Below are 113044 nucleotides of genomic sequence, written 5' to 3'. Positions count from 1 at the left end.
CCGTCGGGCGCCGCTACGCGCAGCCACAGGGGGCCGGCGCCGCCGTTGGAGCGGTAGACGTCCACGAACCGGGTGGTTCCGTTGAAGAACCGGAACATGGGGACGTTGTTGCCCGCGACGCCTTCCTTGGTGACGTTGAACCATCCGTCGGCGTAGACCTCATTGGTGCCCGCAGGAAGCGGTGCGGAAAAATTGGCCAAGGAACCAGCATCCGTGGTCACGTGAACATGGGCTGAGCAGCGGCCCGAGTGTTGTTCAGCCGAGGAGACGTCGGCCGTGCCTGTCCCGGCCGTGACGGGGGCGTTGAAGCCCGAAGCCGTGATGCTCCCCGACTCGAAGTTGGTCGCAATCACCGTTGTGCCCGGGTATTGGTTGGTCGGTTGAGGCGCCCCCGGCTGACAAGTCGGCGTTGCGGCGGACGCCGGACCGGCCCCCACCGCCGAACCCGCCATCACCAATAGGCTCAGCGCTGCAATCACGCCCGCCCTCTGCAATCGAATCATTGATCTGCCCCCCTGCGTGGCTTCCACTCGATACGAAATCCCAGAAACCCTGAGGATTCGAGGCGCCACAGAAGCGCTGTGAGTAGCCGACGCACGAGACCGCTCATACTCCGACGGTGCCTGCCCCCAAGGTATCCCCCAGCAACTTGAATAAACCTTGGACCAGCGGCGATGCGGCATCGGGGGCGCCGCCCGCCCGCCGGCATCAGGCCGGGACCAGCCCCAGGAGCACGGGCACGACGCCGAGGCAGACAAATGCCGGCAGGGAGCACAAGCCCAGAGGCACGACCAGCTTCACGCCTAGCGCCGCGGCACGCTGCTCGGCAGCCCGGTTCCGTTCGCGGCGAAGCCGGGCCGCTTGGGCATAGAGGAGGGCCGAGGACGGGGCGCCCGTGAGGGCGGCGAACGTGAGGGTGTCGCGCAGGGCAAGAAGTTCGCACGCCTGGCCACCTGAACTGTGCCATGCCGTGTCCCAGTCCGCGCCAATGGCAAGGGCTGACACCACCGGCCGAAGCTGCCGCCCGAGTTCCTGCGGCACCAGGGCGGCGATGAGTTCCAGGGACCGGCCCAGTCCGGCTCCCGCATCCAGCATGGCGCCGATGAGTTCCAGCATCATGGCGGTGTCCCGCAGACCCGGATAGCCGGGCTGGCGGCCGGCCGGGGTCCCCCGACGCAGTCCGGACCCGTCCGCCGGGGCCAGGATTTGGCGGTGGAGTCTTCGGCGGACGCGGCCGGAGTCTCCGCGGACCATAATGGCTGCACCGGCAAGGCCGGCGGCCACCACAACTCCGGCGAGTCCGGGACTCACGGCGGCGGTGGAGTCACGAGTGCGCTCCCGCCGCGGCCCGCACGAGCTTCGAAGACCACACCCGGCCGGCGGCGGTCAGGACCACGCCTGCGGCCAATGCCAAGAGGCCCCACGGATTTCCGAGGAGCGTAGCCATCGGGTCCACTCCCAGCAGCAAGCCGAGCCCCAAACCCGATACCGGCAGCCAGGTCAGCAAGCGGATGGTTGCCCGGGGCCCCGCCAAAGCCGTCTGCCGGGCACCTTCGGCGTCGTCCTCCGCCTCAAGGTGCGCGGCAAAGCGCGCCAGGACGTCTGCCAGCGGGCAACCGCTGGCCTCCGCGGTGTCGAAGCATGCGGCGAGCTCGCCCCACACCCGGGCGTCGCGCCCGGCACGGACGCTCACGGCGCCGCCAAAGGCGGCTCCAGCGCCGCTACCCCCGCCGGCCGGCCCGCCGGATACCGTGCGGCGGATCGCCACGGCCACGGAGGACCCGCCCAGGGCGGCCGCACGTGCGGCCGCGAGGACTCTGAGCGACTCCGGGTCAAGCACCGGCCCGGACGTGACTTGGGCACCGTCGCGGCCCGCGCCGCGGACCCAAGCACGGACCGAAGCGTCGACAGTTCTGTTGACCGCGGCCCCTTGCTCCGCAGCCTCCGCGCCGTACAGCACCCACAGTTCATCCCACAGCCGGGCGGGGGTGCGTCCGCCCTTCAGCAGCGCGGCCAGCTGCTGAACCACAACTGTCATAGGCACGGCCCCCACCCCCGCGGACCCTTCAGCCAACACGCGGCCGAGACCTGGGACGGCCCTCCGGCCACGACTGCGCACACCTGTTGACCGGCCCGGGCTCCGAGTGCTGGATGGCTGCTCGCGGGGCAGGAAACTCCGCGGACCGGCGCCGTGCAGGGCATTGCGGGTGCGGCGGCCTGCCACACGCGGGGAGGGAAAGGCCAGCCACAGGGCCAAGATCAGGACGATGATCAGGAGCGCCGTCATCGCGGGGTCCATGACTGCGGGTGTTCGGCTCCTGAACCCGGCGGGCGTGCTTCGGGCGCCGGGCGGGCCCCGGTGTTGGTTCCATCGGCTACTGCTGGATCCAGGCCGAGCCGGTCCGCCAGCCGCGGCCAGGCCGGGCCGAACCGGGCCCGGTCCCTCAGTACTTCCAGTGCAGCGGTGACAGCCAGCCCGGATTCCTGTGCTTCCATGATTCCGATGCTCGCGACCTGGCGCCCGGTCCCGCTCCGCTCGACATGCACGACGGCGTCGATGGCACTCGCCACCTGCAAGCGCACGGCATCCTGGCCCATGCCGGCGAGCGCGCCGAGCGCCGCCAGCCGGGCAGGCACGGCCGCCGCAGCGTTCGCGTGAATCGTCCCGCCGCCTCCCGTATGACCGGTATTCATGGCCGACAGCAACTCCCGGACCTCCGCACCGCGGCATTCACCCACCACCAGCCGGTCCGGCCGCATCCTCAGGGCCTGACGAACTAGTTCGCCCAGGTCCACGGCACCCCCGCCTTCCAGGTTTCCGTGCCGGGATTCCAGCGTGACGGCGTGCGGGTGCACCGGATTAAGTTCCGCGGCGTCCTCAATGAGGACGAGACGTTCTCCGGGGCCGCACAACCCCAGCAGCGTCGCCAGCAGCGTGGTTTTCCCCGAGCCGGTGGCGCCGCTAATGAGGAAGCTCAGCCTGCACCCCACCATGCGTTCGAGTACGGACTGGACCAGCCCGCCGCATGCCCCGCTCCCGAACATGCCCTTGCGACCCAGCTCGGCCATCGTAAAGACCGAAGTCCGGCGGATTCGCACGCTCAAGAGGGTCCCGGCCGGGGAAATCGGCGGCAACACCGCATGCACCCGGTAGCCGCCGTCGAGCCTGACATCGACGCACGGCGAACCGTCGTCCAGGCGGCGGCCGCCGGCTGCCACCAGCCTCGCCGCGAGCGCCCGGACCTGCGGTTCCCCGGAAAAAAGGACGGGCGCCTTTTCCAGGCCGTTGCCGCGGTCCAGCCAGACCGAGTCCGGTCCGTTCACGAAGATGTCCGTCACAGCAGGATCCCGGGTCAGCGGATGCAGGGGACCCAAGCCGCTCAGCTCCGCGCTGATACTTTCCACAGCTGCAAGGGCGCCGGCCGTGCCAAGCAGCCGTCCGCTCGCCTGGAGGGCCGCTGCGACCCGGGAGGGGGTTACCGGGGCGGAATCGGTCATGACTGACTCGCGCACGGATTCCAGCAACGCCGGGTCCAGAAATCCCTGCGAGCGGCGGCGGCCCGGCGCCCGCCGGGTAAGCCGTTCCGGTTCGGCGGGGTCCGCGGCCGAATGGGCGCTCATCAGACGTCACCCCGGTCCAGGTCAAGGAGCCCTGCGGTGAGACGGCGGACAGAGCGCTGACGGCCGGCTTCGAGGAGTCGGCCGAGTTCCGTGGCCGCCGCCAGACCCTTGATTTCCGGCATGACCCCGTGGAGGGGAAGCCCCACGGACTCGGCAATCAGTGGCGCATCCAAGGCAGCGCCCGGACTGGCCCGGACCACTAGCGTCGTATCTACCGGTGGAAGCTCCTGCGCCAACCGGGCCGTGGCGACGGCCGCCCGCAGCCGGGCCGGCGCCACGACCACGATCCGGTCGCATTCCCAGGCGAAGGATCGCAAAGCCTCCCGTCCCCGGCCGATGTCCAGCACGACCAGCTCGCTGCCCCGCCGGGCGGCGTCGAGAACCACGGCCACCGAGGTCGCGTCCACGCCGGCTGCACCGTCCCGGGTGCCCGGCCACGACAGGAAGGAGAATCCCCCGACCTTCGGGAGCGCATCGTCGAGCTGGGCGGGATCGATACTGCCGCTCGCCCCGGCCAGGTCCGGCCAGCGGAGCCCGGGAGCGTCCTCGGCGGCCAACGCCAGTTCCAGTCCGCCGCCCCAGGGGTCGCCATCGATCAGCACCACGCGCGCCCCGAGCCCGGCGGCGGCCTGCGCGACCCAGATGGCGGCGGTCGTGGCCCCTGCACCGCCGCAGCCGCCCGTCACGCCTACAACGAGTCCGCCGGCTTCCGGCGCGCGGGACCGGCTCAGGTATTCGGCCAGCCAGGCGGCGGCATCCGGCAGCACGGCGACGCGTTCGGCCCCGATGGCGGCGGCCAGTTGCCACAGTCCGTCGCCGTCATCCTTGACTCCGACGAGCACCGCCGGCGCCCTCCTTCGAAGTGGCAACTCCCTGATGTCGCTGCCAACCAGTACGGCGCCCGCGGCGTCCCAGAAGGGCGCGGCATCGGCCACGTCCCGGACTGTCCGCAGGTGGCCCCCGGCAGCGGCGACGATGCGCTCCACCTCGCCGCGCAGAACATCGGCGCCGGTGACGAGCAGAGTCTCCGCGGACTCCCCGGGAATCCACGGCCCCCCGTCCTGCGGGGGCGGCGAGTCCGGGCCGGGTGGCTGGTGCCTGTTCATGCTGCCACTGTGCCTGTCCGGGAAGCGCAGCGTAACCGCCGTCGTCGGCTATGTGGACAAACCGGGCCCGGCCTCTGCAGCCCCGCCAGGCAGTGCGCACCGAGCACGCTCCGGAGCAGGGCAGAATTGACCCTATGTACCTCCTGCTTGCCGCCCACGCCGACGGCGCGGCTCTCCAGGAACTCACGGCCGATGGCCTCCCCGCACCGTCCAATCCACAGCCACGGGTGGTGAGCGCCGGTGACCTCGCCGGCGTCGTCCGCGGGCTTGAAAAGCGGCGCCCGCGCTGGATCTGGCACCGCACGCAGGACTGGTATCCGTCGCTGCTGCGGGCCGGCGTGGAGCTCGAGCGCTGCTACGACCTGACTTTGTGCGGTTCGATTCTGGCCCACTCGGAGTTCACCGCCCACACCGGCTATGCCCGGGCGGCGGAGAAACTCACGCAGGACGACGAGCTGCACCAGCCGCCGCGGGCCCTGCAGCCCCCTCCCCCGCCGCCGGAGCAGGGCGCACTCTTCGATGCCCCGGCCCGGGACCAGCGCCCCGGCCAGTCCCTTGAGGAACTCCGCGCCGAGTATGCCGCCCAACAGGACGCGCTCCGCCAGGCGGGAGCCGTGCCGGCAACGGCCCCCGGCACGACCGGCGGCTCGGCCGACGCCCCAGACGCCAACCGGCGCCAACGGCTCCAGCTGCTGCTCGCGGCCGAATCCGCGGGCGCCATGATCGCCGCCGAAATGCAACACACCGGCGTGCCCTGGCGTGAGGAACTGCACGAGCAGATCCTCGCGGACTGCCTCGGACCCCGCCCGGCTCCGGGCCAGCGCCCTGCCAAACTCGAAGCGCTCACCGCCGAACTCAGGCAGCTGCTGCGCTCACCCGCGCTGAACCCGGACTCACCGCAGGAGCTCATGCGCGCCCTGCACCGGAACGGCATCGAGGTGAAGACCACCCGCCAATGGGAGCTGAAGGAATCCAGCCACCCCGCCATCGAGCCGCTGCTCGCCTACAAGAAGCTGGCCCGTCTCCACGCGGCCAACGGCTGGGTGTGGCTTGACGCGTGGGTCAAGAACGGCAGGTTCCAGCCCGAGTACGTGGTGGGCGGTGTGGTGTCGGGGAGGTGGGCGTCGCGCGGCGGAGGGGCGCTGCAAATTCCGCGCCAGATTCGCGGCGCCGTCCACGCCGATCCCGGCCACAAGCTGATCGTTGCCGACGCCTCGCAGCTGGAACCGCGGGTCCTCGTCGCGCTCGCGCAGGACTCCAAAATGGCCGAGGCCGCCCGGGACAAGGACCTCTACGCCGGCATCGCGGCACAAGGCTTCGGCGGCGACCGGGCAAAAGCCAAGGTAGCCCTCCTCGGGGCCATCTACGGCGCAACCACGGGCGAGTCCGGGCGCCTGATGCCCCAACTTGCCCGCACCTATCCCCGCGCCGTGGGCTTCGTCGAGCAAGCTGCCCGCGACGGCGAAGCCGGGAGAACCGTCACCTCCCGCCTGGGCCGCAGCAGCCCTCCGCCGTCGGATCGCTGGCTGCGCAGCCAGCACTCGACTACCGCGGAAGAACAGCGCCGGGCGGACTCGATCGCCCGCTCGCGCGGACGTTTCACCCGGAACTTCGTGGTGCAGGGCTCGGCCGCCGACTGGGCGGCCTGCTGGCTGGCGGAACTGCGACGGCGGCTGCGCGACCTGCGGTCGGACGGCACCGCCGCGGCTGAACTGGTCTTCTTCCTGCACGATGAAGTGATGGTGCACTGCCCCGATGGCGCCGTCGAAGACTGCATCCGGGCGATCGAGGACTCAGCGGCTGCCGCCAAAGAGCTCTTGTTCGGCCGGATTCCGGTGGAATTTCCGGTCAGCGTGGCGGTCGTGGACTCGTACGACAACGCAAAATGAGTGACCTCGGACACCATCCGTAACGTACCCGTCGGTAGCATTGTGTGGGCTCCATCACCCGGCTAGGCTCGAAAAGGCCGGCGGATTCCCGTTCTTTCCGCTGGCTATTGCAATGACGCAAGGAATTGGGGAGGCACAGATTTGGCTGGCATGTTTGAGATTGCACAAGCTGGAGACAAGGCGTATTTTTTTCGGCTGACGGCACCGGATGGAACGGTCGTCGCCGTTTCGCCGCTGTTCAGCTCCATTAAGAGCGCGGCGGCGGGCATTACCGCTGTGCGTGAGAACGCCGCGACCGGTCTGATTGTGGATCGTTCCGGCACTCAGCGGCGAGCCGCCAGCCGGCCGGCGGCGGTGGCACCCGCTGCCCTGGTGGGCAGCGGCGTGGGGGCCAGCTAGCGGATCAGCCGGCAGGCCGGCGTAGAACAGGCCGGCGTAGAACAGGCCGGCGCAGAATCGGCCGCACGCATCGCCGGGCGTGGCTCACACATCGATCCCGTAGAGCCGTGCACGGTCCCAGGGAACCGCCCAGCCCAGCTGTTCGAACAGCTGGTTCAGAATCATCCCGGTAAACCCCCACACCACCACGCCGTTGACGGTGAACGCGGGGCTCTGGAACGTCTGGCCGGCCCGGCTGACCGCGGCCATCACCCGGTTGTCCGGATCCAGCAGATCCCGGACCGGAACCCGGAACACCTGCGCGGATTCGCCGTAATCCACCACCCGGACGGGCGACTGGGCGGCCCACCAGGCCAGGACCGGGGTGACGAGGAAATTCCCCCGCGGCAGGGCCAGCTCGGGCATTGCCCCGAGGACGTCCACACCCGCTGGGTTCAGCCCCGTCTCCTCTTCGGCCTCTCGAAGGGCCGCGGCGACCACCGACTCGCCCGGGTCGATGCCCCCGCCCGGAAAGGCCACTTGTCCGGGATGGTCATCCAGAGTCTGCGCCCGCTGCAGCAGCAGAACGTCCAGATCGGCCGGAGCCAGCAGCTTCTCGGACACCGCCGGGACGTTGTCCAGCGCCCCGAAGAGCATCAGCACGGCGGCCTTGCGGACCCGTTCGCCGGGCTCGACGGCGAGTTCCCGCCAGCGTGGATCCGGCGCGGGCGCCGTGCCCGCCACGACGGCGGCAACGAGGTCGACGAGGTCCTGGCGCGCGGTCACGGCTGCTTCCTCTGCGATTCCATCCGGATTTCGGCAGCGCGGTGCGTCTCGGCCAGAAGCCGGGCCAGCAATGCCTCCTGCCCCGGGGCGAGCTCGTACTTCAACAGCTTCCTGGCCTTCTCCGGGTCGGTCTCGCCGGCGCCGTAGCTGGGGCACCAGTTCGCTACCGCGCAGGCGCCGCACGCCGGCTTGCGGGCGTGACAGACGCGGCGGCCGTGGAAGACGACGCGGTGCGAGAGCATGGTCCAGTCCTTCGGCTCGAACAGTTCGGCGACATCGGACTCGATCCGGACCGGATCATCGGAGTCTGTCCAGCCAAAGCGCCGGGCCAGGCGGCCGAAGTGGGTGTCCACGGTGATGCCCGGAATGCCGAAGGCATTGCCCAGCACCACGTTCGCGGTTTTCCGCCCGACGCCGGGCAGCGTCACCAGGTCCTCCAGCCGGCCGGGCACCTCGCCGTCGTACTCATCCACGAGCCGGTTGCACAGCGCCAGGAGGTTCCTGGCCTTGGCGCGAAAGAAGCCGGTGGGCTTGATGATGGCCTCGAGCTCGGCCGGCTCCGCCTCCGCCATCCGGCGCGCGTTAGGGTAGCGCGCGAACAAAAGGGGCGTGATCTGGTTGACCAGCACATCCGTGGTCTGGGCGGACAGCACCGTGGCCACCACGAGCTCAAACGGGCTGCGAAAATCCAGTTCCGCGTGGGCATAGGGGTACTGTTCCGCGAGGGCCCGGTTGATCCGGCGAGCCCGGCGCTTGAGCGCCAGAAGGGACTCCGACGCCCGCGGCGCACCGGGCTTGGTGCTGCGGGGGGCCTTGCCGCCGGATTCCTTGGTACCGGATTCCCTTCTGCCGGATTCCGTGGTCACGGACGGCTAACCGCGTTCGATGTTGCTGAGGTCCCGCAGCACGCCGAGGCGCCCGTCCGTGTGCTGGACCAGGAATTCGTTGCCGCGGTCTTCAAGGGCCAGGACCCAGCCGCCGGGCTCGATGACGAACGCCGGGGCCCCGGTGCGCTCGTCGACGGCGGTGCGGGGCTGTGCGACGGCGAACCAGAAGGCCTCGTGCACGGGGTGGACATCGTCCTCGGCGGCGCGGCTGGCGGGATCGACGGTGGCTCCGATGGGTTCCTGCGGCCGGACCTGTTCCTGTGGCCGGACCTGAGGGTGGACCGCGGTGGGGGCGCTGCCTCCGGAGGCAGCCGGAACGCTGGCGGCCTGGGTCTGGTCCGCGGCGGCGCCGGTGGAAGCGGCCGGGGCAACGGAAGGAGTCGATGCAGCAGCACCGGCCGCGGCACCGGCCACGACGCCGGCGGCCTGGGTTTGTTCCGCGGCGGACGCCGGCTCAGCGGAGGGAGCCGGCCCCGGGGACGGAGCCGACGTCGACGGCGTTGACGGAGCCGACGTCGACGGCGTTGACGGAGCCGACGCTGATGTGGCGGAAGCAGCGGACGGCGCAGCACCAGCCGTGTCACCCGCGCCAGCGGGTGGTACAACGCCGGAAATCTGGGTTGCCGGCGCGCTGGAAGCCGCAGCGCTCGTCGCTGCAACGGACGCTGCACCCACCGAAGCTACCCCGGGCGACAGTACAACCGGTGAAGGTGCTGCCGGCACGGCGGTCTGGCTGGCGGTGGCCGGTCGATTGTCCCGGCCTGCGGCCGCCCCGAAGGCGGCCGCCTTGGATTCGCCGGTTCCTGTGGCGGCCTTGGCCGGTTTGGGTGCCTTCGGCGTCTTGGGTGCACGGGGCTTTTGCACCGGCACAACGGCTTCACGGGCCACCACGTGGGCAGGCGCTTCCTCGCGGCCCAGGAAGTCGCCGGCAAAGAACGGGATCCACCGGGCCAGGACCGTGGCCGCGAAGAGACCCGCGGCTCCCAGGAGGGCTATCAGCATGCTCGGCACGAAGGCCCCGGCCGCGGCGAGAAAAAAGAAAGCGAGCGTAAAGGACGCCACGACGGACGCGAACTGATCAATCGACAGCGATCCGACCCGGATTTTCGTCCCCGGGCTGAGCCGGCGCGCCACGAACAAGACGGTGACAATGAGCGGCAGCACGATGCCCAGGCCCAGGAAGAAGAGGCTGCCCAGGTTCCACAGATTGTAGGAGAAGGCAAACATCGGAATGAGGGAGGCGATGAAGAGAAGCAGCGTGGAGCCGAACACGGTCAGATCCCGGATGGTGAAGGGGCCTAGAATGGCTTCGTTCTTCTTCGCGGTCTTCTTGTCCACCGTGAAGCGCGGCGCGTCCCCGAACCCGGCTGGCCCCGGCTGCGCCGCGCCGCCCTGGTTCTGGGCGGGCGCCCGGAGTTGCCCGTTGTCTTGCTCGTTCATTCCGTATCTCCTTAGCATGGCGGCGCCCTGGACAGCGCCGTCTAACGGCAGGCAAGGACAGGACCGCTAACGGGTCCCGCCGCCTCCATCGGATGTCACAACTTCATCTCAGCCTAGCCAAGTGCATGGCCGATCACTAGCTGACAAGCCGAGGGCGCCCACAGCAGAATTCTCTGTATTTTCGGTTCCCCGGCGCCTGCGCCGGGGAGGCGGGAACGGGCACGTCCGATCGCCGAAGAGACCACTCGGCGCTTAACAAACACCGCTCACGGCGCTCTTTGTGACGGGGCGCACGTTTGGTCGGACCCGCGTATTAGTGTTTATTGCAGAACAGCTCTTGCGGCACTGCCGTGATCTGCCGCCGCCCGACGTCGCGCATGCGGCCCGGCGCGGAGGCGGCACGAACGTCCGCTCAGCACGGATCGATGAATGATGAGGTTCACCATGTCCCAGCAGACACCCGGCACCACTGCCACGCAGGCGCCCCAGGGCGATGCCTTCGAAAATCTGTCCCAGGAGAACCGCCGTTTCGCGCCGTCGGCCGAGTTCGCGGCGAATGCCGTGGTTACCGCCGCTGACTACGCCGAGGCCGACGCCGACCGTCCCGCCTTCTGGGCGAAGCAGGCCCGCGAGCTGCTGAGCTGGTCCAAGGACTTCACCCAGGCGCTGGACTGGTCCAACCCGCCGTTCGCGAAGTGGTTCGTCGGCGGCGAGGTCAATGCGGCCTATAACGCCCTGGACCGGCACGTCGAGGCCGGCAACGGGGACCGGGTGGCCATCTACTTCGAGGGCGAGCCCGGCGACACCCGCACCTACACCTACGCGCAGCTGACCGAGGAAGTGAAGAAGGCCGCGAACGCCTTCGAGTCACTGGGCGTGGCCAAGGGCGACCGCGTGGCCGTCTACCTGCCGATGATTCCCGAGGCCGTCATCACCCTGCTGGCCTGCGCCCGGATCGGCGCGATCCACTCCGTGGTCTTCGGCGGCTTCTCCGCCGAGGCCCTGCGGTCCCGGATCGACGACGCCGAGGCCAAGCTCGTGGTCACGGCCGACGGCACCTACCGCCGCGGCAAGCCCAGCGCCTTGAAGCCGGCCGTCGATGAGGCCCTGGCCCACGACGGCCACACCGTCCAGAACGTCGTCGTGGTCAAACGCAACGGCCAGGACGTGGACTGGCACGAGGGCCGGGACCACTGGTGGGCCGACACCGTCGGCGCCGCGTCCCCCACACACACCGCCGTCGGGCACGACTCCGAACACCCGCTCTTCATCCTCTACACCTCCGGCACCACGGGCAAGCCCAAGGGCATCCTGCACACCACCGGCGGCTACCTCACCCAGGGCGCCTACACGCACAAGGCCGTCTTCGACCTCCACCCGGAAACGGACGTCTACTGGTGCACCGCCGACGTCGGCTGGATCACCGGGCACTCCTACGTCGCCTACGCCCCGCTCATCAACGGCGCCACCCAGGTCATGTACGAAGGCACGCCGGACTCCCCGCACCAGGGCCGCTGGTGGGAGATCGTGGAGAAATACAAGGTCTCCATCCTCTACACCGCCCCCACCGCCATCCGGACCTTCATGAAGTGGGGCAAGGAGATCCCGGCCAAGTCCGACCTCTCTTCGGTCCGGGTCCTGGGCTCGGTGGGCGAACCCATTAACCCCGAGGCCTGGATGTGGTACCGCGAGGTCATCGGTGCCGACAGCGGCCGGAAGGCGATCCCCGCACCGATCGTGGACACCTGGTGGCAGACCGAGACCGGGGCGCAGATGATCGCCCCGCTGCCCGGCGTCACGGCCACCAAGCCCGGCTCGGCCCAGGTCCCGCTGCCCGGCATCGCGGTGGACGTCGTGGACGAACTCGGCGAATCCGTGCCCAACGGCTCCGGCGGCTACCTCGTCATCCGCGAACCCTGGCCGGCCATGCTCCGCGGCATCTGGGGCGACCCGGAACGGTTCAAGGAAACGTACTGGTCCCGTTTCGAGACCATGTACTTCGCCGGCGACGGTGCCAAGAAGGACGAGGACGGCGACATCTGGCTCCTGGGCCGCGTGGATGACGTCATGAACGTCTCCGGCCACCGCCTGTCCACCGCGGAGATCGAATCCGCCCTTGTGTCCCACCCGGCCGTGGCCGAAGCCGCCGTCGTGGGCGCCGCGGACGAGACCACCGGCCAGGCCGTCGTGGCCTTCGTGATCCTGCGCGGGGACGCCGTGGACACCGGCGATGCGATCGTTCAGGAACTCCGGAACCACGTCGGCAAGGAGATCGGACCGATCGCCAAGCCCAAGACCATCCTCGTAGTGCCGGAATTGCCCAAGACGCGCTCCGGCAAGATCATGCGCCGGCTCCTCAAAGATGTCGCGGAAGGCCGCGAGGTCGGCGACGCCACCACCCTCGCCGACAACACCGTCATGGCCCAGATCGCGCATTCGCTGAAGAAGTAGCCGGCAGAAACAGCCGGGGCGCCGGAGTGTTTCGACACCGGCGCATGGACGACGGCGGCGCCTCCCACCCGGTGGGATGCGCCGCCGTCGTTAATGTTGTCCGCGGATTTTGGCGCGGCGCGCAAAGTCGGCAGTAACGAAGGGTGTTGCAGTAACGAACAGCGCACACGGGCCGGGGCGCGATAGATTTGCTGACATGACTGAAGCCTCCCCCGCCAGGGCTGCCGGCCGCGGCACCATCCTTGTTCTCAACGGACCCAATTTGAACCTGCTCGGCACCCGCGAGCCCGAGAAGTACGGGACGGCGACCCTGGCCGACGTCGAACAGCTCGCCAAAGATGCCGGTGCGGCGCACGGGCTGGACGTCGAATGCTTCCAGTCCAACCATGAAGGGGCCCTCGTGGACGCCATCCACGCAGCACGCGGGAAGGCGGTGGGAATCGTGCTCAACGCCGGCGCCTACACGCACACGTCCGTCGCCATCCGGGACGCCATTTCCGCCGTCGCGCTGCCCACGGTCGAGGTGCACATCACGAATGTGCACGCCCGCGAACAGTTCCGTCACCATTCCTATCTGTCGGACATCAGCAAGGCCGTGATTGCCGGCGCCGGGATCCTGGGCTACCGGTTCGCGGTGGAATACCTCGCCGGACTGCACGCGGCCAAGGACTGAGCATGTCCACTGTGGCGGGCCTGCTTCGACCTCAATCCTGTGGATGTGCGCAGCCCTGACGACGTCGACGGGTGGAAGCCTTCGTCCGGCCGGGGCAGGATTTCCACGTCGAACGGTTACTCCCGGGGATCGTGATCGCCCGGGAGCGCCCGCGAGTGCTCGTGGCCGGCAACCGCAAGGAACAGCTCGTGGCGTAAATGTCGGGCTATTTCTTGACGCAGTGTCCGGACGAGACGGCGCCGCCCAGACCCGGCGCCTGGGCCGCGACGGGGCCGAGGTCGGTCATGGTGATAGCGAATCCGAGCGAGGACTCGGCGGTGGCCTTGGCAAAGACCACCCCTGCCACTTGCCCGTCCGTGGTCAGGAGCGGGCCTCCGGAGTTACCCGGCTGCACGTCGGCAGCGAGCCGGTACACGTTCTCGGGCGCGGCATTGTTGCCGTAGATGTCGGGGACCAGCACGGTGGTGATGTCCTGGACCGTGGCCGGCTTGGACTGGAACGGACCGCCGTGTGGATAGCCGGCGAAGGCCGCGGCGCTGCCGGACGGCAGGTCAGAGGTCAGGGGAAGGGGTGCCGACTGCAGGCCGTCCACCGCCACGACGGCGAGGTCGTGCTGGGTGTCAAAGTACACAACGCGCCCGGGCAGGGCGCCGCCGCCGGGCGTTTCCACCACCGGCTGATCGACGCCTGCGACCACGTGGGCGTTGGTCACCACGCGTCCGGGGGCGACGACAAAGCCGGTGCCGGTCTGGTTCTGGCCGCACTGGTAGGCGGTTCCGGCGATCTTGAGGACCGACGCGGCTGCTTTGTTCAGTGCCGGGGTATCCGTGCTCGTGTCCGGGACGGCGACCGGCTGGCCCTGGCCGATGCCGTCCAGCAGGGTGGGGATGCCCTCGCCGATCACTGCGGAGCGCAACTGGGCCATTGACGCCTTGACCGGGGTGGGCGTCACGCCGTCGATGAAGCCGATGACTTTGGATTCGGCGATCTGCTGGGACACGAAGGGCACGCCCAGGGCCCCGATGCTGAATGCCAGCATCGACATCACCAGGGCGGACACGACGACGTTCACGCCTCCGCCCACGAGACGGTCCGCCGCACGCAGGGGGCTGAACGGCATAACGCTGCGGATTCGCCGGCCGATCATGGTGCCTAGCCCGTTCCCCACGATCATCAGCAGGATGGCCGTGGCCACGATGGCGGTCAGACGCCAGCCGCTGTCTTCCACGAGCCCGCTGACGATGGGAACGGACACGAATGCGGCGACCGCGCCCGCAGCGAATCCCGCGATGCCTCCGAGCGTCACAAGGAAGCCGTTGCGAAGGCCGTGGATCAGGTAGGACAAAAGCGCCACAACCAACACCAGGTCCAAAATGGTCAAGCCAAACACCGGGGCTCCTCACAGACAGTTCAGCCACGATTCTAGCCGTGTAAGCTGAACGTTTGCCGATCGGCCGCCGGTCTGCCGGGTCTTCCGGGATCGGCGGGGACTTCCGGGACCCCGCTTTCGAGCCCTTCGGGCGTTTCAGTGCCAACTACGTCACAGACGCGCCAAAATTCTGAAAGAATGGCTGAAGCGCCCCAGCCGACACAGCTAGTCAGGAGATTTCATGGATATCGAGGTATTGCGCCGCGCACCCCTTTTCGCCACGCTCGACGACGAGGCGTTCCGTCTGCTGACGGACGAACTCACCGAGGTGGACCTTTCACGCGGTGCCTCGGTATTCCGGGAAGGCGATCAGGGTGACCAGCTCTACTTCATCGTCTCCGGCAAGGTGAAGCTCGGCCGCACGTCGCCGGACGGCCGCGAATCGCTGCTTGCCATCCTCGGCCCGGGCGAACTCTTCGGCGAAATGGCGCTCTTTGACCCCAGCCCGCGAACGGCGACGGCTACGGCAGTTTCCGAGACCCGCCTGGCCGGTCTCAAGAACGAAAGCCTCAATGCGCTGCTGCGCACCCGTCCCGAGGTTTCGGCCCAGCTGCTGCAGGCCTTGGCACGCCGCCTGCGCCGTACCAACGATTCCCTCTCCGACCTCGTCTTCTCCGACGTTCCGGGCCGCGTGGCCAAGGCGCTCTTGGATCTGGCCGACCGCTTCGGCCGCCCCGCTACCGACGGCGTCCTGGTCGCCCACGAACTGACGCAGGAAGAGCTGGCCCAGCTGGTCGGCGCCTCCCGCGAAACGGTCAACAAGGCCCTCGCTGAATTCGTCCAGCGCGGCTGGCTTCGCCTGGAAGCCCGCGCGGTCGTCATCCTCGACATGCAGCGACTGCGCCAGCGTTCCCGCTAGGAAACCTGAGCAGCAACCACGAAGGCCGGGCCCGGAATGAACGGGACCGGCCTTCTGTCGTTGGTACCCACTTGTCCGAGGGACATGCCCATTCTTCACAGACCCATGGCCGGGACATGCCCAGCACCGGAAGCCAGGAATGGACATACTGCCAGCATGTCCAACGGCCAGCGCCAACGGAGGGCATGTCCTAGGACGGCGCGGCGCAGAGAGGAGCATGTCCTTTTGCAGCCGCCGTATGGCCGGGAGATGCCCAGCCCCGGAAGCCAGGAATGGACGTACTGCCACCATGTCCAACGGCCAGCGCCAACGGAGGGCATGTCCCCCAACGGGCCAGCCCCGTCAGGCCGCCACACCCCTCAGGCAGTCACAAACCCTAGCCAGGCGGGGCCACGCGGTGTGGGCCTAACGCTCCCGCTGGGGTTCGCCGGCAACCGTCTTGGCGGCCTCGACTTCGAGCATGAGCCGGCCTTCTTCCTCGACGAGCTTGGGCTGGTAGACGTGAGCCTTGCGCTTGTAGCTGAGGTAGGCGATGCAGCCGTTGGCCTTGGCCATCTTCTCGAGCATGATCTCCGAGCCAGGAACCAGGAGTTCACCCAGGGTGCGGCCCACGGTGTTCTCCTGCCCCACCTCGTCGCCGAGCACCGTGGTGTCCCGTTCGCTGACAACTTTGCGGACGCAGACCCAGCGGCCCCAGACGCCCTTGCTGGCGAGCAGGGAGGGCTGCTGGTTCACGGGCAGGGTGGCAGCGAAGTAGCGGGTGTTGAACCGGCGGTGGGCGAAATCGGGGCTGAGCCAGTTGACCAGGGGCTTGAGTAGATCCGTCCGCAGGGAGAGCCCGCGCTTGGCCAGCACGTCGGTGAAGGATTTCTCCTGGTCCGCCACGGCTTCCCGGGCGCGCATCCATTCCGCGCTGGAGGTCGACTCCACCGTGGTGGACAGGTCCGGGCCGGCCAGCAGGATGCCGGTCTCCTCGAACAGCTCACGGATGGCGCCAACCACATGACGGCGCGCTAAGCCGACGTCGGAGGTCCCCATCTGCTCGGCCCAGTGCTGGGGCGAGGGACCAAGCCAGCCGACGGCGTCGTCGTCGGACGTTTCGAGCGATCCGCCGGGGAAGGCCAGGACACCGAGCGGGGAGGACCCCGTCCGGTACCCGAGCCAGGTCTCCAGACCCGTGGGCGAGTCCCGCAGGAGGATCACCGAGGAGGCGAAGCGCGGGGCGCGGGGCGTGCGTTCACCGTGTTCAAGCCAGCTGCGTGCTGCTCCTTCAAGATCGGGGGGCAGAACGAACAGGCGACGTGCTAACTGAGGCAAAGAACTAACCGGCCTTCTAAGCGAATTCGGCGATCAGTTCGACTTCAACAGGAGAGTCGAGCGGCAGGACGGACACCCCGACGGCGGAACGGGCGTGCTGGCCGGCATCGCCGAGGACCTGGCCCAGCAGCTCCGAGGCGCCGTTGATGACACCGGGCTGGCCGGTGAACGAAGGATCGGAGGAAACAAATCCGACCACCTTGACGATCCGCGTAATGCGGTCGAGGTCCCCGATCACACTCTTGACCGCCGCCAGGGCGTTGACGGCGCAGACGGCGGCGTATGCCTTCGCGGCTTCCGGGGAAACCGTGGACTCGTCGGAGGCGCCTTCCGAGCCCGTGGACACCTTGCCGGTGGCTTCGAGTTTGCCGTTGATGAACGGCAACTGCCCGGAGGTGTAGACATGATTGCCGGAAATGACGGCCGGAACGTAGGCCGCCACGGGGGCCGCGACGTCGGGCAGGGTCAGGCCCAGCTCCGCGAGGCGCTGTTCGACGGCGGACGACGCGCCCGTGCCGCCGGTCTGGCCCGCTGCGGCGGCCGTCGAGGCAGCGGTGCCTTCGGCGACGTTTTCCGGGTTTGCCGGCGTGGCCGGGGTGGCTTCAGAGGGGGTGCTCATGGCTACTGCTTCTCCCGCTTCAGGTAGGCAACAAGGCCGTTTCCGTCAGGGCCCGGAACAACTTGGACGAGCTCCCAGCCGTCCTCGCCCCACTGGTCCAGGATCTGCTTTGTGGCATGGATGATGAGCGGAATCGTGGCGTACTCCCATTTGGTCATGACATAAAGCCTAGTCGTTGCCGGTAAAGTGGAAAACATGGCGACTGGTAAGAACCCTTTATTCGACACGGCCACCACCCTCGGAAAGATCCTTCTTTTCCTGGGCGTGAGCGCCATTTGTGGCGTCCTGGTGGCGGGGCTCCTGGTCCCCGCGGCGGCCGTTTCGGGCAGCGCGGCGAGCGGTTCGATCCAGTTCTTTGACACCCTTCCGGCAGAGCTGAAGGTCGATCCGCCGAGCCAGTCGACGACGATTCTGGCCTCCGACGGCAGCGTGATCGCCAATCTCTACGCGGAGAACCGCACCCGCGTCTCGCTGGACCAGATGTCCCCGTACATCAAGGACGCGATAATCGCCATCGAGGACAACCGGTTCTACGAGCACGGCGGCGTGGACACCACCGGCATCCTGCGCGCCCTCGTCAGCACCGCCCGCGGCCAGAAGCAGGGCGCGTCCACGATTACGCAGCAGTACGTGAACAACGTCATCAACTCCTCGCTGGAGGCCGAAGGCAAGGGTGACGAGGTCCTCCTCAACGGCGTCAACAAGGGCGTCGGGGACAAGCTCCGGGAAATGAAGCTGGCCATCGCGCTGGAGAAGAAGTTCACCAAGGAGCAGATCCTTGAGGGCTACCTGAACATCGTCTTCTTCAACCGGGACGCCTACGGCATCGAAGCCGCATCCAAGTTCTTCTTCAGCACCACCGCCAAGGACCTGACCCTGCCGCAGGCGGCACTGCTCGCCGGCGTCGTGAACAGCCCCTCCTTCTACGACCCCATCGCGAACCCGGACAACGCCAAGGTCCGGCGCGACCTCGTGCTCAAGGCGATGCTGACCCAGGGCAAAATCAAGCAGGCCGACTATGACGCCGCCGTCGCGACGCCGGTGGAAACCAAAGTCACCCAACCCCGCCAGGGCTGCGCCTATTCACAGACCGCACCGTACTTCTGCGACTACGTGTTGCACCTGCTCCTGAACAACCCGGCCTACGGGGCCGACGCCGCCGAGCGCGAGCGGAAGATCTTCCGCGGCGGCCTGACCATCAAGACCACGCTGGACCCGCACGCCCAGGCTGTGGCCCAGTCCCAGGTTGATGCTTCGGCCGGCGCCAACCCGGACAAGTGGGGCGCCTCGCTGGTGTCCGTGCAGCCGGGCTCCGGCAAGATTATTTCCATGGCCCAGAACACCGTCTGGTTCCCGGCCGACGGCAAATTCGACCAGACCCAGAACTTCAACGTGGACAGCCAGGACGCCAAGGGCAACGACCTCAACGGTCTGGGCGGCTTCCAGCCCGGCTCCACCATGAAGCCCTTCACGTTCGCGGAATGGCTCAATGAGGGCAAGTCCATGAGCACGCTGCTCAATGGCGCCGTGCGCCGATATCCGCAGAATTTCCCCTGGAAGAACACCTGCCCCGCCCCGACCGTCGGCTGGTATGACGCGACCAACGGCACCCATGACCTGCAGAACGCGGAAGAGGGCTACTACAAGTACATGTCCGTCCTCGACGGGCTTGCCAACTCCATCAACACGATCACCTTCGCTACGGCGGCCCAGGTGGATCTCTGCGGGATCCAGAAGATCGTCGACGCCGTCGGCATCCACGGCGGCCTGCCGAGCACGGACAACCCCAATCCGCAGGTGCCGATGACCACCCTCGGCAACCTCATCGGCTCCACCCAGACGGCGCCGCTGACCATGGCCAGCGCGTTCGCCACGTTCGCCAACGACGGCAAGTACTGCGAACCGATCGCCATCGATTCGGTGACGGACGCCACCGGCGCCCAACTGCCGGCCCAGACGCCCAACTGCCGGGACGCGATCAATCCGGATGTGGCCCACGGCGTCGCGTATGCCATGCAGGAGGTGCTCAACCGCGGTTCTGGTGCGCTGATTGTGCCCCGGATTTCGACCAAGACCACCTTCCCGATCGCGGCCAAGACGGGAACCAACGACTCCAACAGCTCCACTTGGGTGGCCGGTTACACCAGCGGCCTGGCGACGGCCACGTGGTTTGGCGATCCCCTGGGCAACCAGCAGCGGGCCGGCCAGAACGTCACCATCAATGGCAAGTTCTACAGGGGCATCGACGGCTACATGATCGCCGGGCCGCAGTTCTCGAACTACATGGCCCAGGTGGCGCCGGCCTACGGCACCAATCCGTTCCCGGCACCGCCGTCGAACCTGCTGAACGCGCCGGCCCCGGTCGCGCCGCCGCGGGCGACCATCCCGACAACCCAGAGCACGGATCCGGCCACGGCCCCCGCCGCCGACCCGACAACGGCCCCGACGCTAGCTCCGGCTCCGGCCCCGACGAAGTCCAGTAAGAAGTAGCCGATGAGCCGGGGGAATGATCTGGCAAGCCGCGTTCGAAGCATCGGACGCGGCTTTGCCGTGACCGCCGCAGTCGGCACCGCAGCAGGGGCGGCCGCCACCGGTTACGGAATCTGGGAGAAGAACCAGTTCGTGCTCCGGGAGGAAACTCTCCCCATCCTGCCGGCCGGCTTCGGCCCGTTCCGGGTGCTGCACCTCTCCGACATCCACTTCGTGCCGGGCCAGCACCGGAAGGCCCAGTGGCTGTCCTCCCTGGCCGAGCTGAGGCCGGACCTCGTGGTGAACACCGGCGACAACCTCAGCCATCCCAAGGGCGTGGCCCCCCTCGTGGAGGCCCTACGTCCCCTCCTGGATTTCCCCGGCGTGTTCGTTCCCGGCTCGAACGACTACTTCGGCCCGCGCCTGAAGAACCCCGCCTCATATCTATTCGGGCCCTCCGGCCAGAGCAAAGACCCACAGAAGCTCGACTGGCCGCTGCTGCGGTCCGAGTTTGGCATGTCCGGCTGGTTGGACCTGACCAACCGCTGCCAGTCCCTGGTGCTCCAGGGCATGCGCTTCGACTTCTCCGGCGTCGACGATCCCCACCTGCGCCTCGAACGGTACGCCGGCTGGCCCCGCGGTACCAAGGGCCGGGACTCCGATCCGCACTTGCGCGTCGCCGTCGCCCACGCGCCCTACCAGCGCGTCCTCGACCACTTCACCGACGACGGCGCCGACCTCATCCTGGCCGGCCACACCCACGGCGGGCAGATCTGCATCCCGGGCTACGGGGCGCTGGTCACCAACTGCGACCTTCCCACCTGGCGGGCCCGCGGCCTGCACACGTGGGAAAGCAACGGCAGGGCGACGCCGGTCAACGTCTCCGGCGGCATCGGCACCTCCCGGTTCGCCCCGGTCCGCATCGCCTGCCGCCCCGAAGCCGTCCTGCTCACGCTGACCTCCCGCGCCTGACCCTGACCTCCCGCGGGCCCGACGGATGGACATGCCCTCCCCCGACGCTGCCGTCCGCGGGACATGCCCTCCGGTGGCTCTCCTTCCCGTGGGACATGCCCTCCCCTGCTCGCGAGCAATGAGCATGGTGGCATCATGTCCACTCCAGGGAGCCAGGGCTGGACATGTCCCGTGGGGCCCGGGCCAGGACTGGACATGTCCCGTGGGGCCCGGGCCAGGACTGGACATGTCCCGTGGGGTCCGGGCCAGGACTGGACATGTCCCGTGGGGTCCGGGGAGCGGTACCCTGACTTCATTGCGGATCGTAATGACTGTCCGAGACCACGGGCCCGCCCAGTGCCGGGTGAATGCGGTCACATGATGGCCTAGGGTAGTTGCTACAGGAAACTACATTCAACGGTGCTCTCTACGCACGGGCGTCTTAAGAAGCAGGCATGGCCAAGCAGACTTCATTCTTCACCTCCATCAGCCGTCTCTACCCGCACGTCAGGCCGATACTGCCCCGGCTGGTCATGGGTCTGCTCTCGGCGCTGCTGGCGAGCCTGATGGCACTGGCCATCCCCCAGGTGCTGCGCGTGCTGGTCAACGAATCCCTCAAGCCCGGCGGCAGCGCGGAAGCCGTGTGGACCGCCTCGCTCGTGATCCTGGTCCTGGGCATCGCCGAGGCCGGTCTCGTAGCCCTGCGCCGCCAGTTCGTCATCAACCCTGCCACCACCGTGGAGACCCGGATGCGGGTCTCCCTGTACGGGCATCTGCAGGACCTCACGGTGTCCTTCCACGACCGCTGGGGCTCCGGGCAGCTGCTCTCCCGCGCCATGACGGACCTGAATTTCCTGCGCCGCTGGATGGCCTTCGGGGCCATCATGCTGGTGGTCACCACGCTCACCGTGGTGATCGGCGTCGCGGTGATGTTCTCAATGAGCTGGCAGCTGGCCCTGATCTTCCTGGCCGCCGCCGTGCCGATCATGATCTACGGATTCCGTTTCCGCACCCGGTTCAGCAAGGTGGCCCGCCGCAGCCAGGACCAGGCCGGGGACCTCGCCACAACGGTCGAAGAATCCGTGCACGGCATCCGAGTCCTGAAGGCCTTCGGCCGCAGCCAAGAGGCGCTGGAGAACTTCAACGAGCAGGCCCAGGAGCTCCGGCAGACCGAGATTGCCAAGGCCAAACACCTGGCGACCTTCAGCCTTGTCGTGACGCTGCTGCCCGAGCTCGCCCTCGGCGCCGGGCTGGTCGTCGGCATCATGCTCGCCTCCACGGACCAGCTCTCCATCGGGTCCCTCGTGGCCTTCTTCGCCACCGCCGCCGTCGTGGCAGCGCCGGTCGAGTTCTGCGGCATGCTGCTGGCCATGGCCCTCACCGCGAAGTCGGCGGTGGACCGGCACTTCGAGGTCATGGACGCGCGGAACACGATCACCAGCCCGGACAAGCCGCGCCGGCCGGCTGAGCTGAAGGGTGCCCTAAGCTTCCAGGATGCCTCATTCGCGTTCGAGGACGCCCCGGACAAGCCGATCCTCAAGAACATCAGCCTGGACATCCGGCCCGGAGAGACCATGGCCTTGGTCGGCATCACAGGCAGCGGCAAGAGCGCCCTGCTCCAACTGGTCCCCCGCCTCTACGAGGTCACCGGCGGCGCCATCACGATCGACGGCGTGGATCTGCGCGAGTTCAGCGTGGAGGATCTGCGCACCGTCGTTGCCGTGGCGTTCGAAGACACCACGTTGTTCTCCAGTTCCGTCCGCGACAACGTCCTGCTCGGAGCGCCCGACGCCGGCCCGGCGGACAGCCGCGACGCGGCCCTGGAGGAAGCCCTCGACGTCGCCCAGGCCCACTTCGCCTATTCGCTGCCGGACGGGGTGGACACCCTGATCGGCGAGGAAGGCCTGAGCCTCTCCGGCGGCCAGCGCCAGCGCATCGCCCTGGCCCGTGCCATCGCAGCGAAACCGGCCGTGCTGGTCCTGGACGACCCGCTCTCGGCCCTCGATGTGAACACCGAGGTCCTCGTTGAGGCCAGGCTCCGCGAAGTCCTCGCGGACACCACCACGCTGATCGTGGCCCACCGGCCCTCCACGGTGGCGCTGGCCGACCGCGTGGCTCTGCTCGAGGACGGCCGGATCACCGCCGTCGGAACCCACACGGAGCTGCTCGCCACCAACAGCCACTACCGCTACGTGATCGCCAGCCTGGACACGCAACCGCGGGACCTGGATTCAGAACTGTCCGCCTTCGACGACCGGTCCGAGGAGATTTCCCGATGAGCAGCGCAACATTCGGCACCGCCAACGAGGACAACGCGCACCTCACCAGGACCGAGAGCAAAGCCGTCCGGCGGCGATCCCTGGCCCTGTTGGGTTCCCTGATCCGCCCCGTCCGGGCGCGTTTCTGGCTGACAATCGGCGCCGTCGTCCTGTCCCAGGCAGCCCGCGTGGCCGGGCCGGCGCTGATAGCCTTCGGAATCGACCACGCGCTCCCGGCCCTGCGGGCCGGCAACAGCCTGCCCCTGGTGTTCGCCGGCGTCGCCTACCTCGCCGCGGCGGCCGCGACGGCCGGCTTGACCGCCCTGTACGTCACGTCGACAGCCAGGCTCAGCCAGGCGATGCTGCTGGATCTTCGCGTCCGGGTCTTCCGCCACACGCAGCGGCTGAGCCTGGAATTCCACGAGAAGTACACCTCCGGCCGGATCATCGCCCGGCAGACCTCGGATCTGGAGGCCCTGCGCGAACTGCTGGATTCCGGCGTGAGCTCGCTGGCCTCGGGAGTGCTGTTCATGGCCTTTACGGCCATCACGGTGTTCGCCCTAGACTGGCGCAGCGGTGTGCTGGTGCTGGCCGCGGGCGTACCCATGTACTTCCTGGCCCGCTGGTACCAGAAGCATTCCCAGATCGCCTTCCGCGAATCCCGGGTGGTCTCGGCCCGGCTGATCGTGCACTTCGTGGAGACCATGACCGGCATCCGCGCGGTGAAGGCATTCCGCAAGGAACGCGAGAATGCCGCGCGCTACGCCGAACTCTCCGAGGACTACCGGCGCGCAACCGTCCGCTCCATCAACCTCAACGGTATCTTCCAGCCCGGACTGGTGCTGATCGGCAACGTCTGCGTCGCCGTCGTACTACTCACGGGCGGGTTCCGGGTCCTCAGCGGCGAGCTCGCGGTGGGCGTGCTCCTGGCCCTGATCCTGTCCACCAAGCGCTTCTTCCAGCCGGTGGACCAGATGGCCATGTTCTACAACTCCTTCCAAAGCGCCCAGGCGGCCCTGGAAAAGGTCTCGGGCCTGCTTGAGGAAATCCCCACCGTCCGGCCGCCGCAGACGCCCGTGGCCCTGCCCTGCGCGCGCGGCAGTATCGACTTCAACGGCGTCGAATTCCGCTACGGCGACGGCCCGGTGATCATCCCGAGGCTGGACCTGCACATCCCCGCCGGCCAGACGGTCGCGCTCGTCGGGCAGACCGGCGCCGGCAAGTCCACCCTGGCGAAGCTGATCGCCCGCTTCTACGACGTCTCTGGCGGATCCCTCACGCTCGACGGCGTGGACCTGCGCCAGCTCACCACCGAAGACCTGCGCCGCAACGTCGTCATGGTCACCCAGGAGGCCTTCCTGTTCAGCGGCTCCGTCGCGGACAACATCGCTCTGGGCCGGCCCGAGGCGTCCCGCGAGGAGATCGAGGACGCCGCCCGGGCCGTGGGGGCACACGCCTTCATCACGGAACTTCCGGACGGCTACGACACGGACGTCAACAAGCGAGGCGGCCGCGTCTCCGCCGGACAGCGCCAGCTGATCAGCTTCGCCCGGGCCTTCCTGGCCCGCCCGGCCGTCCTGATCCTGGACGAGGCAACCTCGTCGCTGGACATCCCGTCGGAACGGATGGTCCAGCAGGGCCTCGCCGGCTTGCTGCAGGGCACGCGGGAGACAAGCCCGCGGGAAGCCGGCCCGGACGGCGCGCACGGCGCCGGACGGACCGCGCTCATCATCGCCCACCGGCTCTCCACCGTGGAGACCGCGGACCGGGTCCTGGTGGTGCACGACGGGCGCGTCGTCGAGGACGGCACGCCCGGGCAGCTGATCGGCGACGGCGGCGCCTTCGCCCGGCTCCACGGCGCCTGGAAGGACTCCCTGGTCTGACCCGCTCCCCCGCGGTTCGCACGACGGCGTCCGGCGTCCGGTGCCGGCGTCCTACGCCGTCTTCACGTCCTCGAACCCGTCCCCACGCACCGGTGTTCCACCCTGTTTCACGCCCGATTTCACATCCGGGGCCATGATCGGATACTCTTGTGAAGTTGCTTTTGAAGCAACGGATCGGGATGTGGCGCAGCTTGGTAGCGCGCGTCGTTCGGGACGACGAGGTCGCAGGTTCAAATCCTGTCATCCCGACCACAGATAAAAGAGGGCCCTCCACGCGGAGGGTCCTCTTTTTCTTTGCCCGCACTTTTGGTCCCCCGCGAAAATAGGAAAATCCTTCCGCCGGGGATTTGCGCCGGACGCGGCACAGCCCCGGGAAACAGTCCCCGGGGCTGCGCTGGATAGCCGTGGTGGATGTTTGTGACGCGGGCCGGCAGGCGCTGCGCCGGATCTGTCACATCGAATCTGTTACATCGGGTCGGGCCAGTTGCCGACATTGAGCGAGTGGGTCATGGGGTCGGGCCAGTTGCCGACCGCCTGGGCCGTGCGCATGGGATCCGGCCAGTTGCCGACCGCGGCAACGTGTGAGACATCGGTAAGTGAAGCAGCGGACAGCACGGCCGGAGCCGCGGCGGAGAATGCCAGTGCGCCCGCCAGAACGGCGCCGGCTGCAATCTTCTTCAACATAGAGTTCCTCAATAAGAGTCGGGGTCCTTAACCAAGTCAGCACTACCCTTGTTGACACACATTGTAAAATGGTTTCCACAGAGACTGTCAAGCATTTAGTACAAAGAATGTCCGGAATTAGGAGGTGTCCGTGGGGAACGGATTTGGGGAGAAGCTCCGCGCGGAACGGCTCGAACGGGGCCTGACGCAAGCGGAACTGGGCCGTGACCTGTACTCCCCCAGCTATATCTCGCTACTGGAAACCGGACGCCGCGAGCCCACTGCCGATGTCATCGAAGAGCTTGCGCGCCGGCTCGAACTTGCCCCCAAAGCGCTCGAAGCCTGGAGCCAGCCGGTGTCCGTCAGCGACGCCGAATATGTGCTCGCGGGACTGTACGCCCGGCAGGCCTGGGACCTCCGCGACTACCCAGTGGCCGCCACCCACGCCGCCGCCGCCGCCAAGATCGCCCTGGAAGCCAAGAACACCAGCGCCTGGTGGAACATGACCTATATGCAGGCCGAGTGCCTGATCAAGCAGGGCCTCTGGCAGGAGTGCAAGGACGTCGTCCGGAATCTCCTGGAGCACCCGATGGCCGCGGAATCGGCCGGGCTCGGCGTCCGCGCCCAACAGATGCTCGCCGCCGCCTCGCAGGGGCAGGGCCAATTGACGGCCGCCGTCGAACATGCGCAGGAAGCGGTGCGCCTCTGCGCCCAGCTGCCCAAGGGCTCCACGATGATTATCGGCGCGCTGCGGGCGCTCATCGGCGCCCTGGCCGAGAGTGGCCGGCTGGATGAGGCCTGGGAGTACTGCCAGGCCATGAACGACCAGATGGATGACCACTCCATGTCCCAGCTCGCCGGCGAGGTCGCCTGGGTGATCGGCAACGTAGCATTCATGCGCCACGACTACGCCGAGGGCATCAAATACCACGAGCGTGCCGGCCGGCTGCTCTCCCCGGCGAACGACATCGACTTGTGGGCCCGGTTCAACAAGGCCTCGGCGGCGGTCCGGCTCTCCTCGGGGATCGTCGAACCCGAAACCCTGTCCTCGATCGAACGCGCCGAACTGGCCCTCTCGATTGTGGGCGGCAACAAGACCGACCAGCTGGAAGTCGCTTTTATCCGGGCCCGCTGGCTCTACCTCACCGGGGACATCGTGGCGGCCGTCCAGAAGCTGCGCGAAATCCACGCGGAGCGCGAGTCACTGGCCCGGCACACGGCCGGCGAAGTGTCCCTGCTGCTGGGCAAGGCCCTCAAGGCTGCCGGGGAATCCGCCGAGGCGCTGGTCTATCTCGAGGAAGCCCAGAAGGAATTCAGCGCGGCGGGAGCTTCGGACCGGGTCCAGCAGGCACTGGATGCCGTGCTCGAGATCCGGCTCGCCCAGCGGCGCGCCGAGGCAGCGTCCGCCGAAGCCTAGCCCCGCCCCACAGGCCGTACGGCCGGGTCCCGTGATGGGCCCGGCGAACGGTGCCGGCGGGACCGCCGGATTAGGCGAACGTCCGGCCGGTGAGCTTCTCGTAGGCCTCCACGTAGCGGCTGCGCGTGCGGGCCACGACGTCGGCCGGAAGGGCCGGCGGGGGCGTGTCGGAGGCCTTGTGCCAGCCGGAGGCCGGCGAGGTCAGCCAGTCGCGCACGTACTGCTTGTCATAGGACGGCTGGGCCTGCCCGGGCCGGTACGTGGCCGCATCCCAGAAACGTGAGGAATCCGGGGTCAGCACCTCGTCGCCCAGGGTGATCACGCCGGTCGCCGCGTCGACGCCGAACTCCACTTTGGTGTCGGCCAGGATGATGCCGCGGCCGCGCGCGATGTCCTCGGCCTTGGTGTAGATCTCCAGGGTGAGCTCACGGAGCTTGGCCGCGACCTCCGTACCGACGAGGCCAACGACGGCGTCGTAGGTGATGTTCTCGTCGTGCTCGCCTACCTCGGCCTTCGCCGACGGCGTGAAGAGGGCTTCATCCAGCCGCGATCCGTCCACGAGGCCGGCGGGCAGCGGGATGCTGCACACGGTGCCGGACTCGCGGTACTCCAGGAGCCCGGAGCCGGTGAGGTAGCCGCGGGCGATGCACTCGACCGGGAACATGTCCAGTTTTTGGCAGATCATCGCCCGGCCCTCGACGGCGGCGGGAACACCGCCGTCGACCGTGGAGGCGAGGACATGGTGCGCGACGCCGAGTTGTTCGAACCACCACAGGCTCAGCTGGGTCAGGATGCGTCCCTTGTCCGGGATCTCGCTGGCCAGCACGTGGTCGTAGGCGCTGATGCGGTCGCTGGCCACCACCAGGACGCAGTCCTGGCCGACGCGCTCCGTGATGGCCGCGTCCGCGGGGACATAGAGGTCACGGACCTTGCCGGAGTAGACGTGCTGCCAGCCCGGCAGGTCCTGCGTGGCGGTGTCCAGACCGCCCTTGGGCGGGGTGGCGGACGGTGCGGGGCCGGACTGTGCGGGGCCGGGGGTCGAGGCTGCGGGATCCGTCACGGTCATGCCTTCGCTTTCGACGCGGCCGGGGCGCCCGGCGTCGTCACCTGGATTTGACCGCGGGCAGCCTTGCGGCCGATGTCGGTGCGGAACTGGCTGCCGTCCAGCTGGACGAGTTCGACGCCGTCGTACGCCCGCTCGCGGGCCTCCACGAGGTCGGTGCCCAGCGCCACAACGGCCAGGACGCGGCCGCCGGCGGAGACCACGCGGCCTTCCTCGTCCAGCTTCGTGCCGGCGTGGATGACGTGGACGCCATCCAGCGCGTCAACCTTCTTCAGGCCCCGGATGCGGTCGCCCGTCCGCGGGGTGCCGGGGTAGTTCTCCGCGGCCACGACGACGGCGACGGCGGTGTCCTTGGACCAGCGCAGCGGCTGTACCTTGTCCAGTTCGCCCTTCGCGGCAGCCATGAGCAGCCCGCCGAGGGGTGTCTTGAGCCGGGCGAGGACGGCCTGGGTTTCGGGATCACCGAACCGGACGTTGAATTCGATGACCCGCGTGCCGCGCGAGGTCAGTGCCAGGCCGACGAACAGGACGCCGACGAACGGCGTGCCGCGGTGGGCCATCTGGTTGACCGTGGGCTGGGCGACGCGGTCGATGACTTCCTGGACCAGGCCGTCGGGGGCCCATTCCAGAGGGGTGTACGCTCCCATGCCGCCGGTGTTGGGGCCTTCGTCGTTGTCGAAGATGCGCTTGAAATCCTGTGCCGGGGACAGGGCGACGGTGTTCCGGCCGTCGCAGAGGACGAACACGGAGACCTCGGGGCCGTCCAGGAACTCCTCGATGACCACGGTGCCGCCGGCGTCGAAGCAGCTCTGGGCGTGCGCCAGGGCCTCGTCGCGGTTGGAGGTGACCACGACACCCTTGCCGGCGGCGAGCCCGTCATCCTTGACGACGTAGGGGGCGCCGAAGGTGTCGAGGGCGTCGGCGGCTTCCTCGGCGTTGGAGGCCACACGGGCCATCGCCGTGGGGACGCCGGCCTCGGCCATGACCTCCTTGGCGAAGGCTTTTGACGCTTCCAGCTGGGCAGCGGCCTTGCTGGGCCCGAAGACCGGGATGCCGGCGGCTCGGACGGCGTCGGACACTCCGGCGGCGAGCGGCGCCTCCGGACCGACCACCACCAGGTCCACGGTGAGTTTGACCGCGAGCGCGGCGACGGCGTCGGGATCGTTCGCGTCGATCTCGTAGGTGGGGACGAGCGCGCTGATGCCGGCGTTGCCCGGGGCCGCGTGGACCTCGGACACGTTGGGGTCTGCAAGCAAGGATCGGACAATGGCGTGTTCGCGGCCGCCGGGGCCGATGACAAGTACCTTCACAGTCTCCAAGGGTACGTGGTGCACCCCGCAGGCTCCTAAGCTGTGTCGGCCGCTGGACATGCTCAATCTTCCGCCCGGGAGATGCCCGGACATGCCCCGGCACCGCGTAATCCGTGGGACATGCCCAGTCCCGGCCGCAGCCACTGGACACAATGCCACCATGTCCGCTCCCGGATACCAGGGCTGGACATGTCCCCCGGGCCAAGGAGCATGTCCAGTCCCCGGGACGCGGCCACGGAGCATGTCCATTCGCTGCCGAGTGGCCGCGGTACATGCCCTTCCGCCAGGCACGACATCAGTCCTCGGCCCACGCCCTTGCCCAGAAACTCCCCCGCACATGCCCAGTCCCGGCCGCGGCCACTGGACATAATGCCACCATGTCCGCTCCCGGATACCAGGGCTGGACATGTCCTCCGGGCCAAGGAGCATGTCCATTCGCTGCCGAGGGGCGGCGGAGCATGTCCCTTTCGACGGGTCGCCCGGGAGCATGTCCACTCGCTAGACAAATCCGGCGGCCCTGCGGCTACGAATGGCCTGTATGACAAAGCCCAGCATGAAGCCCAGCAAGCGGTCCCGCGGCGCCACAGCCCTGGCCGCGGTGGCCGGAGTGGCCGCCGCCGCCGTCGTCCTGTCCGTCGCGGAACTGATTGGTGCCTTCTTCACCACGCGGGCAACGCCCCTGATTGCCTTGGGCTCGACGTTCATCGACTTTACGCCGCTATGGATGAAGAACTTTGCCGTTGAAACGTTCGGCACCAACGACAAGGCGGCGCTGTTCGTCGGCATGGGTGTCACGATCCTGCTCCTGGCGTGCGTGCTCGGCATTGTGGCCTACCGGAAGTGGGCCTTGGGCGTGGCCGGAGTGCTGCTGATGGGCGCCGTGATCGTCGGGAGCGTGGTGACGCGGGCCAGTGTCAAACCGGTCGACGCCGTCCCGTCCCTGATCGGCACCGCGGCCGGGCTGGTGGTACTCCGGTTCCTGATCACGCGGCTGTGGCGGATGCAGGAATGGCCGGACCAGGCGGCCGACCTCGCAGCGAAGGAACCCGAGCGCCCGGCGACCACCCGGCGCGGATTCTTCGCCGCCGCCGGCATCACCGCGGCCGCCTCGGCCATTGCCGCCACCGGCGGCCGGATGCTCAGCGCCGCCCGCAGTAACGTGGCGGCGGCGCGTGAGTCGCTGCAACTGCCCGCACCTGCCAAGGCCGCCGCCGCGGTCCCGGCCGGTGTGCAGTCCAAAGCCCCCGGCGTCACTCCGTGGCTGACCCCGAACAAGGATTTCTACCGAATCGACACGGCCCTCAGTGTGCCGGAAATCAACGCCCAGGACTGGGAGCTGCGCATCCACGGCCTCGTGGAACAGGAGGTCAGGCTCACCTTCCAGGACCTCCTCGACGCCCGGCTCATCGAATCCCATGTTTCCTTGACCTGCGTGTCCAACCCGGTCGGCGGCAACCTCGCCGGCAACGCCAAATGGCTGGGCATGCCCATCCGCGACGTCCTGAAGATGGCACGGCCCACGCAGGGCGCGGACATGGTGCTGTCCACGTCGGTTGACGGCTTCAGCGCCTCCACCCCTTTGGAGGTCCTCCAGGACGACCGCGACGCGATGCTGGCGATCGGCATGAACGGCGAACCCCTCCCGCTCGAACACGGCTACCCGGTCCGGATGGTGGTCCCCGGGCTCTACGGCTTCGTCTCGGCCACCAAGTGGGTGGTCGACCTGGAAGTGACCCGGTTCGCCGACAACAAGGCGTACTGGACCCAGCGGGGCTGGTCCGAACGGGGCCCGATCAAAACCATGGCCCGGGTGGAAGTGCCCAAGTCCTTCGCCAAGGTCCCGGCCGGAAAAGTCGCGCTCGGGGGCACCGCATGGGCCCAGACCCGCGGCATCACCAAGGTCGAGGTGCAGATCGACAACGGTCCGTGGACCGAGGCTGTGCTCTCGGATGAGGCCTCGCTCATCACGTGGCGGCAGTGGTCCTTGGACTGGGATGCCACGCCCGGCCCGCACTACATCAAGGTCCGCGCCACGGACGGCACCGGCCAGGTGCAAACGGACAAGCGGGCGGATCCGGTGCCGGACGGCGCCTCCGGCTGGCAGTCGGTCATGGTGACCGTGGAATAACCGGGGTATCCGCACCCGGCACCATACACTTGCTGCATGGCTTTGAACCCGCATGCAACTTTCACAGTCGACTCCGCCGTCGAACTGGCAGTCATCGAACGCAGCGGCTTCGTGGAGTCCCGCCACATCGGTTCGGCTGTGGTGATGGCCGCGGACGGAACCGTGGTGATCGAGCTCGGAGATGTCACCGCCCCCATCTTTGCCCGGTCCACGCTCAAGCCGCTGCAGGCCCTGGCCTCGATGCAGTCCGGCGTGCCTCTGCGGGGTGCCCAGGTGGCCATTGCGTGCGGCAGCCACATCGGATCCCTTGACCACATGGATGTGGTGGAAGGCATGCTCAAGGCGGCCGGGGCCAAGGAGGACCAGCTGCAGTGCCCGGCCGACTGGCCGCAGGACGAGACGGCCCGGAACTGGCTCGTCCAGACCGAGCGCGGCAAGTCCAGGCTAGCCTTCAACTGCTCGGGCAAGCACGCGGCGTTCCTGTGGGCGTGCACGGAGAACGGGTGGGACAAGAACAGCTACCTCGAACCCAACCACCCGCTGCAGCAGCGCATCCGCTCCGTGATCGAGGAGTACTGCGGCGAACGCATTGCGCATCTCGGGATAGACGGCTGCGGCGCACCGGTTGCCGCAGTCTCCCTGACCGGTCTGGCCCGGGCCTACTCGAAGCTGGCCAAGGCTCCGGGCGACAAGAACTCCAACGCGCGCGCCGCCACGATCGCCACCTCCATGCTGGACTACCCCTGGGCCGTCCAGGGCCGTGGACAGACCAACACGATCGTCATGGACGAACTCGGCATCCTGGCCAAGATCGGCGCTGAAGGCGTGCTGGTCATGGCCACCCGGCAGGGCGTCTCCGTCGCCATCAAGATGCTCGACGGCAACATCCGGGCCACGACCCTCGTCGGGCTGACCCTGCTGGCCGCCTCGGGCGCCGTCGAAATCCCCGAAGTTTCCAGCGTGCTGGACAAAGTAGTGGACCCCGTCCTGGGCGGCGGACGCCCCGTCGGCAAGATCCGGCTCGGCCGGGCCGTCGCGGCACTGCTGGACTGACACTGCTGGACTGACGCTGCTGGACTGACACTTCTGGACTGGGACGTCCGCTCCGGTCCGAGGCAGCCCGGCGGCCGGTCACGGCCGGTCACGGCCGGTCACGGCCGGTCACGGCCGGTCACGGCCGGTCACGGCCGATCACGGACCTTCCGGACCCTTCCGGACCGGCCCTTTCGGTGGCATAGGCTGGTGGGAGGCCGCCGAGCGGCGGCCGTGACATCGCCAGGCTGGAGGCAGGAACGTGGCCGTATCGCGCCGACGCATCGCCGTGGACGAGGGCCGCGCGGCGCTCGCCGCATGGCAGGACGCCACCCCGGCACTGCCGGGAGCCACACTGCCGGGAGCCACAGTGCCGGGAAGCGGGGCCGCCGGCACCGTCCCGCGCAGCACGATCGCGACGGCGGTGCGCTACTCGCTGGAGGAGGTCACCGCCCGGGCACCCGGCAACTCCGTGGAAGTGCGCGTCCCGCCGTTCGGCGTCACACAATGCGTGGAGGGCCCGCGGCACACGCGCGGCACTCCCCCGAACGTCATCGAGTGCGACGCCGCCACCTGGCTGGCGATGGTCAGCGGGCAGCTGAGCTGGGCGGATGCCGTCGCGGCCGGCAAGGTTGCCGCCTCGGGACTGCGCGCGGACCTCTCGGCGCTCCTGCCCCTCTAGGGCATGGACAACACGCCCTAGCCTTCCTGGTTGCGGGCCGCCATATCGCCGACGCCAGGCGTGCCACCGGCGAGCGCGTAGCGCTGCAGCACCGCACCCTTCGGTGAGGCGACGACCGGCTCGATGAGTGCGAGGTTCGTCGGAACGACCCCGTCGGCGAAGACCTTCTTTCCACGGCCGAGGAGGATCGGATACACCCAGAGCGTGAGCCGATCGAAGAGCCGCTCGGCGAACAGGGTCTGCACGAAGTCAAGACTGCCGATGACGTGGATGTTGGCGTGCCGGTCGCGCAGTTCGCGGACGGCGGCGACGACATCAGGACCGAGCAGGGCGGAGTCGGCCCACTCGAGAGTCGGCGTCTGGCGCGAGGCCACGTACTTCGGAAGGCGGTTGAACAGCCGCGCGATGCTCCCGTCCGCGTGCGGCCAGTACGCGGCGAAAATGTCGTAGGTTCTGCGCCCCAGCAGCAGCGCGTCCATCCCCGCCATCCCGGATTCGACCTGCTCGCCCACGACCTCGTCCAAGAGAGGCGCTTGCCAGCCGCCAAACGCGAAACCGCCGTCGGCGTCCTCGTCCGGGCCGCCGGGTGCCTGCGCGACGCCGTCGAGTGTGGTGAAAAGGTCGATATGGATGAGTCCCATGCCGGGCTCCTTCTCTGTCGCCCGTCGTCGCCCCGGCGACGGGATCACTTCGAGGCTGTCACAGGATCCCACTGCGAAGCAACAGGTATCGACGGCTCGACACGAGTCCCGCTGTGCATCCGGCCCCTTAGCCCCGGCCGATGAACGGCATGCCGGCGGCCGTGACCACGAGGGACCCCACATTGGCCGACGCCGGCATCCCGGCCATGAGCAGCACGGCCCGGGCGGCGTCCTGCACCGGAAATGTCGGTTCGGCCCTGCGGCTGCCGTCGGCTTGCACGGCCCCGGAGCCCACGCCGATCTCGTCCATGAGATCCGTGGCCGCATTGCCGATATCGATTTGTCCGCAGGTGATGCCGAACCCGCGCCCGTCGAGCTCAATGCTCTTGGTGAGCCCGGTAATCGCGTGCTTGGTCACCGTGTAGGCCACGGTCTTGGGGCGGGGCGAATGGGCCGCGATGGAGCCGTTATTGATGATCCGGCCGCCCTGGGGCGACTGGGCCTTCATGGCACGGACGGCGGCGGCGGCGCAGAGGAGGGATCCCGTGAGGTTTACCGCTAGGGTCGCGTTCCAGTCCGCCACCGTAATCTCGTCCACCGAGGCGGCGGGGCCGAACACGCCGGCGTTGTTGAACAGCACGTCCACCCGCTCCCACTGCTCCAGTGCCGCGGCGAAGAGCCGTTCGACGTCGGCGGGGACGGTGACATCGCACGGTACCGCGAGCGCCTGGCGGTGGCCGGCCGCGGTCTCCAGCAGGGGCTCTTCCCGCCGGCCTGCCAGGACCACCCGGTAGCCCTCGGCCAGCATGAGCCGGGCCACCGCCCGGCCGATGCCGGATCCTGCTCCGGTGACGACGGCAACCCGTCCGGGGGTGTGGTGCTGGCTCATGGGGGTCCTCCTCGACTGGTGCGCGCGTGCGCCGTTGCCCGGCCAGCCTACCGCCGAGTGGGCCGGTCACGGCAGTGTTGCGCGCCCCGACGGCCGCGAACTGCCCCCTCATGAGGTCGGGCGGACGCGGCCCTAACGGGAGTCGTCGTCGCGGTCCCTGATCTGCCCGTTGCCGATCCGCCCGTCCCGGACCTGTCGCCCCGCGCGGTAGCCGGACCAGAACGCCAGGACCAGCAGGCCGGCGCCGATCAGGGCAACGCCGGTCCAGGTCTCGGCGCCCATGAAGACCAGCCCCTGCGGCACGACGGGCCGGGCGGCCAGCGGGGCATAGGCGAACCAGCCGAAGTCTTCCTGCGGCACCGGCCGGGCCAGCAGGACCAGGCCCGCGAGCAGCATCGCCAGGGCAACGAGCGGCACCGCCAGACGGCCCAGCAGACGCGTTCCGGCAGGGCCGGCGTCCCGATTCCCCCGCGGATCCATGGCCCTACTGTAACCGGTACGAAGGGCTCTGTCCGGGCACCGGGGAAGTCAGTACAGTAAAGCATGGCGACCACCACGGGGGATGTTCTGCAGGCCTATCTGGGACAACAACTGGGCGAGCTGCGCCGACACGGCCCCGGCGCCAGGGCCGGACAGGCGGAAGCCATCCACCAGATGCGCGTCGCGGCCCGGCGGCTCCGTTCGCTGCTGGCCACGGGACGAACCCTCTTTGCCGCCGGCGCCGCTGATGACATCCGCACCGAGCTCCAGTGGATCTCCGGGGTGCTCGGCGCCGCCCGGGACCCGACGGTGGTCCAGGACCGGCTCAGGGAACTGCTCGCCGAAGAGCCCCCGGGGCTGGTTATCGGTCCGGCGGCCGAACGGATCGACGAAACTTTGGATGCCTCCGCCGCCGCGGGCATGGAAAATGTGATCGTGGCCCTCGACGGCGAACGCTATGCCCTCCTGCTCGGCCGGCTGGCGGAGTTTGTCACCGCCGTCCCGCTGACCGCCAAGGCCTCCCGGCCTCCGCATAAGACTGTGCGGAAGCTCGTGGCCAAGGATGAGGCACGGCTCAGGCGCTCGGTGGACGGGTTGGCTCCGCGGGCCGGCGGCGGACCGGGTATCCCTTCCCACGCTGAAGCCGCGTCCCGGGATGAAGGTCTGCACGAGGTCCGCAAATCGGCCAAACGTCTGCGCTATGCCGCCGAGTTCGCCGCTACCGTGGCCGGGAAAGGGGACGCGAAAAGGCTTTCCCGGACGGCCCTGGCGGCGCGGCACATTCAAACCGCGTTGGGCCTGCACCAGGACAGCGTGGTGGCACAGACCCTGCTGAGTGAACTCGGACGGCGTGCCGCGGGCAGCGGCGAACCCGGGTTCACCTTCGGGCGGCTGCACGCCCGCGAGGGCCAGTTGGCCGCCCAGGCCGAGGCGGACTTCGCTAAGGCCTGGAAGAAGTTCCCCGGACCACGGGACGGGTAGCCGGGCTGCGCGGCAATCGGATCAGCGCGGCCCCATCCGTTCAGCGCCCCATCCGTTCAGCGCCGATCAGTGGCGGGCACGCGTCCTCTTCCCGGCCGCCAGCGAGCCGCCGGTCGCGGGCGCTGAGCGCCCGGCCGTGCCGAGGGCCCGCCGGATCACCCGCGGCGTCGAGCCGTGCCGGGCGGCCGGGGCATCGGAACTGCGGTCCCGGATCAGGCCGGTTCCGGCGATCTCCCGCGCCTGGGCGACGCCGGCCACCGCCGCCCTCTTGCTGGGAAAGGTGATGGAGACCGCCATCAGTTCGCCCGCACCGTCCAACATCCGAATGCGGTAGCCGCCCTCGGGCGCGTCCACGAGCTCGAAATATCCCGCCATTGCACACTCCTCGTTCCATGTATCCCCCGCCATATCCCGTGCCGGGATATTAGTAAGTATACTTACTTGACGGTCGGGCGAAAGCCCCGAAGGCTTCGCCGGCTGCACGCCCGGACGGGCGCCGGAACGCCGCCGGGCCGGCGCTTGGCATGCTCAGGCGCCCGCCGTGGGCACAATTCCCTTGAGGCACAATTAACGTCGGGCACAGTTCAGGGGCGCGGTTGACCGACGCCGACTAAGCGCGTGTCAGCGGCGGATCAAGGGCGCGGGGTCCCGCCCTGAGCCGGGTGTCCCGCCAGCCCGGCGTGTTCGGCTGGTCCGGGGTGGCGCGCGGCGCCGCCCGCGTCCAGCGGGGTGTCGCTGCGGCGGACACCGTCATCATGGAGCTCCAGTGCACTCATGATGAGGGCGAAGTGGCTGAAGGCCTGCGGCGTGTTGCCCAGCTGCCGGCCGGCCTCGACGCCCCACTCCTCACTGAGGAGTCCGACGTCGTTGCGCAGCGCCAGCAGGCGTTCGAACAGTTCCCGGGCCTCATGGCGCCGGCCCGCCCCGATCAGGGCCTCCACCAGCCAGAAGGAGCACGCCAAGAACACCCCTTCCTCGCCGGGGAGCCCGTCGCCGCTCTCCGTTGGCAGGTAGCGGCGCAGGAAGCCGTCGTGCGTCAGCTCGCGCTGGACGGCGTCGATGGTTCCGATGATGCGCGGATCATCCGGCGGAAGGAAGCCGACCCGGGGCAGCAGCAGCAGGCTCGCGTCCAGTTCCGGCCGCCCGTAGGACTGCACGAACGTGTTGCGTTCGGCGTCGAACCCGTTGGCCATGACCTCGGCGTGGATGGTGTCACGCAGCTCCTCCCAGCGGTCGGCCGGGCCGGTCAGGCCGAAGTCCCGGACGCCCTTGACCATGCGGTCCGCCGCCACCCATGCCATGACCTTGGAGTGCGTGAAGTGGCGCTGCGGACCGCGCATTTCCCACAACCCGTTGTCCGGTTGGCGCCATGCCGTCTCAAGGTGTTCCATGAGGGCCACCTGGACGTCCCAGGCGTCGTCGGTGTGCTTCAGCAGGGAGTTCCGTGTCAGGGACAGGCAATCGAGCACCTCGCCCCAGACGTCCAGCTGCAGCTGCCCTGCCGCGCCGTTCCCGGTGCGCACGGGAGCGGAATTTTCGTATCCCTTGAGCCAGGGAAGTTCGGTCTCCGGCAAGCGGCGCTCCCCGTGGAGTCCGTACATGATCTGCAGATCGGCGGGATCCCCGGCGACGGCACGGAGCAGCCAGTCACGCCATGCACCGGCCTCCTGCGTGTAACCTGCGGCCAGCAGCGCCTGCAGCGTCAGGGTGGCGTCGCGGAGCCAGCAGAAGCGGTAATCCCAGTTCCGGGTGCCGCCGATCTCCTCCGGCAGGGACGTCGTGACGGCGGCGACGATGCCGCCGGTGGGGGCAAAGGTCAAGGCCTTGAGCGTGATCAGCGAGCGCTGGACCGCGTCGCGGTACGGCCCGGTGATCGTGCACTTGGCAGACCAGCTGTGCCAGAACTCCTCAGTGGACACCAGGACCGCTTCCGGGTCCACGGTGCGCGGCCGGGCGAGGTGGCTGGGGCTCCAGGTCAGCACGAAGGGAACGCGCTCCCCGGCCGTGACGGTGAAGTCGCTGACCGTGTGCATCCGCTCGCCGCGCAGCGGCGCCTCAGTCACGAGGTAGACGGCGTCAGGCCCTGCAACGGCGTGGATGCCGTGCTCGTCGTGGCGGACCCATGGCACAATATGGCCGTAGTCGAACCTCAGCGCCAGCTCGCCGCGCATCCGCACGGTGCCGCGGACGCCCACTACGATCCGCACGATGTCCGCCACCTCGTCACGTGGCGGCATGAAGTCAATGATCCTGACCGCCCCCTCGGGCGTCTCCCATTCGGTCTCCAGGATCAGGGTGTCTGCGCGATAGCGGCGCCGGGTGCATTCACCGCCGCCTGCCGGCGCCAGCAGCCACCGTCCGGCCGCGGGCGTGTCGAGCAGCGCGTTGAAACAGGCAGGCGAGTCGAAACGCGGCAGGCAGAGCCAGTCGATGGAACCTTCTGTACTGATCAGGGCGGCGGTGTGCAGATCGCCGACCATTGCGTAATCCTCGATGCGTGCCATGACACTTACAGTGCCACACCGGCTCTCCGGGTTCGAGGAGGCGGCACGATGAGGGCGCCCGACGACGGCGTCCGCAGGCGGCGCACGACGGCGGTGCGCACCGGTGCGCACCGGCGCCGCGTGCGCTGCTGACGGCGCGCGGCGCAGGGCCTTCCCGGTTTGCGGACGGCCGGGCCCGCTGGACTAGGATCCATCCATGCTGAAACGGAACTTCGGATCATCGTCACTGCAGGTCTCCGCCCTGGGCTTCGGCGCCGGGCACATCGGCTACGGCGACGTGACAGAACGCCAGGCCCATGCGCTCCTGGACCGGGCGCTGGAGCTGGGCATCAACTTCATCGACACGGCCCGGGGCTACGGGTTGTCCGAGGAACGCATCGGCTCCTGGCTCCCGGCGCACCGCAACGACGTCGTCCTGTCTACAAAGGTGGGCTACGGCGTCGAGGGCGCCACGGACTGGAGCGCCACCGCGGTGACCCGCGGCGTCGACGAGGCGCTGGCGACGCTCGGCACTGACACGATCGACGTCGTCTTCCTGCATTCCTGCCCCCTCGAGGTGCTGGGGCGGGGCGATGCCGTGCAGGCGCTGCTTGCCTGCGTGGACGCGGGCAAGGTCCGGGTGCCGGGGTACAGCGGCGAGGACGAGGCCCTCGCCTGGGCCGCCTCGGCCGGCGTCTTCGGCGCCGTACAGTCGTCCGTGAACCTGGCAGACCAGCGTTCCCTCCGCGAGGTGCTGCCCGGCGCGGCGCGGAGCGGACTGGGAGTGGTTGCCAAACGCCCCCTGGCCAACGCGCCGTGGCGGCACACGGACCGCCCCACCGGCGTGTACGGCGAGACGTACTGGGACCGGCTTCGTGAGATGGACCTGAAGCCGGAGGCCGATGACTGGCAGGGCACGGCACTGCGGTTCTCGGCGTTCAGCCCCGGCGTCTCCACGGCGATCGTCGGAACTTCGCAGCCGGCCAATCTGGACGCTGCGGCAGCCGCCGTCGTGCGCGGGCCGCTGCCCGACGCCGAGCGGCAGCGCTGGGAGGCGGCGTTCGCCACGCATGCCGGCGACTGGGCCGGAGAGGTCTAGGCGGGCCGGGGGACTGAAGCGGAGGGGCACGGACCGGCATGGCAGAGCACATGAATACTGACCGCACGGGCACTGTGCGGATCGGGACGTCAGGCTGGAGCTATGACCATTGGGAGGGGGTCCTCTACCCGCCGGGCCTGCCGGCCCGGGACAGGCTGGCGCACTACGCGGCCCGCTTCGACACCGTGGAACTGAACGCCAGCTTCTACCGCTGGCCCAGGGAGGACGCGTTCGCCGGCTGGCGGCGCCGCCTGCCCGATGGCTTCGCCATGTCCGTCAAAGCTCCGCGCGGCCTGACCCACGGCAAGAAGCTCTACGCCCCGGAGGCGTGGGTGGAGCGCATCACCCGGTGCTGGCACGAGCTCGGCGACAAGCGGGCCGTCCTGCTCGTCCAGCTGCCGCCGGACTTCGGGCGGGACGACGCCCGGCTGGACTATTTTCTCGCCGCGCTGCCCGAGTGGATCCGCGTCAGCGTGGAGTTCCGCCACCCAAGCTGGGACGACCCCGGCGTGTATGCCCTGCTGGAGCGGCACGGCGCGGCGTACTGCATCATGAGCGGTGCCGGGCTCCCGTGCGTCCTGCGCGCGACGGCCCCGCTCGTCTACATCCGGCTCCACGGCCCGGATCGCGATGCGCTCTACGCCGGTTCATACCCGGACGAGGACCTGCAGTGGTGGGCTGCGCGCATTGGCGAATGGCGGGCGGACGGCAAGGACGTCTTCGCCTATTTCAACAACGACGGCGGCGGCAACGCCGTGCGCAACGCCGCCGCACTGCGCCGGCTGCTGGGCGAGTCGCTTCCCTGGTAGGCCGTGCGTCGCGGGGCGTCCGGTTCCCGGACCGCCGTCGCGGCACTGCGGCCTCGGGCTAGTCACACGCACGGCGGGAGTCCGGCGCTGTGGGAGAGTGGGGGCATGGAATTGGCGTCACAACCAGCGCATCAGCAGCCCGTGTCCGGCACCAGGGCCTTTCGGCTCGCCCACTGGGTGTCGGACACCGTCAATGGGCTGCGCCTCAAGACGGCCCGACGCTGGAAGTTCATCCCGCAGACCGTCGCCTATCAGGGCTACGGCTCGACCGAGTGGGTCCGGGTCCTGGGCCGGGTGGTCCTCACCAGCAAGCCCGTGCCAGGCAGCAAGGCAGAGCGACTTGTCCAGAACGGCAACCAGAACTTCCGTGGCTGGCGCGCCTTCACAAGCGTCCCCGTCCAGTTCACCGAGGTGGAGATCCGGCTCGGCGGCGTCACTACCCGCGTCCATGCGGACCGCGGCGGCCTGGTCGACACCGTGGTTCCCGTGGCGTTGACCCCGGGCTGGCATACGGCCACGCTGCGGGCCGAGGGAACGGAACCGGTCGAGGCCAGGATTTTCGTGATCTCAGCCGACACCAGGCTGGGCATTGTCTCGGACATTGACGACACGATCATGGTCACGGCGCTCCCGCGGCCTTTCCTGGCGCTGTGGAATACCTTCGTCCTGAACGAACGCGCCCGGATGGCGACGCCAGGCATGGCTGTTCTGATGGACCGGCTCAAGGTCGAGCACCCCGAGGCCCCGGTGCTGTACCTGTCCACCGGGCCGTGGAACGCGGCGCCCACCCTGGCCCGCTTCATCGCCCGGAACCTCTATCCCTCGGGCGCCCTGCTGCTCACCGACTGGGGCCTGACCCACGACCGCTGGTTCCGCAGCGGCCAGGAACACAAGCGGCGGAACCTTGAACTCCTGGCCCAGGAGTTCCCGAACATGCGCTGGCTGCTGTTCGGCGACAACGGCCAGCACGATGAAGAAATCTACTCCGGCTTCGCCCAGGAGCACCCGGACCGGGTGGCCGCGATCGGGATCCGGCAGCTTTCGGCCAGCGAGGCCGTCTTGGCCGGCGGCCACTCCGATTCCGGCGACCACTCGGGATCCTCCGTTCCCTGGATCTACTCTCCCGATGGCGCCGGACTCGCCAAGGGCCTGCAGGACCTGGACCTGCTCTGAGCTAGGTCTGCGCTGACGTTGATCCGGGTAAGGGCCTCAGCCCGCCGGGCGGGGCGGTTCGGCGTCGGCGTCTGGCTCCTGCTGTCCGACGGCGGCCCCGGGCACATGCGCGGCGGACGCCGCGCGGCGGGCCGCGATCACCTCCTGCAGCCAGTAGTACGAGGCCTTCGGCGTGCGGACCTGGGTGTCGAAATCGACGTGGACCAGGCCGAATGGCTGCTTGTACCCGGCGGACCACTCGAAGTTGTCCATGAGGGACCAGACATAGTAGCCGCGAAGGTCCACGGACTCGGCGGCACCGCCGGGGCGCGTGGCTTCCAGAGCCGTGCCGATATGGTCGGCCAGATACCGTAAGCGGCGCTCATCCGGAATGATCCGCCGGTCCGCCGCGGCGTCCCGGACCACGACGTCCTCGAAGCTCGCCCCGCCCTCGGTGATGTAGACCGGCGGCAGGTCCGGGTAGCGCTCGGCCATCTCGGCCAGGGCGACGGCCATGTAGTCGGGCTTGACCGGCCAGCCGTAGGCCGTGTGCTCCGTGTCCGGGAACGACGCTATGTGGAACGGCGCCCCGGGCGTCCCGCTGAGGTCGTCCCCCATCGCCTCCGCCATGCCCGGCGGCACGGCCCCCTCTCCCGGACCTGACGCGACGCGGGTGGGCATGTAGTAGTTCAGGCCGTAGAAATCCAGGGGCTGGGAGATCAGTTCCATGTCCTCGCTGGAGGGGCTGAAGGAGGAGGAGAAGAACGTGGCTGCGCGGATGACGTCGGGGTACTTGCCAAGCAGCACGGGATCCGCGTAGAGCCGGTTCTGTGCCACGTCCATGAGTCCGGCGCTGAGCTTGTCCAGCGGGTTGGCGCTGGCCGGGACCATCGGCGAGTAGACGTTGGTCATGCCGATTTCGCCCCGTACGTTGGCGGCACGCAGCGCCTGGAGCGCCAGGCCGTGGCCCAGCAGCTGGTGATGCACGCTGGGCAGCGCCTTCAGCATGAGAGCTTCGCCGGGCGCGTGCATGCCCAGGGCGTAGCCGTTGGTGGTGACGGTCGCGGGCTCGTTGACCGTCACCCAGCGGTCCACGCGGTCCCCGAAGGCAGCCGCGGCGATGGCGGCGAACTCGCCCAGCCGGTACGCCGTGTCCCGGTTCATCCAGCCGCCGGCCTCCTCCAGCGGCAGCGGGGTGTCCCAATGGTAGACGGTGGCCATGGGGGAAATCCCGTTCTCAAGCAACAGGTCGATCAGCCGGTCATAGAAACCCAGCCCGGCCGGGTTCACCGGTCCGCTGCCGCCGGGCTGGATCCGCGGCCAGGACAGCGAGAACCGGTAGGAATCGATCCCGAGGTCCTTCATGAGGGCCACGTCCTCGGGCATCCGGTGGTAGTGGTCGCAGGAGACCGCGGGGCTCTGGTCCTCCACGATCGCTCCGGGCTTCGCGGCGAAGACGTCCCACCCGGACGGGCCGCGGCCGTCCTCATCGAGCGCGCCCTCGATCTGGAAGGCGGACGTCGCCACGCCCAAGGTAAAGCCGGGCGGAAGAAGGGCGGCCAACTCCTTGGCGGAAGCGTTCATCGACAGGACCCCTATGTAGTTTCGGTGGTGGTTGACTGATCTTAGGCCTCACCCCGGAGCGGGCGCCACGACCTCGCCGGTTTGACGGACGCCGGGGCATTGGCCAGTGTTGATCCGTGCAAGTGAAAATTGAACACGCCGTCGACCGCCGGCCGTCGGCACGGCCCGGGCCGCGCCGGCAGGGAGCGGTTCTCGTCGGTTTCCTCGCGGTTTCCCACGCGGTGGCCTACCTGGCCTCGCAGGTCATCATCAGCAACGCCGGCGGCTGGTATGCGGCGGCGGACAAGGCTCCGTGGACTCCGCCGGGCTGGGCCTTCGGATCGGTCTGGATGATGCTTTACACGACCATGGCCGTGGCTGCATGGCTGGTATGGCGGCAGCGCTCCGGAAGGGGCGCCGGGGTGAAATCCGCGCCGGACGCCGGGCAGCACAACGGCGCCATGACGGTCTACGGCATCCTCCTGCTCCTGAACGTGGCCTGGGCGCCGCTGTTCTTCGGCATGTATCCGATGATCGGCACGGCAGCCCTCTGGCTTGCCCTTCTGGTCATCGTGGCGCACGCCGTGGCCGCTTCGGCAACCACCGTCCTGTTCGGCGTCGCTAGCCGGGCGGCAGGCCTGCTCATGCTGCCCTACGTCTCGTGGATCGTGTTCTCCTGCAGCCTCAACGTCTACGCGGCCGCCAACAACTGAGCCCGGCCCCCTGGCGGCTCAGAAAACCGACGTCTCCGGCCCGAAGAGGAAGTCCTTGGCGTGAGCCACCGCCTTACGGAAAGCGTCGTTCCGCAGGCCCACGAGCTGCTCAGCCTCGTCCGCCGAAGGTTCCAGGTACTCGGTGAAGCCGGGCCTCAGCACCCAGATATCACCCGCGGGCGGCAGGTAGAACACGCCAAAGGAACGGTGCTGGTTGTCCTCGGCGGTCCAGACCGGAACCACGGCCAGCGCCGCGCCGGTATCGACGTTGATCCATTGGGCCCGGGGCAGCGGGGCCTCGTGCGCCTCCGGATCCAGGAACGGTGCCGTGCCTTGGCCCCAGCGCTTCTCGAAGCGTTCGTGGAACACCGGCATCAGGTGTGAATCGTAGCGGCGCCATGCGCTCATGGACGTTCTCCTCCTCCGTGGGAGTTGCTGGTGATTGGGGTCGGCGGCCAGGGCCAGTAACCCCTGCTCAGTGACCTCTGCGTGGGGGCTGCTCCCGGCGGTGCTCTGGTTCCCAGCGGACGGGGAACACCCGCAGAAGCGGTTCCCGGCGCCGGATGATGCGCACCGGGATGTCACGGCCGCCGTGTCCGGCCCCGCTCGTCGACGTGCCGGCCGGGCCGGCCGCCCGGCGCCCGCCGGCGTCGTAGTCCGCCCGCATCCTCGGGTCCCGCAGCACGGCGAAGGCGTCCAGGATCGCGCTCACCTCGCCGGCACCGGAATCGCCGGTACCGCGACCGGCCCCGGAGCTTCCGGCGTCGGGATGGTGCAGGCGCATCAGCGCCCGAAAGGCGCGGCCGATCTCCTCCCGGCTCGCGTCCGGAGACACGTGCAGGAGTGCGTAGTAGCCGCGGGGGTCGGGGTTGTTCGAGGGCATTGTCGGGCTCCGCCGTGTGAAGCCGGAGCCTGCGCCGGGCCTGGTGCCCGGCGCAGGCTCCCGGGACTACTTGCCGATCTCCTGCAGGTTGTCCTGCGAATGGGTGATTTCAATCTTCCGCGGCTTGGCCTGTTCCTTCACGGGGACGCGGAGGGTCAGGACACCGTCCGCGTAATGGGCCTTGACGTTCTCGGTGTCCAGGGTCTCGCCCAGGATCAGTTGGCGGCTGAAAACACCGCGGGGGCGCTCGGAGACCGTCAGTTCCACATTGGGCTGCACGGGGTCCCGCCGTTCCGCCCGGACCGTCAGGACGTTGCGTTCAATATCGAGCCCGATCGAGTCGACGTTGACGCCCGGGAGGTCAAAGGCGACGACGAATTCGCCGTCCTCCTGCCACGCGTCCATGGGCATGGCGGCGGGGCGCGCCGTCGTTCCGAAGACCTGCTGGGCGAACCGGTCAAAGTCACGGAACGGGTCCGTCCGAATTAGCATCATTTCCCACTCCTTCAGCGCGAATTGGCTCCATTTTCTCCATCAACCGTCACCGTTTTTCTATGGTGAGGGGTATAGATTTTTTATAGCACCGGTGACACACTGCTGCAAGGGGGAAATCGCAGCAAAGGGAGGAAAACCATGGCGGAGAGCGGGTCGGAGGCAGGTCTTTACGCCATCTCGGTGGTGGCACACCTGGTGGGCACGGGACAGCAGAACATCCGGCTCTATGAGCGGCGGGGACTGCTCACCCCGGACCGCACCGCAGGCGGCACACGGCAGTACAGCGATGCTGACCTCGCGGTGCTGCGGCGGATCGGCGAACTCCTGGAAGAAGGCCTGAACCTGGCCGGGGTGGCCAAGGTGATGGAACTCGAGGCCGCCAATGCGCGGCTGCGCGCCGAACTCAAACGGGCGCGCAGCCGCTGACGGGGCTTAGTCCGTGCCCGGGCTTAGTCGGTGCCGGCGTCGGCGGTGGACAGCGTTCCGGTGATCCGCTCCCCCGGAATCCGGGCCGTCCGCCAGGTATCCAGCGCAATGACCCCGCCCAGCACCACGAGCGAGATCGAGAAGGCGCCCAGGGCATCGGTCATCCAGTGGTAGCCGAGGTAGAGGCGGCTGACTGCCGCGAAGAAGATCCCGATCCCCGCCACGATGAAGGCGATGATGGCCGACCGCGGGTTCTTCCGGCGCGAAAAGACCAGGTACGTGGTCACCAGCAGAAAATCGCACGCGCCCAGGACATGGCCGGACGGAAAGGAAAAGGTGGTGTCGGCGCCGAAGAGCATCAGGTCCACGGGAGGGCGGTGGCGCTCCACGATCCGGCCAATGACCTGCGCCAGGATCACGCCAGTCAGCATAGCGCCGGCCAGGAGCATGGGCCGCCATGCATGCTTGGCGGCCAATCCCCAGGCCACGGTGACGATCAGGACGATGATCGGCAGGCCGATGGGGCCGAACACGATCGCCAGGATGATCATGATGGTGGTGGCGGGTTCACCGCGCAGGGTCACGAGCCAGGACCGCACGGGCTCGTCGGCCGCCGAGATGCCGCCGTGCTGCAGGACACCTGTCAGGATCACGACGAACAGGACGACGCCGAGGATCATCAGCCCGACGGCCGTGCGGTAGAGATTCCGGCGCGCCGACACGCTCATGAACCGTTCCTCGACGACGAACTTCTCGTGGAAGGTCCGCCACCGGCCCTGCGACTTATCCGATTGTGCTTCTGCCATGGTGCCGTGCCGCCTTTGCGCCGTTTGTGGACATTCTCTGCAGAAGATTATCCCGGTTGTCCGGCATTCGATACGCAGAGTACGCGGGCGGGGCCCTGACGGCCGTCCCCTCGGGGGCCCGGGCAGGCGCTCCGGCAGCCATCTGGCCCGTTCGCCTCGCGCGGAATCTGTCCAGTGCCGAAGGTCCCGGGTTGAAAAGGATCCGCAGGTCCACGCCGCGACACTCGCCCGGACCGCATTTTGAGGGCCGGAAGCGGCCGTCCGGCGACTTGACGCCCCTATAAATATGACGTTATTGTCCATTCAATTGGGGCCAAGAAAAGAACTCCAAGAAAGACTGTGCTATGACCCAAGTTACCCCGACCATTGAGATCCAGGTCGACAGCCGCAAAGTCCTCGATGACCGCCTCAACGACGCCGTCCTCGGCCTTCAGCGGCTCGCGATGACCGCCGGAACCCACGGCATCCTGCTGACGCGGCACAGGCCGGGCCACTACACGGCGGCTCTGTCCGACCAGGTGCCCTTCGGCATGACCCGCGAGCTCGTTCACTGAGCCGGATTTCACCGGAACACCACAACGCGGGGTCATTTCCCGCCTGTCCACTGCTGGACGGGCGGGAAATGACCCCGCGTTTGTTCTTTAGCGACCGCCCTCGAGCTTCCGGCTGCGCTGCTCCTGGGCCATCGGCCCGTACGGATAGACGCCGACGCGCGGGCGGCTGACCTCGGTCAGCCGCTCAGTTTCCCCCGCGGTGAGCCGGAGGTCCGCCGCCGCCAGGTTGTCCGCGAGCTGCTCGACGGTCCGGGCGCCCAGGATCACCGAGGTGACGGCCGGCCGGTCCGCCAGCCAGGCCAGTGCCACCTGGGACGGGCTCACGCCATGCCGGCCGGCGGTTTCCTCGACTTCGGCAATCACGTCCCAGGTGCGCGGGTCGGCGTTGCGGGCCTCCCACGCTTCCATCCCCCGTTTCGGATTTTCGCCGAGGCGGGTGGCCCCGGCGGGCGGCTGGTCGCGCTTGTATTTGCCGGACAGCCAGCCGCCGCCTAAAGGCGACCACGGCAGCAGCCCGATCCCGGCGTCGAGCGAGGCCGGAACGATTTCCGATTCGATCTCGCGGACCAGCAGGCTGTACTGCGGCTGCAGCGTCACGGGGGCACTCCAGCCCTGGGCTTTCGCTACGTGGACCGCCTTGGTCAGCTGCCAGCCCAGGAAATTGGAGAAGCCGTAGTACGCGATCTTGCCGCTGGTGACGGCGTCGTGCAGGAACCGGAGTGTCTCTTCCAGGGGAGTGATCGGGTCCCACGCATGCAGCTGATAGAGGTCGATCTGCTCCACGCCCAGCCGGCGCAGCGAGTCATCCAGCGCCCGGACCAGGTGGCGGCGGGAGGTCCCGACGTCGTTGGGGGCCTGGCCCATCGGGAAGCGGCCTTTCGTGGCCACTACGGCCCTGTCCCGGGCGTCTGCCCGGTCGGCCAGCCAGCGGCCGATGATTTCCTCCGACACCCCCGAGCTATAAACGTCCGCGGTGTCGATGAAGTTGCCGCCCGCCGCGAAGTAGTCATCCAGGATGGCGCGGGACTGCTCCTCGGTGGCTTCGGCGCCAAAGGTCATGGTGCCCAGCGCATAGGTGGAGACAACGGCGCCGCTGTTGCCCAGGGTGCGGTAGTGCATGGAACTCCTCAGTGGTGGGTGGATTGGTCCCGGTTTCGTCAGCCGCGGGTGTTTCAGTCTTCGGTCGGGGTGGTCCGGTTCGAGTGGTAGGTCCGCCAGGTGTGCTCGGGCGCGTAGCCGAGGAGGCGTTTGGCTTTGTCGATCGAGAGCATGGTTTCGTGCTCGCCAAGCTCCTTGACCACTTTGACGTCGGGGAAGACCTCGGCGGCCAGGCTGGCGCTGGAACGGCTCATCACGGTGTCTTCGTTGGCGATGATGAAGGCCTCGAAGCCGGGCTTGCCGTGGGCCAGGGCGCGGGCCACGGCCTGGGCGCCGTCGCGGCCGTCGATGTAGCCCCAGAGGTTCCATTTGCGCAGGGTTGCGTCGTGGTCAAAGGAGGGGAACTCCTCGTAGTCCTCCGGGTCCATCACATTGGAGAACCGCAGGCCCGTGATGCTCAGTTCCGGGTCCCAGCGGGTCAGCTGGATGGCCATCTGCTCCTCGAGGTGCTTGACCAGGGAGTAGGTGCTTTCCGGCCGGGCCGGGTAGTCCTCGTCCACCGGGATGTAAGGAGGGTCGACGTCGAACGGCAGCCCCAGGACCGTCTCGCTGGAGGCGTAGACAATTTTCTTGATCCCGGCACGGCGGGCGGCCTGGAACACGTTGTAGGTGGACTGCATGTTGTTCTCGAACGTGGCGGCATCGGGGGCATGCCCCGGGGCGGGAATCGCGGCCAGATGCACCACGGCGTCAAAGCCGTTGTGGCGGTCTTCCAGGCCCAGGAACACGTCCACCACCTGGCCGTAGTTGCGCAGGTCCACCTCCGTGAACCCGGGGCTGCGCGCGCCCGTCCGGTCCAGGTTGGTCACATCGTGGCCGTCCTCACTCAGCCGCCGGACGACGCTCCGTCCCAGCTTTCCGCTTCCTCCGGTAACAGCAACTCTCATCAGGAACTCCTCGGGTGGCAGGATCTGCAGACCGTCTTGGTCCGGCACGGGCTCCGGCCCCAGGTCCGGCGCCGGCAGTCACCGTTCCACCCTAAGGGGAGCCGGGTGCTCTGCCCAGCCCCGCGTGACTTTCGGCCCTAGGCAGTCCCGGAGGCAGGGGGCAGGCTGGGGGCCATGAACGGTGATCAGCGCATTGTCGTGGGCGTGGACGGATCCGAGTTTTCGACGACGGCGCTCCGCCTCTCCGGGCGCATGTCCACGAGTCTGAACGTCCCGTTGGAGGTCATCACGTGCCTGGGCACCTCCGACTTCTTCCTGGCGTCCCACCTGCCGGAGGAGAGCACGCCCACCACCGCGCAGCTGGAAGAGACCGCCAAACGCCTCGTGGACCAGGCGCTGGAACGGGCCTTCGGGGACTCCCGCCCGGAAGGACTCACGCGCTCGGTCAAGTTCGGGGCGCCGGCCAAGGCCCTCATCGACGAGAGCAAGAACGCCCAGCTGCTCGTGGTGGGCAGGCGCGGGAAGGGCGGCTTCCTCCATCAGGTCATGGGCTCGGTGAGCGGGGCCTGCGTGGCCCATGCCCATTGCCCGGTGCTGGTGGTCGGCCAGAGCGCGGACGACCTGAGGGACCGGACCACGGGATGAACCGCGCCGGCCCCGCACCGGCACCCCGCAGGACCGCCCGTGCTGCCGCAGCGCCGGCTGAGGTCCCTCGCCTGAGCGGCCCGCACCTTCCGGCCCGGATCCGCGGACCGCTCGCGGCGCTTGCGGCGGCGGCGGCGGGTGCCGCGTACGTCCTGGCCGTCCGGCCGAGGCTCCTGCGCTGGGGAGCCACCACCCAGGAGGCCGCCGGGCCGCTGCCCGGGGACGAGATTGTGCCCGCGCCGCGCATGCAAAGCACCCGGGCCGTCACCATCGCGGCCCCGGTATCAGACGTCTGGCCGTGGCTTGTCCAGTTGGGCGCCGGCCGCGGCGGCATGTACTCCTACGACTGGCTCGAGAACGCCGCGGGCCTGGGCATCCAAAGCGCGGACAGGATTCTGCCGGAACTGCAGCATCTGGAGATCGGTGACATCGTTCCGCTTTCCCGCGACGGCGGCCTGCCGGTCAGGCTTCTCCAGTCCCGGGCAGTGCTGGGCCTTGGCGGAACCATCGATCTGCGGACCGGGCGGGTGTCACCGGCCGGTCCTCCTCCCGACGGGCCCTGGCTGGAGGCGGGGTGGACGTTCGTGCTGCGTCCTGCGGGCCCCCATGCCAGCCGTCTCGTGTCCCGCACCCGGTACGACTATTCGCCCCTGGCCGCGGGACTGGTGCTCCGCCCGTTGCTGGAGCCGGTGCAGTTCGTCATGGAGCGGCGGATGCTCCTCGGCATCCGTGCCAGGGCCGAAAGCCGGGCCAAGAGCCAGGCAAAGGCCCGCGGCGGGGGTCACGGCAAGGCGCGCGGCGCCTGATTCTCCAAGCGGCTGTGTTCTTCAAGCATCTGTGTTCATCAAACGCCCGTGTTCTTCAAGCATCTGTGTTCATCAAACGCCCGTGTTCATCAAACGCCCGCGGCGCCGTCACGCGGTCCGGTACCGTCCGGGGCCAGCAAGTAGTCGACAAACCAGTCCCGGGCCAGGATGGCCGCCGCGGCCAGCGTGCCCGGTTCTTCAAACAAGTGCGTCGCCCCCTGCACGACGGCGAGCTGGTTGGGGCACCGCATCATGGCCTTGGCCTTGCGGTTGAGCTCCAGGACCTCATGGTCCAGGCTCCCCACAATCAGGAGCGTCGGCGCAGTCACCGCGGAGAGCCGCGGGCCGGCGAGGTCGGGCCGGCCGCCGCGCGACACAACAGCCGCGATCCGTGCCGAGGGCTCCGACGCCGCCCACAGCGCGGCCCCGGCGCCCGTGCTGGCACCGAAGTAACCCACGGCGCAGGAGGCCGTGTCCGCCCGGGTGGCAAGCCAGTCGGTTGCCGAGGAGAGCCTGCGGGCCAGGAGTTCGATGTCAAAGACGTTGGCGCGGTTGCGCTCCTCCGCGGGCGTCAGCAGGTCCAGCAGCAGTGTCCCGAGCCCGGCCTGCTGCAGGACCCCGGCCACGTAACGGTTCCGGGGGCTGTGGCGGCTGCTGCCGCTGCCATGGGCGAACAGCACCACGGCCCGGGCCGGCACCGGAAGGTGGAGCTGGGCCTGAAGCCGCACCCCGCGGGACGGAATCTCCACTTCCTCTTCGACGTCGGCGGCGCTGCCCGCGTGGGTGAAGTACGGAGCACGGGACGGCGGCGGCGCAGATTCCAGGCGTTTGGCCGCAAGATCGAGCAGGCGCACCACCTCGTCGTCGTCGGTGGGAGAGAAGTCCCGGTAGTGGTAGCCGACCGCGGTGAACTGGCGCGGCGTTGCCAGGCAGACCACTTCATCCGGCTCGGTGAGGCTGGCTAGGGTATCCGCCGGGGCAACCGGAACGGCAAGGATCACCCGTGCTGCCCCCTGTTTGCGGGCGATCCGGCAGGCCACACGGGCGGTGGAGCCGGTGGCGATCCCGTCGTCGACGATCACCGCGATGCGTCCGGTCAGGTCCTGCCGGGTGCGGCCCTTCCGGAACAGGACCACCCGGTTTTCCAGCACGGCGCGCTCGCGGTCTTCAACTGCCTGGAGTTCGTGGGCGCTGACCCGCGCATGGGCCAGGACCTGCTCGTCCAGGACCTTGGCTCCGCCTTCACCGATCGCGCCCATGGCGAGCTCCGGCTGGTATGGAAGTCCGAGCTTTCGCACCACGATCACGTCCAGGGGGGCGTCCAATGCGGCGGCAACCTCGAAGGCGACGGGGACGCCGCCGCGGGGTAGTCCCAGGACCACAATGTCCTGGCCACGCAGTTCCGCCAGACGCCGGCCGAGCTGCCTCCCGGCGTCGACCCTGTCTTGAAAAATGCTCATGGGTTATGGCTTTCCAGTCGAAATGTCGGCCATCGGCCCCATCAGTCCTGGACCGCTGAAACTGGTGTCCCTGCGGGCCCGGCGAGCCGGAAATGGGCCAGGTGGCCGCTCCCTCCAACTATCCGCCCGGGGCTGTCACCCGGTGAGGGCCTTTGTGCCCGATTTTGCGCCGGCGGCGCCAGCCCGGGCCACGGTTGACGAGCAGCGGGCGGGCCGCCGGGATGCTGAAGCGTGCGGCCCGGCGGGCGATGCGGTGCGTCCGGCCGCGGAGCCGGACGGGACGGGGCGGGAGGGGCTGCTGCGCGGCCCGGGCGTAGAACCAGACTTTGGCCAGTTCAACCAGAACGAGGTACACCGCGCCCATCCCGAGCAAGGCGAGGAAGAACGGCGTCGGCAGCGGATCGAAGCCCAGCACCCCGGCCAACGGCGAGAACGGGAGGTACACTCCGAGGGCCACCACGCCCAGGGACGCGCTCACCAGGCCCACCGACGGCCGGCTCCGGAAGAAGGGTACGCGCCGGGTCCGGATGACGAAGATGATCAGCGTCTGCGTGACGATGGATTCGATGAACCATCCGGCGCGGAATTCGCCGGGAACCGCGTCGAAGACGAAGAGCATCAGCGCGAACGTCGCGAAGTCGAAGATGGAGCTGATGGGGCCGAACAAGAACATGAAGCGCCGGATGAAGCCGATGTCCCAGTGCGATGGGGCCAGCAGCTGTTCCTTGTCCACCCGGTCGCCCGGGATGGCCAGCTGGCCGGCGTCGTAAAGCAGGTTGTTCAGCAGGATCTGGCCGGGCAGCATGGGCAGGAAGCTCAGAAGCACCGAGGCCGTGGCCGCGCTGAACATGTTGCCGAAGTTGCTGGAGGTGCCCATCAGGACGTACTTGATGGTGTTGGCGAAGATCCTCCGGCCTTCCATGACGCCTTCGGCCAGGACCCCCAGGTCCTTGTCGAGCAGCACGACGTCGGCGGCGTCCTTGGCCACGTCCGTGGCGCTGTCGACGGAAATACCGATGTCCGCGGCGTGCAGCGCCAGGGCGTCGTTGACGCCGTCGCCCATGAACCCCACGGCGCCGCCGCTCTTGCGCAGCAGCCGGATGATCCGGGCCTTCTGCTCGGGCGAAACCCGGGCGAAGATGCTCGCCTCGCGCGCGGCGGCGGCCAGCTCGTCGTCGGTCATGGCCTCCACCGCGGGACCGCTGAGCGTTCCCCCCGAGAGGACGCCGAGTTCATCGCAGACCTTTTCGGCGACCCTGGCGTTGTCACCGGTGGCGATCTTGACCGAGATGCCCAGCGCCTCGAGCTGGTCGAGGGAAGCCCGGGCGTTGGCTTTGGGCCGGTCCAGGAAGATGAGGAACCCGGCCAGGACCAGGTCCTTCTCGTCGGCCGGGGTCAGATCCTCCAGCCCGTCCGCGGGGCGGCTCGCGACGGCCACCACCCGGGATCCGGCGTCGAACTGCTCATTCAGCAACGCCTGTACGTCCGCCGGGGTGTCCGCGCACAATGCGAGGACGTCCTCCGGCGAGCCCTTGGTGATGAGGCGGGCGGGGCCGCCGTCGTCGCTGACCAGCACGCTGGTCCGGCGCCTCAAGTGGTCGAAGTCAATCACGTCCAGGCGTTTGTAGCGGGCCGGCTGGAACGCCGCGGCCTCCGGTGACGCCCATAGGGCGGCGTCCAGCGAGTTCAGGCCCACCGGGGAGGTCTGGGATTCTGCGTAGTCGGCTTCGGTCGCCAGAAGCCCCAGCGTTAGCAGGTCAGCGGGGGCGATGTCCGGGCGGGCGGGCAGCGCGGCCGTGAAGCTGATCCGGCCCTCTGTCAGAGTCCCGGTCTTATCCGTGACCAGGATGTCCATGTCGCCGAGGTCCTCGATGCAGACCAGCCGCTTCACCAGCACCTTCCGCCGGGCCAGTTGCCGGGTACCGGTGGCCAGGCTGGTGCTGACCACGGCCGGCAGCAGCTGCGGGGTGATGCCGACCGCGATCGCCAGCGAGAACAGCAGCGATTCGATCACCGGGCGGTGCAGGAGCAGGTTCGCGACAAAGATCAGCGAGGTCAGCCCGATGGCCACCTGCAGCAGCAGGAAGGAGAAGCGTTTGAGGCCCAGCTGGAACTCGGTCTGGGGCTGCCGTTCGCCCAGTCCCAGTGCGATCCGGCCGAACTCTGCCCGGCCCCCGGTGGCGACCACCACCCCGGTGCAGGAGCCGGACTGGATCACGGTCCCCATGAACAGGCACGACGTCAGGTCACCCAGCGCCACTGCGCCGGTGACCGGGGCGGGGTCCTTGCCGACCGGCAGCGATTCGCCGGTCAGGATGCTTTCATCGCACAGCAGGTCTTTCGCGGTCAGCACCCGCATGTCAGCCGGAATGATCGCGCCGATCCCCAGATGGACGACGTCGCCGGGCACCAAGGCGGTGACCTCGACCTCTCGGGCGGTCCCGTCGCGGACGACGACGGCGCGGTGCGTGACGCGCGAATGCAAGGCCTCCGCAGCGCGTTCGGCCCGGAATTCGTTACTAAATCCGAGCCCGACGCTAACCAGCAGGATCACGCCGATCACGATCGCGTTCGTGGCGTCCCCGAGGAACAGCGAAAGCCCCGCGGTGATGAGCAGCAGGATCAGGATGGGGCTGGCCAGCTGCCGGCCCAGCACCGACCACCCGCTGGCCATGTGGGTCCGCACCGCGTTGGGCCCCAGCTCCGCGAGGCGCCTGTCCGCCTCCGCGCCGGTCAGCCCGGTCTCATCCGAGCCCAGCTCTCCCAGCACGGCAGCCACGGGCTGGCCCGCGGCACGGGAAATCGCCAGCGGAAGGGAGTGCGACTCCTTGACGTCGAGCTCTGGCATGCGGCATCCGTTCACGACAATTCACTTAAGGCAAGCCTACGTGCCCCAGCGAAACGGTTCAGCAGTCTGTGACCCCGCGGGCGCCGTCTGGAGCCCCGCGTATCCGGATGTATATAATCTCCCGGTACGGTTTTGCAGCAAGCCGTTGGATTGTTCTTCGATCCGGCCGGCCGCTGCCGTATCCGCCACTTGCCGCGGTGGGAAGCACCGCCGGGTTGTCTTGACCTGAGGGAAACGGCACAACAGAGAAGTGGTCAGCGAGTCAACCGCAAATTCAATAAACCAGCACCTGCATGAACTGGTGCTCAGCAGTTCGGACGTGGAGGAGTTTCTCAGCGAACTCGCCCGTGTGTCCGCGCGCAGCCTCTCAGAGCCCGGGGACGAGATCCTCTGCGGCATCACGCTCCTGCGGCACCGGAAAGCGGCAACCGTCGCCAGCAGCAGCCCCGCCGCGCAGGCCATGGACGAAATCCAGTACGCCTACGGCGACGGTCCCTGCATGACGGCGTCCCGGGAGCAGGAAACCGTCCACATTTCAGACCTTGAACAGGACGGCCGCTGGCCCCATTACGCCGCGACGGTCCACGGGCACGGCTTCCGGTCCATCCTGGCGCTGCCGTTTCTGCTGGAAGGCGAGACCCGCGCCGCCTTGAACCTGTATTCGCACCGGCCGGGCCGGTTCGATCACCGCGCCACGGAACTGGCCCGCGACTTCGTCCACCAGACGTCCATGGCACTGCGCCTCGCGGTGCGGTTCGCTCACAGCAGCGATACCGCGGCCAACCTCAAGGCCACCCTGGAGACACGGACCGGGATCGACGTCGCGGTCGGCATCATCATGGCGCAGAACCGCTGCAGCCAGGACGAAGCGTTCGAGCTCCTGAAGTCGGCATCCAGCGCCCGGAACATCAAGCTCCACGCCCTCGCGGCCGGCGTCGTGGAGTCACTGGGCCAGGGACCCACCCGGACGCACTTCGAGGTCTAACCCCGGCTTGGAGGTCTAACCGCCGGGGCGGGGTTCCCGGGCCGTTCACGCCGGGCCCGGCAGCGTCTCCCCTGCCGCCGCGGGCATGCCCGTGAAAGCCAGAATCGCGTCCCGCACTTCGACCGCCCGGTTGTGCTGCACCACGTGCCCCGTGCCCTGGACTTCCAGCAGCTGCCCAAGGCGTGCGAGTCCGGCCAGCCGGCGGCTCCAGTCCGCGTCCGCCACGGGGTCGTTGGCTCCGCGCACCACGAGGACCGGCGCGGTGACACCGGTGATTTTCTGAGCCATGGGGTACTCCATCATGACCCGGAGTGTCTTGAAGTACCAGGAGGGCCCGCACCGCAGGTAATCGGTGAAGACGAGGGCGTTGGAGGAGGGGCTTTCGTAGAACAGGCAGTCCCGGCCCAGCGCCAGGGCCTGCTGCGCGACGGTGCGGCGCTCGGGATCCACCACCGGCCCCATCAGCACCAAATGCGAGACCCGCCCGGGCTCCTGGAGCGCTGCTTCGGTGGCGAACTGTGTTCCCATCGAGTGCCCAACCAGCACAAACTCGGTCACGCCCAGCTGTTCCATGGCCCCCAGGACGTAGCGGGCGTGCTCGGCAATGGAGAGCGTACGTTCCGGTCTGGGCGTGGCGCCGAACCCCGGCAGGTCAATGGAATAGGTGTCCATAGAGCCGGCAAGAAGCCGATTCAGGCGGCGCAGGTAGCGGTGTGAGGCGCCGATCCCGTGGAGGAGCACGACGGCGGGCGCGGCCGGGCCGCCCCGTCTCCGCGACGCGGCTTCCCGCGTCGCGAAAACGTGGCCGGTATGGCCCGCCGCATGGACTTCCACGCGGACCGGGTCGGTCATGCCCTGCGTGACCGCAGGACGGTGACGGACCGGTCGCGGACGATCAGCGTGCTCACGGGCGATTCGACCTGCTGCTCCGGATCGGTGGACAGCACGAGTTCCCATTCCTGTGCGGGAGCGGCCGGGACGGTGAATTCGACGCCGTTTTCGGCAGCGTTGAGCAGCACGGCGAAGGAATCGGCGCCGTCGTGCTCGAGCACGAAGGCGATGGCGCGGTGATCCGCTGTCCAGTCCTCAGCAGTGAATCCCTCGGCGTCGGCGCGGAGGACCCGGACGGTGTCGGCGCTGCCTGCCTCGGGCGCGTGCCGGAACCAGGCCGGGCGGAGCGCCGGGTTCTCGCGGCGGAGGGCAATCAGCTCCGTGGTGAACCGCAGCAGCCCGTCGTCGACCTTGTTCCAGTCGAACCAGGAGATCTCGTCGTCCTGGCAGTAGGCGTTGTTGTTGCCGCCCTGGCTCCGGCCCATCTCGTCGCCGCCGAGAATCATCGGCACGCCGGTGGACAGGAGCAGCGTCGCGAGGAAGTTCCGGCGTTGCCGGTCACGCAGTTCGTTGACCCCGGCGTCGTCGGTGGGTCCTTCGACGCCGTGGTTGGCCGAACGGTTATCGCTCTCGCCGTCGTTATTGTCTTCTCCGTTGGCTTCGTTGTGTTTCTCGTCGTAGGCCGTCAGGTCCGCCAGGGTGAATCCGTCGTGGGCGGTGATGAAGTTGACGCTGGACACCGGGGCCCGGCGGCTGCCCTCGTAAACGTCGGGGCTGCCGAGGAAGCGCTGGGCGAAGTCGCCCAGGACGTTGTCGCCGCCATGCCAGAATTCACGGGCGTCATCGCGGAACTTGCCGTTCCATTCAGACCAGTCGGCAGGGAAACCGCCCACCTGGTAGCCGGCGGTGTCCCACGGTTCGGCGATCATTTTCACCGGGGCGAGTACCGGATCCTGTTGGATCAGGGTGAGGAAGGCGCTGTGGAGTTCGGCGCTGCCGTCCTGGCGGGTCAGCGTAGTGGCGAGGTCGAAGCGGAACCCGTCCACGTGCATCTCCGTCACCCAATAGCGCAGCGAATCCATGATGAGGCCCAGCGCCGCCGGGTGCCCCACATTGAGGCTGTTGCCGGTGCCCGTCGTGTCGAAGTAGGCCGATTCCTCGCCCTCGACCAGCCGGTAATAGGCCTCGTTGTCGATGCCCTTGAAGGACAGCATCGGGCCCATGTGGTTGCCCTCGGCGGTGTGGTTGTAGACCACGTCCAGAATCACCTCGAGGCCGGCGGCGTGGAGGGCCTTGACCATCGCCTTGAACTCGGCGACCTGCCCTCCGCCGTCGCCGGCGGCGCTGTAGTCCCCGTGCGGGGCGAAGAAGCCGATGCTGTTGTAGCCCCAGTAGTTCCGCAGGCCCTTTTCTTCCAGATGGCTGTCCTGGACAAACTGGTGCACCGGCAGCAGTTCGACGGCGGTGACGCCGAGGTCGGTGAGGTGCTTGATGGCGGCCGGGTGCGCCAGGCCGGCATAAGTGCCGCGGATTTCTTCCGGGACCTCGGGGTGCTGCCGGGTGAAGCCCTTGACATGGACTTCATAGACCACCGTGTCGGCCAGCGGAATCCGCGGCGCGACATCGGGGGTGCCCTCGTCCCAGTCGAAGGACGGGTCTGTCACCACGCAGCGCGGAACAGCCGGGGCGGAGTCTGTGGAGTCGAACTCGGCCGGGTTGTTCAGGTCATGGGCGAAAACCGCTTGGCCCCAGTCATAGCCGCCTTCAATTGCGGTGGCGTGCGGATCCAGCAGCAGTTTGTAGACGTTGTGGCGCAGGCCCGCGTCGGGGTTCCAAGCGCCGTCGACCCGCAGGCCGTAGCGGGTACCCACGGTGACGCCGGGGACGACGCCGTGGAAGACGTGCCCCGTCCGCTCCGGAAGCGTTGTCCGGGTCTCGTGGCCGTCGGCGTCGAAGGTGCAGAATTCCACGGAGTCCGCAGTCCGGGAATAGACGGCGACGTTGGCGCCGTCTTGGCGCAGGGTGACCCCGAGGGGGTACGGGAGGGAACGCGGGGCGGCTGCCGGTGTCATGGGTGCTCGTTTCTCTGCAGAATGGTTACTCCAGTGTAGTAAGCATGCTGACTAGATTGCGGACGCCATGCGAAAGGCCGGACCTGCCGCGGCCGGTTCCGGCCCTTCAGGTCTCCCGTTTGTCCCGCTCTTCGAACTCCTCATCGAGGTCATAATGACGGAATTCAGTCTCCGGATTCGGCTCTCCCTCCGCCACGTACTCGTAGTCGAGCTGGCGCTGGACCTGACTGTCGAGGACCTGGAGGTCCTTGTCCTCGACTTTGCTGAGGTCCTCGGGGAATTCATCGTCCGGGCTGAGGTGCAGCTTCTCGGTCATGGCATGCCTCTCTCGGCCAGGAGGATGGACTCGAATCTGCACTGTCCTGGCCGCCTTCAGGATAGCTCTAACTGCAGGCCGGGCGGAGGCGCCTTGCGCCGTGAACCGGCACCGTCTTTTGGGGCTGTGCGTTCCCTGGGCCCCGGCGCGGGGTGCCGGTCCGGCTCAGGCGACCTCGGGACCGACGTTCACCAGCCAGTCCACCCCGAATTTGTCCTTGCACATGCCGAAGATGTCACCCCAGGGCGCCCTCTCCAGCGGCATGGCGATGGTGCCCCCGTCGGCCAGCTTCTCGAAGTAGCCGCGGAGCTCGGCTTCGTCGGATCCGCTCAGCGACACGGAGAAGTTGTTGCCCGGGGTGTAGTCCATGCTGTTGGGGGTGTCTGCCCCCATGAGCACCAGGCCGCCGTCGGTCCGGAGCTGGCCGTGCATGATTTTGTCCTGCTCCGCCGGGTCCTCGCTGGCGTGGTACTCGGCGAAGGTACTCATCGTCAGCTCCCCGCCGAACACCGACTGGTAGAACGTCATGGCGTCCTTGGCGTTGTCGCGGAAGCCGAGGTAGGGATTGAGCGTGGTCATGCGGGACTCCTTGCTGCTGGGGCGCAGGCCGGGACGGCCGAATCGGCGGTGCACGTTACACGGCATATCCTGCCTCAAAACCGGCGGGCTGGGTAGGCTCCCGGCAGACAACAAAAGAACAGCGGCCGACGGCGGTGCTCACCGCCGTCGGCCGCTATGGCGGGCCGGAACAGCTCCCAGTTCCAGCCGTTGTCCACTAGGCCGTTTGGCCGGCGTGCTCGCCCTCGGCGATTTCTTCCAGGAGTTTGGCGTTGAAGGCCGGGAGGTCGTGCGGGTTGCGGCTCGTCACGAGACCCTGGTCCACCACGACTTCCTGGTCGCTCCAGTTCGCTCCGGCGTTCTTCAGGTCCGTCTGCAGCGTGTGGTACGAGGTCACGTTCCGGCCGCTGACCACGCCGGCATCGATCAGCAGCCACGGGCCGTGGCAGATGGAGGCCACCGGCTTGTGCTGTTCGAAGAACGCCCGGGTGAACGCCTGGGCGTCCTTGTCGACGCGGAGGTGATCCGCGTTGACCACGCCGCCGGGGATCACGAGGGCGTCGAAGTCGGCGGCATCGGCCTGCCCGGCGGCGAGGTCCACGGCAAACGTCTGGCCCTTCTCGGTGCCGTCATAGCCCTGCAGCTTTCCGGTCTTGGGCGAGACCAGGGTGGGCACTCCGCCGGCTTCCTTCACGGCATTCCACGGGCTGGTCAGCTCCACCTGCTCCACCCCGTCCGTCAGCAGGAACGCGACCTTCTTGCCCGCAATGTTGTGCTCTGACATGTGTCCTCCTCATACCGGGGCGCGGGTCCGGGCGGCCTTGGGCCGCACCGGCGCCCGCACGGGAATCATTGGGCTTGCGGTTTCAACTCTAGGAACCGGCAAAGTAATAAGCAAGCTGATCATGCAATGCGGGGGAACCCTCCGGCAGGCGGCGGCAAGCTGACAGAATGGGCCAATGGAAGTCGCTTACGGGCTGCTGGCCCTGGTCGCCATTGTCTGCGCCGGCAGCGCGCTGGGACGCAAGATCAACGTCTCCGTCCCGCTGCTGCTGGTGCTGGCCGGCGTCGTGTGCTCCTTCCTCCCGTTCGTCCCCACGATCGAGCTGAATCCGGAGCTCGTGCTGGTCGGGCTGCTGCCGCCGCTGCTCTATGCGGCAGCCCTGCAGACCTCGCTGTTCGACTTCGGGTCCAACCGCCGCGCCATCGGCCTGCTCTCGGTGGGCTACGTCATCTTCGGCACCGTCTGCATCGGTTTTGTGGTCTTCTGGCTGTTTCCCGAGATCCCGCTGGCGGCGGCGATGGCCCTGGGCGCCGTCGTCGCACCGCCGGACGCCGTGGCAGCGACGGCCATTGCCCGCAAGGTGGGCATGCCCCGCAGGATTGTGACCATCCTGGAGGGCGAATCCCTGGTCAACGACGCCACGGCGCTGGTCTGCCTGCGCGCCGCCATCGCCGCCATCGCCGGAACGGTCTCGGCCGCGGCCATCGCCGGGGGCTTCCTCCTTGCAGCTGGCGGGGGCCTGGTGGTGGGCATTGCCGCGGCCTTCGTGCTCACCGCGCTCCGCAAACGGATCCGCAACGTGGCCATCAACACCTCCACGTCCCTGGTCGCGCCGCTTGTGGCCTATCTTCCGGCCGAAGCGATCCACGCCTCCGGCGTCCTGGCCGTCGTCGTCACGGGGCTGATCATGGGGACGAAGGCCCCGTCCATGCCGAACGGGGCGGCCCGGCTGAGCCAACGCAGCAACTGGCACACGGTCCAGTTCCTGCTGGAGAATTCCGTGTTCCTCCTGATCGGGCTGCAGGTCCGGACCATCATCGAAGGCGTCCAGGATGACTCGCTGGGGCCGAACCGGATCTGGCTCGGCTGCGCCGTGGTGCTGCTGGCCGTACTGGTCCTGCGCCCGATCTGGGTTTTTCCCGCAACGTACCTGCCCCGGCTCATTCCTGCCGTCCGGCGCAATGATCCCGCGCCGCCCTGGCAATTTGCCGCGATCGTCTCCTGGGCCGGCATGCGCGGCGTGGTGACGCTTGCCGCCGTCCTGGTCCTGCCGGCACAGCTGGACCACCGGTCCGTCCTGATCCTGATGGCCCTCGTAGTGGTGGGGGGCACCCTCACCCTGCAGGGCTTCACACTCCCGGCCCTGGTCCGGGTCCTGCGCGTGAAGGGACCGGATCCGCGCGAAGACGCGCTCAACCAGGCCTCGCTCACGCAGCTGGCCACGGCGGCGGGCGTGCAGCGGCTGCAGGAACTGCGCTCGGACTCCGATCCCCCGGAAGTCGTCGCGATGCTGAAACGGCGCACGCAGGAGCGCGGACTGGCCGCGTGGGAGCGGCTGGGCCGTCCCTCCGCGGAATCCGCCACCCCCAGCCAGCGCTACGCCCAGCTGCGGCTTGCGATGCTCGATGCCGAGCGCGCCAAGGTCCTGGAACTGCGGCGCGGCGGCGCCTACGCCCACGAGGTCCTGGCCGACGTCCTTGACCGCCTGGATGTCGAGGAGTCCATGCTGGACGCCTCACTGGAGGAACCGGACAGCACCGGAGGAGGCGGCGGCGAAGGGATTGCCCGGCCCGGCGGGGTCTGCTCCCACCTGGAATCCGCCCCCGACCCGGTGGTCCCGCCGGATCCCGCCTGCGCCGCATGCGAGCGGGACGGCACCACGCCGGTGCACCTGCGGATGTGCGTGCACTGCGGCAACGTGGCCTGCTGCGATTCCTCCCCGGGAACCCATGCGTACAAGCACTTCCAGGCCACCGGCCACCCCGTGATGCGCAGCATTGAGCCGGACGAGGACTGGCGTTGGTGCTACTCCGACGAACTCCTCGGCTAAGCCACCGGCTTGGCGCGCGCACCGGACGCAGGTGCGCGGTGCCGGCGCCGGCGCCGGCGCCGGCGGGAGCCTCTGTTCACGGCCGCTCCGCCTCCGTAGGCTGGAAAGGGATCTGGCCAGGGACCGCGGAGGTCCCGGGCCCTGCCGCCGTCGGACGAGAAGAGGACACTGTGGACAACCAAGACATCCTGGAACGGATCAAGGCACTGGTGGAGGAAGAACACAGCCTCCGCGAAGACGCAGCACCGCCCGGGGCTCCGGACGTCCTCCGGCTGCAGCAGCTGGAGGAACAGCTTGACCAGTGCTGGGACCTGCTGCGCCAGCGGCGGGCAAAAAAGGACTACGGCGAGAACCCGGACGAGGCGGAGGTGCGGCCGGCCAGCGAGGTCGAGGGCTACCAAAGCTAGCCCTCGGGGCATGAGCTGACGGGCCGGATAGCCATGCAGATCGCGCTGCTGGGAGACGTCATGCTGGGCCGGCTGGTCAACCGCCACCTGGCCACGGCCAATCCTGCCTATCCCTGGGGTGACACGCTGGAACTCCTCCGGGAGGCCGACGTCCGCGTCGCCAACCTCGAATGCGTCCTGGCGTCCGGCGGCGAGCCGGAGCCCGGAAAAATCTTCCACTTCCGCTCCGACCTGAAAAACGTGGACAGCCTGCTCGCCGCCGGGATCGACGTCGTCTCCCTCGCCAACAACCACGTCTTGGATTTCGGCGCGGACGCGTTCCGGGAAATGCTCCCGGCGCTTGACGGCGCCGGAATCCTGCACGCCGGGGCCGGCCCGGACCTGGACGCAGCCCGGCGCCCGGCCGTGCGGCGGGTGGGCGGCACCGCCGTCGGCTTCATCGCCTTTACGGACAACCAGCCCGATTGGGAGGCGGGTCCCTCGGTTCCCGGGGTCTACTTCGTTCCCTTGGACGACGGCGGCGAGCGCGGAGCCGCGCTCCTGGACCTGGTCCAGCGGACCAAGGCCCGCGTCCAGCTCCTCATTGTGTCGGCCCACTGGGGAGGCAATTGGGGCTCGGACGCCCCGGTGCGGCATCAGGACCTCGCGCGCGACCTCATCGATGCCGGCGCCGACGTCGTGTTCGGCCACTCCCCGCATGTCTTCCGGGGCGTGGGGATCCACCGGGACCGTCCGATCATCTACAGCGCCGGGGATTTCGTTGACGATTACGCCGTGGACCCCGTCGAGCGCAATGACCAGTCCTTCCTCTTCGTACTCGTCACAGGGGACAACCAACCCCGCACGCTGCGGCTGTACCCCACCGTCATCGCCGGATTTCAGGCCCGCCTGGCCCGGGGGTCGGCGGCCGATATTGCCGCCCGGATGCAGCGGCTGAACCAGCATCTGGGCACGCGAAGCACCTGGAACGCGTCCGCCCGCTGCCTTGAAATCCCGCTCAGTCAGCAACTCCGGCCCTAACCGTCCAGGTCCCGGGGTGCAAACCCAAGAATTTTCTAACCCCCTCTTGCTACTGTCCGCTTGTTAAGGCCGTGTCACCCGGCCGGCCACGGATGCGAAAGTGAGAAAGCATCATGGGGAATCACGCCATGACGCCTCAGCAAGCCCGGACGGGACCGTTGTTCTGGCCGCGGTGGATTTTGCTGTTGATGGTGATGGGGCTGGTCGCGGCCTTGGCCCCGATCTTCATCCTCTCGGGGTCGGCCACCGCCACGGCGCCGGCCAAGGGGCACTATGTTCCGCAAACGCGCACATACTTCATCGGCGCGGATGAGGTCGACTGGAACTACGCGCCGACCGGCAGCAACCAGATCACGGGTGAGCCGTTTGACGCGGCTGCCGCCGTCTTCACTCAGCAGGGACCGCAACGGATCGGCAGCACCTACATCAAGTCCCTGTACCGGGAGTACACCGACTCCTCCTTCAGGACGCTCAAGCCCCGGATCGCGGCCGACCAGCATTTGGGCATGCTGGGGCCTGTCATCCGCGCGGTCGTCGGGGACACGATCAAGGTGATATTCAAGAACAATCTGGACCGCCCCGCGGCTGTCCATGCCCATGGCGTCTTCTATGACAAGGGCAGCGAGGGCGCCCCGTACAACGACGGAACGAGCGCGGCAGATCACGGTGACGACGCAGTCACCCCGGGCACTGTCTACACATATAGCTACAAGGTCCCGGACCGTGCTGGCCCCGGCCCGATGGACGGCAGTTCTGTGATGTGGATGTACCACTCGCACACGGATGAAGTGGGCGATGACTACGCAGGCCTGGTCGGCCCCATGGTCATAACGAAGGCCAGCGCCGCGCGCGCGGACGGCACGCCGAACGATGTGGACCGCGAGTTCTTTGTCCAATTCAAGGTCAGCGACGAGAACGCCAGCCCGTACCTGCAACGCAACATCGCCCGCTTCGCCGGTGACCCTGCGTCAGTGGACCCGGACAATGAAGAGTTCGGCGAGAGCAACCTGATGCACTCCGTCAACGGCTACGTCTTCGGCAACCTGCCCTTGGATGCCATGACCATGGCTAAGGGGGATCGGGTCCGCTGGTACCTGATGGGTATGGGCACGGAGGTGGACCTGCACACCCCGCACTGGCACGGCAACACCGCGACGGCGCTGGGAATGCGCACTGATGTCGTGAGCCTGTTGCCGGCCACCATGGTGACGGCCGACATGGTCCCCGACAACCCGGGCACATGGCTGTTCCACTGCCACGTCAACGATCACATCAGCGCCGGGATGCTGGTCCGCTACCGCGTGAGCGACGCAGCAAACCCTGACAGCGGAAACGGCAACGGCACCGGCGGCCATTCCGGCCACACGCTGTAGATCAGCAGAGCCGGCAGCGGACGAAGCCGGGGTTCGGCCGTCGTCTGCCGGCCGTCAGGCCAGCGTTTCGCCGGGTCGGTGGCCCACAAGGCCGGCGGAGACCTCCCGGTTGACGGCGGGCATGATCTCCGTCGCGAGCAGCTCAATGGACCGGGCCGTCTCGGCAAACGGCAGTCCGCCCAGCCCGATCTGGGCCAAGTACCGGGTGTTTCCCAGCGTCTGGTGGATCTCCAGGAGCTTCTCGGTGACCTGCTGCGGACTCCCGACCAGCAGTCCGCCGCCCGGCTCGGTCCACGCATCAAAAGTGGAGCGGGGGAAGTGGTCCACGGGGCGTGGCATGTTTTGTTCGAAGTAGGCCCGGTAATAGGGGTAGAACGTGTCGCGCGCCTGCTGTGACGTCGGAGCCGTATAGAAGTGGCCGCCGGCCCCCACCGGCAGGGCGCCGGCGTCGTGCCCGGCGGCGGCAGCACTCTCGCGGTACAGCTCAACAAGGTGGCGGAAGCGAGCCGGCCCGGACAGCAGCGCGATGAACAAGGGCAGCCCCAGGCGTCCCGCCCGGGAAAAGCTCGCCGGCGTGCCGCCGACGCCAACCCAGACAGGCAGCTTCTGCTGCACCGGGCGCGGAGCGATGTCCATACCCGGGATGCTCTGCGTCAGTGTTCCGGACCACTGCACTGTGGAGTTGTCCCGGGCGTTGTCCCGCAGTTCCAGCAGCAGGCGCAGCTTCTCATCGAACAGGGCGTCGTAGTCCTCGAGCTTGTGGCCGAAGAGCGGATAGGACTCCACGAACGCGCCACGGCCTGCAATGATCTCGGCCCGGCCGTCCGAGATCAGGTCCAGGGTGGCGAACTGTTCAAAGAGCCGCACCGGGTCTTGGGTCGAGAGCACGGTGACGGCCGTGCCCAGCCGGAGATTGGATGTTTCCCGGGCAATCGCGGCCAGCACGATTTCCGGGGCCGAAAGGGCGAAGTCGCGCCGGTGGTGCTCCCCCAGCCCCAGGAAGGCGAGGCCCGCCTGATCGGCCAGCTTGGCGAGTTCAATGATCTCCTTCAGCCGCTGCTGCGGGGACAGCGCGGTGCCGGTGCGGGTGTTTCGGGAAAGCTCGCCAAAAGTGAAGATACCAAAGTCCATATTCATTGAACGTTCAATCAATTCATTTCATTCCGGCTCCCCGGCTGCCCTGCGGCGTTGCCGGCGCCGCCCGGCAACGCCGCAGGCGCCGTCGAACTCTTCAGGTACGCCCCCTTATGCTCTGGCTGAAGGTCCCCATCCGGCGTATTCTGGGCAAAAATCTTGAGCCTGATAGCTGGACCAGAATGGCGCCGAAGAACCGATTACTCGTCCGTTTGGCCTCAACCATGGGCTGGCTCGCCGGCTTCCTGGCGGTGAGCGCACTCTGCGGAGTCCTGGCTGCCGGCCTGGTGATTCCCGGCGTTGCCGCAGCAGGAGCCTCCGTCAGCGGTTCGATCTCGTTCTTCAACAGCCTCCCTTCCGACTTCGCGGTTGAAACGCCGTCGCTCTCCACCAAGGTGCTGACCTCGGACGGGCGCCCCATCGCCACGTTCTACACGGAGAACCGGGTGAAGGTCCCACTCGATCAAATGTCCCCGTTCATCAGGGACGCCATCGTCTCCATCGAGGACAACCGCTTCTACGAGCACTCCGGGGTGGACCTCCGCGGGATCATGCGGGCGCTGGCACACAACCTGACCAGCAACGACGGCCGGCAGGGTGCGTCCACCCTGACCCAGCAGTACGTCTCCAACGTGCTCAATGAAGCGAAGTTGTCCCAGGACAACGGCGATGCGATGTTCCTGAGCGCACAGAAGGACCTGGGCGACAAGCTGCGGGAAATGAAGCTCGCCGTGGAGCTGGAGAAGAGATACACCAAGGACCAGATCCTGGAGGGCTATCTCAACATCGTCTTCTTCAACCGGGACGCCTACGGCATTGAAGCGGCGGCACGGCACTTTTACAGCACCTCGGCCAAGGACCTGACGCTGCCACAGGCCGCGCTGCTCGCGGGGCTGGTCAACAGCCCCAGCTACTACGATCCCGTTGCGCATCCCGAGGCCTCCCTCGGGCGGCGCAACCAGGTGCTCGACAGCATGCTGCGCCTGGGAAAGATCACCCCCGCGGAGCACGACGCCGCTGCCGCCACCGGCGTGGGACTGTCCGTCACCCCCGGGAAGCAGGGCTGTGCGGCCGCGGACATGGCCCCATACTTCTGCGACTATATTTCGCATCTGATCCTCAACAATCCGGCCTACGGCGTGGACGCCGCCAGCCGGCAGGCCAAGCTCTACCGGGGCGGCCTGACCATCACCACTACACTGGACAGCCGGCTGCAGGCGGCCGCACAGACGCAAGTGGACGCGACCGCCGGGGCCAATCCGGACAAATGGGGCGCTTCGCTGGTCTCCATCCAGCCCGGCACCGGCAAGATCCTGGCCATGGCCCAAAATACGGTGTTCCTTCCCGAGGACGGAAAGTTCGATACCCAGTTGAACTTCAACGTCGATGCCAGGGACGCCAACGGCAACGACCTCAACGGCGCCGGCGGTTTCCAGCCGGGTTCCACGATGAAGCCGTTCACCTTCGCCGAGTGGCTCAATGAGGGCAAGTCCCCCACCGCGGTCGTCGACGCGTCCCGGAGGTCATACCCGGTGGGTTTCCGGTGGAGGGACAGCTGCGGCAGGGTTCTCGGCGGCTACAGCACGCCGCAGAGGATCGCCGGGCTCGGCGCGGATGACGACCTCCAGAACAACGATCCCGGCTACTACCGCCCCATGCCCATCAACTACGGGCTATACAACTCCATCAACACAGCGACCTTCGCCGCCGCCGCCCAGTTGGACTTCTGCGGAATCCAGAAGATGGTCAACGCGGCGGGACTTCACAGCGGCCTGGACAACGCTCCGATCAACATGCACCAACTGGGCAACCTGCTCGGCGCCATCGGCGTTTCACCCCTCAACCTGATCACCGGATTCGCCACGTTCGCCAACGACGGCAGATACTGCGCGCCGATCGCCATCCTGGAGGTGAGGGATGCCGCCGGAAAGAAGCTCCCGGCCCAGACCAGCGACTGCCGGAACACCATCAAGCCCGAGGTCGCCCGGGGTGTCAACGCCGTGCTGCAGGACGTGCTGAAACGCGGCTCCGGCGTATACATCAATCCCAAGGTCCAGAGCCGGTTCCCCGTGGCGGCCAAAACCGGCACGTCCAACACCAACGGCTCAACCTGGGTTGTCGGCTACACCACCGGACTCGCCACCGCGTCCTACTTCGGCGACACGCTGGAAGGCCAGAAGCGGCCGGGCCGGAACATCACCATCAACGGCAAGTTCTACAAGGCAATCGACGGCTACATGCTGGCCGGTCCGCAGTGGGCGAACTACATGATGGACGCGGCCGGGCTCTACCCGGCTGCCGTTTTCCCTGCCCCGCCTGACTCCAAGCCCAAGCCGCCCAGCGCGTCTCCCAGGCCCTCCCGCTGAGGCCCGGCGCCGCCAAAAATCCGCCGCGGACGGCATCTCACAGCCCGCAGCCACAGGGTGTCCCCACAGCCCCGCCATTCCGCCCCGCCGGCGCCGGCGGAACAGACAGCAGCGGCAGGGGCAAGAGGCCGCGTTTACATTCCTGAAACATGGCGGTCACGCGATCTTCACGCCACCGCCATTCCTGTAACCTGCCCGCAACTTTTCGCCCCATTGCCCGAAACATGCCTCCGCGAGGATTAAATCCGGATCGGGGGGCCGGCGGCAACGTGTCCCGGTACGACAGACTTACGAGGAGGGACCCGCCGGTGGAACTCACTGCTGGAAGCGTCTGGATGATTGTGTCGGCAGCGCTCGTTCTGCTGATGACCCCGGCATTGGGCCTCTTCTACGGCGGCATGACCCGGGCCAAGGCCTCGCTCAACATGATGATGATGAGCTTCATTTCCATCGGGATCGTCGGCGTCGTCTGGGTCCTCTGGGGTTACTCGATGAGCACCGGCAAAGGCGTCCTCGGTGTGTTCGGCAACCCGTTCGCCAACTTCGGCCTGAGCAACATCATCGGTTCGCCGGACTTGATCAAGGCCGGATACAGCGCCACCTTCGCCATCATCACCGTGGCCCTCATCAGCGGCGCCATCGCGGACCGCACCAAGTTCACCTCCTGGGCGCTCTTCGTTCCCATCTGGATCACCCTCGTCTACTGCCCGCTGGCCTTCATGGTCTGGGGCGGCGGCCTCATGAGTGCCGGCGGTGCCGTCAGCGCCGTCTTCGGCCAGGTCATCGACTTCGCCGGCGGCACTGTGGTGGAAATCGCGTCCGGAACCGCGGCACTGGTGCTGGTCCTGATCCTGGGCAACCGGCACGGCTTCGGCAAGGACCCCGGCCACCGCCCCCATAACATCCCCTTCATCATGCTGGGCGCTGGCATCCTCTGGTTCGGCTGGTTCGGCTTCAACGCCGGCGCTGCCACCACCGTGCAGCAGGCCGGGCTGATCTGGGTGAACACCCTGGCGGCCCCCGCCGCGGCCATGATCAGCTGGCTGGTCACGGAAAAGATCCGGCACGGCCACCCCACCTCCCTGGGCTCCGCATCCGGCGCCGTCGCCGGCCTGGTGGCCATCACGCCGTCGTGCGCCAACATCAGCCCGCTCGCCGCGCTCGGCCTGGGCTTCGTCGCCGGTGCAGCCTGCGCGGTGTTCGTGGACCTGAAGGTCAAGTTCGGCTTCGATGACTCGCTCGACGTCGTCGGCGTGCACCTCGGCGGCGGCCTCATCGGCACCCTCGCGCTGGGCTTCATCGCCCTCCCGGTGAACGGCGCGGGCGGCGGCCTGTTCTACGGCGGCGGCCTGCACCAGGTGATCGCGCAGATCGTGGCGGTCCTCATCACAGTGGCGGTGTCCGGACTCGGGACCGCGGTAATCGGCCTCGCCATCCACAAAACGCTTGGATTCCGGGTCAGCCACGAGGACGAACTCGCCGGAGTCGACCGGTCCGAGCACGCCGAGACCGCCTACGCCTTTGCCGAACTCGGTTTCAGCCGGTTCAACCCGTTCGGCCACCATGTCCGTGCCGCCCACGCTGTGCACGCCGCGACGGCCGCCCACGCCACCGCCCGCACGACGGAAGACCGGCCGGCCCCTGTAAGGGAAGACAGCCTCGTCTGAGGCAGCCGCTGCCAGTGCGCCTACGGCGGCACAAGTTTTTCCAAAGGTCCCTGTGTCTCGCAGGATCTGAGGCCTAAGATGTTGGGCGGGGGGCACTCGAATTAGCGAACTCGCTTAATGGGAGGCCACGATGTTCAGCCAAGCCGGCCGCAAGGCACCAAAATCGAAGCTAACATCGGCGGCGCGGGTCCCGCGCAAACACCGCCGGGGCCCCCTCCCCAGACCGGACACACTCAGGTTCCGGCGCGCCCTCGCCACTATTGCCGCCTTTGCGCTGGTCACCGCCGGCGGCCTGGCGGCGGCAGTCCCCACGGCCGCAGCCGAGACCGGGCAAAACTACATTGTGGTGCTCAAGGACGGCGTCGTGGACGCCGGAGCCGCGGCGACCGCCCAGCAAAGCACCTACGGATTTACGGCGTCAAAGGTCTACCGCAGCGCCGTGAACGGCTACTCGGCCACCATGACGGCGTCCCAGGCGCAACGGGTCCAGGCTGATCCAAGCGTCGACTTCGTCACGATGGGCCGAACGTTCCACAAGCCGAGCGATCCGGCGTCCGCGGGCACCCAGCAGACCCCGTTTTGGCGGCAGCGGATCGCCGGGACGGACTCCGATGTCCGGAAGGCCCTCGACAAAGGACCGGACCGGATCAATGTCAACGTCGCCGTGATCGACAGCGGCATCGATGCCACCCACCCGGACCTGAACGTCAAAGGCGGCGTTGACTGCCAGTCCGGCTCGCCCGTGGACGTGACCCCCGTTGACGTTTTGGGGCACGGGACGTTTGTCGCAGGTGTGATCGGCGCCCGGAACAACCGCTTCGGCGTCGTGGGAACCGCGCCGGGCACCCCGCTGTGGTCCGTCCGGGTGGTTGACGACGCCGGCCTGATCTCCGAGGAAAGCCTGATTTGCGCGATTGACTGGGTGACCTCGACGCACAAGGACGACGACCCGAGCAATGACATCGCCGTGGCCAACATCAGCATCGCCGGCGGCGGCGCCGACACGCCCAACTGCGGGAAGGGCACGGACCCGATGCATTACGCCATCTGCCGCTCGGTCCGGGCCGGCGTCACCTACGCCGTCGCGGCCGGGAACGCCGGCGAGGACTTCGCCAACACCGTGCCGGCCACCTATGACCAGGTTCTGACCGCCACGGCCATGGGCGACTTCGACGGAAAGGCCGGCGGCTTGGCCGCTCCTGACTGCGGCGCAGTGGACTTTGCCAAGTACGGGCAAAAAGATGACCAGCCGGCGTTCTTCTCCAACTTCGCCACCACGAACGATGACAAGGCCCACACCGTCGCCGCCCCCGGAGTGTGCATCCTCTCCACTGCGCCGGGGGGTTACGCCGTGAACCATGGCACCAGCTTTGCCAGCCCGGCTGTGGCCGGGTCTGTGGCCCTGTGCATCAGCCAGAAGGAGTGCACCGGCTCAGGCAAGGACGTCATGGAGCAGTATCTGCACCTCACGGCGTCGTACACGAAGCGCCACCACGACTACGGCTTCGGCGGCGATCCCGTCCACCCGATCAGCGGGAAGTACTTCGGCTACCTGACCGAGACGGTGAGCTTCTGACAATCCGGCTGTGAGACTGGGCCGAGGCCGGCTGCCGCGGGGCGGCCGGCCTCAGCCCGGAAACCGGCGCCCGCAGACGACGCCTGCACGCCGGTGCGCGTAATATGACGGCCATGACCAAGGAAGCGGTTGAGGTCACAGCCCCCGCCGGCACGGTGCCGTACTCGCGGCTGGACACCATGTTCTTCGTGGTGGGCGGCGTCTCGGCCGTCTGGCTGACCTCCCTGCTGGTGCAACTGAGCTTCCAATGGGGCTGGGCGCAGGTCTGGTTCCTCTTCATCTTCTGGGGCCTGCTCGCCTATCTGGTGCTCCCCCGGCTCCACCGCATCCTGACCCGCCTGTATGTTCCCGATTACTTCATCGGCCGGGCGCGCACCAGCGACGGGCTGCTGGGCGACCCCGTGAATGTGGCTTTGCTGGGATCGGAACCGCAGGTGCATCGGGTGATGCAGACAGCAGGCTGGACCCTGGCCGACGACGTGACGCTGGCCAGCAGCCGTCGCATCGTCACCTCCACACTCCTGCGCCGCAGCTACCTCGAGGCGCCGGTGAGTCCCCTGTTCCTGTTCGGCCGCCAGCAGGATTTTGCCTATCAGCAGGAAGTCGACGGCACCCCGGGCAAGCGCCACCACGTCCGCTTCTGGCGGTGCCCACCCGGCTGGCTGCTCCCCGGCGGACTGGCCGTCGACTGGCTGGCCGCCGGAACGTATGACCGCAGCGTCGGGCTCTCCCTGTTTACCCTGCAGATCACCCACAAGATCGACGAGCACACCGACGTCGAACGCGACCACGTCGTCGCAGCCATCACCGGGGCCGACCCTGGTGCCGAGGTCCGAGTGATCCGCGACTTCTCGACCGGGTACCATGCCCGCAACGGCGGAGGCGACACCATCATTACCGACGGCGATCTCCCGATCGTTGATCTGCGGAACACCGCCGGGGTGCCGGCCGAATCCGACAGATCCGCCACCGACAGCCGGAACAAGCGCCCGGCACCCACGATCGTCGGTGCCGTCTTGGTCGGGGCCCGCGCAGCCGCAGCCGTCCTGCTGGCCCTCTCCCTGGTGCTCCTCCGGGACGCGCACGTGAGCTCGCTGCTGCAGCCCGGAGCCGGGCCGGCGGTCACGGAGGCCCAGGCCGAAGCGGCCGTCACCATCGCGACGGTGATGGTCCTGCTCTTTGCCGTGGTCGAGGTCCTGCTGGCCTGGTTCGTGTTCCTCGGACGGAACTGGGCCCGGACCGTGGCCATGGCCCTTAGCACGGCGGCCATTGGCCTGCAGGCGTTCGACGTTTTCCACGGCGGTCCGGACATCACCCTGCAGTCCAATCTTCCCGGCCTTGCCCTGGACATCCTGCTGCTCCTGGCGCTGTCCAGCAAGCGGTCCCGGGACTATGCCCTGCGCCCGCGCAAGGAACCAAAACGGTACTCCAGTCGTGCCGGCGGCCGGACAGCAAACTGAACGGACCGCCGTCGAACATTGCCGAACATGCCGGCCGGGATGGATCTTGACATCCCGGAAAGCCCGGGCGCTAGATAAAAGTAGCCGGCAGCGGGCCGTTCACCACAGGATTCGCAGCAGAGGAGCGGACATGACCAAGGATGCACAAGCGACGGAGCGCGTCCACAGCGAGAGCCCCGCCGAGGGTGACGCAACAGCCTCACCCTTTGTCGACCGTGCCCATTCCCAGGACGCGGCAGAAGGGCCGGACATCGACGAGGAACCGGGCGCCTAGCCGGTTATCCGGCGAAATATCTTCGCCCGCATTGGTGTTGGGCCGGACATGACAACTATCGGAATCATCGGTGCAGGACACATTGGCAGCCAGCTCGCCCGCAAAGCAGTTGAGCTCGGCTACGACGTCGTGATCAGCAACTCGCGCGGGCCCGAAACCCTCGCGGACCTTGCGGCGGAACTGGGACCAAAGGCCCGGGCCGCAACCCCGGCCGAGGCGGCAGCGGCCGGCGACTTCGCGATCGTCACCGTGCCGCTAAAGGCGATCCCGGACGTGCCCGTGGAACCGCTGGCGGGCAAGATAGTCCTCGACACCAATAACTACTACTGGGAACGCGACGGTCACTTCCCCGCCCTGGATGCCGGCGAGGCCACCACCTCCGGCCTGCTGCAGGAGCATCTGCCGCAGTCCCAGGTCGCCAAGGCCTTCAACCACATCCTGTTCTCCCAGATCACCACGGACGGCACCCCCGCCGGCACGCCCGACCGCCGGGCGCTGGCCACGGCAAGCGACTACCCGGACGCTGCCGAACTCGTGGCCAGGCTCTATGACGAGTTCGGCTTCGACACCGTCAACATCGGCCCGCTCGCCGAAAGCTGGCGCGTGGAACGGGACCGCCCGGCCTACGTGGCCCGGCAGAACGCCGCCGAGCTCACCGAGAACCTGGCCAGGGCGCCGCGCACCATCTGACCTCCCCGGCGCCGGCGCGGCGCGCGAATTCGCCGGAAGCCTGCGAGTTCGCCGGAACTTTCCGGCGAACGGGCAGGCTTCCGGCGAATTCGGCTGTGGCCGGACCAGGGCGGCTGCGGACCGGCTAGCCCTGGACGGCGGGTTCCAGCTTGAGCATCTTGGCGATGACGTGGTCGAGCTCCGAGTCGTCGAAGATCTTCTTCCAGTCGTCCTTGATGATGGTGTCCTTGCCGTACTGGATAGCGATTTCGCAGGCCTCGGAGAACGGGTTGGAGCCGCGCAGGGCGTTGGTCAGCGCGATCTGGACGTGCCCGAACAGCATGGCCTTGGCGGCTTCCTCCGGGACGCCGGCAGTGTGCACGGTCTCGTGCAGGGCTTCCTTGAGCAGGGTGCCGATCATGCAGGCCACTGTCTCGACCAGGGTGGGTTCGAGGATGGCGAGCTGCTTGACGGTGACCCAGTGGACGTCGATCACGGGGGCGTAGATGACCTTGATGGTGGCCTCGGCGGCGGCGCGGGCGGCCTCGGTGGCGTCCTCGTCGATCGCGGCGACTACGTTCTGCGGGGCGCCCTGGCCGCCGAAGGTGTCGGCCCATTCTTCCTTGGTTGTGCGTTCGAGGAAGACAGAGGGGTGGCACGGGTGGGCGACGGCCTGGACGACGTCGTCGCGCTTGGCGAGCAGGCCCGCGTAGGCGGCGGCCGGGTCGAGGGTGAGCAGGATGGAGCCGGACTTCATCTGCGGGACCACGCCGTGGGACACGACGCCCAACACGGTGTCCGGGACGGCGAGGATGACAACGTCGGCGTCCTTGATGGCGTCCTCTGTGGTGCTGATTTCCCGGCCTTCGGCGCGGACGCGCTCCTGGCCTGCCGGCGAGTTTTCGCTGTAGTGGACGGTGTGGGCGCTCTTCTGGAGGTTGGCTGAAACACGCAGCCCCATTTTGCCTCCGGCTCCGATGACGGCGACGGTCAATTGTTCTGCTGACATTTCAGTTTCTCCTTAGGAAATCGAGGCTTTGCTGGGTCCACTGCTTTTCGAGGCGGATGGTCTCCTCCTCGGAGGCCTGCCACGGCAGCCAGTGCTCGATGATCTGGTTGATATTTCTTTCTTTGGGCTGCAGCTTCCGGGCCATGTAGGCATAGTCCAGGAGGCCTTCGCCGAGGGGAGCGCCGGAATAGGTAAACCCGACCCACCCCTCCTTGCGGCTGAACGCAAAGTCTTTGATGTGCATGTTCAGGACATACGGCGCGACGGCGTCGATCACCTCGCGCGGGGACTCCAGCGCCGCCACGGTGTTGGCAGGGTCGCTGCAGATCCCCAGGTAGGGGCTGTCCACCCGGGCGATGACGTCCAGGACACGGGAGGTAGGGACCTGTTCGTAGGTCTCCACGGCGATCCGCACCCCGGCGGCCTCGAAATCTGGGAGGACCCCGGTGAAGATGGCTACGGTCTCGTCCGCGTCCGGGGTGTGGCCCGGGACGTTGAACATGGTCCGCAGCAGCGGCGCGCCCAGGATCCCGGCGATCCGCAGGAATTTCCGGAGATGCTCCGGCCGGATCCCCTTGGTGCCGAGCTCCAGGGCGATCCCCAAGGCATCGGCCGTGGCCCGGACGGACGCCAGATCCGCGTCCGTCATGGCCTCCAGCTGTGCGTAGTCGCAGATCTGGAAGAGGTCCACGCCCAGCGCCGCGGTCTCGGCCAGGGCCTCGTGGAGGTTCAGCGGAGCGGAGACCCGGTCCGAGAGCTGCCAGAAGAAGGCGTAGCTGCTGAGCCCGATTCTTGAACCCTGGCTACTATTTGAACCCAATCCGGTTCTTGAACTCTGCCCGGTGCCGGAGCTCATGGCCGGCCTCCCGCCGTCAGCAGGAGCCCGAGGCGGGCTGCGGTTTCGTCGAGGATGGTCTTGAGCGCCTGCGGGTCGTGGGCGAAGCGGCCCAGGAACAGCCCGGCAACGGACATGTCCAGCTGGCTGATCAGGCCCGGGCCGGCGCTTCCGCCGTAAATGACCCGGCTGTCGGCCTGGCCGGGCAAGGAGCGCAGGTGCGCGTCCAGTCCGGTGATGACGGCGCTGATGTAGTCCGGGGTAGCCGGTTCGGGGGCGCCGATGGCCCATTGCGGTTCGTAGGCAACGATGGTCCGGCCGGCGGGGGCCAGGGACCGTGCCCGGTTGAGGGCGGCGTCGACGTCCGCGGTGCAGTGCCGGATGGCTTCCTCCACGGAACCGGGGTGCAGTTCACCGACGCAGAGCACCGGGGTGAGGCCGTTGCGGTAGGCGGCGGCGGTCTTGAGACCGATGGTCCGGCCGTCCTCGCCGAAGATCCGGCGCCGTTCGGCGTGGCCCACCTCGGCGTAGCGTCCGCCGAGCTCGGCGACAGTCCGGCCGGAGACCTCGCCGGTGTAGGCGCCCTCGTCTTCCCAGAAGATGTCCTGCGCGCCGGCGCCGGCGCCGGCCACGCCGAGGATCCGGGCTGCCTCGGGCAGCGCGGGCAGGGCTGGCAGGACGAACAGTTCGATCTCGCCGCTCTGCACGGCGGGGTGGGCCAGGGCGACGGCGGCGACCTCGCGGCAGTAGTCCAGCGTGCGCTGGTAGCCGAAGTACATTTTCAGGCTGACGCCGATGACGGCAGCCTTGGGCCGGGCAGCTCGGGCAGCTCCGGCGATGCCCAAGGCGTCGCCTGTGCCCTTTCCGCCTGCGTTTGTCCCGTTCGTGGCGGCGTTAGCAGGAAGTGACACCCTCGTAGTCCTTAATCAGTGTGACTTTCTCGGCCGAGGCCGAGGTTTCGTCGAACGTGTAGGTGAGCCATTCCCGGGCCAGCCGGCGGGCGAGTTCCAGGCCGACGACCCGCTGGCCGAAGGTGAGCACCTGGGCGTTGTTGCTCAGGATGGCCCGCTCCACCGAGAAGCTGTCGTGCGCGGTGACGGCGCGGACGCCCGGGACCTTGTTGGCGGCGATCGCCACGCCGAGGCCCGTCCCGCAGACCAGCAGGGCGCGGTCGGCTTCGCCGGAGGCGACGAGTTCCGCTGCGGCAATGGCCACGGACGGGTAGGGGGTGTGGCTCGTGGCGTCGACGCCGACGTCGCGGACGGACTCCACGAGCCCGTTGGCCGCCAGGTCCGCCTTCAGGACTTCTTTGTACTCGAATCCGGCATCGTCGGACCCGATGACCAGGCGCAGTTTGGTGCTCATGCTTTCTCCATAACTTTGATGTCTGCAGCTTTCGACTCCGCGAAAGTGTTGTGAATGGCTCGTACGATCAGCGCCATGGACACGGCGCCCGCGTCGGGGGTGCCCAGGCTTTTTTCGGCGTGGGGGCGGGCGCGGCCCATGAGGGGCAGCAGCTGGGCGGTGTCTTCGGCGGCTTGCTGGGCCGTGGCCGCGGCCGCGTCCCAGGCTTCCGCGAGGCCGAGTCCGGCTTCCACGCCGCCGTTTAGGACGTCGCGGAACGGGACGAGGACGTCCACGAGGGTTTTGTCGCCGGGCGCGGCCTTGCCGAAGTCCATGATGGCGGCGGCGGCCCGCGAGACTCCGGTGGCGACAGCGCCGGCGTCGGGGGCGTTGGTGTTGCCCAGGGCATCGCCGACGGCCCGGAGGGCCATTCCCCACAGGGCGCCCGAAGTGCCGCCGGCTTTGTCGGCCCAGGCGTCTCCGGCGAGGTGAAGGGTGGTGGCTGCGCCGGCCCCGCGGGCGACGGCGTCTGCCGCGGCGTCGACGGCGGCGCGGACACCGCGCTCCATGCCGATACCGTGGTCCCCGTCGCCGGCGATCGCATCGATCCGGCCCAGTTCCTCGGCGTTGGCGTCCACGACGTCCTTCGCGGCTCCCAGCGCGGCCAGGACGCGGACGGCCCCGGCACGGGATGCCTCGGAGGCATCCGGGATGGTCGCTTCGACGTCGTCGAGGCCGGTGAAGTCGGCAGGATCGAGGGTTGCTGCGGTGATGGCGCCGCGGCGGAAGGCCGGCGCGTCGGCGGGCGCGTTCCAGAGGGTCTCGAGTTCGTCGTCGAGCCAGAAGAGCGTCAGGGAGGTGCCGGCCATGTCGAAGCTCGTGACGAGTTCGCCGACCTGCGGGTCGACCGCTTCCAGGCCGGCCTCGGCCAGGAGTTGGGCGACGCGGCGGTAGACGACGAACAGTTCCTCGTATTTGACGCTGCCAAGGCCGTTGAGGATGGGGACCACGCGGGCGCCTGTCACGTCGAGGCCGTCCGGGATTTCGGTGAGGAGTTTGGCGACCAGGAGCTCTGCGAGTTCATCCGCCGTCGGGATGCCCGTCTCGGCGATGCCGGGCTCGCCGTGGATGCCCATGCCGACCGCCATGCGGCCCTCGGGGACCGTGAAGAGCGGGTGGTCCGCGCCCGGGAGGGTGCAGCCGCTAAACGCGACGCCGAAGGAACGGGTGCGGTCATTGGCGCGCTCCGCGATGGCCACGACGTCGTCCATGGTGTAGCCGGCCTCGGCCGCGGCGGCGGCCACCTTGAAGACCGTGAGGTCGCCGGCAATGCCGCGGCGCTTGGCGTGCTCGGCCGGCGGGGCGGAGGAGACGTCGTCGGTGACGGCGATCCTGCGGCAGTCGAGGCCTTCGGCGCGGAGCCGGGCCTGGGCCTGGTTGAAGTGCAGGACGTCGCCGGCGTAGTTGCCGTAGCCCAGGAGCACTCCGGCGCCGTTGTCCGCGGCCTTCGCCACGGTGTAGATCTGTTGGGCGGACGGGGACGCGAACAGGTTGCCCATGGCGGCACCGTGGGCCAGGCCCTGGCCCACGAGCCCGGCAAACGCGGGGTAGTGGCCGGAGCCTCCGCCGATTACGAGGGCCACGGTGCCGGGAGTGCTTTGGGTGTTGCGGACGACGCCGCCGGAGACACGCCTGACCCAGCGGCTGTGGGAGGCGACGAAGCCTTCGATCATTTCGTCAGCGAAGGCTGCGGGGTCATTGAACAGGCGGGTCATGGGGGTACTCCTGGAAGAGGGAAAGCTGCTTGGTGGGTGCCCGCCGCGGCCGTGTGGTACGCGGCGGGCACCGGTTGTTGGGAGCGCGCCCGGAGCGGGCGTGTGAGTCCCGCGGGGAGCCGTCGCCTGGAGCGGTGACGGGTCTTCCGGTATCGGGCGTGTCTGCTACCGGGCTGCGGCGGACTCCGCAGCCGCTGACTCCCCGATTTGAGGGGCGATCTCTGTGGCCGTTCCGTTGGCGGCGCCCTTGCGGGCCAGCACCACCATGAGGATGGCCGACATGATCATGAAGCCGCCCACCACGAACATGGGCACGTTGTAGCTGCCGGTCCAGTCCTTGAGCCAGCCGGTGATGTAGCCGGCGCTGAACCCGGCCAGGTTGCCCACGGTGTTGATCAGGGCGATCCCGGCTGCAGCCGCGGCCCCGGTGAGGAACTGGGTGGGCACAGTCCAGAAGTTCGGCAGCGCCGCGAAGATGGCCATCGCGGTGATCGTGATGATCGCAATCGTCGCCGCCGGCGATCCCGCAAAGAGGGCCAGCGGGATGCTCAGGCCGCCGACCAGGGCCGGGACGGCGATGTGCCAGGTCTTGACCCCGCGCTTGGTGGCGTCCTTGGACCAGAAGTACAGGGCAAAGGCGGCCGGCAGGTACGGGATGGCCGTGATCAGGCCCTTCTGGAAGACGTCGAACTTGGTCCCGTACAGGCCCTCGAAGCCGGCGATGATGGTCGGCAGGAAGAAGCCGAGCGCGTACAGGCCGTAGATGAAGCCGAAGTAGATCAGGGCGAGCATCCAGACCCGGCCGTTGCCGAAGACGGTGCGGACGCTGACGTGCTTGTTGCCGGCGGCGGTCTCGTTCTTTTCCTTCTCCAGTGCGCCGGTCAGCCAGGTCTTCTCGTCCGCGGTCAGCCACTTGGCCTTGGCCGGGGAGTCCGCGAGGTAGAACCAGGCGGCGATGCCGATCAGGATGGCGGGGATGGCGACGCCGAAGTACATGACGCGCCAGCCTTCAAGGCCGAAGAGGCCGTGCTGCTGGATGAGGAGTGCGGCGAGCGGCGCTCCGATGACTGTGGTGAGCGGCTGGGCCAAGTAGAACAGGGCCAGGATCTTGCTGCGGTGGCGCGATGGAACCCAGAGGCTCAGGAAGAGGATGGCCCCGGGGAAGAAGCCGGCCTCGGCCACACCCAGGATGAAGCGCAGGATGTAGAGCTGCTCAACATTGGCTACCCAGGTGAAGAGCAGGGAGACAATGCCCCAGCTGACCATGATGCGGGCCAGCCACCGGCGGGCGCCGAACTTGTGCAGGGCGAGGTTGCTGGGGACTTCCAGCAGGATGTAGCCGATGAAGAAGACGCCTGAGGCGAAGCCGAACTGGGCCGCCGAGAGGGCGAGATCGGTGTTCATGCCATTGGGGCCGGCGAAGGAGATGGCCGTGCGGTCCAGATAGTTGATGAAGAACATGAAGGCGACAAACGGCACCAGCCGCACTGCCACTTTCTTGATTGCAGATCTTTCGACCACTGATTGCGTGGTGTCCACATTGACTCCTTGATGTCGGGATCCCGGTGGCCTCCTGCGCTGGAAGCTTGGGGATTGGTCTCATCGCATAGTTCCGGAGGACTGGCCAGGCCCTAACTAAGCGTGTGATAGAAACCATAGGGCGTCCACCCCAAATTGGTCAACCGGTTGACATGTTTATGTCGCGGGCGGACGTGGGCGTGGCTCGGCCGGTCCGGGTTGTTACGCTTTGAAGGTGTCCGTTAACTCCGCCGCTTCGACGGCCAAAATCAGTGCCGCGCTCGGTTCCATGGAGCAAGGTTCGGTTGTCTCCGAAGTCGCGGAACGCCTCTTGGGCTACTTCACGAGCGGTGAAATCGCCGTCGGGACCCGCCTGCCGGCCGAGCGCCAGCTCGCCGCCTCGCTGGGGGTCGGCCGCTCCGCGGTCCGCGAAGCCCTCGCAGCCCTGGAGATCCTCGGGATCGTCATAGTCCGGCCGGGGTCCGGAACCTACCTGCGCGACGGCATTTCCGAGCTCCTGCCCCGCACGCTGAGCTGGGGCCTCATGCTGGGCGCGCCCCGCACGCGGGAACTGGTGGAACTGCGCGGCGGACTCGAAGTCCAGGCCGGCCAGTTGGCGGCGCAGCGGATTACCGACGACGCCCTGGAGCGGATGCGCGGCAATCTGGCCACGATGGAGGTCAGCCTCGATGACCTCGCGACGTTTGTGGAGGCCGACGCCGCCTTCCACCGCGAAATCGCGGTCGCCTCCGGAAATCAGGTCCTGCAGGAACTGCTGCAGAGCATCCGTTCGCTGCTGCGCATCTGGGTTGACCGCGCCTTGACGGACGAAGGGCACGCGGCGGCCGCACTGGCCGAGCACCGGGAAATCTTCGGCGCCTTGGAATCCCGGGACGAGGCCGCCGTGACGGCAGCCATGCGCTCCCACATGGACACAGCGTCCCGGCGCCTCCTGGCCGGGTTCGACGCCGACCGGGGCGCTACGGACTGACGCCTCCTCCTCCCCAACGCACGAAGTCGCCGGAAGCCTGCGAGTTCGCCGGAACTTTCCGGCGAACGGGCAGGCTTCCGGCGACTTCGGCCGGGCTCGGCTGGGAGAGAGCGGCTGGGCGGGCTCTAGGGGGCGGCCGCCAGGGCTGTCGCGGCGAGGGTGGCGAGCTCGACCGGTGCGGGGCGCGCGACCGTGCTGCCGATCCGGACCGGTGCACCTGTGTGCGCGGACGCCAGGACGGACTCCATCACCTCCAGGGCGTGGAAGGCCAAGGCACCTCCCGCCCGGGGCTCCTGGCCGGCCGGGGTGCGGATGAGGTCTGCGATGCCGAAGCCCCGCCCCGAGTCCGTGTAGCCGGCGGAGACGGGCAGGGTCTCCCAGTGGTCCGCACCGAGGGCGAAGAGCTGCACGTCGCCGTCGAAGTGGTTGGGATCCGGAACCACCAGGGAACCGCGCTCGCCGTGGACCTCAATGTTGGGGCTCTTGGTCTTCACGGCGTCGAAGCTCATCACCAGTGTGGACAGGGCCCCCGAGGCGTGGACCAGGACGCCGGTGACGTGGGTGTCGATCGCTACCGGCACCGTCTGGCCCTCGCGCGGGCCCGAGCCGATGGTCCGCTCGTCGCGGGTGTGGCTGGCTGCGCCGATCACCGAGACCACCGGCCCCAGCAAAGTCACGAGGGCTGAGACGTAGTACGGTCCCATGTCCAGGAGCGGTCCGCCGCCGGGCTGGTAGTAGAAGTCCGGGTTCGGGTGCCAGCGCTCGTGGCCGGGGGTGACCATGGTGGCCGTCGCGGAGATGGGCTTGCCGATGAGCCCGTCGTCGATCGCCTTCCGGGCGGTCTGGATCCCGGTGCCGAGTACGGTGTCAGGGGCGCAGCCGACCACGACGCCGGCTGTCCGCGCGGCGTCCAGCACTTGCCGGGCCTCCGCCGTCGTTGCCGCGAGCGGCTTCTCACCGTAGACGGACTTGCCGGCGGCAATCGCGCGCAGGGCGACCTCGGCGTGGGCGGCGGGGATGGTCAGGTTCAGGACAAGTTCGACGTCGTCGTCCGCCAGGAGCGCATCGACGCTCAGCGCCCGGACGCCGTCGTACGAGTCGGCCACGGCCTGCGCCCGCGCGGGGTCCAGGTCCGCGACGGCGACGAGATTGATGTCCTCAAGTCGGCGGAAGTTCGCCAGATACTGGGCGATGATGGCTCCGCAGCCGATGATTCCAACGTTTATTGGCTGGTCTGGGTCAATTGACTGGTCTGGGTCAATTGACTGGTTTGGGTCTAACGGCTTGCCCACAGCAGGCCCCTTTCGATGATGGTGCGGACGTTGCTGTCCTGGAGGATTTCGACGCGGTGTCCCGGGGTGCAGACGAAGATCCTGCCCTGTCCCCATTGCCGCGTCCAGATGGCCGGCGACGTGACTTCCCGGTGCCACGGGTCCCATTCCCGGACTTTCTGGGTGGTGGTGGCCAGGACGTCGATGTAGTCGTCGGCGAGGACCCAGTACTGTTCGGTGACGAGGTCGAAGTCGCCGACGCCTGCCGTGATCGGATGGTCCGCGGCCGCCGGGAGCATATTGACCGTATACGGGACGTAGTTGTCGGGCTGGCCGCCGGTCCGCTCATCCGGGTGCTTGCCCGGGTGGCAGGCAAACTGGCCGCCGATCAGGTGCAGGTAGTCCGAGGTGTCACGGTAGGAATCCGCGATGCCGCCGTGCCAGCCGGCCAGACCCGTGCCGTTTTCGACGGCGGCACGCAGGCCCTCGAACTCGTCCTTTTCGATGGTGGACATGGTCACGCACTGCAGGATGAGGTCGGCGCCGGCCATGTAGTCAGCGTCGGCATAGATCTTGGGCGATTCCTCCACCCGGACCTCGTAGCCGTTAGCTTTCAGGTACGGGATGAATTCCTCCGTCGCGGCAACGGGCTGGTGCCCGTCCCAGCCGCCGCGCACCACGAGAGCGGTTTTGTGGTCGTTTGTCATGGGGTTCCTCTGTTGTTGGTGTGTCGTGGCCGGCTCAGCGGGCGGCGAAGGCCGCATCGAACGCGGCCGCGGGCGGTGTGATCGTGGCGAGGTCCTTGACCACTGCGAGGGCCTGCGGCGCGCCGACCAGGCGGTCCATGCCGGCGTCCTCCCACTCGATGCTGGTGGGACCCTGATAGCCGATGGCGTTGAGGGTCCGGAATATCGGTTCCCAATTGACGTCGCCATGACCGGCGGTGACGAAATCCCATCCGCGGCGCGGGTCGGCCCACGGAAGATGGGAACCGAGCCGGCCGTTGCGGCCGTTGAGCTGTCGGACAGATTCCTTGACGTGAACGTGGAAGATCTTCTCGGCGAAGTCCTGAAGGAACATCACGGGGTCCAGGTCCTGCCACAGGAAGTGCGAGGGGTCGAAATTCAGGCCGAAGTTCTCCCGGTGCCCGATGGCCTCGAGGGTGCGCCTGGCGGTCCAGTAGTCGTAGGCGATTTCGGACGGGTGGACCTCAAGGGCGAAGCGGACCCCTTCCTCGTCGAAGACGTCGAGGATTGGATTCCAGCGGTCGGCGAAGTCCTGGTACCCGCGTTCAATCATGGCCGCCGACGCCGGCGGGAACATGGCGACGCATTTCCAGATCGAGGACCCGGTGAACCCGGTGACGGTCTTCACGCCAAGCCTGGCGGCCGCTCGAGCCGTGGTCTTCATGGCCTCGGCGGCGCGGGTGCGGACCCCTTCAGGGTCGCCGTCGCCCCACACCGGGGCGGGAAGAATGCCCTCGTGGCGTTCATCGATCGGGTCGTCGCAGACGGCCTGACCGGTGAGGTGGTTGGCGATCGCATGGACTGTGAGGCGGTGCTTGTCCAGGATGTCGAGCCGGTTCTGGAGGTAGGCGTCGTCCTCGACGATGCGCTGCGGGTCCAGGTGGTCGCCCCAGCAGGCGATCTCCAGGCCGTCGAAGCCCCACTCGCCAGCGAGCCGCGCCACTTCTTCGAAGGGCAGGTCGGCCCACTGGCCGGTGAAGAGAGTGATGGGTCGTGTCATGGTCTTTCCTCGCAGACGTTGTGCCAGTGGCTGTTGGCGCCGGCGCTGGCTTCGACGGCGGCGAGGACTTTTTGGACTTGGAGGGCGTCGGCGAAGGACGGTGCGGGGGGCCGGTTGCCGGCGATGGCGTGGATGAGGTCGACCACCTGGTGGGTGAAGAGGTGTTCGTAGCCCAGGCCGTGGCCGGTGGGCCACCAGTTCCCGGTGTAGGGGTGTTCGGGTTCGGTGACGAGGATCTTGCGGAAGCCCGCGTCCGGGCCGTCGGCGGCGTCGTAGAAGGTCAGGGCGTTCATGTCCTCGAAGTCGAAGGCCAGCGAGCCCAGGGTGCCGTTGAGTTCGATGCGCATCGCGTTTTTCCGGCCGAGGGCGAACCGGGTGGCTTCGAACACGCCGATCGGCCCGGTTCCGGTTCCGTTGTTGGAGGCGGTGCCGTCGCCGTCGCCGGCGAAGCGGGCGGTGAAGATGGCGGCGTCGTCGACGGTCACGGGCCCGCGGACGGTGTCGGCACCGGTGGCGCCGTGCCCGCCCAGGCCCACGAGGTCCCCGGCGACGGGGCGTTCGGTGACAAAGGTCTGCAGCAGGGCCGAGACCCCGGTGATGCTTTGTCCGGTGATCCACTGGGCGGTGTCGATGCTGTGGGCTCCGATGTCCCCGAGGGAGCCGGAGCCGGACTTGGCCTTGTCCAGCCGCCAGGTCAGGGGAGCATCGGCGTCGGAGAGCCAGTCCTGCAGGTACTGCGCCCGGACGTGCCGGATCCGGCCCAGCCGGCCGTCCTGCACCATCCGCCGGGCCAGGGCCAGGGCCGGGGTGCGGCGGTAGCTGAAGCCGCACATCGAGTACACGCCCCGGGCGGCCGCGGCGTCGGCCGCCTTGGCCATCCGTTCGGCTTCCGCGACGGAGTTCGCCAGCGGCTTCTCGCACAGGACATGCTTGCCGGCTTCGAGCGCGGCGATCGCGATCTCGGCATGGGTGTTGCCCGGGGTGCAGATGTCGATCAGGTCGATGTCGTCCCGTTCGATCAGCGCCCGCCAGTCCGTCTCGGCGGACGCCCAGCCCATCTTGTCCGCGGCGGCACGCACCCCGGAGGGGTTCCGGCCCGCGATCGCGGTCAGTTCGGGGCGCAGGGGCAGGTCGAAGAACCGCGGCGCGCTCCGCCAGGCCTGGGAATGCGCGGCCCCCATGAACGCGTAGCCCACCATCCCCACACGCAGGGGTTTCAGTTCAGTCACAACAAGTCCTCTCTATTTGCTGAAGCCCGCGGTGAGGCCGCTGAGCAGCTGGCGCCGGGCCATGACGTAGACCACCAGCAGCGGCAGCGTGGCGAGGACGACGGCGGCCAGCACGGCCGGGATGTTGACGCTGAACTCGCCCTGGAACGTCCACAGCGACAGCGGCAGCACCCGGGTGTCCGGGCTCTGCGTCAGGATCAGCGGGAACAGGAAGCCGTTCCACACCCCGAGCGCGTTGTAGATGCCGACCGTCACCACGGCGGGCCGGGTCATCGGCAGCGCCAGGCGCCACATCATGGCCCAGTCCGAGCAGCCGTCCAGCCGCATGGATTCGAAGAGCTCGTTGGGGACGTCCCGCATGAAGTTGGACAGGATCAGCACTGAGATCGGGATGGCGAAGGCGACCGAAGGCAGGATCAGGGCCAGCAGGGTGTCGTACAGATGGGCACGGGTGATCATCCAGTAGATGGGGATGATCGTGGCGTGCAGCGGGATGGCCAGGCCCAGCAGGAAGAGGTTGTTTGTCCAGCCCAGGAACCTGCTTTTGCCGCGGACGATCGCGTAAGCAGCCATGAACGAGACCAGGAGGGCCGGCACGACGCTGCCCACTGTGACGATGAGACTGTTGGCAAAGTATCTGGCGAAGTCGTTCTCCAGGACCAGCTTGTAGTTGTCCAGGGTGGGTTCGGCGGGCGGCATCATCGGGTTGGACGTGAAGAAGCCTGCCTGGTTCTTCAGGCTCGTCACCACCACGTAGTAAACGGGGACGATGATGATGGCCAGCCAGAGCCAGCCGCCGAGGCCGCCAAGGACGTTCGGGCGGGACCGTCCGGATGCCTTGGTCCGCGGACGGGGGCTGGCGGCGGGGCGGACGGGTGTTGGGGACGGGACGGGAATCTGGGTCAGGGAAGCCATCAGGCACCTTCCAATTGGCTTGCATTGCGGTTCTTTCCGCCCAGTCTTTGCAGCAGCAGGGCGAGTGCCACGCCGATCACCACGAGGATGACCCCGAGGGCACTCGCAGCGCCCATGTCATTGGCTTTGAACCCGGTGAGGTACATGTGCAGCGGGAGCAGCCGTGTGGCGTAGCCGGGGCCGCCGCCGGTGAGGACGAAGACGAGGTCAAAGTACGCAAGCGACCCGACCACCATGAGCGTGGAGGACGTGATGATGGTGTACTTCAGCTGGGGCAGGGTGATGTTGAAGAACTGCTGGATCCGTCCGGCACCGTCGATTTGCGCGGCCTCGTACAGCGACCCGGGGATCTGGCGCACGCCGCCCTGGTAGATGAGCGTGTGGAACGGGACAAACTGCCAGGCGATCACGAAGACCACGACGAACAGCACCAGGTCCGAGTTGCCGAGCCAGTCCTGGGCCAGGAACGGCAGGCCGAGACCGGCGCCCAGCCCGAAGTTGGGGTCCAGGAGGGCTTTGAACGCGATGGCCACCGCGGCCGAGGACAGCAGCAGCGGCACGAAGTAGAGGACGGCCAGGGCGGCGCGGTACTTCTGGCCCCCGGCGGTGAAGACTCCCAGCAGAAGACTGATTGGCGCCTGGACGATGAACGAGAAGAACATGATCTTCGCCGTCACCAGCAGTGCGTTCCCGGTGACGGGGTCGGTCAGGACGGTGGTCCAGCTGGACAGACCGTCCAGCTTGATCTCGCCCAGGCCGTCCCAAGAGGTGAAGCTCAGGAACAGGACGCCGATCAGCGGAATGATGGCGAACAGCAGGAAGAAGGCAAGGGCCGGTGCGGCCAGCCACCCCGACGGGCCCTGCTGGAGGGCCCGCCGGGAGGAACCGGATGTGGTGGACACTGGATTACTTTCCGATCGTCGCGTTCATCGTGGCGGTGAACTGCTCCGGGGTGATCTTCTTAAGGAAGATCTGGTCGAGGTTGGCCAGCATGGCGTCCCCCTGGGCCGGGCTGAGTGCCTGGTCCCAGGAGAGGGTGAAACTCGGAGCGTTCTTGGCCATGCCGTACACGTAGGTCAGGAAGTCCTTGTCCGGGGACGTGGCGAGCTTGCTTTCGATGCCCTTGACCACCGGCACGGCTCCGGAGTCGATGAGGCCCTGGATGTTGCTGTCCGAGAACATCCCGCTCTTCACGTACTCAAGGGCGGCTTTCTTCTGGCCGTCGGTGGCCTTCGAGGAGACGGACCAGAAGTTCGAGGGGTTGCCCACGACATTGGCCGGATCTCCCTTGCCGCCGGAGACCGCCGGGAAAGTGGTGTAGCCGAGCTTGCCGCTCTTGACGAAGTCGGCGGCGTCCTTCTTCATGCTCTGGTAGATCCAGCCGCCTTGCAGGATCATGGCCGACTTGCCGGTGTACAGCAGTGCTTGGTCGGCGTTGCTGTCCGCCGCGATGGATGAGAACCCGTTGACGAAGCCGCCGGCGTCGACGAGCTGCTGGATTTTGGTCAGTGCCTCGGTGACCGCGGGGTCGGACCACGCGTTGGGCTTGTTGGCAGCGATGTTGGCGAAGACCTCGGGGCCGCCGATGCGTTCCACGAGGTACTCGAGCCACATCAGGTCCGGCCACCGGGACTGGCCGCCGAGCGAAAACGGGGCAATACCCGCGGCCTTGAACTTCGGCACCAGCGCCATGAGCTCGTCCCAGGTCTTGGGAGCCTCGGCACCCACCTTGGCGAAGACGTCCTTGTTGAAGTACAGCACCACAGGCTGCACGTTGTTGTTCGGCAGGGCGTAGGTTTTGCCGTCGATGACGCCGTTCTTGAGAACCGCCGGAAGGTAGCGGTCCTGAACGTCGGGGTTGTCCTTGAGGAACCCGGAGAGATCATCCACCTGCCCGGCATCCACGTAGGATTTCAGCACGCCGCCGCCCCAGCCGTAGATGAAGGTCGGGCCCTGACCGGCGCCGACGGCGGTGCGCACCTTTGTCTTGTAGGCGTCGTTCGCGAAGAAATCCAGTTTGATGGACGAATCCGGGTGGGCGGAGTTCCAGTCCGTGACGGACTTCTGCAGCACTGGCTGGTTGCCGCCTGTCAGCCCCCACATGGTGGCCGAGTCCGCTCCGGCGGCAGTGCCTGCCGGGCCGCTGGAGCCGCACGCGGCCAGACTGATCGAAATTGCGGCGGCGGAGACGGCCATCGCGGCACTGCGAAACGTACGATTTTTCATCTGGGATTCCATTCGTCTTCCGGGGTCTGCGCTGATGGCCCGGGTGTGAGTGGCGGCAGCCCAACCCTCCGCGAAGAAGGCTGCACTGCCGCTGCTGATGGGGTAAAGCTAAATTTCGAAAAGTTTCGTAAAAGTCTGCGACTTGTGAAACTAAACTAATGGTGACTGCAATCACAGTCAAGGGCAGATTCGGAAACCTTGGTTCATCTGCACCAGATAGGCTTGACGCACCAGACAAACAAGGCGAGACTTCTTCGTATCGAAATATTTCGAAAGTACAGGAGTCATCGTGTCAATAGTCCAGGGTTCCGGCAGACCAACGCTTGCCGCCGTCGCCCGGGAGGCCGGCGTCTCCTCCCCCACGGTCTCCAAGGTCATCAACGGGCGGGAGGACGTTGCCGAGAGCACGCGCACCAAGGTTCTGGCGGCACTTGAGCAGCTGGGCTACCAGTCCACGCATCAGCGCAAACATGCCGAAGGCCGGACCGGGATCGTGGAAGTGGTTTTCGACTCGCTGTACTCCGCGTACTCCGTCGAGGTCCTCAACGGCGTCCTGGAGCAGGCCGCCTCGGTGGACGTCCAGGTACTGATCGATGTGACCGGACACCCAGCCGCCATGACGCTCAGCCCGGAGCGGCGGGCCCAGCGCATCCTGGATGACGGCCGGCTAGGTTTGATTGTGGTGACGTCCGGCTTCAGTACGGCCCAGCTGAGCGCCTTCCGCCGGCGGCACATCCCGGTGGTGGTGATCGATCCGCTGAACCCACCGCCGTCGGAGGTTGTCAGCGTGGGGGCCACCAACTGGGCGGGCGGCAAGGAAGCCACGGAGCACCTGCTCGGCCTCGGCCACCGGCGGATCGCCTATGTTGGCGGACCGGAATCGGCGGAATGCAACCAGGCCCGCCTGCACGGCTACATGGCGGCACTCATGGCCGCAGGAGTGCAGGTCCGGCCCGATTACGTCATGCTGGACAAATTCCGCCCCGAACACGGAATCCGCTCGCTCAAGGCGCTCATGGCCCTCCCAGAGCCCCCGACCGCCATCTTCGCGGGGAGTGACAGCATTGGCCTCGGCGTCCTGGCCGAAGCCCGGCGGCACGGGCTGCGGATCCCCGAAGACCTGAGCGTGGTGGGCTTCGACGGCACGTACCAGGCGGAGCAGTCCATCCCCGCCCTGACTACCGTGACGCAGCCCCTGCAGGAGATGGGCCGCGCCGCACTGCGCGCCGTCCTCCGGCTGGCCAACAACGAGGAGCTCGACTCGCGACGGGTCGAACTCGCCACCCACTTGGTGGTCCGGGAGTCGACGGCCCCTCCCGCCGCCGGGATCCCGACGCCGGACGCGCCGCGGCCGTAGCCGCCGCGGCGGCTCAGTCGCCGGGGTCAATATGGCGGCTCGCCCTCAGGTAGTTCTGCTGGATTTCCGGGTGGAAGTCCGGGGCCGGAGCAGCGTCCACCGCGACGGGCCATGCCGGGCGGTTGCTGCCGTGCGCCCAGGCTGCCTGCACGGCCGCCCCCCGGGCCACGTACTCCCCCGGGCTCGGGACCACCACCGGCAGGTCGAAGACCTGGGCCGCGATAGCCTGCACCGCGGGGTTTTGCACGGCACCGCCGATCAGGAGCAGGCGGGTTGCCGGGCTGCCCTGGGCGCGGAGGGAATCCAGGCCGCCGGACAGCCCGCAGAGCATGCCTTCGAATGCGGCCCGGGCAAGGTTGCTCCGGGTGCTGGAGGCAATGCTGAGCCCATGGAAGCTGGCCTTGGAGTGCGGCAGGTTGGGCGTGCGCTCGCCTTCGAAGTACGGCACCAGCACCACGCCGCCAGCGCCGGGCTCGGCCTCAAGGGCAAGGCGCGACAATTCATCGAAGTCCACACCCAGGATGCCGGCCACGGAGCTGAGCACGCGCGCGGCATTCAGTGTGACGGCGATGGGCAGGTATTCTCCGCTGGCATCGGCGAAGCCTGCCACCGTGCCGCTGGGGTCGGCAACGGCCTGCGACGCCACGGAGAACACCGTGCCGCTGGTGCCCACGGACACCACCACGTCCCCGGCTTTGGCACCCAGGCCCAGTGCGGCGGCCGCGTTGTCCCCGGCACCGGCACCCAACAGGATCCGGTGCCCGGACGCTAATGTGCCGGATCCAGCAGCGCCGGGCAGCTCAGCCTGGGAACCGAAGCACTCAGGGTGGATCTCTCCGGCAGCCTCGCCGGGACCCAGAACGCGGGGCAGAATCACGGTCCCGGAGTCCCCCGGCCCGGCATTCCCGGTAGCTTCCCGGGCATCCCGGCCGAAGGCCAGCTTGAACAGCTCGAGATCGTAGTCGCCGGCGGACGGGCTCCAATAGCCAGTTCCGCTGGCATCCGAACGGTCCGTCGTGAGCTGGTCCAGGTCCGGGCCCAGCGGGCTGGATGCTGCCGGGCCGTAGCCGCGGAGCCGCCACGTCAGCCAGTCATGAGGCAGCGCAACGGCCGCCACCCGATCCGCCAGGTCCGGTTCGTGGTCCCGGACCCAGCGGATCTTCGTGATGGTGAAGGAGGCCACCGGGACCAGGCCGGTCCTGCGGGCAAAGTCGTCCGCCCCCACTTCGTCGGTGAGTGCGGCCGCGGCGGCGGCGGAACGGGTGTCATTCCACAGCAACGCCGGCCGCACCACATTGCCGGCGTGATCCAGCAGCACCATGCCGTGCTGCTGGCCCCCCACCGACAGCGCGCTGACGTCCGCCAGCCCGCCCGCGTCGTCGAACGCTTCGGACAAAGCCTGCCACCAGTGGTCCGGGTGGACTTCCGTTCCGTCCGGGTGGCCGGCCCGGCCCTCGCGGACCAGCTTTCCGGTTTCCGCGTCCAGGACCACCACCTTGCAGCTTTGGGTGGAGGAGTCGACGCCGGCAACAAGGGTCATGGGAGCAGCCGTCACGGTATTAGCGGGCGCCGAGCAGGTGCTCGATGAAGAGCTGCTGCAGCTTGACGAAGCCGAAGCCCTTGCCGCCGAAGTAGGAGTCGGCGTCGAAGTCCTCGTAGGAAGCGCGGTCCGCGCGGAGCTGCTCGTAGCCTTCGCCCGGGTTGAGCGTGGGTTCGTTGATCTCGGCAACGCGGGAGGCCTGCAGTGCGGCCTGGACCTCGGGGTCGGCGCGGAAGGCCTTGGCGCGTTCCTTGAGCAGCAGGTAAGTCTGCATGTTGGCGGCGGCGGAGTCCCACACGCCGTCGATGTCCTCGGTGCGGCTGGGCTTGTAGTCGAAGTGGCGCGGGCCGTCGTAGGCGGGGCCGCCGTCGGGGCCGCCGTTTTCGAGCAGGTCCACCAGGGAGAACGCGTTCTGCAAGTCGCCGTGGCCGAACACCAGGTCCTGGTCAAACTTGATGCTGCGCTGGCCGTTGAGGTCGATGTGGAAGAGCTTGCCCTGGTAGAGCGCCTGGGCGATGCCGTGGGTGAAGTTCAGGCCGGCCATCTGCTCGTGCCCGGTTTCGGGGTTGATGCCCACGAGTTCGGGGCGCTCGAGCGTTTCGATAAAGGCCAGGGCGTGGCCCAGGGTGGGCAGGAGGATGTCGCCGCGGGGTTCATTCGGCTTGGGTTCGATGGCGAAGCGGATGTTGTAGCCCTTGTCCGTGACGTAGTCGCCGAGCAGGTTCACGGCTTCGCGGTAGCGTTCCAGGGCCCCGCGGATGTCCTTGGCGGCGTCGTATTCACTGCCTTCGCGGCCGCCCCACATGACGAAGGTTTCGGCACCGAGCTCAGCAGCGAGGTCAATGTTGTCCAGGACCTTGCGCAGGGCGAAGCGCCGGACGCCGCGGTCGTTGCTCGTGAACCCGCCGTCCTTGAAGACGGGGTGGCTGAAGAGGTTGGTGGTGACCATCGGGACGATCATCCCGGTGGCCTTCAGCGCCCCGGTCAGCCGGTCGATTTCGCGCTGGCGGTCGGCGGCCGAGCAGCCGAAGGGAAAGAGGTCGTTGTCGTGGAAGGTGATGCCGTAGGCGCCGAGGTCGCTGAGCCTGTTGACGGCTTCGACCGTGTCCAGCGGCGGGCGGGTGGCGGAGCCGAACTGGTCCTGGGCCTCCCAGCCCACCGTCCAGAGGCCGAAGGAAAACTTGTCTTCACGGGTGGGCTGAATCGCCATTGAATGCTCCAGATATGTGTGTGCGGTTACTGAGTGGGGATGGTTCAAACTAAATTGTTCTAGAGACAAACATATTATGGATTTTGGTGATGTCAACCACTTGAGCTAGAGATGAACGCGGTACTTGTGCCGCACTCTGGCGAATTTCCCGTTCGGCTGTTATGTTGTGAAACACAGCAAATAAGTGCCAGGTGAGACAAGAACCAGGGCAGCGAGACTCCCGAGTGAAGGATTCAACCGTGATTGATCAGATGGCGACCGGACGCAACTGGGCGGGGAACTTCGGCTACCAGGCACCGCGGATCGCCCATCCGGCGAGCATGGCGGAACTGCAGGACTTGGTGGCCGGCACCGGGAAGGTCCGCGCGCTGGGGTCCCGCCATTCCTTCAACGACATTGCGGACACGGCCGGGACCCTGGTGGTGCTGGACCGGCTCGACGCCGGCATCAGCGTCGATCCGCAGAACATGACCGTCACCGTCAGCGGCGGCACGCGCTACGGGACGCTCGCGGCGGAGCTCCATCGCCAGGGCTTTGCCCTTCACAACCTCGCCTCGCTGCCGCACATCTCGGTGGCGGGCGCCGTCGCCACCGCCACGCATGGCTCCGGTGACGGCAACGGCAACCTTGCCACGGCCGTTGCGGAGCTTGAGCTGGTCACCGCCGACGGCACAGTCGTCACGGCCCGGCGCGGCGACGCCGACTTTGACGGCATGGTGGTGGGCCTGGGGGCACTGGGCATCGTCAGCCGCCTGACCCTGGATATCGAACCGAGCTTCGAGATTGTCCAGAGTGTCTTTGAGGGCCTTGACTGGGAACAAGTCCTGGAGAGCTTCGACGACGTGACGTCAGCGGCCTACAGCGTGAGCCTGTTCACCGACTGGAGCGGGCCCACGGTGGGCCAGGCCTGGCTCAAGAACCGCACGGACCACACGGCGTTGCCCGCCGGATTGCAGGAATTCTTCGCCGGCACGCCGGCCACGCAGGCCCGGCACCCGCTGCCCGGCGTGTCCGGCAGCAACTGCACGCAGCAACTCGGCGTTCCCGGGCCATGGTCGGACAGGCTCGCGCACTTCCGGATGGAATTCACCCCGAGCCAGGGTGACGAGCTCCAAAGCGAATATCTGATCCCCCGCGGGCACGCCGCCGACGCCATCCGCACGATGCGGCGCCTCTCGGACATCGTCACTCCCCTGCTCCTGGTCGGGGAAATCCGCACGATCGCAGCCGACCAGCTGTGGCTCAGCCCCAACTACGGCCGTGACGGCATCGGCTTGCACTTCACCTGGCGTCAGGACGAGCCTGCGGTCACGGCAATCCTGGCCCTCCTTGAAGCGGAGCTGGCCCCGTTCGGCGCCCGCCCCCACTGGGGCAAACTGTTCCACGGCGACGCCGCCAGCCTCGCCCCGCTGTATCCCCGCTTTGCCGACTTCACCGCACTGGCCGGCCGGCTGGATCCGGCCGGAAAATTCCGCAACGCCTTCCTGGACCGCACGGTGTTCGGGCGCTGATAGTGTCACGATGATGCCTCCACGTACCCATCCCTCGGCCCCGGCAGGCGAGCCGGATCCGTCGCGCCGCAACAACTTGTCGTTGTTGACCTCCCTCGTCCATCACCACGGCGTCCTCAGCCGCGCCCAGCTGACCCGGCACACGGGGCTGAACCGTTCCACGGTCGGCACATTGATCGGACAGCTCACCTCGCTGGGGCTCGTCTTTGAAACGGCGCCCGCCGGCGAGGGTCAGGTGGGCAGGCCCAGTCCCGAGGTCCATCCCAGTCCGTCGATTGCTGCGTTGGCCGTCAATCCGGAAGTCGACGCCGTCACCATCGGCCTGGTCAGCCTCGGCGGGAAGGTCCAAAAGAAGATCCGCTTCGAAACGGAACGGATTCCAAGCGCCCGGGAAGCGGTGAATATCGCAGCGGCCGTCATCGCCGGGATGCGGTCCGAGCTGGATGCCTCCTACCGGATTACCGGCATTGGCATGGCCGTGCCCGGCCTGGTTAACCGCGACGACGGCGTCGTGCGGCACGCGCCGCACCTGGGCTGGCGCAATGAGCCGGTCGCCCGGATGCTGAGCGAGGCCACCGGCTACCCGTGTCAGGCCGCCAACGACGCCTCCCTGGGCGCGGAAGCCGAGCTGATTTTCGGCGCCGGCGCCGGTGTTGGAGTTGGTGTTGGTGCTGGTGTTGGTACCCGGCCGGGCAATCTGATCTACCTCAACGGTGGTGCCAGCGGCGTCGGCGGCGGGATCATCGCGGACGGGCAACTGCTCCGGGGGGCCTCCGGCTATGCCGGGGAACTCGGCCACACCTTTGTCCGCTCGGGCGGCACCACCTGCCACTGCGGTGCCACGGGCTGCCTGGAAACCGAGGTCTCCCAAGGCCGCCTCCTCGAACTGGCCGGCTTGAGCAGCGGCGACACCGCCGACCTCGAAAAAGCCCTCGGGAACAGCACCAGCGCCGGGCTCAGCGACGAAGTCGCACGCCAGCTGACCTATCTGGGCATAGCCCTGCGCAACGCTGTGAACATTTTCAACCCCGACGCAATCGTCCTTGACGGCTTCCTGGGAACCCTGCACGCGCTCGCCCCGGGGTCGCTGCAGGCAATGCTGCTGTCCCAGGCAATGGACGGCCCCGCCGGACAGGCAAAAATCTACCGCGCAGCCCTCGGCTCTGATCTGATGATGATCGGAGCCGCGGAACTGGCCTTCACCCCATTCCTGGCAGATCCCGCCGGCACCGTGCCCTCACCCACGTCACAGACAGGCTGACCGTGCAGAATCAGGCAGTGCAACACCAGGCCGTACGGAACCAGCCGGGGCCGCACCAGACACTTTCACCGATGGGCGCGCACTTCCAGCTACAAGCCGCGCTGGGAGGCCGCAGCCAAAAAGCCGTCGTGACGGAAATCGCCGCCAGCCTGCGTGCCCTGGAAATCAACGGCGTCGCCCTCCTGCAGGACTATCCCGCCCAGTCCGCTCCGCCGTCGTGCGCCGGCTGGGTCCTGGTGCCGTGGCCCAACCGGGTGGCCGACGGCAAGTGGACTTACGACGGCGTCCCGCAGCAACTGGAGATCACGGAACCGGGCAACGGCAACGCCCTGCACGGCCTGCTATCCGCCGCCGCGTACAGGGTCGCACACCGGACGGGCGATAGCATCACGCTCACCGCCGACGTCGCGCCCGAACCGGGCTACCCCTTTGAACTTTCGACGGCGGTCCGCTACCAGCTCACCGAGGACGGACTCCTTGTCACCCACAGCCTGGCCAACACCGGCAGCCGGGCAGCCCCGGTCGCCGTCGGGGCACATCCCTTCCTACGGCTGGGTGCCGTGCCGACCGAGGACCTGACGCTCGTCATCAATGCCGACACCCACATCGAAGTCGACCACCGGCTCAATCCGACCGGCGCCACCACGGCTGTCCACGGAACCCGCCACGACTTCCGGGCGGGGCAATTAGTGGGCGCCGTCGCCCTCGACGATGCGTGGAGCAACGTCCGCCGGGACTCGGACGGCTGCTCGCTGCACTATCTGGAGGCCCCCGACGGCAGCCAGGTGCAATTGTTCATGGATGCGTCCTTTGGCTACATCCAGGCCTTCACCACCCCGGTCTTCCCCGGCGCAGACGGCCCGGTCACTGCGGTGGCGGTGGAACCGATGACGGCTCCGGCCGACGCCTTCAACAGCGGCGAGGGGTTGCGGTGGCTGGCCCCCGGCGAGACCTGGGACCTCAGCTGGGGTATCCGCTACCGGCAGCCCTGATCCAGGGAGCCGATGTCCGCTACGCTCCCGGCTCCCACGCGCGAATTCGCCGGAAACTTGCGAATTCGCCGGAACTTTCCGGCGAACGGGCAGCTTTCCGGCGACTTCGGCCGTGAGTGGCCCGTTACCCGCGTCACATGTCCCCCGACGGCGCATCGTTGCCAAACCACGCGCTGAGCAGCAACCACACGGTCCACACCACCATCAGGACAATGCCTGCCAGCGTGGGAATGGTGTTGGCCGGGGAGAAGCCTTCGGCCCCGATGATCCAGCCCTGGGCGAGGTACGCGATGCCGGAGAGCGCCATGAGGTAGCCGATCAGCCGGGAGACGCGGCGTGCTCTGGCAACCACGGCGCCGGTCAGGAACAGGGCCGTGCCCAGCATGAAGCTCTGGTAGCTGCGCATGCCCCACTCCAGCCACCGGATACCCTCGGCGGTCGCGAACCGGGCAGCCTTCTCCGGTTCCGCCGCGGCAGCCCACGCGTCCACGGCATGCTTGAGGGCGACCCCGTCGACGGCTTGGAGCGCGGCATACAGTGCCAGTGCCGCGACCGCCGCCACCGCGCCGAACCGGGCCGTCCAGGCCATGGCCCCGTCCGGCGTTTTCAGGACCACCAGCAGGACCAGCAGCCCCGAGATGAGAAGCGCCATGCCGACGAACTGGCCGAGATGGACGGCCGTCCAGATGCCGCTGCGGGCGTACTCCGCGAACGTCGCAGGGTGGTCGTTCGCGCTGGCCGAATCGGCGTGGAACAGCCCGGCAACCACGGATACCACGAAACCGGCAAACGCCAAGGTGGCGGCGAGGCGCAATGAGCCACGGTGCGGTGACAGGCGCCCCGGTTCGGCCGGAGCCGCCGGAGGGCTGTGGCTGTCTTCTGTTCCGAACTTCTTCATGGGCACCGCCCGCTTCGTGCCGACGCGCAGGTGCGCGCTGTATTCGCCTAAGCGCAGGCTACGCCGGTCACGCCCGCGATGCCACGGCTCGTTGCTGCCGCGCACTTTGCCAGCGCACAGGCCCGGAACTTCTCACCGTCGTTACTCTGGCACTCGCAAACTCGATAAGCCCGGCCTGTTAACGGCTGGGGGTGTCCTTCAGCGGGATTTCCTGAATCACCCAGCGGTTGCCGTCGGGGTCACTGAAATACGCGAAGGCAAACCCGCCCATGTCTTGGGCCTCACTGACGGGCGCGCCTCGTTGGAGCAGCTCGCTCCGCGTGGCAGCCATGTCCGTCACGACCAGTTGGAGACCTTCCAAGCTACCGGGAACCATGCTGGTCATCCCGGTTCCGATGACAATGGAGGCTGCCGAGCCGGGCGGGGTGAGCTGGACGACGCGCATTCCGGGTATGTGTTCGACGTCGTGATCCAGCACGAAGCCGAGCTTCTCAGTGTAAAAGGCCTTGGCCCGGTCCACGTCTGAGACGGGTATCTGGACGACCTCGAGGCGGAGTTCCATGACCGCTACCCTACGGCACAACCGGGCACGGTGCTCAGGGATCTTCATCGATCTTGCGGTCCCCGTTGCAGGAGTCGAAGGCTCCCACGTCCATTCCGTGCGGATCGAATCCGACGACGGCGGGGCGGCCCGCCGCCGTCCTCCGCGGGGCGCGCCTAGCCAACGTTCTGCGCGGCAAGCCGTGCTTTGATCCGCTCCGAGGCATCGAGAAGTGATGCCTCGTTGATGGAAGCGGCCGCGCCGGCGTCGTTGCCTCGCGCAGCCGTGATCAAGCCCTGCTTATACCGCCACAGGGAGTCATCGCCTGCAGTATCCAAGGAACCCCGAGGCGTGATCTCTCGATCTACGCCCTCGATGACTACTCCCGCACCAAACACGTGATGCACAACCGCGGACGCTGACTCCGGGAAGCACGGTCTCACGGGAAGCACCAAGTCGTTGAAGACCTGCCCGGGTTCCTGCCGGGCAGGTCTTCAACGGGAAATTTCTTCCCAAAAAGATAACGAGGTGGAAAATTCCTGCTATGATGATGAGTAGCACCACACCGACATCACGCTCGGCGGTCAGGAAGTCTCAGGGCTGAAGGCGTCAGGATGATGCGGCCCGGGCAAAGCCTACCCGCTCGAACACCATGGAAGGGAACGACGACATGACTCGCGAAGAAGCCTTCGCACATTGCCCCTCAGACTCCTATGTGGAGTTCTACGGGAACCAATGGCTCATCATTCCGTTTGCGCGCGTCGTACAGCCAGCCTTCTTCGACTGCACTCCAGGACTTCGACTCACCCGCGCCTGAGATGCTCCCGGGAATGAAGCAAACTACTGCGTGACCTACTGCCCCTCCGGCCCGATGCTCGGCACAGACGGAACAAACCCGGTGGAATTCGAGAGGCGGGCAACGACAGGGCCTATCTGGATTCCGTCCCGTCGTGATTGAGTGAAGCATGGCCGCACCGATAGAAGATTATGCGCTGCTATCCGATCTTCACACCGGACCTCTTGTTTCCCTGCAAGGCAGCGTGGATTGGCTGTGTTTCCCTCGTTTCGACTCGCCGTCGGTGTTTGCCGCCCTACTCGGGAGCGAGGAACACGGCCGATGGCTGTTGGCGCCGAGCCCGCCAGAGGCCGTCGTGATTGATCGTCACTATGTGGACTCGACGTTCGTACTCCAGACAACGTGGCAGACCGACACCGGACGGGTGTTGGTGACGGAATTCATGCCCGTTGGTGACCGACGTTCGCGTCTTGTCCGTCGCGTGACAGGACTGAGCGGGACCGTCCTCATGCGCCAGGAGATAAGAATCCGACCCCAATACGCCACCGTGTTGCCCTGGGTAAGCCGGGTCCTTGATAGCGCGGCGGTTCGGCGTGCGGAGATACTGCTGGCCATGTCGGGTCCGGACGCGCTCGCCTTACGGGGAGACTACCTTCCGATGGCCGAAGGTCACCGGCATGCCGGGGAGTTTACGGTTGCACAGGGGCAGACCGTGGACTTCGAACTGACATGGTTCCCCTCACACGAGGATGTGCCGGCGGCCATCGATGTCGATGCTGCCCTCGAACTCGCAGTGGACTACTGGACCACCTGGGCCGGCAATTGCCGCGATGACGGCAAATACGGCGGGGCAGTGAAGCGGTCACTGCTGGTGCTGCGTGCGCTCACCCACTATGAGACCGGCGGCATTGTCGCGGCGCCCACCACTTCCCTGCCTGAAGATTTTGGGGGTACGCGCAATTGGGACTACCGCTACTGTTGGCTGCGCGACGCGTCCTTGACGTTGGAGGCCATGTTGACGCATGGCTATGAGACCGAGGCCCTCAAGTGGCGTAACTGGCTTTTGCGGGCCCTCGCCGGCGATCCCGAGGACCTGCAAATAATGTACGGTGTGGGGGGCGAACGGGACCTGACGGAAAAGGAGCTGCCCCACCTTCCCGGATACCGGAATGCCAGACCGGTGCGAATCGGTAACGCCGCCGTATCCCAGTACCAAGCCGATGTGGTCGGCGAAGTGATGGTGGCTCTTGAAAGACTTCGTCTCGCCGGGGGCAAAGAGGATCATTTCTCCTGGGCACTTCAGCGGGCGCTGCTTGGATCCGTGGAAAATCACCTCGAGGACAAAGACTTCGGCCTGTGGGAAGTGCGTGGCGATGCCCAATATTTCACCCACTCCAGAGTCATGATGTGGGCTGCCTTTGACAGCGGGGTGAGGGCCGTTCGGGACCACGGACTGCCGGGTCCTGTGGAGCAGTGGGAGAGACTCCGTGAGAACTTGGCCGCGGAAGTCGTCGATCTCGGATTCAACCGGGACCTCAACTCGTTCACGCAAACCTACGGCGGCCAGCAGACCGACGCCGCCCTGCTGGCCTTGCCGCAGGTTGGCTTCCTGGCCTATGACGATGAGCGCATGCTCAGCACCGTCGCCCAGCTGGAAAGGGAGCTGCTCACCGCGGAGGGACTGCTGCTGCGCTACCGCACTGAGACGGGCGTTGACGGATTGGAACCGGGTGAGCATCCATTCCTCGCGTGTTCCTTCTGGCTGGTGGAACAGTACGCTCGCTCGGGCCGCCGGACCGACGCCGGGAACCTGATGGACATGCTGGTGGGACTCTCCAACGACCTCGGCCTGCTCAGCGAAGAATACTCAATGAAGGACAATCGGATGGCGGGAAACTTTCCCCAAGCCTTCTCCCACCTGACCCTGGTGCGGGCCGCAGACGCCATGCACGGCGTCGACCGCCTAAGCCTCCAACCGAAGCATTGAACCAATGGGCAGCCGGACGCAATGCGGGGTCGTTACTGCAGGTACCTGAAGACGCCGTAACTATAGGAGACGACAGGACAGGCCCACCCGTGAGGCTTCGCGCCGAAGAATGCCCGGCTCCCGTGCCTGGAGGTGTCTCGAAAGAAGGCGCGAGAGCCGCAGCCAAGGCATAGGAGGTGGCTTCTGTGGCGCGTCCTCCAGGCCTTAGGTTTGGCCGCGAAATCCTGGGCGTCCCATTCCTTCCCGTCCAGCAAACACAATGCCCGCTTCACGGTCTTGCCTGCACGCGATTAGTTGGTGAAATGCCCCTCTTGGAACAAAGATCATGCGGCCCGCAAGTCACGACAGGAGCGGGCGTGGAGAGGGCCGGCGCTGTGCCAAGGGTTCCCTCTCCACGCCTCTGTACCTGTCGCCCTCCACAGTTGCGTTGGGCGTTCACTGCGGCTTAGAAGATCGCGCGCCGGGTGCCGCCATCAACGGACACAGCGGCACCCACAGTCGCCGAGGCCTGGGGTGAGCTGAGATAAACGACCAGGTTGGCGACTTCGTCTGTCGTGGCCGCGCGTCGCAGCAACGATGTGGGCCTGTGTTCCCGTACGAAATCATCTGTCTGCTCCTGGGCGGAGAGCTGGGAATCTCCCCCCATCTTCACGACAAAATCGGAGACGCCTTCTGAGAATGTCGGTCCGGGCAGGACAGAGTTGACGGTGACGCCGGTCCCGGCAGTCAGTTCCGCCAGACCACGGGAAATGCCCAGCTGCATCGTTTTTGTTGCGCCGTAGTGCATCATCTCGGGCGGAATCTGCAACGCTGATTCGCTCGAGATGAATACAACGCGACCCCAGCCGTCCTTCATCATTCCGGGGAGATACTGGCGGGCCGTCCGAATTCCGGTGAGGACGTTGACTTCGAAATACCGGATCCATTCGTCGTCATCGATGTCGAAGAACGACTTCGGCTCAAAGATGCCCAGATTGTTGATCAGGATGTCCACGGCAGGGAGCGCACTGAAGAGTTTGGCAGTTCCCTCCTCTGTGCAGAGGTCAACCGCAAGCGGTGTGAGTCGTCCCGGCAGGTTGAGGTTGTTTACGGCCTGGGCAGCCTTCTCCACCCGCTCCTGATTGCGACCCGTGATTGTCACGGTGGCTCCCGCTGCAGCGAGACCCTTGGCGATGGCCAGGCCTATCCCCTGGCTGGACCCTGTTACCAGGGCTTTCTTGCCCGCAAGATTGATGTTCATGTGATTCGCCTTCTCGTTGATGTGGTGGTTTCTTGGGCTTTCATGCCCGGCTTAGGTGGCCTCGCCGCGCAGAAGCCGGGTGGCGGCGACGGCGGCGATGAGGGCAGTACCGGTGAACAACGGTTCAATCCAGAACGGCGCGCCAATGAGGGCCAGTCCCGTGGTGCCCACCTGGAGAGTGATAACGGCAACAATGGTCCCCCAGACATTAAACGTTCCGGGGAGGAATGCGGTGGCGCCGAGGAAGACTGCGGCATAGGCCGGCAGCAACATCGGTGGCCCCACTGTAGGGCTGCCGCTCCCGAGGATTCCTGCCTGGATGACGCCGGCGATGCCGGCCAGGGCGCCTGCGCCGGCGAAGGCGCCGATTGTGAGCCGGGGTACCGCGATCCCCGAGAGCCGTGCGGCGTCCCGTGACCCCCCAATGGCGTAAAGAAACCGCCCTGCAGGTGTCTGCGACAGTATGTACCAGAGGATCAGTCCAATGGCCGCCGCGGCGAGCACGGGCAACGGAATGCCAAGAAGGTTGCCTTGTCCCAGCTCTGTGAGCTCCTTGGGGATGTTCTCATAGAAGACGTTGCCGAGCGTGTAGGCGCCAATCAGCCCCGTGAGGATTGTACTCATGCCAATGGTCACGATGAATGAATTGATCCCGGCCTTGCTGACCAGCAGTCCATTGATGAGGCCGACGGCGGTGCAAGCCGCAACGGCGATGATGATGGCAGGGACCGCCGGCACGCCCTGCTGGGATGTCAGGCCGGTGACGAGAATCAGTCCAAGGCCCAGGTTGGCGGCGACGGAGAGATCAAGTTCACCGACGATGAGCGGCAGGAGGAGTCCAATTGCCAGAATCGTCAGAACCGCCTGAAGATTCAGCACCGTCTTGAGATTGTCAACAGTCGCAAATGTCTCGGGGGCCGCAACGGAGAAAACGACAATCAACAGCACCAGGAGCAGCGGCAGTGCTATCCGGGCAAAGAACAACGACAGAGGTTCGTTGGGCCGTCTGTTCATCAAACGCTTCCCGGTTTTCCGGGGGTCGCTGGTCGGCGGTGTTGCGGACGTCGGGTCTAGGGTCGAAGTCATTGTGTTGTTTCCTTAGTTCTTTCACCGTCGAAGTACATCGACTGTGTGACCTTGCCGGCGGTCAGGCCTGTGGTTGATTCGTCGGCGACGATCCGTCCGCGCCGGAGAGTGAGGATCCGATGACTGAGGGCAATCATCTGCTCGATCTCGGAGGAGATCAACAGGACTGCGGCCCCCCGTTCCGCCGCACTGCTAATGAGGTCGAATATTTCCGCCCGCGCACCAATGTCCACTCCTTGGACAGGTTCGTCAAAGATGACAATGTCGGGATTGGTCTCTAACCATTTGGCGATGACAACTTTTTGCTGATTTCCCCCGGAGAGCACCCGGAACAGCCTGCCGGACGAAGCCGGCCTGACGTCATAGTCGCGGATCTGTTGCGATATCCATTGCCGTTCCGCGGCTTTGGACACCCTGACGCCGTGCCAGAACCGGCCGATTGATGGCATCGTGAGGTTCTCACCGACGCTCATGTCGAGCACCCCGCCGTCCCGACGCCGGTTCTCCGGTATTAGGGCAATCTTCCGCGCCACCGCATCCCGGGGCGTCCTGAACCGACACTCTTTGCCCTGGACACTGATAGTGCCGCTCACGGGTTCCTGCGCACCAAAGAGAATCCGGGCGAGTTCGCTCCGGCCTGATCCCAGCATTCCTGCGATCCCGATGATTTCTCCCGCCCCGATTGTGAACGAGACGTCCCGGAGCCGTTTTCCGGAGATGCCGCGGACGTCCATGAGCTCTCGTCCGGTGAACTGTGGCCCATGTGCGCGGGTGACGGCCTCCACGTCTCGTCCAACGATCAGCCGAACGAGGCTGTCCCGGTCGGTATCGGCTATGTCGACCGTTTCCACGTTCCGGCCATCGCGCAGGATGGTCGCCCTGTCGGCAAATGCGGACAACTCTTCGAGTTTGTGGGTGACGTAGAGGACGGCCACGCCCCTGTCCACGACTCGTCGGACTGCTTTGAACAGCAGCGCGGCTTCCGAGTCGGGCAGAGCAGCCGTAGGTTCGTCTAGGACGAGGATCTTGGCCCCTTCGCCGGCCGAGCTCAGCGCTCGCGCTATGGCGACAATGGTCTGTTGGGCGATCGGGAGACGGCCGACCGGCGTGTCGGGGTCAAGATCCGGGTGCCCGAGAAGTGCCAGCTCTGCGGTGGTGTTTTCTCGCATCCGGGACCACGGGATCCGTGAGAAGAGCCCAGTCCCGTATCGTCTTGAGGCTTCGAAATTCTCGGTGATGGAAAGATTCGGAATAAGGCCCAGGTCCTGGTGAACGAACACCAAACCCATGGCCGCGGCCTGGGCGGGTTCGAACGGAAGGGTGACAGGCACACCGTCCAGAGTCATTTCGGCGCCTTCGTCCGGGTGATGGAAACCGGCAAGGCACTTGATGAGCGTGGACTTTCCGCAGCCGTTCTGGCCGAGGAGTGCGTGCACTTCACCCGAGCGCAGCTCGAGGTTCACGGCGTCGAGGGCCTTTTGCCCAACGAACGTCTTGGACAGCCCCCGCACCGTGAGCACAGTGCGGGGCGAATCGGAAGTCGTCATGTCAGCTGACCTTCCACAGTCCCTTGTAAAGGCCCACCGCGTCGAAGTCTCCATCCCAGCCGCCGGAGGCCGGGGCATTCTCGGCGGTGACGAGTTTGCCAGTGACGCCCTGGTCCTGGGGCTTCTGGCCGCTGAAGATCCTGTTCAGATTGTCCACCTGGCCATAGCCGGCACGGCCGAAGGCAAATCCGATGGAGGCCGCCTGGAACCCGCCCTTGCGGATCATCTCTGTGTTGGCGACGTCCGCGTCCACGGAAATCCCGAAAGCCTTCTTGGAGTCAGCCAGTCCGGCCTGCTGCAGACCCTGGGAGAAGAACAGCATGGCCGCGTCGAATCCTGCAAACAGCACGTTGTATCGGGGGTTGCTGCGCGCGAGCTGGGCCACCCGTCCGGGGGCCACGGTGCTGATTTCACCTGCCAGGAAGGAACTTTCCGCGACCTGCTCGCAGCCGGCTCCGGCGGCTTTGCAGTCATCGATGAACTGCTTAAGCCCACTCACCCGGGCCTTGACGGTGTCGAACTCCGGATCCGTCAGGACGATGAATTTGGGGGCCGAGTTGAAGCGCTTACGGGCTTCGAGGAAAGCGAACTCACCGAGCAGATAGCCCGCCTTGTTGTTAGCGTCCAGGGCGGGAATCAATGACTCGTACAGATCATCCTTGTTACCGCACATGTTGCAGGTGACTGCGATGCCTGCGTCTCGCGCGGACTTGATATCTCCTTGGACTGCAGCGGCGTCGATGGACGTCAGTGCGATGGCATCGACTTTCCGCGAAACTGCCCGCTGAATAGCGGCAGAGATCTTGGTGCTGTCGCTTGCGGGGTCGTCAATGGTCGCATCCCAGCCAAGGAGCCGTGAGGCTTCCTGCGTTGAACGGGCCGGTCGGGCGCACCCTTCCACGGCCATGGAACAGGGGATGATCACGATCTTCTTGGCCCCGGTGGAGAGCGATGCGCTGGCCGGGACGGGGTTGGTCGTTGGGGTCTGCGGCGCGGTTGCTGCCGCGACATCAGCGGTGACCTTGGTTGTAAACGCTGCCGAAGCGGCGGAATTCGTCTGTGATGTCTGACTGGATTGCGCGGACCCGCAGGCGGTGGTCAGCAGCATGAGACAGGCAAGCAAGGCCACGGCCGCGCTCCCCCGTTTGTGGTTTCTCCGTTGAAACATGTTGGGCCTCTCTGAATGCCATTGCAGTGGCTGGCGGCAGTATTTCGGTGGCCGGGACCAGTTGGGGACGCAATGGGTCTTGCCCTCATTGGCAATAGCATCAAGGTAGCAGGAATTTCCCACCATAACTAGATATTTGGTAGGAATTTCTACACCTTGGCCGAGCGTGTCATTCCACAGTGACGGACTTCGCGAGATTTCGGGGCTGATCAATGTCCAGCCCCTTGGCGCCGGCCAGGCTGGCTGCAAAGAGCTGCAGCGGGATGGCGGTCAGCAGGGGCGCCAGCAGGGGGCTGGACGCCGGCACGGTCAGCAACGCATCCGCCGTGGTCGCGGCATCACCCTCCTCCGCGACGGCGATGACCCGCCCCCCGCGCGCCTTGATTTCTTGGATTGTGGACATCATCTTCGCGTGCAAGACCGGGCTCGCGGCCGGCGAAGGCATGATGACCACGACAGCCTGGCCCGGCTCGATGAGGGCAATCGGGCCATGCTTGAGCTCGCCGGCGGCGAAGCCTTCGGCGTGGATGTAGGCGAGCTCCTTGAGCTTTAGGGCCCCTTCCATGGCAACCGGGTGCCCGACATGCCTACCAATGAAGAGCACTGCTGTCACGTCGGCCATTGATGCGGCGAGAGCTTCGATTTGGCCTGCGCCCGCCAGCACACTCTGGACCCTTCCTGGTATGCCGGCCAGTTCCCGTGCTGCGGCTGAGATTTCCGTCGGATCGCCGGAGCCCCGCATCTGGGCGAGATATAAAGCGAGCAGCAGTGTGGCTGTCACTTGGGTCAGGAACGCCTTTGTCGAGGCTACAGCCACCTCGGGTCCTGCGTGCGTGTAGAGCACCCCGTCGGCTTCACGGGGAATAGTGGCGCCGACGGTGTTGCAGATCGCGAGGACCGTCGCACCCTGTTCCCGCGCGTATCGAACGGCCATCAGGGTGTCCATCGTTTCGCCGGATTGCGAGATGGCAATCACGAGCGTGCGGTCGTCAACCAGTGGGCTCCGGTAGCGGAACTCGTGCGCTAGATCGACTTCAACGGGTATGCGGCACCAGCGTTCGAGCGCGTATTTGGCAATTTGGCCCCCGTAGGAGGCCGTGCCGCAGGCCACGATGACGATCTTTTGAATCCTCGCCAGTGCTTTGTCGCTGATTCCAAGCTCCCCCAGCGAAACTGCTCCGTCAGAGCCAAGCCGGCCACTGAGGGTGCGGCGGACGGCTTCGGGTTGCTCGTGGATCTCCTTGGCCATGAACGAAGAGTGGCCATCTTTGGTGGCTGCCGCGGCCTCCCATTCGACGGTGAATTCGTTCCCCACAGCGGGTCGGCCGCTGAAGTCGGTGATGACTACCGCATCCGCCGTGAGGGTGACAACCTGGTCCTGTCCGAGTTCGACGGCGCGGCGCGTGAAATCGATGAATCCAGAGACGTCCGATCCCAGGAAATTCTCACCGTCACCAAGGCCCACCACGAGAGGGGAATCCCTGCGGGCAGCCACGATGAGGCCTGGGTGGTCGGCATGCACCGCAAGGATAGTGAAGGACCCCTCCAGCTCCTGGCATGTCCGGCGCATCGCAGCGGCAAGAGGGCCGTCGCCGGCCCGATCCCCATCCAGGCTGCGGTAGTTATCCGCCAGAAGGGCCGCCGCAACCTCGGAATCGGTCTCCGAACGGAACACGTGGCCCCGGGCTGCCAGCCGGCTCCGCAAAAGTGAATCGTTCTCGATGATCCCGTTATGTATGACGGCGAGCCGGCCATCGTCAGCCTGATGCGGGTGGGCGTTTACATCGGTCGGCGCCCCGTGCGTCGCCCACCGGGTGTGCCCAATGCCTACCGCTGCTGCCGGCAGGGGCTCCGCTTTCACGAGTGCCGCGAGGTTCGCCAGCTTTCCGGCCTTCTTGCGCACATGAACGCTCCCCCCGGCCAGGACCGCGACTCCTGCGGAGTCGTACCCCCTGTATTCCAGGCGTCGAAGGCCCTCGAGGACCACACTTACCGCCAAGCTCGTCACCCCGGCCTCAGCCGATCCCACCCTGCCTGCATATCCCACAATTCCACACATAAGAACGACCCTACGTGAGGTTGGAACTTTCTTCCAAAAGTTATTGCACGGTTGAAAATTTCTGCTACTGTAGTGACCAACAGCACCCCAAAGTTCAGAGTGGCGACGCTCGTGGACGCGAGAAAGGCTCTTGAAGAATGTTGTCCCGTACACAAAGGCGTGCACCGAAGATCAAAACCGCGGTGGCCATCCTGATCGCGGCCGGACTCGCCATCGGAGCTTCAGGATGTTCCGGAGCCTCAGGCAGTTCCAAACCTCTCGTCGGGCTCATCACCAAAACCGACGACAACCCGTATTACGTCAAGATGCGCGAAGGTGCCCAGCAGAAGGCAGCGGAACTCGGCTTCGAGCTGCAGGCGCTGTCCGGCCAGGGCCAGAGTGACAATGACTCCCAGGTCAAAGCGATAGAAAATCTGATCGCCCGGGGAGCGAAGGGCATCATGATCGCCCCTTCCGACTCCGAAGCCATCCTTCCCGCCATCAAGAAGGCACGCGACGCCGGAGTCTTTGTCGCCGTGCTGGATTCCCCCACCAATCCGGCCTCGGCCGCCGACGCAACCTACGCCACGGACAATTTCCAGGCCGGAGTACTCATCGGGAAGTGGGCCGCCACCCAGTTCAGCGGCAAGCAGGCCCGCATCGCCATGCTGGATCTGAGCCCCGCCCAGGTCGCCGTCGACGTCCAAAGAGACCAAGGATTCCTCCAGGGGTTCGGCATCGACGTCGCCGACAAGTCCAAGATCGGCGACGAGTCAGACTCCCGCATCGTCGGCCACGAAGTCACCAACGCCAACGAAGCTGGCGGCCGGACCGCCATGGAGAAGCTCCTCCAGCGTGACCGGAGCATCAACCTCGTGTACACCATCAACGAGCCGGCCGCTGCTGGCGCGTTCGAATCCATCAAGGCCGCGGGCCTCGAGAACAAAGTGACAGTGGTCTCCATCGACGGCGGCTGTCCCGGAGTCAAGGATGTCAAAGCCGGAGCCATCGGAGCCACGTCAATGCAGTTTCCCCTGAAGATGGCCGGTGACGCACTTCAGGCCATCAGCGCCTATATCAAGGACGGCACCAGGCCTGCAACCAGCCAGGGCCTGGACTTCACCAACACGGGCGTGACGCTCATCAGCGACAAGCCCGCCGCCGGAGTCGACTCCAAGGACACGGCCTGGGGTCTGGCGAACTGCTGGGGATGAGCCCCATTCCCCCCAGGACACCACCTCTTTGAACAGCGAAGGTACACACCATGAAGTCCGTATCATCACCGCCAACTGCGCCGGCACCCCCGCGCCGGGTCGGGGAACGCCTCGTCGACCAGCCGCAAGTCCCGCTCCTGGGCCGCATCCAGCGGGCCATGCACGCCCACCCATTGCTGGGGCCGACTGCCGTGCTCATCCTCGCCTGCATTTTCTTCACCGTCGCGGTCGGACCCCGCTTCATCGAGCCCCTGAACATCTCCCTGATCCTGCAACAGGTCCAGATCATCGGCATGGTCGGCATCGCACAGACCCTGATCATCCTGACCGGAGGCATTGACCTGTCCGTGGCGGCAGCCATGGTCTTCAGCACCGTGATCGCCGGCAAGCTGGCCGCCGAAGCGGGCACTCCCCCGCTGCTGGCGCTGCTCCTGGCTCTGTTGACCGGTGCAGTGTGCGGATCCCTCAACGGCGCCCTGGTCACCCGGTTCCGGGTACCGCCCTTCATCGCGACCCTCGGCACCCTCAGCATCTTTACCGCCCTTAACCTCTATGTCTCCGGCAGCCAGACGGTCAAGGCAAATGCACTGCCTGACCTGCTCCTGTGGCCCGGCCAGACGTTTCGTGTTCTGGGGGCGCCGGTAACGTTTGGCTCGGTCCTCGTCCTGGCAGCCTTCATCATCGTCAGCTACATCCTCCGGCGCACCGCCTGGGGCGAACACATCTACGCCGTCGGAGACAACGCCGAAGGGGCGCGCCTGAGCGGTATCCGCACCAGCAGGGTGCTCATGAGCGTCTACATCGTCGCCGGCGTCGTCTGCGCCATTGCCGGATGGCTTCTCATCGGGCGCGTCGGCTCCGTCAGCCCGTTCTCCGGAGAAGGTGTAAACCTTGCCAGCATCACAGCCGTCGTCATCGGAGGCACCAGTCTCTTCGGCGGCCGCGGACACGTGCCCGGCACACTGCTAGGCGCCCTGATCATCGGGGTGTTCAGCAACGGTCTGACACTCACAGGCGTGGACGTGCTCTGGCAGGTCTTCACCACAGGCGTCCTGGTCATCGTGGCCGTCGGCCTGGACCAGTGGACACGAAAGGTCGCAGGATGACAACGACAAGCAACCCAGCCCGGATCCGGCAGATCACGCCAATCCTCTCCGCCCGGAACCTGGTCAAACGCTACGGGCACGTCACCGCACTTGCCGGAGCGGACCTGACCCTGTACCCCGGAGAAGTCCTCGCCGTGATCGGAGACAACGGCGCCGGGAAATCATCCCTCATCAAATGCCTGTCCGGCGCAGTGGTGCCCGACGAAGGAGAAATCAGGGTCAAAGGAAAACCCGAACGGTTCCGCACCCCGCTTGATGCCAGGTCAGCAGGAATCGAAACCGTCTACCAGCACCTTGCTTTGGCCCCAGCCCGGGACATAGCGGCCAATGTCTTCCTGGGCCGGGAGCTCCGCAAGCCGGGACCCCTTGGATGGGGACTGCGGATGCTGGACCGCAAGGCCATGCGCCAGGAAACGGCGAAGATCCTCGGCGACCTCGGTCTGTTGACGATCCAGAACATCGGCCAGGCCGTGGAAACACTATCGGGCGGTCAACGCCAGGGCGTCGCCGTCGCCCGCGCAGCAGCGTTCGGAAGCCGTGTCATCATCATGGATGAACCCACAGCCGCGCTGGGCGTGAAGGAATCGGCCAAAGTCCTCAACCTCATCGCCGAGATCAGAGACCGGGGAATTCCAGTCATCCTCATCAGCCACGACATGCCGCACGTCTTCGAAGTAGCCGACAGAATCCACATTCAGAGGCTCGGCCGGCGGATCGCTTGCGTGCAGAAGACCGAGATCACGATGAACGACGCCGTCTCCCTCATGACCGGAGCCCAGGCACCCCCGGAAGACCATGATCCCGAATCCATCCCCGAGCGGCTGGTGAGGCAATGAATTCCCAGCCCATCATTCGCACCCTGGCAGACGGACCCGGTCTGGGCTACCTTACCAAGGCAGCCACACCATCCGAGGACATCAAATTCTGGTGGCTGGGCCAGGCGGGATTTGCACTCGAACATGTCGGACGCAGGGTACTTCTGGACCCCTACCTCTCGGACAGCCTCGCCACCAAGTACGCCGGCACCATATTCCCCCACACCCGTCTCCACCCAGTGCCCGTGGACCCCTCAGAAATCCAAGGGGTCAGCGCAGTACTTCACAGCCACGCCCACACCGACCACCTGGACCCGGCTACCGTGCAGGCGCTCCAGACGCGGAACAGCCCCCGGTTCATTGCCCCGAGGGCGCGTGCCCAGATCGCCCTGGACCGCCACGTCCCGGCCAGCTCATTCACACCGGTCACGGCCGGTGACCGGGTCGAACTGGCCCCGGACATCACGGTCACCGCAGTTCCCGCCGCACACGAAACACTCGAAGCCGACGAGCACGGGGACTCGGTGTTCCTGGGCTACGTCATCGACATCGCCGGATTCCGGATCTACCACTCAGGCGACTGCGTCCCCTACGAAGGCCAGTCCCAACTGCTCCGTCAGCACGGCGTGGATCTGGCATTGCTGCCCATCAACGGCCGCGACAGCCACCGGCTGACAAACGGCGTACCCGGAAACTTCACGGTTGAAGAAGCCATCGGGCTGTGTTCGGCAGCGCGCATACCCGCCATGGTGGGGCACCACTTCGGACTCTTCGACTTCAACACCATCAACCCCGACGATGCCGCCGCCGAATTTGCCCGCACTGCGGGAGATCTTCAGTGGACGGTCCCGACCGTCGGACGACCCTACAGCGTCACCGTACCCAGGACAGACGCTGTCCTGCAGGAAGAGAGCATCAGTCATGAACGCTGAGGATCTGGAAGATACGCTTCGCCGGCTCGCCATTGTTCCCGTCATTGAGATCGAATATGCCGACGACGCTATTCCGCTCGGCCGGACGCTGGTCGAAGCCGGTCTTCCCATCGCGGAAGTCACCTTCAGAACGGATGCGGCCGCCGAAGCAATTGCCCGCATGGTCGAGAACGTCCCCGGGCTTCTGGTGGGAGCCGGCACCGTACTGTCCGAAGAGGACGTGGACGCCGCCGCAGACGCCGGCGCGCACTTCATCGTCTCTCCCGGCCTCAACGCCGCCGTCGTCCGGCGCGCCCGGGAACGTTTCGTGCCGAT

102 protein-coding genes and 1 tRNA gene (2 of these 103 only partly in view) are annotated in these 113044 nt (G+C 67.3%); 46 read left to right on the top strand and 57 right to left on the bottom strand.

From position 1 onward, the window contains the following. From ACVWZ7_RS14710 to ssd, 5 genes are all read right to left on the bottom strand, one after another. Positions 1–200, bottom strand: partial view of a hypothetical protein gene (locus tag ACVWZ7_RS14710; RefSeq protein WP_456508313.1) — the start only. Its footprint begins 1354 nt before the window's first position; the window shows 200 of its 1554 coding nt (coding positions 1–200); the start codon lies at positions 198–200; its stop codon lies beyond the left edge, outside the window. A 508-nt stretch (positions 201–708) separates the two neighbouring features. Then, a complete protein-coding gene (locus ACVWZ7_RS14705) occupies positions 709–1311 on the bottom strand; it encodes a type II secretion system F family protein (protein WP_344366601.1) in 603 nt (200 codons plus the stop codon). A 13-nt stretch (positions 1312–1324) separates the two neighbouring features. Next, complete coding sequence (locus tag ACVWZ7_RS14700; protein WP_456508312.1) at positions 1325–2038, bottom strand: type II secretion system F family protein; 714 nt, start codon at positions 2036–2038, stop codon at positions 1325–1327. A 245-nt stretch (positions 2039–2283) separates the two neighbouring features. Next, positions 2284–3621, bottom strand: a complete 1338-nt coding sequence (locus ACVWZ7_RS14695) for a TadA family conjugal transfer-associated ATPase (protein WP_456508311.1) — start codon at positions 3619–3621, stop codon at positions 2284–2286. Then, positions 3621–4727, bottom strand: a complete 1107-nt coding sequence (gene ssd, locus ACVWZ7_RS14690) for a septum site-determining protein Ssd (protein ID WP_344366608.1) — start codon at positions 4725–4727, stop codon at positions 3621–3623. Before ssd ends, ACVWZ7_RS14695 begins: the two co-directional genes overlap by 1 nt. 134 nt (positions 4728–4861) lie before the next feature. On the opposite strand from ssd, the gene ACVWZ7_RS14685 reads away from it, so the two are divergent. Together ACVWZ7_RS14685 and ACVWZ7_RS14680 are read left to right on the top strand one after the other, a co-directional pair. Then, positions 4862–6616, top strand: coding sequence for a bifunctional 3'-5' exonuclease/DNA polymerase (locus ACVWZ7_RS14685; protein WP_456508310.1), 1755 nt, complete (start codon positions 4862–4864; stop codon positions 6614–6616). Positions 6617–6766: 150 nt separating this feature from the next. Then, positions 6767–7015 (top strand): YegP family protein, encoded by a 249-nt coding sequence (locus ACVWZ7_RS14680; protein ID WP_116766147.1) that lies wholly within the window; start codon positions 6767–6769, stop codon positions 7013–7015. Positions 7016–7099: 84 nt separating this feature from the next. Here the strand turns inward: ACVWZ7_RS14680 and ACVWZ7_RS14675 are convergent, their stop codons facing one another. The 3 genes from ACVWZ7_RS14675 to ACVWZ7_RS14665 all read right to left on the bottom strand — a co-directional run bounded on the left by ACVWZ7_RS14675 (position 7100) and on the right by ACVWZ7_RS14665 (position 10107). After that, on the bottom strand, positions 7100–7780 hold the full coding sequence (locus ACVWZ7_RS14675) for an NUDIX hydrolase (protein WP_456508309.1): 681 nt from the start codon (positions 7778–7780) through the stop codon (positions 7100–7102). Further along, complete coding sequence (gene nth, locus ACVWZ7_RS14670; protein ID WP_456509119.1) at positions 7777–8544, bottom strand: endonuclease III; 768 nt, start codon at positions 8542–8544, stop codon at positions 7777–7779. The genes ACVWZ7_RS14675 and nth overlap by 4 nt, the downstream gene beginning before the upstream one ends. Before the next feature lie 108 nt (positions 8545–8652). Further along, complete coding sequence (locus tag ACVWZ7_RS14665; RefSeq protein ID WP_456508308.1) at positions 8653–10107, bottom strand: hypothetical protein; 1455 nt, start codon at positions 10105–10107, stop codon at positions 8653–8655. Between the two features lie 444 nt (positions 10108–10551). Between ACVWZ7_RS14665 and acs the strand changes: the two genes are divergently transcribed. The 3 genes from acs to ACVWZ7_RS14650 all read left to right on the top strand — a co-directional run bounded on the left by acs (position 10552) and on the right by ACVWZ7_RS14650 (position 13428). After that, positions 10552–12558: an acetate--CoA ligase gene (acs, locus tag ACVWZ7_RS14660; RefSeq protein WP_456508307.1), complete on the top strand. Its 2007-nt coding sequence runs from the start codon at positions 10552–10554 to the stop codon at positions 12556–12558. A 196-nt stretch (positions 12559–12754) separates the two neighbouring features. Then, positions 12755–13231 carry a type II 3-dehydroquinate dehydratase gene (gene aroQ, locus ACVWZ7_RS14655; RefSeq protein WP_456508306.1) on the top strand — a complete coding sequence of 159 codons (477 nt, stop codon included), beginning with the start codon at positions 12755–12757 and terminating at the stop codon, positions 13229–13231. 71 nt (positions 13232–13302) lie between these two features. Then, the gene (locus tag ACVWZ7_RS14650) at positions 13303–13428 is read left to right on the top strand and encodes a hypothetical protein (RefSeq protein ID WP_456508305.1); all 126 of its coding nucleotides are present in this window, start codon (positions 13303–13305) and stop codon (positions 13426–13428) included. A gap of 8 nt (positions 13429–13436) precedes the next feature. Here ACVWZ7_RS14650 and ACVWZ7_RS14645 read toward each other — a convergent pair whose 3' ends face one another. After that, positions 13437–14621: a MarP family serine protease gene (locus ACVWZ7_RS14645; protein ID WP_456508304.1), complete on the bottom strand. Its 1185-nt coding sequence runs from the start codon at positions 14619–14621 to the stop codon at positions 13437–13439. 220 nt (positions 14622–14841) lie between these two features. On the opposite strand from ACVWZ7_RS14645, the gene ACVWZ7_RS14640 reads away from it, so the two are divergent. Further along, positions 14842–15519 carry a Crp/Fnr family transcriptional regulator gene (locus tag ACVWZ7_RS14640; RefSeq protein ID WP_011693220.1) on the top strand — a complete coding sequence of 226 codons (678 nt, stop codon included), beginning with the start codon at positions 14842–14844 and terminating at the stop codon, positions 15517–15519. A gap of 405 nt (positions 15520–15924) precedes the next feature. Here ACVWZ7_RS14640 and ACVWZ7_RS14635 read toward each other — a convergent pair whose 3' ends face one another. The 3 genes from ACVWZ7_RS14635 to ACVWZ7_RS14625 are packed head-to-tail and all read right to left on the bottom strand — an operon-like array spanning position 15925 to position 17613. Next, positions 15925–16836, bottom strand: a complete 912-nt coding sequence (locus ACVWZ7_RS14635; protein ID WP_116766152.1) for an NUDIX hydrolase — start codon at positions 16834–16836, stop codon at positions 15925–15927. 16 nt (positions 16837–16852) lie between these two features. Next, positions 16853–17455, bottom strand: a complete 603-nt coding sequence (locus ACVWZ7_RS14630; RefSeq protein ID WP_344366633.1) for a RidA family protein — start codon at positions 17453–17455, stop codon at positions 16853–16855. Between the two features lie 2 nt (positions 17456–17457). Beyond that, positions 17458–17613, bottom strand: a complete 156-nt coding sequence (locus tag ACVWZ7_RS14625; RefSeq protein WP_009359196.1) for a DUF4177 domain-containing protein — start codon at positions 17611–17613, stop codon at positions 17458–17460. Positions 17614–17650: 37 nt separating this feature from the next. Here ACVWZ7_RS14625 and ACVWZ7_RS14620 point away from each other — a divergent pair, with 37 nt between their 5' ends. The 5 genes from ACVWZ7_RS14620 to ACVWZ7_RS14600 all read left to right on the top strand — a co-directional run bounded on the left by ACVWZ7_RS14620 (position 17651) and on the right by ACVWZ7_RS14600 (position 25268). Next, the gene (locus tag ACVWZ7_RS14620) at positions 17651–19945 is read left to right on the top strand and encodes a transglycosylase domain-containing protein (protein WP_116766154.1); all 2295 of its coding nucleotides are present in this window, start codon (positions 17651–17653) and stop codon (positions 19943–19945) included. Positions 19946–19948: 3 nt separating this feature from the next. Continuing rightward, a complete protein-coding gene (locus ACVWZ7_RS14615; RefSeq protein ID WP_456508303.1) occupies positions 19949–20896 on the top strand; it encodes a metallophosphoesterase in 948 nt (315 codons plus the stop codon). 434 nt (positions 20897–21330) lie between these two features. Next, the gene (locus ACVWZ7_RS14610; RefSeq protein WP_456508302.1) at positions 21331–23154 is read left to right on the top strand and encodes an ABC transporter ATP-binding protein; all 1824 of its coding nucleotides are present in this window, start codon (positions 21331–21333) and stop codon (positions 23152–23154) included. After that, positions 23151–25016: an ABC transporter ATP-binding protein gene (locus ACVWZ7_RS14605; RefSeq protein ID WP_456508301.1), complete on the top strand. Its 1866-nt coding sequence runs from the start codon at positions 23151–23153 to the stop codon at positions 25014–25016. Before ACVWZ7_RS14610 ends, ACVWZ7_RS14605 begins: the two co-directional genes overlap by 4 nt. Before the next feature lie 175 nt (positions 25017–25191). After that, positions 25192–25268 (top strand) — tRNA-Pro (locus ACVWZ7_RS14600). Between the two features lie 213 nt (positions 25269–25481). Here ACVWZ7_RS14600 and ACVWZ7_RS14595 read toward each other — a convergent pair. Continuing rightward, positions 25482–25700, bottom strand: coding sequence for a hypothetical protein (locus ACVWZ7_RS14595; RefSeq protein ID WP_116766158.1), 219 nt, complete (start codon positions 25698–25700; stop codon positions 25482–25484). Positions 25701–25830: 130 nt separating this feature from the next. Here ACVWZ7_RS14595 and ACVWZ7_RS14590 point away from each other — a divergent pair, with 130 nt between their 5' ends. Further along, positions 25831–27096 (top strand): helix-turn-helix domain-containing protein, encoded by a 1266-nt coding sequence (locus ACVWZ7_RS14590; RefSeq protein WP_116766294.1) that lies wholly within the window; start codon positions 25831–25833, stop codon positions 27094–27096. Between the two features lie 70 nt (positions 27097–27166). Here the strand turns inward: ACVWZ7_RS14590 and ACVWZ7_RS14585 are convergent, their stop codons facing one another. Further along, on the bottom strand, positions 27167–28162 hold the full coding sequence (locus ACVWZ7_RS14585) for a phosphoribosylaminoimidazolesuccinocarboxamide synthase (RefSeq protein WP_456508300.1): 996 nt from the start codon (positions 28160–28162) through the stop codon (positions 27167–27169). Continuing rightward, positions 28159–29469, bottom strand: coding sequence for a phosphoribosylamine--glycine ligase (gene purD / locus ACVWZ7_RS14580; protein ID WP_456508299.1), 1311 nt, complete (start codon positions 29467–29469; stop codon positions 28159–28161). The genes ACVWZ7_RS14585 and purD overlap by 4 nt, the downstream gene beginning before the upstream one ends. Positions 29470–30007: 538 nt before the next feature. Here purD and ACVWZ7_RS14575 point away from each other — a divergent pair. The 3 genes from ACVWZ7_RS14575 (at position 30008) to ACVWZ7_RS14565 (ending at position 33311) form a co-directional block, all read left to right on the top strand. Beyond that, positions 30008–31597: a molybdopterin-dependent oxidoreductase gene (locus tag ACVWZ7_RS14575; protein WP_456508298.1), complete on the top strand. Its 1590-nt coding sequence runs from the start codon at positions 30008–30010 to the stop codon at positions 31595–31597. A gap of 36 nt (positions 31598–31633) precedes the next feature. Beyond that, the gene (locus tag ACVWZ7_RS14570; protein WP_344366663.1) at positions 31634–32650 is read left to right on the top strand and encodes an asparaginase; all 1017 of its coding nucleotides are present in this window, start codon (positions 31634–31636) and stop codon (positions 32648–32650) included. A 241-nt stretch (positions 32651–32891) separates the two neighbouring features. Then, positions 32892–33311: a sterol carrier family protein gene (locus ACVWZ7_RS14565; protein ID WP_116766163.1), complete on the top strand. Its 420-nt coding sequence runs from the start codon at positions 32892–32894 to the stop codon at positions 33309–33311. 17 nt (positions 33312–33328) lie between these two features. Here ACVWZ7_RS14565 and ACVWZ7_RS14560 read toward each other — a convergent pair whose 3' ends face one another. The 3 genes from ACVWZ7_RS14560 to ACVWZ7_RS14550 form a co-directional block, all read right to left on the bottom strand. Then, positions 33329–33952: a dihydrofolate reductase family protein gene (locus ACVWZ7_RS14560; RefSeq protein WP_456508297.1), complete on the bottom strand. Its 624-nt coding sequence runs from the start codon at positions 33950–33952 to the stop codon at positions 33329–33331. 127 nt (positions 33953–34079) lie between these two features. Then, positions 34080–34841, bottom strand: coding sequence for an SDR family oxidoreductase (locus tag ACVWZ7_RS14555; protein WP_456508296.1), 762 nt, complete (start codon positions 34839–34841; stop codon positions 34080–34082). A 132-nt stretch (positions 34842–34973) separates the two neighbouring features. Next, positions 34974–35321: a hypothetical protein gene (locus ACVWZ7_RS14550; RefSeq protein ID WP_456508295.1), complete on the bottom strand. Its 348-nt coding sequence runs from the start codon at positions 35319–35321 to the stop codon at positions 34974–34976. Positions 35322–35384: 63 nt separating this feature from the next. On the opposite strand from ACVWZ7_RS14550, the gene ACVWZ7_RS14545 reads away from it, so the two are divergent. After that, positions 35385–36302 carry a CHAD domain-containing protein gene (locus tag ACVWZ7_RS14545; RefSeq protein ID WP_456508294.1) on the top strand — a complete coding sequence of 306 codons (918 nt, stop codon included), beginning with the start codon at positions 35385–35387 and terminating at the stop codon, positions 36300–36302. Between the two features lie 66 nt (positions 36303–36368). Here the strand turns inward: ACVWZ7_RS14545 and ACVWZ7_RS14540 are convergent, their stop codons facing one another. Together ACVWZ7_RS14540 and ACVWZ7_RS14535 are read right to left on the bottom strand one after the other, a co-directional pair. After that, positions 36369–36677, bottom strand: coding sequence for a hypothetical protein (locus ACVWZ7_RS14540; RefSeq protein WP_116766168.1), 309 nt, complete (start codon positions 36675–36677; stop codon positions 36369–36371). 257 nt (positions 36678–36934) lie between these two features. Beyond that, positions 36935–38806, bottom strand: a complete 1872-nt coding sequence (locus ACVWZ7_RS14535) for a glycoside hydrolase family 15 protein (protein WP_456508293.1) — start codon at positions 38804–38806, stop codon at positions 36935–36937. 196 nt (positions 38807–39002) lie between these two features. Between ACVWZ7_RS14535 and ACVWZ7_RS14530 the strand changes: the two genes are divergently transcribed. From ACVWZ7_RS14530 to ACVWZ7_RS14520, 3 genes are all read left to right on the top strand, one after another. Beyond that, complete coding sequence (locus ACVWZ7_RS14530; RefSeq protein WP_456508292.1) at positions 39003–39884, top strand: aldo/keto reductase; 882 nt, start codon at positions 39003–39005, stop codon at positions 39882–39884. A 50-nt stretch (positions 39885–39934) separates the two neighbouring features. After that, the gene (locus ACVWZ7_RS14525; protein ID WP_456508291.1) at positions 39935–40693 is read left to right on the top strand and encodes a DUF72 domain-containing protein; all 759 of its coding nucleotides are present in this window, start codon (positions 39935–39937) and stop codon (positions 40691–40693) included. 105 nt (positions 40694–40798) lie between these two features. After that, the gene (locus ACVWZ7_RS14520) at positions 40799–41866 is read left to right on the top strand and encodes an App1 family protein (protein WP_456508290.1); all 1068 of its coding nucleotides are present in this window, start codon (positions 40799–40801) and stop codon (positions 41864–41866) included. Positions 41867–41902: 36 nt separating this feature from the next. On the opposite strand, the gene ACVWZ7_RS14515 is transcribed toward ACVWZ7_RS14520, so the two are convergent. Then, positions 41903–43429 (bottom strand): GH1 family beta-glucosidase, encoded by a 1527-nt coding sequence (locus ACVWZ7_RS14515; RefSeq protein ID WP_456508289.1) that lies wholly within the window; start codon positions 43427–43429, stop codon positions 41903–41905. Between the two features lie 116 nt (positions 43430–43545). Here ACVWZ7_RS14515 and ACVWZ7_RS14510 point away from each other — a divergent pair, with 116 nt between their 5' ends. After that, positions 43546–44121: a TspO/MBR family protein gene (locus ACVWZ7_RS14510; protein WP_456508288.1), complete on the top strand. Its 576-nt coding sequence runs from the start codon at positions 43546–43548 to the stop codon at positions 44119–44121. An 18-nt stretch (positions 44122–44139) separates the two neighbouring features. Here the strand turns inward: ACVWZ7_RS14510 and ACVWZ7_RS14505 are convergent, their stop codons facing one another. The 3 genes from ACVWZ7_RS14505 to ACVWZ7_RS14495 all read right to left on the bottom strand — a co-directional run bounded on the left by ACVWZ7_RS14505 (position 44140) and on the right by ACVWZ7_RS14495 (position 45499). Next, positions 44140–44529, bottom strand: a complete 390-nt coding sequence (locus tag ACVWZ7_RS14505) for a hypothetical protein (protein ID WP_116766173.1) — start codon at positions 44527–44529, stop codon at positions 44140–44142. 67 nt (positions 44530–44596) lie between these two features. Then, positions 44597–45004, bottom strand: coding sequence for a J domain-containing protein (locus tag ACVWZ7_RS14500; protein ID WP_456508287.1), 408 nt, complete (start codon positions 45002–45004; stop codon positions 44597–44599). Between the two features lie 66 nt (positions 45005–45070). Continuing rightward, positions 45071–45499, bottom strand: a complete 429-nt coding sequence (locus tag ACVWZ7_RS14495; protein WP_272914140.1) for an Hsp20/alpha crystallin family protein — start codon at positions 45497–45499, stop codon at positions 45071–45073. A gap of 138 nt (positions 45500–45637) precedes the next feature. Between ACVWZ7_RS14495 and ACVWZ7_RS14490 the strand changes: the two genes are divergently transcribed. Further along, positions 45638–45925 carry a MerR family transcriptional regulator gene (locus ACVWZ7_RS14490; protein WP_091256005.1) on the top strand — a complete coding sequence of 96 codons (288 nt, stop codon included), beginning with the start codon at positions 45638–45640 and terminating at the stop codon, positions 45923–45925. A 23-nt stretch (positions 45926–45948) separates the two neighbouring features. Here the strand turns inward: ACVWZ7_RS14490 and ACVWZ7_RS14485 are convergent, their stop codons facing one another. After that, the gene (locus tag ACVWZ7_RS14485) at positions 45949–46731 is read right to left on the bottom strand and encodes a phosphatase PAP2 family protein (protein WP_116766175.1); all 783 of its coding nucleotides are present in this window, start codon (positions 46729–46731) and stop codon (positions 45949–45951) included. Between the two features lie 344 nt (positions 46732–47075). Between ACVWZ7_RS14485 and ACVWZ7_RS14480 the strand changes: the two genes are divergently transcribed. Beyond that, positions 47076–47285, top strand: a complete 210-nt coding sequence (locus tag ACVWZ7_RS14480) for a hypothetical protein (protein ID WP_091256002.1) — start codon at positions 47076–47078, stop codon at positions 47283–47285. Between the two features lie 87 nt (positions 47286–47372). On the opposite strand, the gene ACVWZ7_RS14475 is transcribed toward ACVWZ7_RS14480, so the two are convergent. Both ACVWZ7_RS14475 and ACVWZ7_RS14470 read right to left on the bottom strand, forming a co-directional pair. Then, entirely contained in the window at positions 47373–48404 is a 1032-nt protein-coding gene (locus ACVWZ7_RS14475; protein ID WP_456508286.1) for an aldo/keto reductase, read from the bottom strand. A 53-nt stretch (positions 48405–48457) separates the two neighbouring features. After that, positions 48458–49330, bottom strand: coding sequence for an NAD-dependent epimerase/dehydratase family protein (locus ACVWZ7_RS14470; RefSeq protein WP_344366704.1), 873 nt, complete (start codon positions 49328–49330; stop codon positions 48458–48460). 174 nt (positions 49331–49504) lie between these two features. On the opposite strand from ACVWZ7_RS14470, the gene ACVWZ7_RS14465 reads away from it, so the two are divergent. Continuing rightward, a complete protein-coding gene (locus ACVWZ7_RS14465; RefSeq protein WP_456508285.1) occupies positions 49505–49975 on the top strand; it encodes a universal stress protein in 471 nt (156 codons plus the stop codon). Next, on the top strand, positions 49972–50781 hold the full coding sequence (locus ACVWZ7_RS14460) for an SRPBCC family protein (protein WP_456508284.1): 810 nt from the start codon (positions 49972–49974) through the stop codon (positions 50779–50781). The genes ACVWZ7_RS14465 and ACVWZ7_RS14460 overlap by 4 nt, the downstream gene beginning before the upstream one ends. Before the next feature lie 89 nt (positions 50782–50870). Here the strand turns inward: ACVWZ7_RS14460 and ACVWZ7_RS14455 are convergent, their stop codons facing one another. After that, the gene (locus tag ACVWZ7_RS14455; protein WP_116766178.1) at positions 50871–52241 is read right to left on the bottom strand and encodes a phosphoribosyltransferase; all 1371 of its coding nucleotides are present in this window, start codon (positions 52239–52241) and stop codon (positions 50871–50873) included. A gap of 118 nt (positions 52242–52359) precedes the next feature. Beyond that, entirely contained in the window at positions 52360–55089 is a 2730-nt protein-coding gene (gene mgtA / locus ACVWZ7_RS14450) for a magnesium-translocating P-type ATPase (RefSeq protein ID WP_456508283.1), read from the bottom strand. 250 nt (positions 55090–55339) lie between these two features. On the opposite strand from mgtA, the gene ACVWZ7_RS14445 reads away from it, so the two are divergent. Beyond that, positions 55340–56074 (top strand): GAF and ANTAR domain-containing protein, encoded by a 735-nt coding sequence (locus tag ACVWZ7_RS14445; protein WP_456508282.1) that lies wholly within the window; start codon positions 55340–55342, stop codon positions 56072–56074. Between the two features lie 45 nt (positions 56075–56119). On the opposite strand, the gene ACVWZ7_RS14440 is transcribed toward ACVWZ7_RS14445, so the two are convergent. The 5 genes from ACVWZ7_RS14440 to ACVWZ7_RS14420 form a co-directional block, all read right to left on the bottom strand. Next, a complete protein-coding gene (locus ACVWZ7_RS14440) occupies positions 56120–56926 on the bottom strand; it encodes an alpha/beta fold hydrolase (protein ID WP_456508281.1) in 807 nt (268 codons plus the stop codon). Beyond that, positions 56923–58977 carry a glycogen debranching protein GlgX gene (gene glgX / locus ACVWZ7_RS14435; RefSeq protein WP_456508280.1) on the bottom strand — a complete coding sequence of 685 codons (2055 nt, stop codon included), beginning with the start codon at positions 58975–58977 and terminating at the stop codon, positions 56923–56925. Before glgX ends, ACVWZ7_RS14440 begins: the two co-directional genes overlap by 4 nt. A gap of 106 nt (positions 58978–59083) precedes the next feature. Further along, positions 59084–59293, bottom strand: coding sequence for a hypothetical protein (locus ACVWZ7_RS14430; protein ID WP_091253059.1), 210 nt, complete (start codon positions 59291–59293; stop codon positions 59084–59086). A 165-nt stretch (positions 59294–59458) separates the two neighbouring features. Continuing rightward, on the bottom strand, positions 59459–59872 hold the full coding sequence (locus ACVWZ7_RS14425) for a VOC family protein (protein WP_116766183.1): 414 nt from the start codon (positions 59870–59872) through the stop codon (positions 59459–59461). 196 nt (positions 59873–60068) lie between these two features. Continuing rightward, positions 60069–60635 carry a type 1 glutamine amidotransferase domain-containing protein gene (locus ACVWZ7_RS14420; protein ID WP_456508279.1) on the bottom strand — a complete coding sequence of 189 codons (567 nt, stop codon included), beginning with the start codon at positions 60633–60635 and terminating at the stop codon, positions 60069–60071. Positions 60636–60810: 175 nt separating this feature from the next. On the opposite strand from ACVWZ7_RS14420, the gene ACVWZ7_RS14415 reads away from it, so the two are divergent. The 4 genes from ACVWZ7_RS14415 (at position 60811) to ACVWZ7_RS14400 (ending at position 65485) form a co-directional block, all read left to right on the top strand. After that, positions 60811–62685, top strand: coding sequence for a Na+/H+ antiporter (locus tag ACVWZ7_RS14415; protein ID WP_456508278.1), 1875 nt, complete (start codon positions 60811–60813; stop codon positions 62683–62685). A 170-nt stretch (positions 62686–62855) separates the two neighbouring features. After that, a complete protein-coding gene (locus tag ACVWZ7_RS14410) occupies positions 62856–63092 on the top strand; it encodes a DUF2630 family protein (protein ID WP_116766186.1) in 237 nt (78 codons plus the stop codon). A gap of 33 nt (positions 63093–63125) precedes the next feature. After that, a complete protein-coding gene (locus ACVWZ7_RS14405; RefSeq protein ID WP_456508277.1) occupies positions 63126–64112 on the top strand; it encodes a CapA family protein in 987 nt (328 codons plus the stop codon). Positions 64113–64240: 128 nt separating this feature from the next. Further along, positions 64241–65485, top strand: a complete 1245-nt coding sequence (locus ACVWZ7_RS14400; protein WP_456508276.1) for a multicopper oxidase domain-containing protein — start codon at positions 64241–64243, stop codon at positions 65483–65485. A 54-nt stretch (positions 65486–65539) separates the two neighbouring features. Here ACVWZ7_RS14400 and ACVWZ7_RS14395 read toward each other — a convergent pair whose 3' ends face one another. Then, positions 65540–66622, bottom strand: a complete 1083-nt coding sequence (locus tag ACVWZ7_RS14395) for an LLM class flavin-dependent oxidoreductase (RefSeq protein ID WP_456508275.1) — start codon at positions 66620–66622, stop codon at positions 65540–65542. Between the two features lie 179 nt (positions 66623–66801). Between ACVWZ7_RS14395 and ACVWZ7_RS14390 the strand changes: the two genes are divergently transcribed. The 6 genes from ACVWZ7_RS14390 to ACVWZ7_RS14365 all read left to right on the top strand — a co-directional run bounded on the left by ACVWZ7_RS14390 (position 66802) and on the right by ACVWZ7_RS14365 (position 74652). Then, positions 66802–68985, top strand: coding sequence for a transglycosylase domain-containing protein (locus ACVWZ7_RS14390; protein WP_344366738.1), 2184 nt, complete (start codon positions 66802–66804; stop codon positions 68983–68985). Between the two features lie 335 nt (positions 68986–69320). Further along, positions 69321–70652 carry an ammonium transporter gene (locus tag ACVWZ7_RS14385; RefSeq protein ID WP_456509118.1) on the top strand — a complete coding sequence of 444 codons (1332 nt, stop codon included), beginning with the start codon at positions 69321–69323 and terminating at the stop codon, positions 70650–70652. 130 nt (positions 70653–70782) lie between these two features. Beyond that, a complete protein-coding gene (locus tag ACVWZ7_RS14380; protein WP_456508274.1) occupies positions 70783–72228 on the top strand; it encodes a S8 family serine peptidase in 1446 nt (481 codons plus the stop codon). A 104-nt stretch (positions 72229–72332) separates the two neighbouring features. Then, positions 72333–73688 (top strand): LssY C-terminal domain-containing protein, encoded by a 1356-nt coding sequence (locus ACVWZ7_RS14375; protein ID WP_456508273.1) that lies wholly within the window; start codon positions 72333–72335, stop codon positions 73686–73688. 130 nt (positions 73689–73818) lie between these two features. After that, positions 73819–73962: a hypothetical protein gene (locus ACVWZ7_RS14370; protein WP_456508272.1), complete on the top strand. Its 144-nt coding sequence runs from the start codon at positions 73819–73821 to the stop codon at positions 73960–73962. 48 nt (positions 73963–74010) lie between these two features. Beyond that, the gene (locus tag ACVWZ7_RS14365; protein ID WP_456508271.1) at positions 74011–74652 is read left to right on the top strand and encodes an NADPH-dependent F420 reductase; all 642 of its coding nucleotides are present in this window, start codon (positions 74011–74013) and stop codon (positions 74650–74652) included. A 124-nt stretch (positions 74653–74776) separates the two neighbouring features. Here ACVWZ7_RS14365 and ACVWZ7_RS14360 read toward each other — a convergent pair whose 3' ends face one another. The 6 genes from ACVWZ7_RS14360 to ACVWZ7_RS14335 all read right to left on the bottom strand — a co-directional run bounded on the left by ACVWZ7_RS14360 (position 74777) and on the right by ACVWZ7_RS14335 (position 81133). Continuing rightward, positions 74777–75640, bottom strand: coding sequence for a phosphogluconate dehydrogenase C-terminal domain-containing protein (locus tag ACVWZ7_RS14360; RefSeq protein WP_456508270.1), 864 nt, complete (start codon positions 75638–75640; stop codon positions 74777–74779). A 1-nt stretch (position 75641) separates the two neighbouring features. Beyond that, the gene (locus ACVWZ7_RS14355; RefSeq protein WP_456508269.1) at positions 75642–76496 is read right to left on the bottom strand and encodes a sugar phosphate isomerase/epimerase family protein; all 855 of its coding nucleotides are present in this window, start codon (positions 76494–76496) and stop codon (positions 75642–75644) included. Beyond that, positions 76493–77386 (bottom strand): triose-phosphate isomerase family protein, encoded by an 894-nt coding sequence (locus ACVWZ7_RS14350; protein ID WP_456508268.1) that lies wholly within the window; start codon positions 77384–77386, stop codon positions 76493–76495. Before ACVWZ7_RS14350 ends, ACVWZ7_RS14355 begins: the two co-directional genes overlap by 4 nt. Then, positions 77370–77840 carry a ribose-5-phosphate isomerase gene (locus ACVWZ7_RS14345; protein ID WP_456508267.1) on the bottom strand — a complete coding sequence of 157 codons (471 nt, stop codon included), beginning with the start codon at positions 77838–77840 and terminating at the stop codon, positions 77370–77372. Before ACVWZ7_RS14345 ends, ACVWZ7_RS14350 begins: the two co-directional genes overlap by 17 nt. After that, positions 77837–79594: a dihydroxyacetone kinase family protein gene (locus ACVWZ7_RS14340; protein WP_456508266.1), complete on the bottom strand. Its 1758-nt coding sequence runs from the start codon at positions 79592–79594 to the stop codon at positions 77837–77839. The genes ACVWZ7_RS14345 and ACVWZ7_RS14340 overlap by 4 nt, the downstream gene beginning before the upstream one ends. 165 nt (positions 79595–79759) lie before the next feature. Continuing rightward, complete coding sequence (locus tag ACVWZ7_RS14335) at positions 79760–81133, bottom strand: MFS transporter (protein ID WP_456508265.1); 1374 nt, start codon at positions 81131–81133, stop codon at positions 79760–79762. Between the two features lie 214 nt (positions 81134–81347). On the opposite strand from ACVWZ7_RS14335, the gene ACVWZ7_RS14330 reads away from it, so the two are divergent. Next, entirely contained in the window at positions 81348–82103 is a 756-nt protein-coding gene (locus ACVWZ7_RS14330; protein WP_456508264.1) for a FadR/GntR family transcriptional regulator, read from the top strand. 125 nt (positions 82104–82228) lie between these two features. Here ACVWZ7_RS14330 and ACVWZ7_RS14325 read toward each other — a convergent pair whose 3' ends face one another. Genes ACVWZ7_RS14325 through ACVWZ7_RS14295 form a run of 7 tightly spaced genes read right to left on the bottom strand, consistent with a single transcriptional unit; the run spans position 82229 to position 89490 of the window. After that, on the bottom strand, positions 82229–83395 hold the full coding sequence (locus tag ACVWZ7_RS14325) for a Gfo/Idh/MocA family protein (RefSeq protein ID WP_456508263.1): 1167 nt from the start codon (positions 83393–83395) through the stop codon (positions 82229–82231). After that, a complete protein-coding gene (locus ACVWZ7_RS14320) occupies positions 83380–84081 on the bottom strand; it encodes a ThuA domain-containing protein (RefSeq protein WP_456508262.1) in 702 nt (233 codons plus the stop codon). Before ACVWZ7_RS14320 ends, ACVWZ7_RS14325 begins: the two co-directional genes overlap by 16 nt. A gap of 34 nt (positions 84082–84115) precedes the next feature. Next, complete coding sequence (locus ACVWZ7_RS14315; RefSeq protein ID WP_456508261.1) at positions 84116–85120, bottom strand: sugar phosphate isomerase/epimerase family protein; 1005 nt, start codon at positions 85118–85120, stop codon at positions 84116–84118. Then, positions 85117–86349, bottom strand: a complete 1233-nt coding sequence (locus ACVWZ7_RS14310) for a Gfo/Idh/MocA family protein (protein WP_456508260.1) — start codon at positions 86347–86349, stop codon at positions 85117–85119. The genes ACVWZ7_RS14315 and ACVWZ7_RS14310 overlap by 4 nt, the downstream gene beginning before the upstream one ends. 12 nt (positions 86350–86361) lie before the next feature. Beyond that, complete coding sequence (locus ACVWZ7_RS14305; RefSeq protein WP_344366760.1) at positions 86362–87264, bottom strand: carbohydrate ABC transporter permease; 903 nt, start codon at positions 87262–87264, stop codon at positions 86362–86364. Then, on the bottom strand, positions 87264–88166 hold the full coding sequence (locus ACVWZ7_RS14300) for a carbohydrate ABC transporter permease (protein ID WP_344366763.1): 903 nt from the start codon (positions 88164–88166) through the stop codon (positions 87264–87266). Before ACVWZ7_RS14300 ends, ACVWZ7_RS14305 begins: the two co-directional genes overlap by 1 nt. Positions 88167–88170: 4 nt before the next feature. Beyond that, a complete protein-coding gene (locus ACVWZ7_RS14295) occupies positions 88171–89490 on the bottom strand; it encodes an extracellular solute-binding protein (RefSeq protein WP_456508259.1) in 1320 nt (439 codons plus the stop codon). A 286-nt stretch (positions 89491–89776) separates the two neighbouring features. Here ACVWZ7_RS14295 and ACVWZ7_RS14290 point away from each other — a divergent pair, with 286 nt between their 5' ends. Beyond that, the gene (locus ACVWZ7_RS14290; protein ID WP_425547212.1) at positions 89777–90847 is read left to right on the top strand and encodes a LacI family DNA-binding transcriptional regulator; all 1071 of its coding nucleotides are present in this window, start codon (positions 89777–89779) and stop codon (positions 90845–90847) included. A gap of 13 nt (positions 90848–90860) precedes the next feature. Here ACVWZ7_RS14290 and xylB read toward each other — a convergent pair whose 3' ends face one another. Further along, complete coding sequence (xylB, locus tag ACVWZ7_RS14285) at positions 90861–92387, bottom strand: xylulokinase (RefSeq protein ID WP_456508258.1); 1527 nt, start codon at positions 92385–92387, stop codon at positions 90861–90863. A 19-nt stretch (positions 92388–92406) separates the two neighbouring features. Then, complete coding sequence (gene xylA / locus ACVWZ7_RS14280) at positions 92407–93597, bottom strand: xylose isomerase (RefSeq protein ID WP_456508257.1); 1191 nt, start codon at positions 93595–93597, stop codon at positions 92407–92409. Between the two features lie 251 nt (positions 93598–93848). Here xylA and ACVWZ7_RS14275 point away from each other — a divergent pair, with 251 nt between their 5' ends. From ACVWZ7_RS14275 to ACVWZ7_RS14265, 3 genes are all read left to right on the top strand, one after another. After that, a complete protein-coding gene (locus ACVWZ7_RS14275) occupies positions 93849–95108 on the top strand; it encodes an FAD-binding protein (RefSeq protein ID WP_456509117.1) in 1260 nt (419 codons plus the stop codon). A 10-nt stretch (positions 95109–95118) separates the two neighbouring features. Further along, positions 95119–96369: an ROK family protein gene (locus tag ACVWZ7_RS14270; RefSeq protein WP_456508256.1), complete on the top strand. Its 1251-nt coding sequence runs from the start codon at positions 95119–95121 to the stop codon at positions 96367–96369. Positions 96370–96440: 71 nt separating this feature from the next. After that, on the top strand, positions 96441–97361 hold the full coding sequence (locus ACVWZ7_RS14265) for an aldose 1-epimerase family protein (RefSeq protein ID WP_456508255.1): 921 nt from the start codon (positions 96441–96443) through the stop codon (positions 97359–97361). Between the two features lie 133 nt (positions 97362–97494). Here ACVWZ7_RS14265 and ACVWZ7_RS14260 read toward each other — a convergent pair whose 3' ends face one another. Further along, positions 97495–98259 (bottom strand): DUF4386 family protein, encoded by a 765-nt coding sequence (locus ACVWZ7_RS14260; protein WP_456508254.1) that lies wholly within the window; start codon positions 98257–98259, stop codon positions 97495–97497. Between the two features lie 178 nt (positions 98260–98437). Next, the gene (locus ACVWZ7_RS14255) at positions 98438–98821 is read right to left on the bottom strand and encodes a VOC family protein (RefSeq protein ID WP_344366782.1); all 384 of its coding nucleotides are present in this window, start codon (positions 98819–98821) and stop codon (positions 98438–98440) included. A gap of 944 nt (positions 98822–99765) precedes the next feature. Between ACVWZ7_RS14255 and ACVWZ7_RS14250 the strand changes: the two genes are divergently transcribed. Then, complete coding sequence (locus ACVWZ7_RS14250; protein ID WP_456508253.1) at positions 99766–101583, top strand: glycoside hydrolase family 15 protein; 1818 nt, start codon at positions 99766–99768, stop codon at positions 101581–101583. A gap of 445 nt (positions 101584–102028) precedes the next feature. Here the strand turns inward: ACVWZ7_RS14250 and ACVWZ7_RS14245 are convergent, their stop codons facing one another. Genes ACVWZ7_RS14245 through glmS form a run of 5 tightly spaced genes read right to left on the bottom strand, consistent with a single transcriptional unit; the run spans position 102029 to position 108683 of the window. Continuing rightward, positions 102029–102823: an SDR family NAD(P)-dependent oxidoreductase gene (locus tag ACVWZ7_RS14245; RefSeq protein WP_456508252.1), complete on the bottom strand. Its 795-nt coding sequence runs from the start codon at positions 102821–102823 to the stop codon at positions 102029–102031. A 51-nt stretch (positions 102824–102874) separates the two neighbouring features. Next, positions 102875–103909, bottom strand: a complete 1035-nt coding sequence (locus ACVWZ7_RS14240; protein WP_456508251.1) for an ABC transporter permease — start codon at positions 103907–103909, stop codon at positions 102875–102877. Continuing rightward, entirely contained in the window at positions 103906–105456 is a 1551-nt protein-coding gene (locus tag ACVWZ7_RS14235) for a sugar ABC transporter ATP-binding protein (RefSeq protein WP_456508250.1), read from the bottom strand. Before ACVWZ7_RS14235 ends, ACVWZ7_RS14240 begins: the two co-directional genes overlap by 4 nt. A gap of 1 nt (position 105457) precedes the next feature. After that, entirely contained in the window at positions 105458–106837 is a 1380-nt protein-coding gene (locus tag ACVWZ7_RS14230) for a sugar ABC transporter substrate-binding protein (protein WP_344366793.1), read from the bottom strand. Then, on the bottom strand, positions 106794–108683 hold the full coding sequence (gene glmS, locus ACVWZ7_RS14225) for a glutamine--fructose-6-phosphate transaminase (isomerizing) (RefSeq protein WP_456508249.1): 1890 nt from the start codon (positions 108681–108683) through the stop codon (positions 106794–106796). Before glmS ends, ACVWZ7_RS14230 begins: the two co-directional genes overlap by 44 nt. A gap of 137 nt (positions 108684–108820) precedes the next feature. Here glmS and ACVWZ7_RS14220 point away from each other — a divergent pair, with 137 nt between their 5' ends. The 5 genes in view from ACVWZ7_RS14220 to eda are tightly spaced (at most 50 nt apart) and all read left to right on the top strand, a layout consistent with a single transcriptional unit that may run on beyond the window. Next, entirely contained in the window at positions 108821–109876 is a 1056-nt protein-coding gene (locus ACVWZ7_RS14220) for a substrate-binding domain-containing protein (protein WP_344366797.1), read from the top strand. A 50-nt stretch (positions 109877–109926) separates the two neighbouring features. Beyond that, positions 109927–110982 carry an ABC transporter permease gene (locus tag ACVWZ7_RS14215; RefSeq protein WP_456508248.1) on the top strand — a complete coding sequence of 352 codons (1056 nt, stop codon included), beginning with the start codon at positions 109927–109929 and terminating at the stop codon, positions 110980–110982. Further along, positions 110979–111818 (top strand): ATP-binding cassette domain-containing protein, encoded by an 840-nt coding sequence (locus ACVWZ7_RS14210; RefSeq protein WP_456508247.1) that lies wholly within the window; start codon positions 110979–110981, stop codon positions 111816–111818. Before ACVWZ7_RS14215 ends, ACVWZ7_RS14210 begins: the two co-directional genes overlap by 4 nt. After that, the gene (locus ACVWZ7_RS14205; RefSeq protein ID WP_456508246.1) at positions 111815–112729 is read left to right on the top strand and encodes an MBL fold metallo-hydrolase; all 915 of its coding nucleotides are present in this window, start codon (positions 111815–111817) and stop codon (positions 112727–112729) included. The genes ACVWZ7_RS14210 and ACVWZ7_RS14205 overlap by 4 nt, the downstream gene beginning before the upstream one ends. Further along, a protein-coding gene (eda, locus tag ACVWZ7_RS14200) for a bifunctional 4-hydroxy-2-oxoglutarate aldolase/2-dehydro-3-deoxy-phosphogluconate aldolase (RefSeq protein ID WP_116766213.1) crosses the window boundary here: on the top strand, positions 112719–113044 show its start. The gene runs 337 nt beyond the window's last position; only the first 326 of its 663 coding nucleotides appear in the window; its start codon is at positions 112719–112721; its stop codon lies beyond the right edge, outside the window. Before ACVWZ7_RS14205 ends, eda begins: the two co-directional genes overlap by 11 nt.

This window comes from Arthrobacter sp. TE12232 (genome assembly GCF_054062615.1).
This window is presented reverse-complemented; position numbering and strand designations above follow the sequence as displayed.

Excerpts from the sequence above, each read along its gene's own strand:
- ACVWZ7_RS14465 (WP_456508285.1), top strand. The coding sequence starts at position 49,505 with ATGAACGGTGATCAGCGCATTGTCGTGGGCGTGGACGGATCCGAGTTT.
- ACVWZ7_RS14480 (WP_091256002.1), top strand. The coding sequence starts at position 47,076 with ATGACCCAAGTTACCCCGACCATTGAGATCCAGGTCGACAGCCGCAAA.
- ACVWZ7_RS14625 (WP_009359196.1), bottom strand. The coding sequence starts at position 17,613 with ATGACCAAATGGGAGTACGCCACGATTCCGCTCATCATCCATGCCACA.
- xylA (WP_456508257.1), bottom strand. The coding sequence starts at position 93,597 with ATGGCGATTCAGCCCACCCGTGAAGACAAGTTTTCCTTCGGCCTCTGG.
- ACVWZ7_RS14315 (WP_456508261.1), bottom strand. The coding sequence starts at position 85,120 with ATGACACGACCCATCACTCTCTTCACCGGCCAGTGGGCCGACCTGCCC.
- ACVWZ7_RS14215 (WP_456508248.1), top strand. The coding sequence starts at position 109,927 with ATGAAGTCCGTATCATCACCGCCAACTGCGCCGGCACCCCCGCGCCGG.
- ACVWZ7_RS14240 (WP_456508251.1), bottom strand. The coding sequence starts at position 103,909 with ATGACTTCGACCCTAGACCCGACGTCCGCAACACCGCCGACCAGCGAC.
- ACVWZ7_RS14485 (WP_116766175.1), bottom strand. The coding sequence starts at position 46,731 with ATGGCAGAAGCACAATCGGATAAGTCGCAGGGCCGGTGGCGGACCTTC.
- ACVWZ7_RS14520 (WP_456508290.1), top strand. The coding sequence starts at position 40,799 with ATGGAATTGGCGTCACAACCAGCGCATCAGCAGCCCGTGTCCGGCACC.
- ACVWZ7_RS14385 (WP_456509118.1), top strand. The coding sequence starts at position 69,321 with ATGATTGTGTCGGCAGCGCTCGTTCTGCTGATGACCCCGGCATTGGGC.
- ACVWZ7_RS14585 (WP_456508300.1), bottom strand. The coding sequence starts at position 28,162 with ATGACCGTGACGGATCCCGCAGCCTCGACCCCCGGCCCCGCACAGTCC.
- ACVWZ7_RS14420 (WP_456508279.1), bottom strand. The coding sequence starts at position 60,635 with ATGTCAGAGCACAACATTGCGGGCAAGAAGGTCGCGTTCCTGCTGACG.
- ACVWZ7_RS14455 (WP_116766178.1), bottom strand. The coding sequence starts at position 52,241 with ATGAGCATTTTTCAAGACAGGGTCGACGCCGGGAGGCAGCTCGGCCGG.
- ACVWZ7_RS14460 (WP_456508284.1), top strand. The coding sequence starts at position 49,972 with ATGAACCGCGCCGGCCCCGCACCGGCACCCCGCAGGACCGCCCGTGCT.
- ACVWZ7_RS14370 (WP_456508272.1), top strand. The coding sequence starts at position 73,819 with ATGACCAAGGATGCACAAGCGACGGAGCGCGTCCACAGCGAGAGCCCC.
- ACVWZ7_RS14700 (WP_456508312.1), bottom strand. The coding sequence starts at position 2,038 with ATGACAGTTGTGGTTCAGCAGCTGGCCGCGCTGCTGAAGGGCGGACGC.
- ACVWZ7_RS14630 (WP_344366633.1), bottom strand. The coding sequence starts at position 17,455 with ATGAGCACCCCCTCTGAAGCCACCCCGGCCACGCCGGCAAACCCGGAA.
- ACVWZ7_RS14430 (WP_091253059.1), bottom strand. The coding sequence starts at position 59,293 with ATGACCGAGAAGCTGCACCTCAGCCCGGACGATGAATTCCCCGAGGAC.
- ACVWZ7_RS14375 (WP_456508273.1), top strand. The coding sequence starts at position 72,333 with ATGACGGCCATGACCAAGGAAGCGGTTGAGGTCACAGCCCCCGCCGGC.
- ACVWZ7_RS14305 (WP_344366760.1), bottom strand. The coding sequence starts at position 87,264 with ATGGCTTCCCTGACCCAGATTCCCGTCCCGTCCCCAACACCCGTCCGC.
- ACVWZ7_RS14205 (WP_456508246.1), top strand. The coding sequence starts at position 111,815 with ATGAATTCCCAGCCCATCATTCGCACCCTGGCAGACGGACCCGGTCTG.
- ACVWZ7_RS14365 (WP_456508271.1), top strand. The coding sequence starts at position 74,011 with ATGACAACTATCGGAATCATCGGTGCAGGACACATTGGCAGCCAGCTC.
- ACVWZ7_RS14405 (WP_456508277.1), top strand. The coding sequence starts at position 63,126 with ATGCAGATCGCGCTGCTGGGAGACGTCATGCTGGGCCGGCTGGTCAAC.
- ACVWZ7_RS14545 (WP_456508294.1), top strand. The coding sequence starts at position 35,385 with ATGGCGACCACCACGGGGGATGTTCTGCAGGCCTATCTGGGACAACAA.
- ACVWZ7_RS14235 (WP_456508250.1), bottom strand. The coding sequence starts at position 105,456 with ATGACGACTTCCGATTCGCCCCGCACTGTGCTCACGGTGCGGGGGCTG.
- ACVWZ7_RS14340 (WP_456508266.1), bottom strand. The coding sequence starts at position 79,594 with ATGACCCGCCTGTTCAATGACCCCGCAGCCTTCGCTGACGAAATGATC.
- ACVWZ7_RS14295 (WP_456508259.1), bottom strand. The coding sequence starts at position 89,490 with ATGAAAAATCGTACGTTTCGCAGTGCCGCGATGGCCGTCTCCGCCGCC.
- ACVWZ7_RS14320 (WP_456508262.1), bottom strand. The coding sequence starts at position 84,081 with ATGACAAACGACCACAAAACCGCTCTCGTGGTGCGCGGCGGCTGGGAC.
- ACVWZ7_RS14345 (WP_456508267.1), bottom strand. The coding sequence starts at position 77,840 with ATGAGCACCAAACTGCGCCTGGTCATCGGGTCCGACGATGCCGGATTC.
- ACVWZ7_RS14470 (WP_344366704.1), bottom strand. The coding sequence starts at position 49,330 with ATGAGAGTTGCTGTTACCGGAGGAAGCGGAAAGCTGGGACGGAGCGTC.
- ACVWZ7_RS14475 (WP_456508286.1), bottom strand. The coding sequence starts at position 48,404 with ATGCACTACCGCACCCTGGGCAACAGCGGCGCCGTTGTCTCCACCTAT.
- ACVWZ7_RS14355 (WP_456508269.1), bottom strand. The coding sequence starts at position 76,496 with ATGAGCTCCGGCACCGGGCAGAGTTCAAGAACCGGATTGGGTTCAAAT.
- ACVWZ7_RS14595 (WP_116766158.1), bottom strand. The coding sequence starts at position 25,700 with ATGTTGAAGAAGATTGCAGCCGGCGCCGTTCTGGCGGGCGCACTGGCA.
- ACVWZ7_RS14265 (WP_456508255.1), top strand. The coding sequence starts at position 96,441 with ATGGGCGCGCACTTCCAGCTACAAGCCGCGCTGGGAGGCCGCAGCCAA.
- ACVWZ7_RS14360 (WP_456508270.1), bottom strand. The coding sequence starts at position 75,640 with ATGTCAGCAGAACAATTGACCGTCGCCGTCATCGGAGCCGGAGGCAAA.
- ACVWZ7_RS14555 (WP_456508296.1), bottom strand. The coding sequence starts at position 34,841 with ATGAGCCAGCACCACACCCCCGGACGGGTTGCCGTCGTCACCGGAGCA.
- ACVWZ7_RS14540 (WP_116766168.1), bottom strand. The coding sequence starts at position 36,677 with ATGGCGGGATATTTCGAGCTCGTGGACGCGCCCGAGGGCGGCTACCGC.
- ACVWZ7_RS14255 (WP_344366782.1), bottom strand. The coding sequence starts at position 98,821 with ATGGAACTCCGCCTCGAGGTCGTCCAGATACCCGTCTCAGACGTGGAC.
- ACVWZ7_RS14535 (WP_456508293.1), bottom strand. The coding sequence starts at position 38,806 with ATGGCACGCATCGAGGATTACGCAATGGTCGGCGATCTGCACACCGCC.
- ACVWZ7_RS14260 (WP_456508254.1), bottom strand. The coding sequence starts at position 98,259 with ATGAAGAAGTTCGGAACAGAAGACAGCCACAGCCCTCCGGCGGCTCCG.
- ACVWZ7_RS14680 (WP_116766147.1), top strand. The coding sequence starts at position 6,767 with ATGTTTGAGATTGCACAAGCTGGAGACAAGGCGTATTTTTTTCGGCTG.
- ACVWZ7_RS14560 (WP_456508297.1), bottom strand. The coding sequence starts at position 33,952 with ATGGGACTCATCCATATCGACCTTTTCACCACACTCGACGGCGTCGCG.
- glgX (WP_456508280.1), bottom strand. The coding sequence starts at position 58,977 with ATGACACCGGCAGCCGCCCCGCGTTCCCTCCCGTACCCCCTCGGGGTC.
- ACVWZ7_RS14530 (WP_456508292.1), top strand. The coding sequence starts at position 39,003 with ATGCTGAAACGGAACTTCGGATCATCGTCACTGCAGGTCTCCGCCCTG.
- aroQ (WP_456508306.1), top strand. The coding sequence starts at position 12,755 with ATGACTGAAGCCTCCCCCGCCAGGGCTGCCGGCCGCGGCACCATCCTT.
- ACVWZ7_RS14570 (WP_344366663.1), top strand. The coding sequence starts at position 31,634 with ATGGCTTTGAACCCGCATGCAACTTTCACAGTCGACTCCGCCGTCGAA.
- xylB (WP_456508258.1), bottom strand. The coding sequence starts at position 92,387 with ATGACCCTTGTTGCCGGCGTCGACTCCTCCACCCAAAGCTGCAAGGTG.
- ACVWZ7_RS14415 (WP_456508278.1), top strand. The coding sequence starts at position 60,811 with ATGGAAGTCGCTTACGGGCTGCTGGCCCTGGTCGCCATTGTCTGCGCC.
- ACVWZ7_RS14615 (WP_456508303.1), top strand. The coding sequence starts at position 19,949 with ATGAGCCGGGGGAATGATCTGGCAAGCCGCGTTCGAAGCATCGGACGC.
- ACVWZ7_RS14550 (WP_456508295.1), bottom strand. The coding sequence starts at position 35,321 with ATGGATCCGCGGGGGAATCGGGACGCCGGCCCTGCCGGAACGCGTCTG.
- ACVWZ7_RS14575 (WP_456508298.1), top strand. The coding sequence starts at position 30,008 with ATGACAAAGCCCAGCATGAAGCCCAGCAAGCGGTCCCGCGGCGCCACA.
- ACVWZ7_RS14500 (WP_456508287.1), bottom strand. The coding sequence starts at position 45,004 with ATGCCCTCGAACAACCCCGACCCCCGCGGCTACTACGCACTCCTGCAC.
- ACVWZ7_RS14665 (WP_456508308.1), bottom strand. The coding sequence starts at position 10,107 with ATGAACGAGCAAGACAACGGGCAACTCCGGGCGCCCGCCCAGAACCAG.
- mgtA (WP_456508283.1), bottom strand. The coding sequence starts at position 55,089 with ATGCCAGAGCTCGACGTCAAGGAGTCGCACTCCCTTCCGCTGGCGATT.
- ACVWZ7_RS14610 (WP_456508302.1), top strand. The coding sequence starts at position 21,331 with ATGGCCAAGCAGACTTCATTCTTCACCTCCATCAGCCGTCTCTACCCG.
- ACVWZ7_RS14210 (WP_456508247.1), top strand. The coding sequence starts at position 110,979 with ATGACAACGACAAGCAACCCAGCCCGGATCCGGCAGATCACGCCAATC.
- ACVWZ7_RS14395 (WP_456508275.1), bottom strand. The coding sequence starts at position 66,622 with ATGAATATGGACTTTGGTATCTTCACTTTTGGCGAGCTTTCCCGAAAC.
- glmS (WP_456508249.1), bottom strand. The coding sequence starts at position 108,683 with ATGTGTGGAATTGTGGGATATGCAGGCAGGGTGGGATCGGCTGAGGCC.
- ACVWZ7_RS14525 (WP_456508291.1), top strand. The coding sequence starts at position 39,935 with ATGAATACTGACCGCACGGGCACTGTGCGGATCGGGACGTCAGGCTGG.
- ACVWZ7_RS14220 (WP_344366797.1), top strand. The coding sequence starts at position 108,821 with ATGTTGTCCCGTACACAAAGGCGTGCACCGAAGATCAAAACCGCGGTG.
- ACVWZ7_RS14245 (WP_456508252.1), bottom strand. The coding sequence starts at position 102,823 with ATGAACATCAATCTTGCGGGCAAGAAAGCCCTGGTAACAGGGTCCAGC.
- ssd (WP_344366608.1), bottom strand. The coding sequence starts at position 4,727 with ATGAACAGGCACCAGCCACCCGGCCCGGACTCGCCGCCCCCGCAGGAC.
- ACVWZ7_RS14250 (WP_456508253.1), top strand. The coding sequence starts at position 99,766 with ATGGCCGCACCGATAGAAGATTATGCGCTGCTATCCGATCTTCACACC.
- ACVWZ7_RS14380 (WP_456508274.1), top strand. The coding sequence starts at position 70,783 with ATGTTCAGCCAAGCCGGCCGCAAGGCACCAAAATCGAAGCTAACATCG.
- ACVWZ7_RS14620 (WP_116766154.1), top strand. The coding sequence starts at position 17,651 with ATGGCGACTGGTAAGAACCCTTTATTCGACACGGCCACCACCCTCGGA.
- ACVWZ7_RS14390 (WP_344366738.1), top strand. The coding sequence starts at position 66,802 with ATGGCGCCGAAGAACCGATTACTCGTCCGTTTGGCCTCAACCATGGGC.
- acs (WP_456508307.1), top strand. The coding sequence starts at position 10,552 with ATGTCCCAGCAGACACCCGGCACCACTGCCACGCAGGCGCCCCAGGGC.
- ACVWZ7_RS14685 (WP_456508310.1), top strand. The coding sequence starts at position 4,862 with ATGTACCTCCTGCTTGCCGCCCACGCCGACGGCGCGGCTCTCCAGGAA.
- ACVWZ7_RS14425 (WP_116766183.1), bottom strand. The coding sequence starts at position 59,872 with ATGACCACGCTCAATCCCTACCTCGGCTTCCGCGACAACGCCAAGGAC.
- ACVWZ7_RS14605 (WP_456508301.1), top strand. The coding sequence starts at position 23,151 with ATGAGCAGCGCAACATTCGGCACCGCCAACGAGGACAACGCGCACCTC.
- ACVWZ7_RS14495 (WP_272914140.1), bottom strand. The coding sequence starts at position 45,499 with ATGATGCTAATTCGGACGGACCCGTTCCGTGACTTTGACCGGTTCGCC.
- ACVWZ7_RS14515 (WP_456508289.1), bottom strand. The coding sequence starts at position 43,429 with ATGAACGCTTCCGCCAAGGAGTTGGCCGCCCTTCTTCCGCCCGGCTTT.
- ACVWZ7_RS14640 (WP_011693220.1), top strand. The coding sequence starts at position 14,842 with ATGGATATCGAGGTATTGCGCCGCGCACCCCTTTTCGCCACGCTCGAC.
- ACVWZ7_RS14275 (WP_456509117.1), top strand. The coding sequence starts at position 93,849 with ATGGCGACCGGACGCAACTGGGCGGGGAACTTCGGCTACCAGGCACCG.
- ACVWZ7_RS14400 (WP_456508276.1), top strand. The coding sequence starts at position 64,241 with ATGACGCCTCAGCAAGCCCGGACGGGACCGTTGTTCTGGCCGCGGTGG.
- ACVWZ7_RS14490 (WP_091256005.1), top strand. The coding sequence starts at position 45,638 with ATGGCGGAGAGCGGGTCGGAGGCAGGTCTTTACGCCATCTCGGTGGTG.
- ACVWZ7_RS14695 (WP_456508311.1), bottom strand. The coding sequence starts at position 3,621 with ATGAGCGCCCATTCGGCCGCGGACCCCGCCGAACCGGAACGGCTTACC.
- ACVWZ7_RS14440 (WP_456508281.1), bottom strand. The coding sequence starts at position 56,926 with ATGACCGACCCGGTCCGCGTGGAAGTCCATGCGGCGGGCCATACCGGC.
- ACVWZ7_RS14505 (WP_116766173.1), bottom strand. The coding sequence starts at position 44,529 with ATGAGCGCATGGCGCCGCTACGATTCACACCTGATGCCGGTGTTCCAC.
- ACVWZ7_RS14270 (WP_456508256.1), top strand. The coding sequence starts at position 95,119 with ATGATGCCTCCACGTACCCATCCCTCGGCCCCGGCAGGCGAGCCGGAT.